Genomic DNA, 110,547 nt, shown 5'->3' on the forward strand with positions numbered 1-110,547 from the left:
CTATGAGCCAACCGCCCACGCTGTCCGCCACGGAGATCACCTCGCGACGCCTCGTGCTGCGCAGGGCGGTGCACGCCACCGACCGTGACGCGCTGGTCGAGCTGTCGACCGATCCCGAGGTCCGCGCGTACCTCGGCGGCCCCCGGCCGCTGGGCGAGGTCGAGCAGCACGTCGACGCGGTCGTGGCCGCGGGCGTCACCTCCTGGCCCGGCAGTTACCTCATCGCCGACAACATCACGAACGACGTCCTCGGGACCCTGATGCTCGCCCGCCGGCCGGCCGACAGCCCCGGACACGTCACCGAGGACGGCGGGGAACTGGAGCTGGGCTACGTCCTGCGGCGCGGCGCGTGGGGCGCGGGGTTCGCGGGCGAGGCCGCGACGGCCGCGTTGCGCGCCGCGGCCGGCGAGCTGCCCGACCAGCCGGTCCTGCTGGTGACCCAGAGCGCGAACACGCGATCCCTGAAACTCGCCGCCCGGCTCGGCTTCCGCCCGGTCGGCACGTTCGAGGAGTTCGGCGCCGAGCAGACGCTCTGCACCGCCGCCCTGTCCACGTTCGGAGATGGGGGGGGCACGACGAGCATCCGAACGAAGAGTCCCGTTAGCAGAGCAGCGTTGAGCGGCTTGCCGTGACTTTCCGCTCAAATGTGTCTCGCCGAAGGGTTTCCGCAGGTCATGACGGATGCAGTCGGGCGGCCTGAACGGCTGTGACACGGGCGGCCTACACGCGGTGCGCCTTGCGCCCGGTCGGGCCGGCATCGGCGAGGGCAGCGCTCTGCGACGATGGGGGTCGTGACGGCACGAACGGTGGGCATCGTGGGCTTGGGCCGAATGGGGCTGACTCTGGCCGCCGGCTTCAGCAGAGTCGTCGAACACTAGCGCACGGCGCGGCCGCACACGGGGGTTCGCGGCCCCGGGACCGCGCGGCTCGTCATGCCCCGAGATCTCCGCTCACCCTGGAGCCGGCCCGTCAGGAGAACCAGTTGCCGCCGAGCTCCTGGATGGTCTTGGCGCCCGCGGGCACCAGCAGCGCCTCGCTCAGCACCTGGTTGACGCTCTTGGGCGCGTTGACCAGGGCGAACAGGAAGAACGAGCCCCCGTCGGCCGTGCGGAAGCCGAAGACCGAACCGTGGCCGGCGAACGCGACGTACATCCCCTTGTTCACCTTGGGGAACGCCTTGCGGCTGTAATTGTCCCTGGCCAGGCGGTAGCCGGAGGCGCCCTCCTTCTTCTTGTTGTTCCAGAAGTTCAGGTACTCCTTGGCCACGGCGCCCGCCATGGCGTCGTCCATGTCGGTGATGTAGCCGTCGGCGTCGAGCCGCGGCTTCGGCATCCGCTGCCCCCAGTGGATCGGGGTCGCGACGGCCAGCTTGAACGACTGGCCGGGGGCGCGGAAGAAGGCGAGCACGTGCGGGCGGGCATGGCCCTTGGTGTCCCGGTAGGTGGTCTGCGCGATGAACCAGTCGCCGATCGGGGGCTGCCGCTCCGGCCGGGGGAGATAGATCGTCGGCTCGCCGGTCAGGGTGATCGGCTTGTGTCCCGGCTTCCACTTGAAGACCTCGTGGTTGCGTTCGAGGACGCCTTCGTGCAGCGCCGCCTCGACGAACAGCGCTTCGATCCGGGCGTCCTGCCGCCACCACCTGCGCTGCTTGAGCGTCGCGTTGTACGCGGCCACCCACTGCCGCACGGCCTGCCTGGCCTGAGGGGCGCCCAGCGCCGGCCTCGTGGGGGAGGGCGTGGCGGCCGGTGAGGAGGACGACGAGGGGGGCTGCGGCGTCGCCGGGGAGGCGGCCGGGGCGGGCGTGGGCGCTCCGGCGGGCCGAGGGATGAGCCGGGGGACCACGCCGCAGCCGGACAGGCTCACGGCGACGGCCGAGATGATCAGCAGCTTTCCACGCACCGGCAAGGTCCCCCACGTCAGGCAAAGAACAAACAAAGCGAACATATCGGACGCGGGGGGCCGGGCTCGCGAAGGTCAGGCCACCAGGCCGAGCGCCGCCGTCGCGACCGCCCGCGCCCGGGAGGGCGACATCAGCACCTCCACCGAATCCGCCACCTGGTCCACGCACCCCACCAACGGCAGCGCCCTGACCTCCGGATCCGTCACCGCCTCCAGCAACGCCAGCGCGAACCGGTCACCCCCGATCACCTGGAACGGCCGGTCGTGGAAGGCCCGCACCCGCACATCCAGCTCCTCCGCCAGCCCCAGCCGGTTCTGCGTCGCCGCCACCCTCCCGTACGCCGCCGACAACCCCGCCTCCCGCTCCCGCCACGTCCGCGCCGCCACCGCCCGCCCGAGCGACTCCCCCAACTCCGCCGACCCCGGCAGACGCGCCAGCGCGCTGCCCAGCCACTTGGCGTACGGCGGATACCGGCGGCGCAGCAGCAGCGCCAGCCGCATCACCTCCCGCGCCAGCCGCGCCCCGACCACCGCCGAACCCAGCTCGTCCCCCACCTCACCGCACCGGCCGGGGAACGGCTCCTCCTGCGCGATGCGCCGCCACTGACAGGCCAGCACGTAACGCCACACGTCACGCGGATACCAGCGCAGCATCCCCCGCACCGCCTCCAGCCCGTCCGGCAACCCGTCGTGGAACACCTCACCGCAGGTCACCTCCGCCAGCGCCTGCCACGGCGACGACAACCAGTCCAGCGGCGACATCCCGCCCCGCGGGTCGAACCCGAGCCGCTCCGCCAGCCACTCCCCCAGCTCGGCCACCACCACGCCGGGCCGGACGACCCCGTGGTAGCCGAACACCGTCGGCAGCCCGCAGAAGCGCTCCGGCAGGCCCGCCACCACGCGCGCCCGCACCTCCTCCACCTCGCCGGCCGCCGCGAACACCAGCACCCTCGGGCCCCAGTCGTGGTCGGCGGAGCGGGCCGTGTCGAACGCCAGCACCTCCGAACCCGGCCCGATCAGCGCGGCGCTGTGCGGCACCGAGCCGACGAGCGGCGCGACGACCTCACCGTAGAAGGCTCGGGAAAGCTCGATACCTGGCACGAAATCGGACATCACTCCGACACTGTGCCTCACGGCGAGCCCCGGGCTCACCCGGTTTTTCGCCCGCGCGTTCGATGGTGGGTTTTCCGGTTGTGGACCGATCGGAAAAAGTCAGCCCGTCACCTTTACTTTGTAGATTTCATACGACGTGCGTGGCCAGCACCCGCATGCGCCGGTAGCCGAGCCGCTCGTACACCCCGATCGCCGCCGGGTTGTCGTCGTCCACCATGAGGGCCGCCCGGCCGTGGGCCGCCACGAGCCGCCGCGTCACCCATCGGCACACCCGCTCCGCCAGCCCCCGGCCCCGCAGCTCCCGGACCGTGGCCACCCCGGCCAGGAACCCCACCGACGGCGCGCTCCACGCGTCGGCCGCCACCGCCGCCAGCCGCCCCCGCACCCGCGTGCCCGCCCAGCGGCGCACGCCGGGCGCACCCGGCACCGCGTACGAGGTCGGCGCGTGCTCGGCCAGCAGCGCCGACACCTCCCCCTCGGCCTCGCCGCCCAGCCACTCCACCTCACCGTCCGCGTCCGTGGTCCCGGGGCCGCCGGGCAGGCTCATCCAGGAGAAGCCGCCCGCCACCTCCAGCCCGTCGATCCTCGCCGCCACCTCGGCCATCAGCCCGGCCTCGCCGAACGGCCGGTACGACGGACCCAGCTCGGCCAGCGCGTGCCGCACCAGCTCGGCGGCGTCGGCCGGATCGCCCCACACGCCGACGCGGTCACGCCGCGACACCCGCGGCGCGGCGCCCACCACGGCCTCCCCCAGGGCCCATGCCCGAGCGCCGCCCGTCAGGTTCTGCGCCGCCCACACCGGCAGGTCGTCGTCACCGCACGCGGCCCGCAGCTCGGCCACGGACCTCAGCTCACGCACCACCGCGTCACAGGATGGCGCCGGGACGGTAGGCGGCCGCCTCCGGATGGGCGGCGACCACCTCGGCCACCTGCCGCGCCACGGCCTCCACCTGACCGGCCGCCGCGCCGGTGAACGACACCCGGTCGGCCAGCAGCGCCTCCAGCGCCGTCCGGTCCAGCGGGAAGCGCTCGTCGGCGGCGAGCCGGTCGAGCAGCTCGTTGTCGGCCCCGCGCGAGCGCATGTCGAGCGCCGACGCCACCGCGTGCTCCTTGATCAGCTCGTGCGCCGTCTCGCGGCCCACCCCGGCGCGCACCGCCGCCATCAGCATCTTCGTCGTGGCCAGGAACGGCAGGTAGCGGTCCAGCTCGGCGGCGATGACCGCGGGGAACGCGCCGAACTCGTCCAGGACCGTCAGCATGGTCTCCACCAGGCCGTCGAAGGCGAAGAACGCGTCCGGCAGCGCCACCCGGCGCACCACCGAGCACGACACGTCGCCCTCGTTCCACTGGTCGCCGGCCAGCTCCCCCACCATGGAGGCGTAGCCGCGCAGCACCACGGCCAGGCCGTTGACGCGCTCGCAGGAGCGGGTGTTCATCTTGTGCGGCATCGCCGAGGAGCCGACCTGGCCCTCCTTGAAGCCCTCGGTGACCAGCTCGTGCCCGGCCATCAGCCGGATCGTCTTGGCCAGCGACGACGGGGCCGCGGCGAGCTGCACCAGCGCCGAGACGACCTCGTAGTCCAGGGAACGCGGGTAGACCTGGCCGACGCTGGTCAGCCGGTGCTCGAAGCCCAGGTGGGCCGCGACCCGGCCCTCCAGCTCGGCCAGCCGCGACTCCTCGCCGCCGAGCAGGTCGAGCATGTCCTGGGCGGTGCCGACCGGGCCCTTGATGCCGCGCAGCGGGTAGCGGGCGATGAGCTCCTCCAGCCGCCGGTAGGCGACCAGCAGCTCGTCGGCGGCCGAGGCGAACCGCTTGCCCAGCGTCGTGGCCTGCGCCGCGACGTTGTGGGAACGGCCGGCGACCACGCTCTCGCGGTGCTCCTCGGCCAGCGCCGCCAGCCGGGCCAGCAGCGCCACCACGCGGTCGCGCACCAGCAGCAGGCTGTCGCGGATCTGCAGCTGCTCGACGTTCTCGGTCAGGTCGCGCGAGGTCATGCCCTTGTGGACCTGCTCGTGGCCGGCCAGCGCGTTGAACTCCTCGATGCGGGCCTTCACGTCGTGCCGGGTCACCCGCTCGCGGGCCGCGATCGAGTCGAGGTCGACCTGCTCCAGCACCTTCTCGTAGTCGGCGGCCGCCTCCTGCGGCACGGCCACCCCCAGCTCGGCCTGGGCGCGCAGCACCGCCAGCCACAGCCGCCGCTCGGCGACGACCTTGTACTCGGGCGACCACAGCCGGGCGAGCTGCGGCGAGGCGTAGCGGGCGGCCAGAACATCGGGGATACGCGGCTTCGACGTCACGTCGGACAAGTCTATGCACTGCCTCCCGGTCCACCGGCTCCCCCCACCCGCGCGGCCTGTGAGAAGATCCCTCCCAGTTCGCGCCGGTTGAGGATGGAAGGATCGTGGAGGGGGACGATGTTCGCCACATCGCTGGGTGAGGACGGCGCGGAGCTGCGCCCGCTGGAGCCGTGGCAGGCCGAGGAGTTCCTCGCCCACATCGACCGGGGCCGGGAGTTCATCGGCCAGTTCGTCGGCCTGCCCGACGTCGTCAAGGACCTGGACTCCAGCCGCGCCTACCTGCGGTCGTACGCGGAGAAGGCCGTGAACGACACGGGCCGCATCTACGGCATCTGGTCCGACGGCAAGCTGGTGGGCGGCGTGATGTTCCGGGTCATGGACCTGCGGCACGGCTCGGCCGAGGCCGGTTGCTGGCTGGAGCCGTCGGCCGCCGGCCGGGGCCTGGTGACCCGGGCGGCGCGCGCCATCATCGACTGGGCCTTCGCCGAGCGGGGCCTGTACCGGGTGGAGTGGCAGGTCGCGGCCGGCAACAAGCCGAGCATCGCGGTGGCCCGGCGGCTCGGGATGACCAAGGAGGGCGTGCTGCGCGGCAGCTACCTGTATCGGGGACAGCGCCATGACATCGAGGTGTGGTCCGTGCTGGCGCCGGAGTGGTCCGCGTCCCGCTGAGCGCCTTTACAGTGTAGATTCATATGCGGGCGCCGGGTCGGCACGGTGCCTGCGAAGCCGGTACTCGGCCACCAGCCGCAGCGCGAGGTAGCCCACCGGCCACATGAGCATGACCCACCGGCCCACCACCAGCGCGCCCGGGATCGACAGCGCGAACATCACCATGGTCGCCGTCGCCCAGGCCCGGATGCCGGTGATCACGGCGGGCGGGGCCTGCGGGTCCAGCAGGCCCGCGCGGACGACGTGGCGCGCCATCAGCGCCATGGCGCCGCCCAGGAAGGCCATGGCCGCCGCGTAGACGACGACGCCGGCGCCGTTCGGGACCTCGCCGAGGGTCTTGCTCGCCCACGGGATCAGCACGTACCCCAGCAGGACCAGGACGTTGAGCGTGACGAGGGCCTGGTCGCCGCGGCTGACGTGGGTGAAGAACAGGTGGTGCGCGACCCACGCGGTCGCGATCACGCAGAAGGAGACCAGGAACGCCAGGTACTGCGAGCCGTGCGCGGCCAGCGCCTCCCCCAGGTGCGCGGGGTCGTGGGCGTCCGGCAGGGGCAGCTCCAGGGCCAGCAGCGTCAGCATGATCGCGATGACCGCGTCGGAGAAGAACAGCATGCGCTCCAGACCGTGGGACTTCTCGGTCACGACGCCTCCAGGGATGTCGTCTCGGGGGGTGGCCGCGCGGCGGGCGCGTTCTCGGGCGGGACGCCGGCCGGCTACGCGCCCAGGGCGGCGATGATCATGTCGGTGAGGCGTTCGATCCGGTCGGGGCCTGCGGGGGCGCGCCGGATGGCGGTGCGCCAGTAGAGCGGGCCGGCCATGAAGTCGAGCCCGAGGTCGACGTCGGCGTCCTCGGGCAGCTCCCCCCGCTCGACCGCCCGCCGCAGGATGGCGCCCACCTTGCGGCGGCGGGCCGTGCCGATCTCCTCGCCCAGCGCGGCGGCGATCGCCGGGTGGTAGGCGGCCGAGGCCAGCAGGTCGGGAAGGATCCGCGAGACGAGCGGGTGGCGCAGCGCCTGGTCGGTGGCGGTCAGGAAGGCCAGGACGTCGCCCCGCAACGTGCCGGTGTCGGGGGTGTCGGCGGCACGCACGGAGACCTGGACGACCAGGTCGACGGTCATGGCCTCCTTCGACGGCCAGCGCCGGTAGAGGGCGGCCTTGCCCGAGCCGGCCCGCCGGGCGACGGCCTCCATCGACAGCCGGCCGTACCCCACGGCGGCCAGCTCCTCGAAGAAGGCGCTGGTGATGGCCGCGGTGACGCTGTCCTGCAGGACCGGTCCGCCGCGCGGCGGACCGGGGTCGGTCGATCTGTCCATGGCCGCGATCATACACGAGACGGAACGGTACCGTCTCGCCACCTGAACCCGCGCGTCCCACGGCGACGGCGCCGCCGTCCGGCTCAGTCGATGATCGCGGTGACCTCGGCCTCGACGAGGATGCCGGGCTCGAAGAGGATGTCGACCCCGATCAGCGCGGCCGGCGGCGCGGGCAGGTCGAACTCGCGCGCCGCCTGCGCGACGCCCGCGTTGAAGGCGTCGTACATCTCCCTCTTCCAGCCTGCGGCGTACCACGTGAAGCGGACGACGTCGCGGAACGTCGCCCCCGCCGCATCGAGCGCCCGGGCGACGTTGCGGTAGACCTGAGCGACCTGCCCGGCCAGGTCGCCGGGTGCCACCAGCTCGCCGTTCTCGTCCCAGGCCACCTGGCCCGCGAGGTGGACCTGCCGGCTCCCCGTCGCCACCGCGACGTGGTGGTAGACCGGCACGCGGACAAGCCCGTCGGGGTTGATGAGCGTAACAGCCACGATCTCCTCCATCGTTACTCTCTTGCAGTTACTGGGGAACTGTAGGAGAGTGACGGCTGACGTGGAAGAACGCACTTTTCAGTGACTGGGGAACCTGATGGTGACCAAAGAGCTCAGCGACCTGTCCGACGAGGCGGACCTGAGGCGCGCCGACTCCCTGGCGCGGGAGATCTTCTCGGACGTCGCCAACAAGTGGGCGTTGCTGATCATCGAGGCTCTCGGCGAGCGCACCCTGCGTTTCAGCGAGCTGCGCGACGAGGTCGAGGGCATCAGCCACAAGATGCTCACCCAGAACCTGCGCATGATGGAGCGCAACGGCCTGGCCGAGCGGAAGGTGCACCCCACGGTGCCGCCGCGGGTCGACTACACCCTCACCGAGCCCGGCCGGGCCCTGCGCGCCACGGTGGATCTGCTCTGCGGCTGGACCCACGAGTACTTCGGTCACATCGAATCGGCCCGCCGCCGCTTCGGCACCTGACGCCTCGTACCCGACACAGGCGGTGCGGAAAATGTCGGGTGGCCGGGGCCGGCGCCGTCGCACGATGGGGGCATGGACGACACGACCTTGGTATCCCGTTTCCTGCGCGACGGCTTCGTGAAGCTGGAGGGCGCCGTCGCGCCGCGCGTGGCCGCGGACTGCGCGCGGCTGCTGTGGCGGGAGACCGGCTGCGACCCGGACGACCCGTCGACGTGGACGCGGCCCGTGCACTGGGTGGGCGGCATGGCGCAGGGACCGTTCGCCGCCGCACCCAACTCCCCCTTCCTCCATCACGCGTACGACCTGCTCGTCGGCGCGGGACGCTGGGAGCCGCGTTACTCGCTGGGCACGTTCCCGCTGCGCTTCCCGCACGAGGAGGAGCCGGACGACGCGGGCTGGCACATCGAGGGCAGCTATCTGCCGGAGGGCGAGAGCTGGTACTTCACGAATCTGCGCTCCCGGGACCGGGCGCTGCTGATGCTGTTCCTGTTCAGCGAGGTCGGTGAGGAGGACGCCCCGACCCGGATCCGGGTCGGGTCACACCTCGACGTGCCGAAGGTGCTGGAGAAGTACGGGGAGGACGGGGCGAGCGGGCTGACCCTCGCGCCCGACCTGGTGGCGGCCTCCGACCACCGGCCGCTCGCCCTGGCCACCGGGTCCCCGGGCGACGTCTTCCTGTGCCATCCGTTCCTGGTGCACGCGGCGCAGCCGCACCATGGGGCACGGCCGCGCTTCATGGCCCAGCCGCCGCTGCTGCCGGCCGCGCCGTACGAGCTGGAGCGGGCCGACGGCGCGTACTCGCCCGTGGAGATCGCGATCCGCCGGGGCCTGGGCCGGGAGACCCCCGGTCCGGACGGGGACGGCACGGGCGGCAGCGCCGGGTAGGCGCGCCGCACGACTATCGTCGGCACGGTGGTCGTGGAGACGGACGAGGAAGGGGGCCGGGCATGCTGGAGCGGCTGAACCAGGCCATGGAGCACATCGAGCTCCATCTCGACCAGTCCGTCGAGGTGGCGGAGCTGGCCCGCATCGCGGCCACCTCGGAGCACCACCTGCGCCGGATGTTCTCCGCGCTCGCGGGCATGCCGCTGTCGGAGTACGTCCGGCGCCGCCGACTCACCCTCGCCGGCGCCGAGGTGCTCGCCGGACGCGAGACGCTGCTGGAGATCGCGGTGCGCTATGGCTACGGCTCCGGTGAGGCGTTCGCGCGGGCGTTCCGCGCCATGCACGGCATCGGACCGGGCGAGGCCCGGCGGACCGGCGCCGCGCTCAACTCCCAGCCCCGGATGGCCTTCCGCCTCGTCATCGAAGGGAGCAGCAGCATGCGGTACCGCGTCGTGGACAAGCCGGACTTCACCGTCGTCGGGTTCAGGACCCGGGTGCCGCTGGTGCACCTCGGCCCGAACCAGGCGATCATCGACTTCGTCCGCGCGATCGGCCCACAGCCTCTGGAGCGCCTGGCGAAGCTGTCGGACCAGGAGCCGCACGGCATCGTCGCGGTCTGCGACGGCCTGGACCCCAGCCGCGCCGAGGGCACGGAATTCGACTACCACCAAGGCGTGATCACCTCCGCGGCGGCTCCGGAGGGCACGACCACGCTGGCCGTCCCGGCCGGCGCCTGGGCGGTCTTCACCACCTCCGGGCCGGCGCCCCAGGCCATCCAGGAGCTGTGGCGGGACGTGTTCACCCAGTGGTTCCCGTCGAACCCGTACCGCACCCGCACCGGCCCCGAGATCCTGCGCACCCACCTGTCACCGGACAAGGCCGAGGCCGACGCCGAGCTGTGGCTCCCGGTGGAGCCGGAGCACGGCTGAACACAGCGGCATGCCGCTTGTCTGCTCTCGGCCGAACAGCACTGAGAACGCGCTCTCGCCGAAAGGCGCTTTCACCACACCAGAGCGACCTTTCCCTCCAGTCGCCCCCGCCGGAAGCGCTCGTGCGCCTCCCGCAGGTGGCGCAGGCCGTACTGGGAGTCGACCCGCGGCCTCGCCTGGCCGGCGTCCACGATCGCGGCGAGTGCGGCGAGTCCGGCGCCGTCCTCGCGCACCTGACGGACGGTGGTGCGGACCGCCCGGTGGGACAGGTCGGGTACGGGGCCGGCCTGTGTGGCGACGGAGGCGTAGCGGCCGCCGTCCGCGACGGCACGGGTGACGAACGCGCCGAAAGTGTCGAAGACGGCGTCATAGGCGGCCTCGGGCAGCGCGGCGCGGTCGGTCGTGGCCCATCCGGCTCCCAGTTCCCTGACCGCCTCGACCTGTGCCGGCCTGGACACCAGCGCGTCCACCCGCGCGCCGCGCGCCCGCGCGAGCTGCACCGCCAGGCCGCCCACCGCACCGGCCGCCCCGGCCACCAGCAGCCGTTCTCCCTCGCGGACGTCCAGCCAGTCCAGCGTCTGCAGGGCGGTGAGCCCGGGCAGCGGAAGCGTCGCCGCCTCGACCAGGCTGATCGTCAAGGGGGCGACGGCGACGGAGGTCGCCGGGATGGCGACCAGGTCGGCCCAGGCGCCGCGTCCGGTACCGAGCTGGTGCGACATCCCGAAGACCCGCTCGCCCGCGGGCAGTGCTGCGCTCCGGCTGTCCACGACGACGCCCGCCAGCTCCCACCCCAGCGTCATCGGCAGGGGCGGCGCGCCCTCCCCGATGGCCCCGTCACGGGTCTTGTCGTCCACCGGGTTGATGGCGGAGGCGACGACGCGCACCAGGACCTCGCCGTCCGACGGGCGAGGAACCGGCGCCTCGGCGAGGGTCAGGACGTCAGGGCCGCCGAAGCGGTCGATTCGCATAGCGCGCATGAGCAACTCCCCGATCATTGATGTTCGATCGGCATCCAACAATAGGGGCGGGGCTCCGGCGGTCCGCGGCGGGGGTCAGGCGGTACTGCATATCAGCAGCATCTCATTAAGATGTCAGTCAGGGGGCACATGCCTTAGGCTGCCGTACCAATGAGGCACAGCGATATCCTGACGGGATGCCCGAGCTGATGGTGCACGTCCCCGCACTGCTGCTGGTCGGCGAGGAGGAAGCCGGCCTCGACCGCACCACTCAGGCCTACCGGGCGATCAGGCGCCAGATCATCGACCTGACGCTGCCGCCCGGCAGCAGCTTCAGCGAGGCGTCCCTCGCGCGGCAATGGCACATCAGCAAGACGCCGGTGCGTGAGGCGCTCGCGCGGTTGCGGCGCGACGGGCTCGTGGACGCGCTCCCCCGCGCGGGCTACGTCGTCAGCCCGATCACGCTCCAGGACACCGACGATCTCTGCGCCCTGCGGACGGTGCTGTCCGTCGAGGCCGCCGCCACCGCCGCGCGCCGGGGCGTCGAGGCGCCCGCGCTGGAGCGGCTCGGCGTGCTGGCGAAGGTGCCCTACGCGCTCGCGGCGGGCGAGGTGGGGCTGGAGGAGTCGCTGCGGGCCGCGATCGAGTTCGAGGCCGTCATCGCCGCGTCCAGCGGCAACAACCGTTTCGGCAAGGCGATCGTCGACGTGCTCGACGAGCTGGAGCGGGTCCTGCGGATGGCCGCGCTGATCGCTCCGGAGGCCGCGAGCCCGCCCGGGGAGCTGGAGGCGATCTCCGAGCGGCTCGGCGCGCGCGACCCGGACGGCGCCCGCGAGGCCATGCGGCGGCGGTGCGAGCGCGTGCACCGCGACGTCCTTGAAGCGCTGGCGAGAAGCGTCTCCGTCAGCAGGGCCCACATCGAGATGCCGGCGCCGTAGCTCCCCCGCCCTCCTGGACGGCCCGGTCGCATACGTTCACGGTCGTGGTTCTCCGTTCCAGGCGGCGCAGGTCAGGACGTCGAATCCGCGGCTGGGGAAGACGGCGTCCATGAAGAAGTCGTGCATCGCCGCGTCGCCGTCGGCGCAACCGTCGCGCAGCACGCTCACCCCGTAGCCGCGGTCCGCCGCGTCGTAGCAGGTGGCGGCCACCATGGCGCTGGTCGCGACGCCGGCGACGGCGAGGGTGTCGACGCCGCGCGCGCGGAGCACGAGGTCGAGGTCCGTGCCGGCGAACGCGCTGGCGCGGCGCTTGAGCACGACGACGTCCTCCTCGGCGACCGGCAGGTCGATCTCGGTGCCGGCCGCCCCCTCGTGGAAGGCGTCCCCCGCCTCGAAGAACCCGCGCATCAGCGCGCTGCCCGGCGGCACGTCGGCCCCGTTCCCCCGGAAGGCGAAGTGCACGAACACCACGAGCGCGCCGGCCGCGCGGGCGCGCGGCAGCAGGCCGGTGAGCGGAGGGACGACGTCCCGGGCGAAGGCGTAGGTGCCCGTGACGCCCCGCTGGATGTCGCCGATGATGAGTGCAGTGGTCACGAAAGACTCCCGTCGAGTATGTCCGTCCGGCGCCCTGTGGTCAGCAGGACGACCATGCCGGCGACCACGATGATCGCCATGGCCACGAGTGCGTGGGTGAAGCCGCCCGTCGCCGGCCGACCGGTCGAGGATCGCGACGGGGCGGCACGGGCATCTCCTTGGCTAAGGGGGCAATCTGGCATCACAGTAGGAGAACTCTGAGATATCAGCAAACGCCGGGCTGCCTCGTACCGGAGATCGGGCAGTTCGTGGCGGCGGCGCGCGCCGGCTTCCGGGTGCGCTTCGCCGAACGAGCCCCCGACATGATCGCGATCGGCGGGACGCCGGCCTGCGACAGCGGTCAGGACGTGACGCGGGTTGACGTCGCGGCGATGGAGGCGGACTGGAACCGGCGGGTCCGCGCCGAGGTGGGTGAACCTGCGCGATCCTGACCCTGCCGGACAGCGGCGTCTTCACCGCGGAGGGGGCCGCCGCGATCCGCGCCGCCCTGTCCTGACACCCCCGCCCGGGCACCGCGAGGTCACGTCGTGACGGCCGCTCCGATGAGGGTCTCCGGTTGTGCGGCGACGTCGTCCAGCGGCCGGATGTCGCGCTCGGCCCGGCACATCGCGGCGGTGATCGCCTCCGGGTCGCCCTCCCCCGGCGGCTCCTCGACCGCGACGGCCAGGACCGGGCAGCCCGCCGCGTAGTCGCTGCCGATCACCGTCCGCCGCCACAGGTCGAGGAACGCCCGCACCCCGGCCGCCGGCCCGGCGCGCAGCTCGCGCTCCAGCACCCGGGAGACGAGGTCCCCGGCGAAGCGGACCGCCTCGGCGGCCAGTTGCTGCTCGCCGCGCGGGAAGTGGTGGTTCCCGCTCAGCAGTTGGCGAGCCCGTCGAACCTGCCGGGCCAGCCCCAGCTCCAGTACTTCGTCGTCCCCCTGCCGTAGGTCCAGCAGGACAGGTCGGTCTCGTGCGCGAGGACCACCTTGGCCCGCACGGAGTAGCGGCAGTTGTTCGTGACCCACAGCTTGTCGGTGTAGCCGGAGCTGTCGAGGCGCGTCGTCACGCAGCTGGGGACCGCCGCCGCGACGGCCTCGTTCGTGGTGGCGCCCGCCTGACCGGCGGTGACGCCGATCAGCAGGGCCGCGGCGGGGAGAGCGGTCGTGACGGTGCGCATGGCCTGGAACACAGGATCCCCTTCCGGAGATGGGACATCTACCTGATATCGGCTAATCGCTGGAGGAATGCACGGTCGGATTATTCCGACAAATACTCCGCTTTTTCCTCACCGCCGATATCCGTACCGAATCCCGAGTCTGACACAGGCCGCGGCGTTGTTTGTCGAGCTTTCCACACTGGCGCAAAACCGCAGGTGAGGGCACATCTTTCACTTCAACGCTGTGCGGACCTTCGCGAAAAAGGCGGAATCCGTCGCCATTCGCACGAGGAACTGCTGGTGGGCATAGCTACGCGTACCGGAGAACCAGGTCGTCTCAGGCAGCCGCCGCAGCGCCAGGACCGTTTCGCGCGGTTTCCGGCCTGGCTGGACGATGTACATGGCCTCACTGATAACGCCGGGCAACGAGCCACCCTTGGTGCCGATGAGCAGCGCGCCGGGGCCGAGGCGGTCACGCAGCAAGTCGGCGGCGGCGTTGTCACTGTCCTCGATCATGGCGGAGACGAGCTGGTCGAGCGTGACGCTCGTGCCGGGCTTGAGTCGCCGCAGCGCCGCTTCGTGGGCGCCGCCGTCGGTGCCGGGCAGATGGTAGGAGTTCCACAGGGCCACGGAGACGCGTTCGTCCGGCTCGGCTCTTCCCTGGCGGACGGCGTCGGCGTAGGCCGCAAGGTGGAAGATCTTGATGGCCGACGCCACGGCGGTGAGGCGGTCGGCGTTGTGACTGATGCCCTGCGTCACCAGCGCGACGTCGTCGGGATGAGCGCGCATGTAGGCGAGCACGGCCTCGGCGTCGTTGAGGTCCGCCGGGGCCGTGGCGGTGGTCGGGGCCACCACCAGCAGAGGAGACAGGAGCATGGCGAGGATGGTGCGCATTCAGCGATCCGGCCCTTCGAGGTGATCAGTCGGTTCCGGCGTCCAGGCGCGAGGGAGGGGCCTGCGTGATCTGCCGGAGTACGGCCATGTAGCTCTGAAAGGCGTCGCGCCCTTCGTCGGTCAGCGCCAGCCAGGTTCGGGGACGTTTGCCGACGAAGCCCTTCGTCACCCGGACGTAGCCGGCCTTCTCCAGCGTCTGGAGGTGCTTGGACAGCAGGGAGTCGCTGACCTCGATCGTGTCCCTGAGGTAGCCGAACTCGACCGTCTCCGCCGCCGCCAGCATGGCCATGATGGACAGCCGTACCGGCGCGTGGATGATCTCGTCCAGCGCGTGCCGGGGGTGGCTCATCGATCATTCTCGGAACGCAGCACGCGCACCGCGCCGTACAGCAGGGGAGCGCCCGCGACCAGCGTGACCACCACATCGGGCACCACCCACTGCGGCCCGGGCTCCAGCGGGTGCAGGAACGTGGTGTAGAGCGACGCGAGCACGCTCGTCCCCACGAACGCCCCGGTGACGGGGTAGACGATCCGGGCCGTCATCCGGCTGTAGACCCGCTCCCTAAAGACGAGGCGAGCGACGAGCACCACGCCGACGGCCAGGAAGAGCCCCAGGCCGCTGTAGTCCCGGACCGCTTCGGGGCCGAGCAGCGCGGCCAGCCAGTAGGCGGTGCTGATCAGCCACAGCGTCAGGAAGAACATCGCGGCCCGCCGGCCGGCCCGCCGTACCGCGCCCTGCGCGCGCTCCACCTCGCGCAGCGCGGCCTCCGCCGAGAAGTCGGCATGATCTGTCACGTTTCCTCCCGCTCATCTTGATGACTTTCAGAAGAGTACTCAACCGTCATTCAAGTGTCCAGCCCGACCAGGTCGTCGCGCCGTTCGGCATCGGTCACGAATGCGTCGCCCAGGTCGTGACCGTCGGCTCCGGCGTCCGGGACCTGCGGGCCGCGCAGACCGTCGTGGTGCCGTGGCGGTGATGACGCGCGGCTTCGGCACCCTGGTGAAGATGTCCCGACGGGACTCCGACGAGTCCGCGACCCGGTTGACGTAGTCGTCGCGCTGCTTCTGCAACACGTCCTTGACGTCCGCATCGGGATCCCGGTCCGCGCCGTACGCCTTGTACTCGCACAGGCGGTGTCCATGAATCCTGACCGCCCTCACATTCCGCGTGACCTCGACGGTGGTCATGGCAAGGAGTCCGTCAAGTCGCCCGCGCGGGTCCAGGCCGCCTGTGATCATGGCCCCGTGCGCAAGTTGATCATCGTTCTCGCCCTCCTGGCCGCGGGATGCTCGGGCGGGCCACCGGCCACCGCGCCGGCACAGACCGCGCAGCCGGCACAGACGCCCTCACCCGCCTCCCCCGCGCCCGCCGCCTCCACGCCGGCGGTGAAGCTGCCGGCCTCCTGGCACCTGGCCAGGCGCGGCGCCGAGCACGAGATCGAGGGCTACGCCGACCGCGTCAGCGTCCTGCCCGGCGAACGGTTCGGGCTGCGGGTCTCCACCACCGCGCCGCGCTTCACCGCCGTCGCCTTCCGCATGGGCGCCCACCCCACGGCCGTGTGGAAGTCGCCGCAGGTCAAGGGGCAGCGGCAGGCGCCGGCCAGGACCGTGGACGGCACCGTCACCGCCGCGCACTGGCATCCCTCCCTCACGGTGGACACCACCGGCTGGGCCGAGGGCCCCTACCTGATCCGGCTGGACGCCTCCACGGGCGCCCAGCGGTACGTGCCGGTGACCGTGCGCTCGGCCTCCACCCAGGGCCGCGTCGTCATGATCGACGCCGTCACCACCTGGCAGGCGTACAACCTGTGGGGCGGGCGCAGCCTCTACCAGGGGCCGGGCGGGTTCGAGGGCCGCTCCCGGGCGGTCACCTTCGACCGCCCGTACGACGGGAACGGGGCGCGGCTCTTCCTCGACTTCGAGCAGGAGGCGTTCGCCGTCGCCGAGCGCAGCGGCGTGCCGCTGGCATACCTGACCAGCCTCGACCTCAAGCCGGGCGTGCTCGACGGGGCCCGCGCGGTGTTCTCGCTCGGCCACGACGAGTACTGGTCGCCGCAGATGCGCGAGGCGGTCACCCGCGCCAGGGACCGGGGGACGAACCTCGCCTTCCTCGGCGCGAACGCCGTCTACTGGCGCATCGGCCTGCACGACCGGACCGTCGAGTGCGACAAGGAGCAGCGGTGCCGGCTGTGGCGGGAGACGCGGCCGGAGAGCGCGCTGGTGGGCCAGATGTACGACTGCTTCCCCGCCGAGGGCGTCTACACCGTCAGCCGCCCGAACCACTGGATCTTCGCCGGCACCCACGGCACCAGCTTCCCCGGCATGGCCGGGGTGGAGACCGACCGGGTCTCACCCGGCTCGCCCCGCGACGTCGAGGTGCTGGCCGAGTCGCGCTTCTCCTGCGGGGGACGCGCCACGGTCTCCAACAGCACCTACTACACGGCGCCCAGCGGGGCGGGGGTGTTCGCCTCCGGCACGATGCGCTGGGTGTGCGGCATGCGGGGACGGCAGTGCGGCCACGGCGTGCCGGAGTCGGCCGCCGCCTTCACCCGCCGGGCGACGACGAACCTGCTGACCCGCTTCGCCCGCGGCCCCGCCGCCCCGCCCGCCCAGGGCGCGGGGCGCCGGGCGCTCACCGGTGGCAGACGACCTCCAGGGTGAGGCCGTCCGGCCCCGCCCAGAAGGCGGCGTAGTAGGCGGGGCCGTACTGCGGGAACTCCCGCGGCCGGTGGAGCACGTCCGCGCCGCGGGCGCTCGCCCACGCGTGCAGGCGATCCACCTCCTCGCGGGTCTTCACGACGAAGGCCAGGTGCTGCAGGCCGGGACGATGCCGCGAGTAGTCGCCGTCCTCCAGCGCCGGGTAGAAGAACAGGTACGTTCCCGGCTTGCCGTCCGCCGGACGGTAGGAGAACTCGGCGCGAGCCCCGGCCGGCGGCCGGGGCTCGCGTCAGATCTCGCGCGGGAAGGTCACGGCGTGGGCGCCAGGACCTTCGGCTCCTCGGGCTTCGGCTCGGCCGGGCGGCGCCGCATCCGCTCCTTCGCCCGCTCCAGCATCACGTACAGCGTGGGCACGAGCACCAGCGTCAGCAGCGTGCTGGTGATCAGGCCGCCGATGACCACGATCGCCAGCGGCTGCGAGATGAACCCGCCCGACCCCGTCACGCCCAGCGCCATCGGCGTCAGCGCGCAGATCGTGGCCACCGCGGTCATGAGGATGGGCCGCAGCCGGCGCCGGCCGCCCTCGATGACCGCCTCGACGATGCCCAGCCCCTGCTCGCGGTACTGGTTGATGAGGTCGATGAGCACGATCGCGTTGGTCACCACGATGCCGATGAGCATGAGCATGCCGATCAGCGCCGGCACGCCCAGCGCGGTGCCGGTCGCCACGAGCAGGCCGACGGCGCCGGTCGCGGCGAACGGGATCGACACCAGCAGGATGAGCGGCTGGGCGAAGCTGCGGAACGTCGCCACCATGATCATGAACACGATCGCGATGGCCGCCAGCATCGCCATGCCCAGGTCGGAGAACGCCTTCTGCTGGTCGGCCGAGGCGCCGCCGATCTCGTAGGTGGCGCCGCCGGACAGCTTCAGCGTGTCCAGGCGGGTCTTCAGCGCCTGCGTGACGCTGCCCAGGTCGCTGCTCGTGGTCTTGGCCGACACGGTGGCCGAGCGGTCGCCGTCGATGCGGGTGACCTGCGTCGGGCCCGCCACCTGCTCCACCTCGGCCACCGACGACAGCTTGACCATGCCGGAGGCCGTCGCCAGCTTGAGGTTCTCGATCGCCTTGACGTCGCCGGGGGCGTCGCCGACGCGCAGCACCAGGTCGCTGGCCCGCCCGTCGAGGGTGAGCTGGCCCAGGGGCGCGCCGCGGAAGGCCTGGGCCACGCTCTGGCCGATCTGCGCCTCGGTCAGGCCCTTGGCCGCCGCCTTCTCCCGGTCCACCCGCACGTCCACGCGCGGGGCGCTGGCCTCCAGGTTGGAGGTGATGTCGCGCAGGCCCGACACCTCGCCCATGGCCGTCTTGACCTGGCCGGCCGCCGCGTTCAGCGCGGCGGCGTCGGGCGCCTGCACGATCACGTCGACCGTGTCGGAGGAGAACCCGCCGCCGCCCGAGCCGCCGACGCGGACCTCTCCGACGTCCGTCATGCCGGCCACCCGGTCGCGCAGCGCCTGCTCCACCTTCGGCGTGTCGGCGTCCTCGGCGAGCGTCAGGGAGTACGAGGCCCGGTCGGCGCCGGCGCCGCCGCCGAAGCCGCCCTGCAGCGCGTTGCCGCCGCCGACCGTGACCTGGTACGACTCGACGCCGTCCAGGTCGTCCAGCACGGCCTCGACCTTCTTGGCCGCCGCGTCGGTGGTGGCCAGGTCGGTGCCGGCGGGCATCCGCTGGGAGACCGAGATCGTGTTCTGGCCGGAGGAGTCGAGGAAGTTGGTCTCCAGCCGGCCGGCCAGGCCCATGGTGGCGACGAAGACGACCACGCCGATGAGCAGCGTCACCACCTTGAAGCGGGTCGCGAAGCGCAGCACCGGCAGGTAGGCCCGCTGCAGCGGGCTGCGCAGCTCCTTGGCCTCGGCCTCCTCGCGCTGGGCGCGGGCCTGCTCGGGGGTCAGGTCCGGGGCCTTGAGGAACCAGTACGCCAGCACGGGGATCACCGTCAGCGACACCAGCAGCGAGGCGACCAGCGCCACCGCGACCGTGACCGCGAACGGCCCGAACAGCTCACCGACCATGCCGCCGACCACCGCGATCGGCGCGAACACCGCCACCGTCGTCAGCGTCGAGGCCGTCACCGCGCCGGACACCTCGCGCACCGCCGACAGGATCGCCCGCAGCTTGGGCTCGCCGTAGCCGAGGTGGCGCTTGATGTTCTCCAGCACGACGATCGAGTCGTCCACCACCCGGCCGACCGCGATGGTCAGCGCGCCCAGCGTCAGCATGTTGAGCGAGTAGTCGCCGGCCCACAACGCGATCAGGGCGATGACGACCGACAGCGGGATCGACACCGCGGTCACCAGCGTGGAGCGGATCGACAGCAGGAACACCAGGATGACGAGCACCGCGAACGCCAGGCCCAGCAGGCCCTCGGTGGTGAGGTTCTCGATCGACTCCTCCACGTACGGGGCCTGGTCGAAGATGACCTCGACCGCCGTGTCGGTGGAGTCGCCGAGCGCCTTGGTCAGGTCGGGCAGCTCCTCGCGCACGTCGTGGGAGATGCTCACGGCGTTGCCGTCGGGCGTCATGGTGACCGACACGCCGAGGCTGGTCCGGCCGTTGGTCCGGGTGATCGAGGTCGCGTCGGCCAGGCCGCGCTCCACGGTGGCGACGTCGCCCAGCTTGACCGGCTTGAGCTTGGGCGCGGCCGGCTGCCCCTGCGCCGTCTGCGGCCGGCCGGCCGGCGGCTGCCCCGCCTGGGGGCGGCCCGCCTGGGCCTGCGAGGTCGGGGCGGCCTGGGCGGAGGTCTGCGGCTGGGCGGGCGTCAGGTACAGCCCCTTCAGCTTCGTCACGCTGTCGATCCGCGCCCCCACCTGGACCGTCAGCGACTTGCCGTCGGAGGTCAGCGTCCCGGCCGGGACCGGTGTGCCGTTGGCCTTGAGCACCTCGGGGATCTGCGTGGGCGACACCCCGGCCTTGGCCATCTTGCCCAGGTCCGGGGTGATGGTCACGACCTCGTCGCGGGTGCCCGAGACCGTCGCCTCCCGCACCCCCTCGACCGCCTGCAGCTTCGGCAGCATGATCTGCCGGATCTTGTCGGCCATCGCCCGCGGGTCGCCGCCGTCGCCCACCGCCAGCACCATCACCGGGATGTCGTCGGTGTTGCCCGCGCCGACCTGCGGCTCCACCCCCGACGGGAGCTGGGGCTGCACCCGGCTGATGGCCTGCTGCATCTTGCTCACCGACGCCTCGACGTCCGTGCCGTACGCGAAGGAGACCTGGACCTGCGCCAGCCCCTCCTTGGACGTCGAGGTCATCTTCTCCATGCCGTCGAGCCCCTGGAAGGCTTCCTCCAGCGGCTCGGTGACCTGGTCCTCCACGATCTCCGGCGACGCCCCCGGGTAGGAGGCGATCACGAAGGCGCCGGGAAAGGCCAGCGACGGCAGCAACTGCTGTTTCAACTGCGGGATCGTGAACGCGCCGAATGCGCTGAGCACGACCGCAATCAGGACGACAAGGCTGCGGTTGGCGAGGCTCAACCGGGCGAATGCGGTCATGAGGGGTCCCTCCAAGAGTTCGCCCCGAGACTAACACTTCGCCCCATGCGAATATTTAGGACAATGCGAGCTTCCTGATAAGCTTCTCAGGAAGCGAAGAGGTGAGAGTGGACGACGAACGCGACGACCTGATCCGCCGGATCACCGACATCCAGCGCGACCTCGGGCGAGCCTTCGCCCGCCACCAGTCGCCCCTGTTCACCTCCAACCTGACGATGCGTCAGCTCAAGGTGGTCATGGGGCTGGCGGTCCACGGGTCGGCCTCGGGCCAGGAGCTCGCCCACGAGCTCGGCGTCGGACTCGGCACGGTCACCGGCATCGTCGACCGCCTGGTCGCCCAGGGCCTGGTCAGCCGGCACGAGGATCCCCACGACCGGCGCGTGCGCCGGGTCGAGCTGACCGCCGAGGGCGCCGCGCTCATCGAGCGCATCCAGGACGACGGCATCCAGCACTACCGCCGCGTCCTCGAGCATCTCGACACCGACACGCTGCGCGCCCTCGACATGGTCGTCCACCGCATCCGCGCCGTCGCCGCGGACCTGTTCGCCGAGGAGCACGGCGCGGTGGGGACGCGGGAGTAGCGCCGGGTCCGCCCGAAGCGGCCTGGCGCCTTGACAACGTAGATCTCGTCGCTGCCCAACCTGGGGACGCCCCCGGAGCGGTAGGTTCAGAGCATGAGCGCTGACGACCAGCGGCCGCCGCTCTTCGAGGTCCTCCCGGAGCAGGACGAGCGGCCTGAGCCGATCATCATCCACACCTCCGAGGGAACCCTGAGCGTGGCGGGCGACCTGACGGCGGAGGAGTTCGAGATCCTCGACGAGCTCAGGCGGGCCGCGCGCAGGCAGAAGTGAATGCGGTACGACCGGTACGATGCCGGTGTGACGGGGGAGGTCGGAGGGGCATGAGGGGCGACGGCTACACCGCTTCGCCCCATGCCATCGGGCGGTCCGGGCAGGAGTCGGCCCAGGAGGCCGAGCGCGTCCGCGGCGTGCTCCACGACGTGCGCGAGGCGTTCGCGGAGGCCGGCCGGCCGATGGGCCACGACCAGTACGGCGCCGAGCTGGAGAAGAGGTACCCGTCCATGCGCGACGGCGTGCTCGCCGCCTTCGACGCCTACATCGACGAGCTCGACGGCACCGGCAAGGCGCTGCACGTCTCCGCCGCGACCTACCAGGCGGCCGACCACCCGAAGGCCTGACGACGGGTGTGGCTCGACGGGGGGATACCCCCATGGCTGCGGCCGTGGGTCGGCTGGGTGGTCGGCATGGACTGGCCCCAGGCCGAGGAGTCCAAGCTGTTCGCGTTGGCCGACGCGCTGGTCACCGCCGCCTACCGGGTCGCCGGAGCCACGGGCCTCCGTCCTCCTGACGCGGACGCCTGGGACGGCGCGGCATTCAGGATCTTCGTCACGAAAACCGCGAGCAGCGTCGGCGGACGCCAGGCGGAGGTGCTGACCCGCCTGGCCGCGATGGCGATCGCGCTCAACGACCTGGGCGTGCAGGTCCAGTACACCAAGCGGATGATCAAGCTCTCGGTCGGGCTGCTGATCTTCCAGCTCGCCACCCTGCTGCCGGTCATCGCCAACCCCGCCACGGCCGGCCCCGGACTGCGGGCCGCGACGCTGCGCGCCCGATTCACCAGGGAGGTCGTGCGGCGGCTCGCCAAGCGGCTGCTGCTCAACATCGCGCTGTTCGGCGGGCTGATGGGCGGGATGGACCTGTACGTGCAGACCACCCAGAGCCGGCGCGACCGGATCGACTGGAACCAGGTGCTGGCGTCGATGGGCAGCGGCGCCCTCAACGGCGTGTTCCTGACGGGCACGACGTGGCTGGCCCCGCCACGCCGGCTGCTGGACTTCATGCTGGCCTCCGGTGTCGCGGGCGGCCTGACCGACGCGACCCTGCAGGCCTTCGGCGACGAGCCGTTCGACCTGACGCGGCTGGTGAAGGGCGTCACCTCGGGAGCCGCCGGCGCCGCGGACGCCCACTGGGCGAGCTGGAACCCGCACGTCGGCGGGCCGGGCGGCGACGGCACGCCCCACGACCCGGCCGCGCCGGATCCCGTTCCCGCGGCGTGGGGGGCGCACGATCCGCGCACGACGTTCGCCCAGTACGACGTGCACGGCAGCCTGCACGAGAGCGTCGCCACCGGCGTGCGCCACTCGCGGCCCCTGAACGTCGAGGGCCTGCACGCCGACGTCGTCACCTTCGCCGACGGGGTGACCGCGGTGCGCCACACCGGGGAGTCCGCCGCCCGAGTGGAGGCCGCGGCCCTGGTCGCGCGGGCGCTGGGCATGGACGCGCCCGCCACGTACCGGGCGGGCGACGCCGTCTACCAGGAACACGGCAGCGCCGAGCTGAGCCGGAGCGTGGCCGGCGGCATCAGGCGCACCGACGTCTACACCTTCGGCGAGGACACCCACGAGGTGGTCACGTTCACCGACGGGACCAAGGCGTTCCGCACCGAGTACACCTTCGCCGCCGACGCGGATCTGCACGAGGCGAGCGCGCTGCCGCCGTACCGGGCGGCCAATATCGGCGCGATCCATCGCGCGAGCGAGACCGTCGTGTACGAGACCGGCCTGCTGCGGACCGACTTCGTGGATCTGCAGTCGATGGTCATCCACCAGAGCGACGCCCAGCGGGCGCGGCAGGCCCTGTACTACGTGCTGACGCAGGCCGAGACCTTCGCCCCGCACACCGCGGTCCCCGACGGCGCCGGCCGGCACCTGTACGCGGTGCCCGACCGGCTGGCCGAGGCGTGGGCGTCCGACACCACCGCCCACCTGCTGTCGACGCACCCGCGGCCCGACGGGACGCCCGGCCACTTCACCATGGGCGACAACCGGCTGGCTCCGGCCGACTTCGCCGCGCGCAGGGACGCGCTGGCCGCGCTGCGGCCCTCGTTCGAGCGGCTCGGCGTGGCCGGCTGGCACGACGGCCTCATGCACCGCTTCGACCTGCTGGCCCAGCACGCCACCGGGCACGTGCCGCTGCTCGGCTCCGCCGACCCCGCCGCGCCGCCCGTACGGCAGGATCCGCAGCCGCGCTGGATGCGGCACCACCCCGACCCGGCCGACCCCAGGCGGGCGCTGGCCGACGTCCTCGACGGCGACGGGCTGCGGCGGCTCAACGAGACCCTGGCCGACCGGGGGGCCGACCCCGCCGCCTCGGCGCGCGCCGAGGCGTACGCCCAGCTCGCCGGGCAGCACCTGGCCACCGGGACGCACCGGCAGGAGAGCGTCCTGACCCGCGTCCCCGTCGACCGGCTGCCCGCGGGCATGCGCCCCGGCGCCACCGTGGGCTTCCACGGGCTGCTGGACGGCGTCACCGAGGCCAGTCATCTGCCGGACATGCCGCACAGCGCCCAGCTAACGATCCTCGGGCGCGGCCACGGCTACGTCGGCGACATCTCCGGGCGCCCCCACCACGTGCTGTTCGGCCCCGACACCCGGTTCACGGTGCTGGCCGTCGAGACCACCTCCTACGGCGGCAAGCACTACTACCTGGTGGAGCACGGCCCGTTCCGCCTGCCCGAGCGCGGCGCGGCGGCCTCTCGCGTACGGCCCGAACTGACCGGGGAGCTGCTCCGGCACGCCACCCATCACCGGCAGGAGACGGACGCGGGCGTCTGGTACCGCGATCCCACCCATCCACGGGACATGGAGTCCGCCGACAGCGCGCCCGACATGTCGCCGATCGACGGCGCCTTCTACGTCGACGCCCACGGCGACCCCGAGGCCCTGCACATCGGCGACGCCCGGCTCGACGGGGAGGAGGCGGCCGCGCTGCTCCTCAACGAGCCCCGGCTGCGTCCCGACGACGTGATCTTCCTGGGCAACTGCGAGGTGGGCGGCGGCCCCGTCCCGCTGGCCCAGGAGATCGCCAGGCGGACCGGACACGTCGTGATCGCCCCCGAATCGCTCCTGGCCATCACCGAGGCCAACGATCGCGTCCCGTCCCGCCTCCCCGACTCCGACCTGGTCGGCACGCTCACCCATCGCGGGCGCTACCGCATCTTCCTGCCGGACGACCCCGTACCCGGATCGGTCTGGGACCGCGTCAGAGAGCTCATCGGCGTACCGGATCCCGGCCCGCAATCGCCGCCCCCCACCCTGCGCGGACCCCGGCCCGGCTCCATCGACGACATGCTCAACTGGGGCCAGGCGCGGGGCCCCGGCGACTCGTGGCGGCCGCTGCACGCGTTCAGCCAGGTGGCCGCCAAGGGGACGGTCGGCTCCTGGGAGCCCGTCACGCTCGACAGCGCCCGGGTCACCCTCACGGACGGCTCGCACGCCATGCGCGTCGACCTGCCCTCGTGGCAGGCCAGGGAAGCCACGATGCTGGTCGCCCAGCTCGGCCAGGAGCTCGGGCTGAAGATGCCCTCCACGCACCCCGTCGGCACGGCCGGACTGCTCGTTGACTCCGTGTACGACGGCTCGGGCTGGCAGGGCGAGGCGTGGAACGTCCAGGACACGGTGGCCACCCGCGACGGCGTGCTCATCGGCCTGCTCGGCGCCCTGGTACGGGACGAGCCGGTGCTGCTGGCCGCGCTGACCGGGGAGCCGCCCCTCATGCCGGAGCCCGCCGCGACGCGGCGGATGAGCGCGTACTTCATCCGCGACCTGGGCTCCGGCCAGGAGGTGTGGGCGCCCAACCCGCTCGCGCCGTCCGACGCCATCAGGCTCCGGAGGACGCTGGAGACGATGTGGAGGGAGTTCGACGACGCGGGCCTGGACGAGGTCCACGCGCGGATGACCGAGACCCTGCAGCAGATCGCCGAGCACGCCGTCAGCACCGAGTCCCTCCTGGATACCGACCCTTCCGAGTCGCTGCCGGAGATCACTCTGCAACGGCTCGACGAGAGGGGCCGGGAGATCGCCGACGCCGCCGCCCAGCTGAGGGACACCGCCCCGCCCGGCGCGGGCCGGCCTCTCATGGACCCCGCGCGGCGGCTGGCCGACAACGTCGGCGACATCCTGCTCACGCGCGACTCCGACCTCGGCCGCGTCGTCACCTTCGGCGACGGCTCGCAGGCGCTGGAGCTGAGCGGCAAGGCCGCCGACAAGGCGCTGGAGGCCGCCCTGGCCAGGCGCGCCCTCGGCCTCGACGGCCCCGCGGTCCACCGGACGGCCGACGGCACCGTCTACCAGGCGCACGGCAGCGACGAGTTGCGCGCCGCCCTGGCCAGTGGCATCCGCGACGCCGAGCTGGTGCCGCTGACCTCGAACCGGACCGAGGTGGTGACGTTCAACGACGGCACCCGCGCCATCCGCCACGAGTTCGACGACATCGGCCAGGCCGACGAGTTCGAGGCGCGCGCCCACGAGGAACACGGCATCAGGGACGGCGTCCCGGGCACCTACCGGGCCGCCCCCACCGTCGTCTACGAGTACCGCATCGACCCCTGGCACATGACCGACGACGAGCGCTCCGTGCCCGCCGGGCTCCGGCCGGAACTGGACAGACGAGCCTTGCACGCCTGGCTCGTCCAGACCGATGCGCTTCAGGGGCTGACCACCCAGAACCCCCGCCTCGCCGAGCTCCTGCGCGGCGGGCCGGTGCTCGGCGAGGCCGACAGCGCCGCGCTGCGCGCCAGGTACGAGGCGCTGCGGCCGGAGTTCGAACGCCATGGCCTGGGCGAGCGCTACCAGGAGCACCTCAGGATCATCGACCGTGCCGGCCCGAACGCCGCGCTCGACCTGGGCCCGCTGCACGACCCCTCCCCGCTGGCGCCCGACTTCCGTGACACGCCGTGGCGGCCGCCGGGCGACCACGGGCCCGCGCTGCCGCACCTCCTGGAGGGTGGCACCCTGCGCCAGGTCAACGAGCTGGCCGTCGGGCGCGCCGACGACCCCGCGCTCGTCCCCGCCGCCGACGCGATGCTCGACCGGGCGGACGCCGAGCTCGCCCGCCTGCCCACGACCTCGGGTCACGTCTCCGCGCGCGTGCCCGCCGAGTGGCTGCCGCGCCACGTCCGGGCCGGCAACGAGATCGTCTTCCACGGGCTGCTGGAAGGCGTCGACACCCCCACCCGCCTGGGCGAACAGCCGGAGAGCGTGCGGCTGACCATCAGGGCCGGCGAGTACGTCGACGTCTCCGGCCTGTCGGGCAAGCCCGCCCACGCCCTCTTCCGGGCAGGTGTGCGGCTGAAGGTGCTGGCCGTACAGGAAGGGTGGCACGAGCGGCACCTTCTGGTCGTGCAGGTCCCCGACGGCCGCGCCGTCGGCTCGGTCGCGATCGCGGTGCCGCGGATGAGGCCCCCGCTCACCCCCGAGCTACGCCACCACCTCAAGGAGCACGTCGAGCAGACGGACGCCGGCGTGTGGCTGCGCGACCTCGACCACCCGGACGACCGGGCCCTGATCGCGTCGGCCCGCAAGGTCAAGCCCGTCGACGGCGCCTGCTATGTCGACGGGCACGGCACGGAGGACGGCAACGTGATCGGCCAGGACATCCTGAACGCCAAGCAGACCGCGGCGCTGCTGCTCAACTCTCCGAAGCTCAAGCGGCACGACGTCATCCTGCTCGCCAACTGCAACATCGGCACCGGCCGCTATCCGCTGGACATCGCCCGGCTCACCGGGCATGTGGTGATCGCCGCCGACTCCGAGATCCACGTCTCGCCGGAGGGGCACATGACGGCGGTCACCAGGGAGCTCGGAGCCCTGGGCGGACGCGGCCAGTTACGCATCTACCTTCCGGACGACCTTGTCCCGGGCCCGGTGATGAACCAGGTCAAGGCATGGCTCCAGGGGCCGTGAGGCCCCAGGCCGCCCGAAGCCGGGCCCGGCGCCTTTACAAAGTAGATCTCAAGACCGCAGCCGTGACAGCACCTCCGGCAGGTCGCCGTCATGGACGACCGTCAGCCGGCGCGTCGCCCGCGTCACCGCCACGTACAGGTCCTGGCCGCCCTGGGGCGACTGCGCGAGGATCCCCGCCGGGTCCACCACCACGACCGCGTCGAACTCCAGCCCCTTGGACCGCGTCACGGTCAGCGCCACCACGGGCTCCTCCAGGTCCTCCCCCGGGAACAGCGCCGCCACCTCCGCGTGCCGGGCGTCGGAGACGATCACGCCGACCCGGCCGTCGCCCACCGCGGCCAGCTCCTCCGCCACCAGGGCGGGCAGCCCGGCCGTCGCGCACCGCACCGCCCGCGGCTCGGCGCCGCCCTCGCGCACCGACCGGGGCGGCTCCTCCCCCGGCGCCACCGAGGCCAGCACGTCGGCCGCCACCCGCATGATCTCCACCGGCGTCCGGTAGTTGACCAGCAGCCGCTCCTCCCGCCAGCGGCCCGCCAGGTGCGGGTCCAGCGCCTGCGCCCAGGAGCGGGCGCCGGCCGCCGAACCGGTCTGCGCGATGTCGCCCACGATCGTCAGCGACTTGGCCGGGACCCGCCGCATCACCGCCCGCCAGGCCATCGCCGACAGCTCCTGCGCCTCGTCCACGATCACGTGGCCGTAGGCCCACGTGCGGTCGGCCGCGGCCCGCTCGGCGGTGGTCGGACCCTCGCCGTCGTCGGCGTGCCGGCCGGCCAGCACGTCGGCCCGCTGGAAGACGCCCTCCTCCAGCAGGCCCGTGGACTCCAGCACCTCGCGGGCGTAGAGCTCCTGCTCCGACCACTCCGCCGCGGCCTCGCGGGAGGCGACGCGGGCGGCCGAGTCGTCCTCGCCGAGCAGTTCGGCGGCCTCGTCGAGCAGCGGGACGTCGCCGTCCGTCCACGGCGCGGAGACCGGCCGGACGAGCGCGGGCCAGTCCAGGCCGGACGGGCACAGCTCCCACAGCGCGTCGGGGTCGGACAGCAGCTCGGAGACCAGCCGCTGGGGCGTCAGCTCCGGCCACAGCGCGTCGATCGCCGCGCGCACCGGCGGCTCCTGCCACAGCCGGCGGGCCGCCAGGTCGATGTCGACGTCGTCCAGTTCGCTCTCCAGGTCGAGCGGCCCGTCCAGCTCCGGGTCCTCCAGCTCCATCTCGGCCAGGCGCAGGGACTCCTCCAGCGCCCGCGCCTCGGCCCGGGCCAGCTCCTTGAGCAGTTCGGTGACGTACAGCTTGCGCGCCATGTTGTGGCTCAGCCGCACCGCGCGCGCCCGGTCGCGCAACCGCACGCAGGTCTCGTGCGGGACCCGCAGCGTCAGCCCGTCGAGCGGCACCTCCAGGTCGCCGCGGGGAACCCGCTGGCGGGCGCGCACCGCGTCGCGCACGACCCGCGCCATCCGCACGTCGCCCTTGACCACGGCCGCCGCCGGGTCGTCGGACGCCGTCGCCCGCACCCCGGGGAACAGCTCGCCGAGGGTCGCCATGACGACCTGCGTCTCGCCCAGCGACGGCAGCACCTGGCCGATGTAGCGCAGGAACATCGCGTTCGGGCCGATCACCAGCACGCCGCGCCGCTCCAGCGTGTCGCGGTGGGTGTAGAGCAGATAGGCGGCGCGGTGCAGCGCGGCGACCGTCTTGCCCGTGCCCGGGCCGCCCTGCACGACCAGGGCGCCCTGCAGCGACGAGCGGATCACCCGGTCCTGCTCGGTCTGGATGGTGGCCACGACGTCGCCCATCCGGCCGGTGCGGCCCCGCCGCAGCGCGGCCAGCAGCGCCGCCTCGCCGACGAGCGTGCGCCGGTCGCCGTCGCTCATGCGCTCCAGGTCGAACACCTCGTCGTCCAGGCCGACGACCGTGCGCTGCCTCAGGTGCAGGTGGCGGCGGCGCAGCAGCCCGTCGGGGTCGCCGGCCGTGGCGACGTAGAAGGGCCGGGCCGCCGGGGCGCGCCAGTCGATCAGCACTGACTCGTGCTCGTCGTCGCGCAGCCCGATCCGGCCGACGTACAGCGTCCGCCCGGAGACGTCGTCGATCCGGCCGAAGCACAGGCCGCGCTCCACGGCCCGCAGCCGGGCCAGCCGCCGCGCCTGCTCGGCCGCCACCACCTCCCGCTCCACCCGGGCCTGCCGGGTGCCGCCGGACCTCAGGTACACCGCCCGCAACGTCTCCTCGGCCCGGGTCCTGGCCGCGTCGAGGTGGCCGTAGAGCATCGAAACAGTGGCCTGTTCCTTGTCAAGGGCTTCCGCGAGAGCATCTTGACGCTGACTCATGCCGTGCTATACTCCTTACGGGAGGACTGTGAAGCGTAGCTCGCTAGGGATCGAGCATGTGAGCGTACCCCTCCCGCGAGGCATGCCGCAACCGTCCAGGTGAGCGGCTTTTCTTCTGCCGGCTGCGGGTTCTCCGCCCGGTCCCGCGCCGGCCAGGGGTGCCCTGCCAGTACACCCCTCAGCAGTGCCTTCCTCCCGCGCGCGCCGGCGCCTTGGATGGACGGGACACCACCCGAATCCAAGGAGCGATCCTCATGCGTGTCCACGCCTACGCCGCACCGGCCGCCGCCGAGCCGCTGGCGCCCACGGTCGTCGAACGGCGCGCCGTCGGCCCGAACGACGTCCTCATCGAGATCAAGTACGCCGGCATCTGCCACTCCGACATCCACACCGTCAACGGCGACTGGGGCCCGCAGCCCTATCCGCTGGTCCCCGGCCACGAGATCGTCGGCGTCGTCGCCGAGGTCGGCCCCGCCGTCACCCGGCACCGGGTGGGCGACCGCGTCGGCGTCGGCTGCATGGTCAACTCCTGCGGCCGGTGCGCCAACTGCCGGGCCGGCGACGAGCAGTACTGCCTCGAGGGGATGGTGCCCACCTACGCGGGCACCGACCGGGACGGCACCATCACGCAGGGCGGCTACTCCACGCACGTCGTCGTCGACGCCGGCTTCGTCCTGTCGGTCCCCGAGGGCCTCGACCTGGCGGCCGCGGCGCCGCTGCTGTGCGCCGGCATCACCACCTACTCGCCGCTGCGCCACTGGGGCGCCGGCCCGGGCAAGAAGGTGGCCGTCGTCGGTCTCGGCGGGCTCGGGCACATGGCCGTCAAGATCGCCCACGCCATGGGCGCGGAGGTCACCGTGCTCTCGCAGTCGCTGAAGAAGCAGGAGGACGGCCTGCGGCTCGGGGCCGACCACTATTACGCCACCGGCGACCCTGACACGTTCGAGCGGCTCGCCGGCCGGTTCGACCTCATCGTCAACACCGTCAGCGCCCGCATCGACGTGGACGCCTACCTCGGCCTGCTCGCCGTCGACGGCACGCTGGTCAACGTCGGCGCCCCCGCCGAGCCGCTGAGCCTCAACGTGTTCTCGCTCATCAGCGCCCGGCGCTCGTACGCGGGGTCGATGATCGGCGGCATCGCCGAGACGCAGGAGATGCTGGACTTCTGCGCCGAGCACCGCCTCGGCGCCGACATCGAGCTGATCTCGGCGGACCGGATCAACGAGGCGTACGAGCGGGTCCTGGCCTCCGACGTCCGCTACCGGTTCGTCATCGACACCGCCACCCTCGGCTGACGCGCGACGCACCGGGCCGTTGCGCCCGGGCGACCGCCAGGGGCAGGCCCGCGCCCGAGGCGTACGCCTGGTGACCGGCGATCAGGTCGCCTTGTGCCGCTGGTAGTAGCGGGCGACGCGGGCGCGGTTGCCGCAGCGGGCGGCCGAGCACCACCTGCGGCGGGGATGCGCCGGCAGGAACAGCATGACGCAGTCGTCGGCCTCGCATTCGCGGACGCGCCCCACGCCCGGGTCGGCCAGCAGGTCGCCGGCGGCCTCGGCGAGCCAGGCGGCCAGACGGACGCCCGGCGGCCCGGACCGCCGGGGCGTCACCACGATCCCCCCGCCCGCGTCCCCGGCCCGGCCGTCCCAGGTCAGCTCGCGGATCGCGGGGGCGGCCCGTTGCGCCCGGTTGAGGCCGTCCAGCGCCGCGGCCGGTGGCCGCTCCCCCCGGCGGACGTGGCCGAGCGCGACCGCCACGTGGTCGCGTACGGCATGGACGGCCGTCACGTCATCCTGGGTGAGCCCCTCCCAGGCACGGGACGCCTCCGTCCCGGCGTCCAGCACACCCGAGCCGTCGAGCCGGCCGGCCTGCGCGGACAGCCACCCGGCCAGGCCCGCCGGGGTCGCGAGCAGGTCGGCCGGGCCATCCGGCAGCAGAGGCCGGGTGTTCACCAGGTCCAGAGCCAGGGGCTCGCCGATCAGCGGCACCAGATCAATCATGCGACTAATGGTACATCCCCGGATTGACACATTAGCCTCCGCCCGCTACAACTAATGCATCATTCCGCTAAGGAGGCATGTGAGATGTCGTTCCCGGTCGTCCCCCGCATTGTCCACCGCCGTGTCGACGTCGACGGCGTCGAGGTCTTCTACCGCGAGTCCGTGCCGGAGCGGGCCGACGCGCCGGTGCTGCTGTTGCTGCACGGGTTCCCGTCGGCGTCGCACCAGTTCCGCCGGCTGATGGACGCGCTGGGCAGCCACTACCGGCTGATCGCGCCCGACTATCCCGGTTTCGGCCACACGCGGGCCCCCGAGGGCTTCGTCTACAGCTTCGACCGGCTGGCCGACGTCACCGAGGGGTTCGTGCGCGAGCTCGGGCTGTCGCGGTTCGTCATGTACGTCTTCGACTTCGGCGCCCCCGTCGGGTTCCGGCTGGCCGAGCGCCACCCGGAGTGGATCGCCGGCCTGGTCGTGCAGAACGGCAACGCCTACGAGGAGGGCCTGTCCCAGGGCGCCCGCGACTTCGTCGCCCTGCGGCCGGAGGCCGAGGGCGCCGAGGAGGCCATCCGCGGCCTGCTGACCCTGGAGGGCACGCGCGGCCAGTACGAGACCGGCCTGGGCGACCCCGAACTCCTCGCACCCGACGGCTGGACCCTCGACCAGCACTTCCTCGACCTGCCCGGGCGCAAGGAGGCCCAGGTGGCGCTCGCCTTCGACTACCACTCCAACGTGGAGCGCTACCCGGCCTGGCAGGCGTGGCTGCGCGCGCACCGGCCCGCCGCGCTCATCGTCTGGGGCCGCGACGACCTGTTCTTCCCCGAGCCCGGCGCCCGCGCCTACCTGCGCGACCTGCCCGACGCCGAGCTGCACCTGTTCGACACCGGGCACTTCGCCCTGGAGGAGAAGCTGCCGGAGATCGCTCCCCTCATCGCCGACTTCCTCGACCGGTCATGGAAGTGACCTCCTTTACAAAGTAGATCAGAGACCCGGGAGGCGTCGAGCGGGCGCGTGCAGGCATCATCTCTGCAATGACCTCCATCTCGAACCCGGCCCGGCAGCGGGGGCCGGCGTGAACGGTGTCGGCGACGCGCTCCTGCTGGCCGCCGCCGGGGTGCTCGCCGGCCTGGTCGGCACCGCGGGCGGCATCACCTCCCTCATCTCCTACCCGGCGCTGCTCGCCGCGGGCCTGCCCGCGCTGGCGGCGAACGTCGCCAACATCGTCGCCGCCGTCGCCTGCTGGCCCGGCGCGGCCCTCGCCTCGCGGCCCGAGCTGGCCGGGCAGGGGCCGTGGCTGCGCCGCTGGGTGCCCGTCGCGGCGCTCGGCGGCGCGGCCGGTTCGGCGCTGCTGATGTCCACCCCGCCCGGCGTGTTCGCGCGCGTCGTGCCGTTCCTGGTGGCCGCCGGGTCGCTGGCGCTGCTCGCCCAGCCGCGCCTGGCCGCCCTGCGCGGCCACCGCGACGGCGGCGTGCTGCTGCCCGCGGCGCTGGTGGCGCTGTCGGTCTACAACGGCTACTTCGGCGCCGGATCGGGCGTCATGATCCTCGCGCTGCTGCTGATCACCGCCGAGCCGCGCCTGCCCACCGCCAACGCCCTGAAGAACATGCTGCTCGGCGCCGGGGTGCTGGTCTCGGCCGCGGCGTTCGCCGTCTTCACGCCGGTCGCGTGGACGGCCGTCGTGCCTCTGAGCGTGGGGCTGTTCGCCGGCTCCACCCTCGGGCCGCTCGTCACCCGGCGGGTGCCGGCCCGTGTCCTGCGCCCGCTGGTGGCCCTCGTCGGGCTCGTCCTGGCGGTCGTGCTGTGGATCCAGCCGCACGGCTGAGCGGGGTGTGGGGTGCGGGCTCGGGTGGCAGAACCACGGGGAGGGGGAAGTGTGATGGGCACGGAGCGGGGCGGGCGAACCGGACAGCGCAGGACGCTCCTGTGCGGGGCGCTGCTGTGCGGTGTGCTGCTGGCGGCCGGGTGCACCGGGCACGACGACCGTCCCGCGCCCCGTTCCTCCTCCCCCACCGCCTCGCCGGCGTCCCCCACCCTGTCGGCCGAGCGCGACGGCCGCACCGGGTCACCCGACCGGGGCGTGTCGGCGGCCGGGTGCGCGGGCGGCGGCCCCGCTCTGCGCGAGGGACGCGGCACCATCCGGTACGGCGGCCTCGAACGCGTCTACCTGCTGGCCCTGCCGCGCGGACGCGGCCCGCACCCCGTCCTGTTCGACCTGCACGGCCTGGGCTCCAACGCCGCCGACCAGGCCGCCTACAGCCGCCTGCCGCGCCGGGGCGCCGAGCGCGGCTACATCGGAATCACCCCGCAGGCCGCGCAGGGACGGCTCGGCTGGACGCTCCCCCACGCCTACGGACCCGACGACACCGGCTTCCTCGGGGCGCTGCTGGAGCGGGTCGAGCGGGGAGCGTGCGTGGACCGCGGCCGGGTGTTCGCGGCCGGCATGTCGTTCGGCGCCGGCATGTCCACCGCGCTGATCTGCGCCACGGACAACACCACGGGCAGCACCACGAGCGGCGCCACCGGCAGCACCACGGGCGACCCTGTCGCCGGACGGCTGGCCGGGGTGGCGGCCGTGGCCGGGCTGAACATCGTCCCGCCGTGCGAAAACCCCGCCCCCGTCACCCTCCTCGCCTTCCACGGCACCGCCGACACGATCGTCCCCTACCGCGGCGGCCACCCGTTCCAGAACTCCCACAGGCGGCGCGCCCTGGCCAGGCTCGTCACGCTGCCCCCGGTGGAGCAGAGCGCGCGGGCGTGGGCGAAGGCGCTCGGCTGCGGCGCCCAGGACGACGTCTCCGCGCCGGCGGGCACGGTACGGCTGGACCGCTGGACGGGCTGCCGCGGCGGCGCGTCCGTCCGGCTGTACACGCTGCGCGGCGCGGGCCACACCTGGCCCGGCGCGATCGGCGTGCCGCGCCTCGGCCCCACCGGCCGCGACCTCGACGCGACCGAGGTCATCCTGGACGCCTTCGACGCCACCCCACCCCGATAGCTCCTGCTTCCCGGGCGAATCGGGCCTACCGGCCCGGCGCGGCAGGCGGTATGAAGGCTCGGGGGCCCGACCTCGAGCCGGAAGCGGGGGAACACCGCGCATGAGTGACGACGTACGCATCGAGATCGAGGCCGTGCCGCGCCCCGGCCTCAGCACCGACCAGTTACGCCAGGCCGTCGCCGGGCACCCGCGGGTGCTCGCCGAGCTGGGCGTCGGCGACGCCGAAGGGCTGATCGTGCCGCACGCCGCGGCCCTCGGCCACGACCCCGGACCGGCGGCGCCGTTCCGGGCGACCGTGTTCGACCCGATCGGCAACCGCGCCGTGGAGCTGCGCGGCACGCTCGACCGGCCCGAGGAGGCCGAGGTGCGGCCCAGCGCGTTCCGGCCGCAACCCAGCTCCGGCGAGCTGACCGCGGCCGCGGCCGTCCTGCGCGCCGACCCCGCGTTCCCGCACGGCGACGACGTCGTCGTCTACCGGCCGATGCCGCCGCTGGCCGACCTGGAGAACCCCGACGGCACCACCGTGCGCCGCCCCACCCTCGGCGTCTACACCCCCTCCGACCCGACCGGCGTACGCCACCGGATCGTCGCGGTCGACCTCACCCACCGCGCCGTCGACTGGACCCCGGCCGGGATCGACCTGCGCATGCACCACGACTGCGAGCACACCGTGCCCGAGGGCGTCGACGCGCTGGCCGACCGCGGCGGCCCCGACCAGGTCCACGTCAAGGTGCTGCGCGGCGACACCGTGCTGTGGGACCTGCTGGTCGTACGGCCGCGCGCCTCCGCCCCGCAGAACCCCGGCGTGGGCGGCGGCGTGGAGCTGCGCAACGTCCGCTACCGGGGCCGGCTGGCGCTGCGGCAGGCGCACGTGCCCGTCCTCAACGTCGAGTACGAGCAGGGCACGACCTTCCGCGACGACGCGAGCTTCGAGACCCGCTTCTCCGCCGCCGGCTCCGACCCGGTCGGATGGGGCTGGCGGCTGTGCACGTCGCCGCCGCGCACGATCCTGGAACGCACCGACAGCGACTCCGGCAACTTCCAGGGCGTCGCCTTCCACCACGACGGGCGGGAACTGCGCATCGTCAGCGAGCTGGCAGCCGGCTGGTACCGCTACGCCAGCGACTGGCGGCTCGGCGACGACGGCTCCATCCGGCCGAGGTTCGGCTTCGCCGCCACCGCCAACCCCATGACCTGCAAGGTGCACCGCCACCACGCGTACTGGCGCTTCGACTTCGACATCGGCGGCGCGGCCGACGACGTGGTGGAGCAGATCGACGCCGGCCCCGTCAGCCCCGGCCCGGTGCCCGTCATCCGCGAGACGTCGCGGCGGCGGGCCGAGGGACGGTACTGGCAGGTGCGCGACAAGTCCTCCGGCCACGGCTACCGCATCCATCCCGGCCCGTACGACGGGACCGCCGACGCCTACGGGGTGTCGGACCTGTGGTTCCTGCGCCACCACCCGGCCGAGCTGGACGACGGCAACCCCGGCCCGCGCGACCGGGCGGCGATCAACCGGTGGCTGGACGGCGAGAGCATCGACGGCGCCAACGTCGTCGTCTGGTACGCCGGCCACTACTACCACGACCAGGCGCACCCGCAGCCGCACCAGGGAGAGCTGATCGGACCCGAGCTGACCCCCTTCTGAGCGATAGGGTGGGCGGTCATGGACGATGCGCTCGGCCTCACGGCCCACCCCCCGGCGGACGACCACACCGACTCCCCGCAGGGGCGGGTCGGACCGGCGGCGGCGCGGGCACTGCTGCGCCGCCTGGCCGAGGACCAGTCGGGCAACCGGGTGCCGTCGATCGTGGCGGGCATCGTGCGCGACGGCCGGCTCGCGTGGTTCGGCGCGCGGGGCCACCTCGACGACGGCACCGCCCCCACGCCCGACACCCGCTACCGGCTGGGGTCGATCACCAAGTCGCTGGTGGCCGTGCTCGTCATGCGGCTGCGTGACGAGGGCCGCCTGGACCTGCTCGACCCGGTCGGCAAGCACCTGCCCGAGGCGCCCGCCGGCGACGTCACCGTCGCGCAGCTGCTGTCGCACACCGGCGGGCTGAGCGCCGAGCCGCCCACCGCCTGGTGGGAGCGCACCCCCGGCCTGCCCGCCGACGGGCTGCTGGCCCGGCTGTCGCCCGACGACCTCAAGCACCGGCCCGGCCGCCGCTTCCACTACAGCAACGTCGGCTACGCGCTGCTCGGCGAGCTGGCCGCGCGGCTGCGCGGCGCGCCGTGGCTGGACGCCGTGCGCGAGGAGATCCTCCAGCCGCTGGGCATGCGCTCCGTCATCGACCGGCCCGCGCCGCCCCACGCCACCGGCTACGCCGTCCACCCGTACGCCGACGTGCTGCTGCGCGAGCCGGAGCACGACGCGGGGGCGATGGCGCCGGCCGGGCAGCTCTGGGCGTCGGCCGCCGACCTGGGCCGGTGGGCGGCGTTCGTGGCGGGCGACACCGGCGGCGTGCTGTCGGCCGGCACCCTCGCCGAGATGCGCGAGCCGGCCACGATCGACGACGGCGACGCCTGGACCAGCGGTTACGGCCTGGGCATGCAGCTGACCCGGCACGCCGGGCGGCGCCTGGCCGGGCACACCGGGTCGATGCCCGGGTTCCTGGCCACGGTGTGGGCCGACCCGGCCGACCGGGTCGGCGTGCTGTTCCTGGCCAACGTCACCTCCGGGGTGAGCCGGTCGCTGCCGCTGGACCTGCTCGACATCCTCGCCGAGCACGAGCCGCGCCTGCCGGAGCCGTGGCGTCCGTCGCCGGTCGACCCCGGGCTGCTGGCGCTGACCGGGGTGTGGCACTGGGGGCCCACCCCGTACGTGCTGCGGCTGCTCCCCGACCGCATGCTGTCGCTGGCTCCGATGAACGGGCCCGGCCGGGCCTCGCGCTTCGCGCCGCGCGACGACGGCACGTGGGTGGGGCTGGAGGGCTACTACGCGGGTGAGACGCTGCGCGCCGCACCCGACCACCTCGACATCAACACCTTCGTCTTCACCCGCACCCCGTACGACCCGCAGGCGCCGGTGCCGGGCGGGGTGGCCGGCTGGGAGCACGCCGCCGAATGAGACGCAGCCGCCCGGCGCCCGTCGAGGGGCGCCGGGCGCGGCAGACCGCCCCCTCGCCGGGCGCGAGACCGAATCCTCGACGACACCAGGCAGGATCTCGGACGGCACCAAGCCGAACCCCCGCCGACACGAGCCGGACTCCGACGACACCGAACACGCCCCCGACGCGGCGAGGCCGGATCGCCGACGAGTCCTGCTGGAAGGCGGCGGCGCCGGTCAGCCGAGGGCGTCGAGCAGCTCGCGTTCGCGCCGCGCGCTGAGGCCGGAGCGTCGTTCCCGGTCGAGGCCCTGCTCGCGCTCCCAGACCAGCGTGTCGGCCAGCATCTCCTCCCGGGGCCGGTGACGCAGCCCCGCGTCGAGCGCCGCCGACCCGTCGCGCGCCGAGAACCCCGCCCAGTCCGGGTCGGCCACCCACATCGCCAGCGACTCCGGCCCCATGAACTCGGCCACGCCGTTCTCACGCAGCCACGCGGACGGCGCGGGCACCACCGGGCCGGTGTGCCCGCCGGCGGCACGCGACATCTCCACCCACTGCCCGAACGGGACGACCGGGCCGACGGCGTCGTAGGTGCCGGTGGTGCCCTTCTCCGCGGCGTCGAGCAGCCAGGCCGCCAGGTCACGCGCGTCGACCGCCTGGGTCGGCAGGGCCGGCGCGTCCGGCACCAGCATGGGCCCGCGCGGGTCGCGGGCGGCGCGGGCCACCCAGTAGCCGGTGCGTCCGCTGTGGTCGCCCGGCCCGCCGATCAGGCCCGCGCGCGCGATGAGAAGGCGTTCGCCGACGGCCGCCGCCGACGCCTGCTCGCAGGCGACCTTCGCCTCGCCGAACACCTCCGGGCCGACCTCGAGCCGGTCGGTCGGCGGGAGCAGCGCCGCGGACTCGTCCGCGCCGGGGGTGGCGTGGGAGGCGTAGGCGCTGATGGAGGAGACGTACGCCCAGTGCCCGGCCCGGCCGCCCAGCGCCTCCAGAGCCTCGCGGACGAAGCCGGGCTGCCACGACACCTCGATGACCGCGTCCCAGTCGCGATCCAGCAGCGGCTCGTACGCCGAGGGGTCACGCCGGTCGGCGGCCACCAGCCTCGCCCCGTCCGCGACCGGTCCACTCTCGCCGCGGGCCAGGCAGGTCACGCGGTGGCCGCGGTCCACCGCCTGCCGGGACAGCTCGCGGCCCAGCCATGCCGTACCGCCAAGAATCACGATCTCCATGCCGCCAGCCAAGCACCTCCCGAGCCCGGCACCCGGCCGGGTTCACCGACAGCGGACCCGGTTCACCGACAGCGGACGCCGCCCACCGGAGCCTGCGGACGGACTCCCCTCACCGGACCGGGCGACCGCCCACCCCGGCCCCGCCTTACCCACCCCCGACCGCGCCGATCACCGGGCGGTCAGGAAGGCGGCGGGGACAGGGCGGCGGCCAGGCGGGCGGCCGGGCCCGGCGGCAGCGACGGATGCAGCAGCTCCACCCGGTGCACCAGCCTGGGAGCCGCCAGCGGCACGCCCGCCCCCGCCGAGGCGGGCAGCAGCGTCAGGCCGTGCCCGGCCGCCACCAGGTTCCGCACCGTGTGCACGTCCTCGCCCTGGTAGTCCAGCCCGGCGCGGAAGCCGTCGCCCACCAGGTCGCGCAGCCGCTCCAGCGGGCACAGCGGTGTGGCCAGCCAGCGGGCGTCGACCAGGTCGGCCAGCCGCAGCCCGGTCCGGCCCGCCAGCGGGTGGCCGGGCGGCAAGGCCACCACGAGTTCCTCCTCCGACACCCCGACCCGGGTCATGGGCCCCGCGTCGGGCAGGCGCAGCGGGTCGCTGGGGGCGGTGATGCCGTCCGTCAGCCCCAGGTCGGCCTCGCCCGCCGCGACCTGCGCCGCCACGACGTCACGGCCCGTCGTGCGCAGCCGTACCCGCAGGCGCGGCTGCTCGGCCCGTCCCCGCGCGAGCCGTGCGGACAGCACCGGGTTGAGCGCGAGCGGAGCGGCGGCCAGGGTCAGCCGGTGGGCGGGCAGCGCGGCGGTGCGCAGCACGTCGGCGCGGGCGGCGCGCAGGCGCAGCAGCAGCGGGCCGGCGTGCTCCAGCAGCCGGGCGCCCGCCTCGGTCGGCTCGACCGGACGGCGGCGCAGCAGTCGCAAGCCCAGGTCGGTCTCCAAGGCGGCGATCTGCTGGGAGACCGCCGACTGGGTGTAGCCGAGGCGTTCGGCGGCGGCCGAGAACGAGCCGGCCTCGGCCACGGCCACGAAGGTACGGAGCAGGTGCGGGTCCATCAGAGATGCTTATATCAGGTGCAGACATCATCGTTGGCGCTTGTACGAGGTCGCGGGCCACGATGGGGGCATGACGAGCTTGAGAATCGCCGTGGTCGGCGACCGTTCCCCCGGCGTGCGCGCCCACACCCGCGTCCCGCTGCTGCTGGAGGCGCTGCGAGAACGTGACGGCGTCGCGCTCGACGCCTACTGGATCCCCACCACCGACGCCCGCGACCTGGACGCCTTCGACGGCATCTGGGTCGTGCCCGGCAGCCCGTACCTCAGCGAGAGCGGAGCCGTCGAGGCGGCGCGGACCGCGCGCGAGCACGGCATCCCGTTCCTGGGCACGTGCGGCGGTTTCCAGCACATGCTGCTGGAGTACGCGCGCAACGTGTGCGGGCTGGACGTGGCCCACGCCGAGAACACGCCGGAAGCCGGCGACGGCGCGGACTTCCTGCTGATGCCGCTGCGCTGCTCGCTGGCCGGGCACGAGGCGATGGTGCGGCTGGCGCCCGGCTCGCTGATCGAGCAGATCATGGGCACGCCGGTGACCGTCGAGTCCTACAACTGCTCCTACGGCCTCAACGAGCGCTACGAGCGGGTGCTGACCGAGCACGGGCTGGTCTTCTCCGGTCACGCCGGGGACGACGGCACGGTCCGGGTGGCCGAGCTGCCCGGGCACCCGTTCTTCCTGGGCACCCTGTTCCAGCCGGAACTGGCCGGCGACGGCAGCCGCCCGCACCCGGTGCTCTCCGCGTTCGCGGCGGCCGTGGCGGCCCGCGCCTCGGCCGCGACGCGGACGCCGGCGGCGGCGTCCCACTGAGTGCGTTCGGCCCAGTCGGCCTCCAGGTCGGCAAGGGGCCTCGACGAGCCCGGCGGGGCATCGCCGCGCTCGCGGGCGTTCCGCTTTCAAGAGCGAGCGCGGCGGTCCGCGCCCCGCGATGACCGCCCGTCCGCACCAGGGCGGTCCGCTACGTACCTGGAGGCCCGCCGTCACGTACCGGATGGTCGATCACGTACCGGACGGACGGTCCGGCCCGACGGTCGGTCAGGTACCGGGGCCCGTTACGTACGCGACGGTCCGTCAGGTCGAGGACGGCCGCACGCCGTCGAGGACCAGGTCCAGCAGCCGCTCGGCCTGGGCCGCGCCGTCAGGCTCGTGCTCGGTGGCCAGGCAGATGGCGTTGACGAGGGTGAGCAGGTCCACGATCGCCACGCCGTCCCGGACGGCGCCGGCCCGGCGGGCGCCGTCCAGCAGTTCCTGGCCGGCGTCCACGATCATGGCGTGGCATCCCTCGCCCACGGCGCCGTCGTGGGCTCCCTGCAGGAGCGAGGTGGCCAGGCCCCTGTTGGCGGCCACGTGCGTGGCGACGGCGCGCAGCCAGGCGACCAGGGCCGGTCCGGGATCGTGGTCGGCGGCCAGTTCGCGGGCACGGGCGCACAGGGCCTCGACCTTGCCGCTGAAGACGGCCTCCAGCAACCGCTGCCGGGACGGGAAGTGGCGGTGCAGGGTGGCCGAGCCGACGCCGGCGCGGCGGGCGATCTCCTCCAGGGACGCCTCGGCGCCGTGCTCGGCGATGGCCGCGGTGGCCGCGGCCACGATGCGGTCGTAATTGCGGCGCGCGTCGGCCCGGCGGGGCCGGGCGGGCGGCGCGGCGGCGCGGTCGTCGTCGGGCAAGGTCGTCTCCGGCGCGTGACGTGAACGGGGCGTGAGGCAAACGGGGCGGCCCTCCATATCGTACGCGACCATGCCACCCAGAAGGGCCCGCCCACCCAAGGAGGTTTGACCCAAGATAGTTAGAGGTCGTACTATCCGACATCGAACCAGATGAAGGGGCGACGACCATGCGCACACTCATCCGCGCCACCCGCGTCTTCGACGGCGAGCGCTGCCTACCCCGCGCCGACGTGCTCATCGACGGCGACCGCATCGCCGCCGTCACCGCCACCCCCGCCGCCGCCGAGGCCGCGCCTCCCGCCGCCGAAGGCGCGCCGGCCGCCGACGTGGTGATCGACGGCGCCGGCAGGACCCTGCTGCCGGGCCTGATCGACGCCCACACCCACACCTTCGACGGCAGCCTCGCCCAGGCGCTGGCCTTCGGCGTGACCACCGAGCTGGACATGTTCTGCCTGCCGGGCAACCTGGCCCGCCAGCGCAGGGCGGCCGCCGAGCGCGACGACGTGGCCGACCTGCGCAGCTCCGGCGTGCTGGCCACCGCTCCCGGCGGGCATCCGAGCCAGATCATGGCCGCCGAGGGCGCGGCACTGGCGGGGTTCGGCGACGCGACCGGGCCGTTCCCCACGTTGAGCAACCCGGACGAGGCCAAGGCGTTCGTCGAGGCCCGCCTGGCGGAGGGCGCCGACTACCTGAAGATCGTGATCGACGAGGGCCACGCCGCCGGCCTGAACCTGCCGACGCTGTCACCGGAGACCGTCGCCGCGCTCGTGGAGGCCGCCCACGGCGCCGGGCTGCTCGCCATCGCGCACGTGGCCACCGCCGCCCACACCGCCGTGGCCCTGGACGCGGGCGTCGACGGGCTGGCCCACGTCCACTGCGACCTGCCGCCGGACGACCCGCGCGGCGAGGAGGTGGCGGCCAGGATCGCGGCTCATGACGTGTTCGTCGTCACCACCCTGGCCTACATCGAGGCGGTCACGGGCGACGAGAGCGGGGCCGAGCTGCCGGCGGATCCCCGCGTGGCCGCGCGCCTCTCTCCGGCCGGCGCCAGGACGGACGCGGCAGCCGGTCTCGTGCGCAGCGATCCGGGCGTGCTGCCCGTCCACTCCCAAGGAGTGATCAACGCCGCGCACGCGGTACGCGTCCTGCGCCGCGCCGGGGTGACGCTGCTCGCCGGCACCGACGCCAACCCGTTCGCCCCGCTGCACGGCGCGTCCCTGCACCGCGAGCTGCTGCTGCTCACCGAGGCGGGCCTCACGCCGGAGGAGGCGTTGCGCGCCGCCACCGCCCTGCCCGCGCACCGCTTCGGCCTGCCGGACCGCGGCCGGGTCGCGCCGGGCCTGCGCGCCGACCTGCTGCTCGTCGACGGCGACCCGACCACCGACGTCACCGCCACCCGCGCCATCGCCGAGGTGTGGCGCCGCGGCGTCCGCCTGGCCACCTGACGGCCGATCACGTACGCCGTCGACCAGAGGAGGGGCCGTCGGCGCGACGGCCCGGGGCTCAGGCGATCGCTCCCATCGCGGCCACGACGCCTCCCGCCACCCCAGAAGATCACGCCGATGTACAGCGCGACCCGCCGCCCCCGCGCACTGCGGGGCTTCCGGTAGCGCGCGCGTATGGCCGGCGGGTAGTCGTCCAGCAGGAAGTCCCGGCTGAGCGGGAACCCGGCCAGCGGGGCGGCCGTGAACGCCGTACGCCGAACTCGTGGGCAGCCGGGCCGGCAGCCACATGATCTGATCCGCCCCGACCGTCCCCGCGTCGCCGCGTGAACCCGCGGAAAAGCGGTTGACCGGGACGCGAGCCGCCCACCATCCTCGGCGGATGCGCATCGATTTCGCCGGGATCGCCGTCGGCGACGCGGACGCGCTCGCCGACTTCCTGGCGGGCGAGGACTGGCCGTACCACGCCGGGACACAGGACCGCGAGACCGTCAGGCGGCGCGCGGCCGAGGGCGGCTACGACGACGAGGAGACGCGGACCTTCTGGGTGCTCGCCGACGGCGAGCGCGCCGGGCTGATCAGGCTGCAGGACCTCGCCGACGACACTCCCATGTTCGACCTGCGGGTACGGGCGGCCTGGCGCGGCCGGGGGCTCGGCACGGCGTCGGTCGCCTGGCTGACGCGCCATCTCTTCACCGAACTGCCCGGCGTGACGCGGATCGAGGCCACCACCCGCCAGGACAACCTCGCCATGCGGGCCGTCCTGCGCAGGAGCGGGTACGCCAAGGAGGCCCACTACCGGCAGGCGTGGCCGGCCCCCGACGGGACCCGCCGCGACGCGGTCGGCTACGCGATCCTGCGCCGGGACTGGCTGGCGGGCACCGTCACCCCACCCGACTGGGACGACGAGCCCGCCTGACCCAGGACGCGACGGGCTCACGCGCCTCAGGCGGAGCGGCCCCGGCGGCGGATCTTGATGTCGCGCATGTCGGTCACCGCCGTGCGCAGCACCCGATAGGGGTGGCCGTGCGCGTCCAGTGCCGCCAGCGCGCCGCGCGTCGCCTCGGCCTCGCCGTCGTCCGGGCCCGCCGGCACCTGGCAGCGGAAGGTGAACGCGGACACGCTGTCGTCGAAGGTGAACGTGCCGGCCTCCGTGAACGCCGCCCCGCCCGCCGCCCGCACCGCGGCCCGGCCCGCCTCGTCCAGCCCGGCGAACGCGCCGGAGATCGTCACTCGGAACATGTCTCCCCCTCTCGTACGGCATAGCCGAGCACCCGCTCGCCCAGCACGTCCTCGGCCACGTCGAGCAGCCGCAGCACTTCCCCGGCGATCTCGCCGGTGTCCTGACCGGCGGCGGTGCGCCGGGCGATCTCGATCAGCACCAGCGCGTGCAGGCAGCCGACATGCCAGGCCACCACGCGCGGCAGCGGATCGTCGGGCGCGGCGCCCGTCTCCTCGGCCAGACACGCGGCGAGCGCGTCGGTCATCTCCCGGCCGAGGTCCTCCAGGCGCGCCGTCAGCGTGGGCGTGGCCCGCATCATCTCCAGCACCCGGCCGAACCCCTCGGTCAGACCCAGCCGCCGCTCGCGCCGGCGCACCTCCTCACGCAGGTGCTCCAGCACGGCTCGTACGGCCGGCTGTCCCGGAGGGCGGGCCCGAACCATGTCGGCCAGCCGCTGCGGGGACGCCTCGTCCGGCGGCAGGACCAGGTCCTCCTTGGAGGCGAAGTAGTTGTAGACGGTGTTGACCGACACCTCGGCCGCCTCGGCGACCTCGGCGATCGTCACGTGGTCGAAGCCGCGCTCCACGAACAGCCCGGTCGCGACCTCGGAGATGCGTTGCCGCGTCTGCCGTTTCTTGCGTTCTCGCAGACCCTCTGTCATGCCGCCGGAGCGTAACGGACTTCAACCATGAAGTCCAAACCAATTTTGGAGTGCGTTGCATTTTACGCCCGACCGCCCGCCCTCAGGCTTCCCGGGCGCCTGTCCGGTCACCGGGCTCGGCCCGCTCCTCCGCCACGGCCTCGCGGATCCAGGCCGCCACCGCCCGGCCCAGCAGCGAGCGGTGCGCCCCCGTTGCGACCTCGTGGTCACCGGCCAGCGCCAGGCGCACGGCCCGCGTCACCTGCCCGGCCACGACGCAGGTCGTGGTGGCCGCGCCGAGCACGACCCACAGGCTGTAGCCCTGCGGTAGCAGCATCACCACGAACGTCACATAGGTGACGAGCACGCCGACGAACACCACCGTCCAGGGCACGGCCTGCTCCCCCGGCGCTCGCCCCCTCCGCCGCCGACTCCCGGAAGGGGCGCGCCCCCGGCTCCTGCGCGCGGCGAACCTGCCCCGCGCACGCGCGGCCGTGACGGCGGAGCCGGCGCCTCGCGCGGGCGAAGCGGATGACGTGGCGGACGGTGACGTGGATGTGGCCATAACGCTGCCCTCCCGGCGTTCAGCTTTTCCCTGGCCCGAGTTTGGCATCCCGCCCCGCCCCCATGCCACGAGCCCGGATCGGCCCTTGTCCCAGAAATGCGGATAACAAGGGAAGGCTATATGTGCGTCCGACGCGAATTCTTTTCTTCTTTCCCGGTGGATTCCGGAGAAATGGCTCGCGTTCTTCGGCGAGAAAGGGTCAGCCTTCTGACCGATGTCGCCCGCCATGCCGCCGACCTTGGCACATGAGCGGATATATCGGGATCCGCCCTCCCGATCAAACGGACTCTTTCCGCGAAGCGGTGATGCGATGCGAGCAGCCCGGCGATTCCCCAGAAGGCGGGCAATCGCGGGGCGTTCCGCATCGTCGGCCGACGTGGACGACGACCACAGGACACGCGCACGTCACATGAGCGGCGATTTTCCGTGAATAATCGCCGGGCGGATATCGGGCGCCATTCTCGTCTTACCGCCCGGCGTGTCGCCGGGCACTCTCCGGCGCCATTCTTCACGCTCCGTAGTCGGGCAATGACGAGAGGTGATCACATTGTCGTCTGCCGCTCGATATACGCGTGACAGGACCGCCACAGCACGCCGTCCCAGCTCATGTTGTCGTCGCACCACCGCCGCGCCAGTTCCCTGACCTCTCCTGGGCGCGCGGACGCGCCGGAGGGCGAGGCCGACGGCGACGCCTGACCGTCGCGGCCCTTCCGCGCCTCGGGGCGGCGGGCCGTCCTGCCGTCGTCACGCCGGACGCGATGCTCGCGACCCTCCCTCCGATGCGCAGCCCCCCGGTGCTCGCCACCCGTCGCCCCGTCACGGAGCGCGACGCCTCGCGCCCGCCCGGGGAACGCGGCCTCCCCCCGTTCGTCCCGAGGCATGGCCACGGCCCCTTGCTCCCGAGGCGCGGCCCAGGGAGTGGTCGCACTCCCCTGGCTCCGGGACGCACCCGTCCCACCCGGCACGCCGGTCCGAGGAGCAGGAGAAGGCTGCCGCCGGGGGGCCGGCGTCACCGCACGCGCGGCGAGGGGGCGCCGCGCCCGCCCGCCGTCCCGCGCGCCCTCCCGGGCGGCGGGACGCGCGGTCCCGGCACGGATGCCCTCACGCGCCGCGTCGTCCGCGGAGCCGTTGCGGCGCCCGTCATCCCCACCGGAACGACCACCCCCACGATCGTCACCCTTGCCGCCACGGGCGCCCCCATGACGGCCATCGGTTCCGGCAACCCCGCGATCATCACCTCTGGCGTCGCGCCCGCCGCGACCACGGGCCGGGCCGTGCGCGTGATGGTGCCAGCGAGCGTCGGCGCGGACCCGCGTCCTGCGCGTGCCCGGCCGGCCGTCCGCTCCCGCCCGGCCCGCGTCGCCGTCCACCGAAGGCTCCGGTACGGCGGGCGACGCGAGCGTGGCCGTACCGGAACCCTTGGCCTGCGCGTCCGGCGCGCCCGCACCCGGCGGATACATCCCCAGCCAGGCCCCCAGGGCCACGGACACGGCCGTGACCGCCAGCGTGGCGACCGTGACCCGGTCCATGCCGCGCGGCGGCTCCGGCTCGTACACCGGGAAGGGCGGCACGGGTGTCACCCGCCGTGACGCGCACGGAGGTCGGTCAGCGTCCTGCTCGTGATTCACCGGGTCGGCCACGTAAGGATCATATGGGTGACGATGTGACTACGGTCCGTAGCTTTGCGTGGCCTTTGACCCGCGCGTCACGGCGGCGCCGGTGGTGGCCCGGAGCCGGTGACGTCCGTTTGCCGTGATCGTCGGAGGCTGTTAGGGTCGCCGCGGCGCGAGGAACGCGTGCGCTTCGGGACGAGGAGGTTGATGAATATGGCCGCCACAGGCCGTCATCGGCACGCCATCATCCCGGCCCCGCGCGTCTAGGACGCGGGCCGGTCGTTCGAACCACGACCAGGAGTGTCACCATGTCTTCATCCACGTCTTCATCCACGCAGTCCTCTTCCATGCCCGGGGCGCCCGCCGCCGAGCCGGTTCCCGACCTGACCACCGCCCGCCTGATCCTGCGGCCCTGGACCGTCACGGAGGTCGAGGCCGTCCTGCGCGGAGACCGGGGCGCCCACTGGGCCGCCGACTTCCCCGCCGAGGGCGACCAGGTGATCGCCGGCCTGTTCGCCGAGCACCCCGCCTGGCTCGGCCCCTACGGTCACCGCCAGGTCATCGAGCGTGACAGCGGTCTGGTGGTCGGGTCCATCGGCCTGTTCTGGCCGCCGTCCGACGGCGCGCTGGAGATCGGGTACGGGATCGTGGAGTCCCGGCAGGGCCGCGGCTACGCCACCGAGGCCGTGCGGGCCCTGACCGAGTTCGCGTACGCGGCACCGGGGGTCAGGAGCGTCCACGCCACCGTGGAGCCGTCCAACCCGCCGTCGATCCGGGTGCTGGAGAAGGCCGGCTTCGAGCGCTGCGATGACAGTCCGTCCCCGACGGACGAGAACGCGTCCCAGGCGGACGAGAACGGCGAAGGCGGCGTGGTGCTGCGCTACCAGGCGCCGCCGCCGGCCGGCCGCTGATCAGCGCGGGCCGGCGGGGACACACCGGTTCCCCGCCGGCCCGCGACACCCGACATCCGCCCGAGTCGGCGCGGACCTCAGCCGGTGAAGCCGTGTGACCGCAGGAAGACGGCGCACCGGCTGGTCCAGTCACCCACCACCGGGTCGCCTACGGCCAGCCCCAGCCCGTGCGCCCCGTTCGGGTACACGTGCGCCTCGACCGGCACCCCGTGCCGGGCCAGCGCGCTCGTCAGGAGCAGGGCGTTGTCCACCGGCACCGAGGCGTCGTCGGCGGTGTGCCACACGAACACCGGCGGGGTGCGCGGCCCCACCCGCCGCTCGATCGACAGCTCGGCGGGATCTCCGGCCTCCTGCCCGGGTCCGAGCAGGGCCGCCACCGACCCGGCGTGGGCGGCGGGCCCGGTCAGGGTGACGACCGGGTAGCACAGCACCGCCAGGTCCGGGCGCGCCTCCTGAGCGTCCACCTCGTCGTGCGGGCCCTCCGCCAGCGCCGGTCCCGTCTCGGTCGCCAGCAGTCCCGCCAGGTGCCCGCCGGCCGAGAAGCCCAGCACCCCGACCCGCTCCGGGTCCACCCCGTGGTCCGTCGCGTGGGCCCGCACCCAGCGCACCGCCCGGGCCGCGTCCAGCAGCGGCAGCGGATGCCGGTGCGGCGCCACCCGGTAGTGGAGCGCGAACGCGGCGATGCCCAGGGTGTTCAGCCACCGCGCCACGGGCTCGTTCTCGTGCTCGGCCAGGCGCGTGTACCCGCCGCCCGGCAGCACCACGACGGCCGGCGCGGGCCGCTTCGAGGGCACCGGGTACGCGGTGATCCGCTCGCCCGGCTCCCCCGGCCACAGCCGGTGCCCGCTCACGCCGCCGCCTTCACGAGCCCGCCGCCCGCACGCACGACGACGCCCGCGCCCCCGACACCACCGGAGCCGTCCGCCTCGACGCCGTCACCGCCCGAAGCCGCAGTATCCCGACCCACGCTCACGCCCTTCACGATGCCGCCTTCCGTCACAGAGGGTTCGCCGGCACACCGTACCGGGCGGCGCGATCACGACGCCGGCAGGGACGGGACGGCCGACCAGCTCGCCAGCACCGCGAGCTTCTCCGCGGCCTCCGAGCCGGGCGCGGCCGTGAAGACGACCAGCATCTGGTCCGGGTCGCCGGGCAGCGCCAGCGCCTCGTAGCCCACCTCGAGCCGGCCCACGATCGGGTGCAGCATCCGCTTGACGCCGAACGTCTTCTCCTTCACCTGGTGGTCGGCCCACAGGCGGCGGAACTCCTCGCTGGCCAGGGACAGCTCGCCGACCAGCGCCGCCAGCCGCTTGTCGCGCGGGCGCCGCCCGGCCTCCAGCCGCAGGAAGGCCACGGTGTCGGCGGCCACGGCGGGCCAGTCGACGTAGAACTCCCGCGCGGCGGGGTTGAGGAAGGCGTCGCGCGGCTGGTTGAGGCCGCGTTCGCCGAAGCGGGACAGACGCTCGGAGAAGCCGAGCACGGCGTCGCCGAGGGCGTTCCAGGCCAGTACGTCCAGGTAGCGGCCCAGCAGGAACGCGGGCCCGCTCACCGACTCCACGACCAGCCGCATCCCCGGCCGCACCCGCTGCCCGCCCGGGCGCGGGCGGCTCTCCTGGGGCGGCTCCTGCCGTTCGGGCCGGGCCAGGTCGCGCAGGTGCGCCTGCTCGACCTCGTCCAGCCGCAGCACCCGGGCGACGGCGTCGAGCACCGCGTCCGACACGCTCTGCCCCCGCCCCTGCTCCAGGCGGATGTAGTAGTCGACGCTCACGCCCGCCAGCTGCGCGACCTCCTCGCGGCGCAGCCCGGGCACGCGGCGGCGGCCGTACGGCTGCAGGCCGAGCTCCTGCGGCTGGATGCGCGCCCGTCGCGAACGCAGGAAATCGCCCAGATCACTACTCATGGGACACAGCCTAGGCAAACTCCGGAGCGTCCAACCTGGTACTGCCAGACCCAGGATGAGCCTCACCCTGGGTACGGCGGCGCGGGCGGCGCAGGATGGTGACGTCGGCCGGGGACGAAGCCCGGCAGACGCGACACCTTGCGACGAGGAGCAACCGATCATGAGCTACGACGCTCTTTCCACCCGTACCGCCGTCGTCACCGGGGCCGCCAGCGGCATGGGTGAGGCCACCGCCCGCCTCCTGGCCGCCCACGGCGCCCGCGTGGCCCTGCTGGCCCGGCGCGCCGAGCGGCTCGACGAGCTGGTGGCCAAGATCAACGCCGAGGGCGGCCGGGCGCTGGCGGTGACGGCCGACGTCACCGACTCCGGCAGCGTCGCCGCCGCCGCGGCCCGGGTCCACGAGGTGTACGGGCCGGTCGACCTGGTGGTGAACTCCGCGGGCGTCATGCTGCCCAACCCGATCGCCGACGGCCGCGAGGACGAGTGGGCCCGCATGATCGACACGAACCTGAGCGGGGCGCTGCGCGTCATCCGTGCCTTCGTCCCGGACCTCGTCGCCGCGGCGGCCGACGGCCGGAGCGCCGACCTGGTCAACGTCTCCTCCATCGGGGCCCACGTGAGCTTCCCGAACTACGCGGTGTACGGGGCGACCAAGGCGGCGCTCACGCACCTGTCGGCGACGCTGCGCACCGAGCTGGGCGGGCAGGACGTGCGCGTCACCAACATCGAGCCCGGCCTGACCTCCACCGAGCTGGCCGACCACATCGACAACGCCGAGCTGAGCGGCCAGCTCGACGGGATGGTGTCGGCGATCGGCCCGCTGGCGGCGGACGACGTGGCCGACCTGATCGCCTACACCACCAGCCGCCCGCGCCACGTCAACCTGCGCCAGGTCGTGGTCCTTCCGACGCGCCAGGCGTGAGCGGCCGGCGAGCGGCCTCGCCGCCGACGACGAGGCGCCGGCCGAGCCGCTGGGCCGGGGCCTCGACCAGCCGCCAGGTCAGGGCGCTCAGCCCGAGGAGCAGCGCCACCACGCCGGCCAGGACGGCCAGCCGCGAGCCCAGCGGAACGGTCGCCGGCTCGGGCCAGAACCACTCGACGCTCTCCAGCAGCAGCGGGTGCAGCAGGTAGACGGAGTAGCTGACCAGCCCGAGCCAGGCCAGCGCCGCCGGCACCCCGCGGCGCCGCAGGGCCATCCCGGCGGCGAAGGTGATCCACGCGGCGGCCGTGGCCGTCTGCAGGCCGGGCTCGTCGCGCCCCAGCCAGAGGGCGGCCAGCGGCACCAGAGCCACCCAACCGGCCCGGCCCCAGGTGATCTCGCCCCGCTCGGCCCGGTACAGCGCGGTGCCCGCGAACATGGTGGCCAGGATCAGCAGCCCCTGCCACGGGCCGGGATAGCTCTGGTTGACCAGCAGCAGCACCAGCACGGTCGCCCCGAGGACGACCGCGCCGGCGCGCCGTACCCCGGCCGAGCCCTTGAGGACCGCGGCCAGCGACGCCGCCAGCACCGCCGTCACGGCCAGCACGGACGCCAGCATCCGGCCCGCCCCGCCGGCCGACAGCAGCGCCACCGGCAGGGCGCTCCCGCCCAGGACGGCCACGGCGGTGAAGCCGAGCGCGCCGGTGAGGCTCGCCCGGTGCGCGCCGAGGGTGAACATCGCGGTCAGCAGCAGGTAGAAGGCCATCTCGTAGGAGAGGGTCCACAGCACGTTGACCACGTTCGGGACGTAGAGCAGGTTCTGCAGCATCGTCAGGTGGCCGAGGGCCATGGACAGCGGCCGGGAGCTCCACCAGATGTGGGCGTCGTCCCAGCCTGCCGCCACGAGCAGCGCCATGCCGGCCACGCCCACGCCGAACAGCGGATACAGGCGGAACACCCGCGAGATCCAGAAGTCGCGGACGCTGCCGCGCCGCTCCAGCGACGCGGGCACGATGTAGCCGCTGACCAGGAAGAACACCATCACCCCGTACCAGCCGGGGTCGAAGACGGCCTTGACCGGGCCGTGCGCCTCCGGTAACAGCGGCCGCAGGGCGTGCTCGAAGACCACCACCAGCGCGGCGACGCCGCGCAGCGCGTCGAGCCAGGCCAGGCGCCGCCCGGCCCGCCGCGCCGGTTCCGCCGCCGGAAGAGTGAGCATCCGGTGATGGTAGCGACCGGCGGGCCGGACAGTCCGCGCGATGTGATCAGTGGCCGCCCGACAGGAGCGCCAGTTCGGCGTCCGAGAGCCGCAGGGCGCCCGCGGCGACGTTGTCGGCCAGGTGGTCGGGGTTGCTCGTGCCCGGGATGGCCAGCACGTGGGGTCCCTGCTGCAGGGTCCACGCCAGCCGGATCTGGGCGGGGGTCGCGCCGTGCGCCCGCGCGACGGCGAGCACCACGTCGCTCTCGGTCCCGGTCGCGCCCGCCTCGGCCCCCTCGCCGGCGATCGCGAAGAACGGCACGAAGGCGATGCCCTGCTCGCCGCACGTCCGTACGAACTCCTGGTCGTCGGCGGGCGCGCCGATGCCGTAGGGGTTCTGCACGCAGACCACCGGGGCGATGGAGCGGGCCTCGGCCAGGTGCCCGGGCGTGACGTTGGAGACGCCGAGGTGGCGGATGAGCCCGGCGTCGCGCAGCGCGGCCAGGGCGCCGAAGTGCTCGGCGATCGAGCCGGTCCGCCGGCTCGGGGGGACGCGCAGGTTCACGACGTCCAGGTGGTCGCGGCCGAGCTGGCGCAGGTTCTCCTCGACCTGGCCGCGCAGCTGCTCCGGCGTGGCCCACGACCATTCGCCCGAGGCGTTGCGGCCGGGCCAGACCTTGGTGACGATGACGAGGTCGTCCGGGTACGGCGCCAGGGCCCGGTTGATGAGCTCGTTGGCCGAGCGCAGCGACGAGAAGTAGAACGCGGCGGTGTCGATGTGGTTGACGCCCAGCTCGACCGCGCGGCGGAGCACGCGGATGGATCGTTCGCGGTCGCTCGGCTCTCCCATGTCGAACGGGGCGGTGCCCGTGAGGCGCATCGCGCCGAACCCGACGCGGTTGACGGTCAGGTCGCCGAGCTTCCAGGTGCCCGCGGCGGCGGCGGGCACGGTGGTGCTGTCGAGCATGGATCTCCTTGGGTGCGGAAACGCGGGAGGGCGGGCCGGTGCACGGCGGCGATCGGGGCTGACGCCCGGTCGCGGACACGCAAAAAAGCCTCCTCGGCGGACGTGGTCCGGGCGAGAAGGCTCAAGCGGTGAAACAAATCATATCAGGCAGCCCGGGGGACGCGCGGCGCGTCGGGCTCGGAGCCCGCTCACACGGTGGCAAGCCGGACGCTGGAGGCGATGGCGTGGCAGGCGCCGGGGCCGTCGGCGCGGGCGACGATCCGGCCGTCCCGCACCCGCACCGCGGCGATCGTGTCGTCCGTGGCCGCGGGGACTCCGGCCGCGGCGGCCAGCGCGCCCGTGTCGTCGTACGCCACGCGCAGCAGGGGCCACGCCCGGGGCGGGAACGCCTCGCGCAGGCAGCGCGTCACGTCGGCGAGCCACAGCCGCGTGAGCGGCGCCTGCTCCGCCGGGTCCCCGCCGGCCAGGGCCACGGTCACCGGCACGCCGGGCGGCGCGGCCCGCACGGCCTCCTCCGCGGCGCCGGCCTCCAGCAGCCCGAGCACCGCCACCACGCCGTCCTCCGCGCCCACCCCCTCGGCCCCGAGGCCACCGCCCCGCGCCGACCCCGCCTCTCCGTCGGCGGCGCGAACCCCACCCGGCTCGGACCCCGGCCAGGAGACGTCGCCGCCCGGACCGAGAGCGCCGGCCGGCCAGGGGGCGTCGGCCGGCTGGACGGGCGGGACGACCGGCGGCGGCGCCCACCGGTCGTCCAGGTCCAGCCCCGCCAGCTCCTCACCCACCGCGACCAGGTCGAACGGCTCCACGAAGCCGGGCGCGGCGACGGCCAGCTCGCTCGCCCCTCTCAACGTCGTCAGCGCCGCCTCGGCCACCCGCACCCGGCGCCCGCTCCCCGCCGCCCCGGCTCCGGCCTGCCCCTCGGCTGCGGCTTCCCGCGCCCGGAGACCCCCGCGTTCCGGGGCGAGGGCGTCCATGCGCTCCAGGGCCAGCCCGAGCAGCAGCGCGTCGAGCCGGCGCAGCCCCGAGACCACCGCCCGCAGGCGCTCGTCGGCGAGGACCTCCGGCATGAGGTCCACCGGCAGACGGCCCTCACCGGCGGGGTCGCCCGGGTCGCCGCTCACCAGCGGCAGCCGCGTCACCCATGCCCGCGCGAACCCCCCCAGCGCCTCCCGCGCCGTGCGCGCCCGGGCGGCCGCGCCGGGACCGGTTTCGGCGGCGCGGGACAGCTCGGCCAGGACCGTGAAGTACAGGGCCCGCTTGCCGGGGAAGTTCGAGTACACGGCTCCCCGCGTCAGCCCCGCCCGTCCGGCGATGCCGTCGATGGTGGCGCCGCCGAAGCCCCGCTCCGCGAACTCCCCGCGCGCCGCCTCGACCACCTTCGAGCGGTTGAGCCGTTGCAGCTCCGCCCTGCTGAGCCGGGCCATCGTCCTCCCGTCCGCGCGTTTGCGCCGCGTCCGGAACCAAGATACCGTCGCCATTCAGATGATGTCATCATCTGATCTTGACAGCGCGAGGGGCAAGGGAGGCGCGCGGATGGCGCCCGGGCTGAAGTGCGGGTTCTGCGGCAGGAGCCAGGCCGAGGTCGCGAGGCTCATCGCCGGCCCGGCGCAGATCTGCATCTGCCACGACTGCGTCGCGCGGTGCACGGAGCTCCTGCGCGAGGAGGCACGCGCGGAGGCCGCGGGGACGGCCGACCGAGAAGCGCCGCCCACGCCGCGCGACATCCACGCCTTCCTCGACCGGTACGTCGTCGGCCAGACGGCCGCCAAGATCGCCCTCGCCGTGGCCGTCCACAACCACCACAAGCGCGTCCGCCACGGCCGGGGCGACGAGGTGGAGCTGGGCAAGTCCAACATCCTCATGATCGGCCCCACGGGCTCCGGCAAGACGTACCTGGCGCAGACGCTGGCCCGGGTGCTCGGCGTCCCGTTCGCCGTCGCCGACGCCACCACCCTCACCGAGGCCGGCTACGTCGGCGAGGACGTCGAGAACATCCTGGTCAAGCTCCTCCAGGCGGCCGACCACGATGTCGCCAGGGCCGAGACCGGCATCGTCTACATCGACGAGATCGACAAGATCGCCCGCAGGGGCGGCACCCCGTCGGCCACCCGCGACGTCTCCGGCGAGGGCGTCCAGCAGGCCCTGTTGAAGATCATCGAGGGGACGACGGTGAGCGTGCCCCCGCAGGGCGGGCGCAAGCACCCCGACCAGGACCACGTCCGGATCGACACGACCGGGGTGCTGTTCATCTGCGGCGGCGCCTTCGACGGGCTGGAACGCGTCGTGGAGGCCAGGACGGGACGCGGCGGCGCGGGCTTCGGCGCCGTCCCGCGCGCCCGCTCCGAGCCCGGCGCCGGCTCGCTGGCCGGGGTCATGCCGTCCGACCTGGTCGCCTACGGGCTCATCCCCGAGCTCGTCGGCCGCCTGCCGGTGACGGCGACGCTGGAGCGCCTGGACCGCGAGGCGCTGGTGCGCGTGCTCACCGAGCCCCGCAACGCGCTGCTCAGGCAGTACCGCGGGCTGCTGGAGATGGACGGCGTGGAACTCGACTTCACCCGCGGCGCGGTCGAGGCGATCGCCGAGCAGGCGCTGCTGCGCCGCACCGGCGCCCGCGGCGTGCGGGCGATCGTCGAGGAGGTGCTGCTCAACGTCATGTACGAGGTGCCTGGGCGCGACGACGTGGCCCGGGTCGTGGTGACCCGCGAGACCGTCCTCGGCAACGTCAACCCGACCCTCGTGCCCCGCGAGCCGGACGGCCGCGACGCGGGACCGCGCGAGAAGTCGGCCTGACGAGCCACGAGCAGGGGACGGGAGGTCGGCCTGACGAGCCACGAGCAGGGGACGGGAGGTCGGCCTGACGGGCAAGGCGCTCGCGGCGCCGGGGACGGTCTCGGAGGTCGTGCCCGGCGCGCGGCGTGAGGTCACTCCACGAGGCGGGCCAGGCGGCGCAGCGACAGCCGCGCCATCGCGTCGGCGAACGGCCTGGCCAGCGGCCACAGCAGCCGTCCCACCGCCCCGAGCGGCAGGTCCAGGTCCTCGGCCCAGATCACCCGGCTGCCGCCCCCGTACGGCCGGATCCGGAAGACGCCCTCGCCCCGCACCAGCCGCCCGGTGTGGCGGACCCGTACGAGCCCCGGCGGCTCCCAGCGGGTGATCGTCATCGTGTCGAGGAACCCCAGCGGGCCGACCCCGGTGAAGGCCTCCACCTGGTCGGGCCCGCTGCTCCGGGCGGTGGTCAGGAGCATCCACTCGTGGTGGCGCGGCCAGTCGGTGAGCACGGCGAAGACCCGCTCGGGCGGCGCGGCGACCAGCACCGCGGCCCCCATCCGGCCCCGGCTCACGCGCGTCTCCCGGCCGGGCTCGCGGCCGGGCTCGCGGCCGGGCTCCCGGTTCGTCTCCCCGCCGGGCGCGCACCCGTCGTGACGCTCATGAGCCGATCCCCCTGACCTCGTGCCGGTCCGCCTTGCCCGGTTCGGCGAAGGCGAGCAGCGCCAGCGCCTCGGCCCTGACCTCCTCCGCCTGCCCCGGCGTCAGCGGCGCGAACGGCTCGACCGTGACCACCGGCCCCTCGCGCTTCCACACCCCGCGCACGAACCCGTCGGCCAGCACCGTGCCCAGCACCTGCCCGTTGATCGTGATGACCGTCTTGCGGTGCTCGTCGGAGATGATCCGGGTGCGGTCGGCGTGGCCGAGCAGCACGTTGTCGAACGGCGCGACCAGCCGTACGGGCGCGGGCACGTCGGCGCCGGGACGCGGCGCGTCCGGCAGGTCGAACAGCTCCCGCCCCTGCTCGTCGCGGAAGACGACGAGCTGGGCACGCAGGCGCTCGACGATCTCGCGGAGCCCGGTCAGGCCGGACCAGGCCTGGGCGTCGGCGACCGTGGCGGGCCCGAAGGCGGCCAGGTAGCGCAGCACCAGCCGCTCCGGCGACGGGTCGGGGTGCGGCTGCCGGCCGAGCCAGTCCTCCATCGGCGCGAACGCGGTCCGCCCGGCCTTGCCCCACACGGCGCGGGGCGGCACCTGGACGAGCGGCACCACGCAGCGCACGGCCACGGCGAGGTCGTCCCGCGTGGCGGCGGGGAAGCGCCCGGCCAGGTGCGCGCCCAGCTCGGTCGCCGTCAGGGGCCGCTCCGCCAGGGCCTCGCGGATGGCCTTGGCGAGCTGGCCGGCGTCCACGTCCTGGAGGGAACGGCCGCGGGCGACGTTGAGGTAGCGGTCGAGGAGCGGCTGCGTGAGCGGGCGCAGGGTCAGGGCGTCGGCGGCGGTGACGAGGTGGACGGTGCCGCGCATGAGCACCAGGCGCACCGCCTCCCGCTCCAGCAGCGGCCGGGCCAGCTCGTCGGGGGTGAAGCCGTCCAGGCGCGACCACAGGCCGAAGTACGGGGGGAAGGGGGCCTGGGCCTGCAGGCCGACGAGGTGCTCCACGGCCTCCAGGGCCGGCATGGCGTGCCGCCGGAGCAGCAGCTGGCGGGCCAGGGTCGCCCGGTTGAGCTCACGCGTGCTGATCACGCGCCTCAGCCTAGGCGTCCGGCCACGCCGTGGAGGAGGCGGATCGGACCATGGAGGGAGCGACGCGCGGCGGCAGGCGGCATGATGGCCCTCGGAAAGATCGTCGGAAGGGTCCCCCGTGAAGAGAATCATGTCCATCGCCGTCGCGAACGTGCTCGTGATGAGCCTCGCCCCCGCCGCTCTCGCCGCGCCCGCGCGGCCCGCGGCAGCGTCCGCGTCTGCGTCTGCGTCTGCGTCCGCGTCTGCGTCCGCGTCTGCGGACGACGTCTACGCCGACTACGCTGAGCTGTCCGCCCACGAGGTCGAGGGCAAGGACTACCGGCGCGTCGTGCGCGTCCCCCGCGGGGCGAAGGTGGCGCACATCGCGATCCACGGCGGCGCCATCGAGGCGCCGACGTCGCAGCTCGCCGACCAGGCCGCGGGCCGCAAGGACGTTTATTACGCGTTCGAAGGCATCAAGGCCACGGGCAACAGCGACCTGCACATCACCGCCACGCACTTCGACGAGCCCCGGGCGCTGAAGGTGGTGGCGGGGGTCGACCGCACCATCTCCTGGCACGCGGCGTCGGGCTCCGACGCCGTCACCTACGTCGGCGGCCGGGACACGGCGCTGATCAGGAAGGTCAAGGCGGAGCTGCGGGCCGCCGGGTTCGGCGTCTCGTCGTCCGTGCCCGAGGAGATCGGCGGTGACAGCCCCCAGAACATCGCCAACCGGAACCGCCGGGGCATGGGGGTACAGCTGGAGATCAGCCGCGGCCAGCGGGAGCGGTTCTTCAAGGAGGGCAAGCTGGCGCGGGCGTGGGTCGAGGACCCCGCGAACCGCACGAAGGACTTCTACCGGTACGTGGCGGCCGTCAACCGCGCCCTCGGCTGAGCGGCGGCCCGGACAGGCGTTCACTCGGGGTTCACCTGGGGTTCATCTGGGGTTGGTTGAGGGGGTTTGCAGGTGGCCGGGCGGCGCGGGGCGCGCATACCGTCCAAGCCGTCACGTGAGCGAGCTCCGCCACGTGTCGGCAACGGTGCTCGGCAAGGAGATCCACGTGTTCAAACGCCTCGCCCTCGTCCCCCTCCTCCTCCTCGCGTTCCTGACCGCGGGCACCGCCCCGGCGCAGGCGCTCCACCGGCAGCCTCTGCGCATCCTGCTGACCAACGACGACGGCTACTCCTCGACCTACCTCCAGCAGCTCCGCGAGGCTCTGGAGGCCGCCGGGCACGAGGTCACGGTCGTCGCCCCGGCCGCCGACGCCAGCGCCTCCGGCACCATGATCAACGCCAGGTTCGGCGGCACGATCGAGGCCGCCAAGCAGGACCACGGCTGGGCGGTCGGCGGCAGCCCCAGCGACGCGGTCTCCTTCGGCACCCGCGTCCCATTCGCCGGCGACCTGCCCGACCTGGTCGTCTCCGGCCCGAACCCGGGCGAGAACGTGGCCGCCTCCGCCACCTATTCCGGCACGGTCGGCGCCGCCATCACCGCCCTCGTGGCGGGCGTCCCCGCCATCGCGGTCAGCGTCGCCCGCGACGGCAGCTCCGTGCCTAGCGCCGCCCGGTCGATCGAGTTCACCGTACGGCTGGTGAACCGGCTGTCGGCCACCGCGAACGGCGGCCCCGTGCTGCCGGCCCGCACCGCGCTCAACGTCAACTACCCCGTCACGCCGAACGGCACGGTGAGCATGGCCCACCTGGGCAGTTCGCTGCCGTACGGCGCCGGCTACACGCCCGCGCCGGAGGCGTGCGCCCTGTGCTACCGGATCGTCCCGATCGCCGACCCCGGCCCCGACCCGGTGCAGGACGCCGACCGCACGCTGCTGGCGGCCGGCAACGTCACCATCACCCCACTGGACGGAAGCTGGGAGGCCAGTGCGGCCACCGCCACGGCCATCCGCTCCCGCCTGCGCTCCCTCACGCCCTGACCCCCGACGTGCCTTGGTCGGAGCGTCCCGCCGCGCCGGCGGGGCGCTCAGCGGCCGCCCGTGAACGGCGCCTCGCCCTCCTTCAGCGGGCGGAAGCGCAGCGCGGACCACACCTCGTCCACGGCCACCTGCCCGTTGGGCCGCAGGCCGTACGCGCCGACGATCGGCCACAGCGTGTCGCGGTTGACGTCGGACCGGTTGCCCTTCGGATAGGCCACCCACAGCACGGACGGACCGGTCAGCGCGGCGCGGTGCTCGTCCAGCAGCCGGCGGGCCGAGGCGGCGTCGGCGGCGAAGAGCACGGCGACGTCCGCCTCGCCGAGGCCGTCCGCGTGCCGGGCGCCCTCGGGCAGCGGCTCGACCAGGCTCCGGTGGGCCGGGTCGGACACCCAGACGGCGGTGCCGGGCTTGACCAGGAGCTTGGCGGCGACGGTCTTGGTGCTGGTGGTCGTCGGCATGGTCAGGCCCTTCCGTAGGTCGCGTGGATGACGCCGGTCTCCAGGGTGCGGCTGCCGAGGAGCCGCAGCGGCACCTGCTCACCGTCGGCGAACAGCTTGGCGCCCCGGCCCACCACGATCGGGTGGATGAGCAGGCGCAGCTCGTCCAGCAGGCCGCCGGCCAGCAGCGAGCGCACCAGTGTGGGGCTGCCGGTGATCGAGATGTCCTTGCCCGGCCGCTCCTTGAGCTCCTTGAGCGCGACCGGGAGGTCGCCCCGCACGATCGTGGAGTTCTGCCACCCGGCCGTGCGCAGGGTGGTGGTGACGACGTGCTTGGGGGTGCCGTTCATGTAGCCGGCCAGGTCGGCGGCCTGCGGCTCGGGGTTCGGCCAGTAGGCGGCGAACTCCTCGTAGGTGCGGCGGCCGAGCAGCATGGTGTCGGCCTCCCGCATCTGGTCGGCGACGATCCGCGCCATCTCGTCGTTCAGGTACGGGAAGTGCCACTTCTCCGGTGACTCCACCACGCCGTCCAGCGAGACGAACAGTCCCGCGACGATCTTCCGCATCCGCGTCTCCGTTCACAAAAGCCCGTTTCGAGGTGCCCCCACCGTCTCACCGACAAATTTTTTTGTCAAGACCGGCGTGCTGAACGGAGGGCCCGGCGCGCGCGGCGCCCCGGGTCAGGACTCCAGGAAGCGCAGCACGGCCAGCACCCGGCGGCTGTAGCCCGTGACGTGCGAGAGACGCAGCTTGTCGAACAGCGCGTTGACGTGCTTCTCCACCGCGCTCTGCGACACGTGCAGCTCCTGCGCGATCGAGGCGTTGGTCAGGCCCTGCGCCATCCGCTCCAGCACCTCGCGCTCGCGGGCCGTCAGCCGGGCCAGCGGGTCCACCTGCGTGGTACGGGCCAGGAGCTGGCGCACCACCTCCGGGTCGAACGCCGCTCCCCCGGCCGCCACCCGCTCCAGCGCGTCCAGGAAGTCGGCCACCTGCGCCACCCGGTCCTTCAGCAGGTAGCCGACGCCCTCGACGTCGCCGCTCATCAGCTCGGCCGCGTACCTCTTCTCGACGTACTGCGACAGCACCAGCAGGCGCACCCCCGGCCACCGGCGGCGGATCTCCAGCGCCGCGCGCAGCCCCTCGTCGGTATGGGTGGGCGGCATGCGCACGTCCACGACCACCACGTCAGGCGCGTGCTCGGCCACGGCCTCCACCAGCGACGCGCCGTCGCCCACGGCGGCCGGGACCTCGTGCCCCTCCTCCACCAGCAGCCGGATGAGACCCTCGCGCAGCAGGGTCGAGTCCTCGGCCAGAATCACCCGCACGGCAGCTCCACCACGATCGTCGTCGGCCCGCCCGGCGGGCTCGTCACCTCGAAGGTCCCGTCCAACGCCGCCACCCGGCGCGCCAGCCCCGACAGGCCGCTGCCGGCCGGGTCGGCGCCGCCCGCGCCGTCGTCCTCCACCCGCACGACCAGCGCCGCGCCGTCGCGACGGACGTCCACCGCGATGCGGGCCGCGCCGGCGTGCTTGGCGGCGTTGGTCACGGCCTCGCACACCACGAAGTACGCGGCCGTCTCGACCGCCATCGGCGGCCGTCCCGCCAGGTCGCAGGTCACGGTCACCGGCACGCTCGACCGCTCGGCCACCCCGGCGAGGGCGTCGCCGAGGCCGAGGGCGTCCAGGCCGCTCGGGTACACCCGCCAGGCCACCTCGCGCAGCTCGGCCAGCGCCCGCTGCGCCTCCTCGTGCGCCTGGTCCAGCAGCTCCGGCCGGCCCCGGCGCGAGCGGCCGATCAGCATCGACAGGGCGACCAGGCGTTGCTGGAGCCCGTCGTGCAGGTCGCGCTCGATGCGGCGCCGCTCGGAGTCGACCGCCGCCACGATCCCGGCCCGGCTCTCGGACAGCTCGGCGATCCGGCGCTCCAGCGCCTCGGTGCGGTCGGGCGCGAGCACCGCCCAGGCCAGGCGCCGCTCCACCGCGTACACGCCGATCATGCCGGAGACGCTGATGAACAGCCCCACGAACCCGGCGACCAGCAGGTAGGTCACCAGCAGCGGGGTGGGCTCCATGCCGTCGAACGGCTGGCCGCCCAGCCACGCCCGCAGCGCGGCGAGCGCCGTGGCGGCCCCGAACACGAACAGCGTCACCACCAGGCCGCCCAGCACCCCGACCGGCAGCCGCAGCGTCAGGAACCGCAGCGCCCGCGCGCCGGCGGGCCGTGCCCGGCCCTCGTGCGGGCGCCCGGCGGCCCCGGCGATTCCAGGGGCTTGTCCGGCGGGTCCGGCGCTCAGGCCCAGGGCGGCCGGGTCGAGGCGGAGCCGGCGCACCTCCAGCGCGGCCAGGCGGGCGGCCGCGCCCGAGACGTTCGGATTGCCGAGGAACGGCAGCGCCAGCAGGAGGAACACCGCCTCCAGCGGGGCCGTGACCGCGCCCAGCGCCACCGCCCCGGCCACCCGGGCTCCCTCAGCGACGTGACGCATGCCGCCCCTTGCGCCGCTCGGCCAGCCGCACGCCGACGAAGACCAGCACCGCGACGACGATCAGGGCGATCACCACGTTCGTGCCGACGCCGACGTAGGTCTCCACGAGCTCCCACTGCTCGCCGAGCAGGTAGCCGGCCATCACGAAGACGGTGTTCCAGGTGAGGCTGCCGGCGGTCGTCAGGGCCAGGAACGTCGTGAGCGGCATCCGCTCCACGCCCGCCGGGATCGAGATGAGGCTGCGGAACAGCGGCACCATCCGGCCGAAGAACACCGTCTTGCGGCCGTGCCTGAGGAACCACGCCTCGGTCTTCTCGATGTCGGCGGGCTTGACCAGCGGCATCCTCGCCGCGATCGCCAGCACCCGGTCCCGGCCGAGCAGGGCGCCGACCCAGTACAGCGCGAGGGCACCCACCACCGAGCCCAGCGTCGTCCACACCAGCGCGTCGAGCAGGTCCATCTCGCCCCGGCTCGCCGTGAAGCCCGCCAGCGGCAGGATCACCTCGCTCGGCAGCGGCGGGAACAGGTTCTCCAGCGCGATCGCGATCCCGGCCCCCGGGGCGCCGAGGTCCTCCATGAGTCCAACCACCCAGTCAGTCATGCCTTTAAGGCTATGGATGATCGCATATGCCGGTAATGAGGCGAACGCCCGATCTGGGGTGTGGTAAACCACAGCCCCATGTACCGTACACTGTACGGCCGTGAGCGCATCAACGGATCTGGTACGGCAGGCGGTCCTCTTCGAGCCGGGCGATCCGCCCAGGTCCGGCCGGATGGTCTTCCTCGCGGCGGACGGGGCCCCGGACGGCGGCGGCATGGTCGAGGTGGCCGAGGACGCCGGCGACGGGACTGTGCGGATCCGCCGGGCGCCCGCCACGCGGCTGCCCGTGGGCGAGGCCGTCGCGGCCCTGGCCCGCGCCCGCCACGACGCCGCCGCGCACCCCGCCGCCCGGTTCTGGGGAGCGGCCGCGGTCCTCGCCCTCCAGCTCGTCGCCCGGGGACGCATCCTGCCCGGGGTGACGGACGGCGACCACGACGCCTGGCGGGCGGGGCCGTTCGACGCCGCCGACCTCCAGCGCGTGCGCGAGCTGGCCGCCGCCATGCCCGCCGCCGCCCGCGCCCAGCCCCTGCCCGCACCCGGCGGCGCCCCCGCACCACCGCCCTCCGCCGGTGGGAAGGACGTGCCGCCGCCCTCCCCCGGTGGGGAGGGCGTGCTGGTGCCCTCCCCCGGTGGGGAGAGCGTGCTGCTGCCCGACGCCGAGCGGCACGTGCGGGCGTTCCTGGACGCGGTCGCCGACGCCATGCCCCGCTCCCCCGGCGCGGTGCGCGCGACCGGCACCTCGATGTTCGCCGCCGCCAAGCCGGTCAAGGCCGGCCGGCTGCGTGCCTGGGCGGGCGAGGTGTCGTCCGCGCTCGACTCGGGCGTGCGGGTCTCCCTGCGCCTGGAGGCGGGCGACCCGGCCGTGGACGACTTCCGCGCCGTCGTCCAGGTCCACGCGCAGGCCGACCCGTCCCTCGTGGTCGACGCCGGAGCCCTGTGGCGCGGCCAGGACCCGGGGCTCGGCGGCCGGGCCCGCATCGACGTGACCGTGGCGCTGCGCCGCGCCTCCCACGCCTGGCCCGCGCTGGCCCGGCTGCTCGACAGCGCCGTCCCCGACGAGCTGGCGCTGTCCGACGGCGAGGTGGAGGAGCTGCTGGCCGGCGCCGCCGAGCGGCTGGCCGCCGCCGGCGTGGAGGTGCACTGGCCCCGCCACCTGGTACGCGGCCTGACCGCCCGCGCCGTCGTCGGCGACCGCGACCGGCCCTCCGACCTGCCCTCCTTCCTCAGCGGACGGCACCTGACCGGCTTCGACTGGCGGCTCGCCCTCGGCGGCGAACGGCTGACCGCCGCCGAGATGGACGCCCTGGCCGAGTCGCACCGTCCGGTCGTCCGGCTGCGCGACCAGTGGGTGCTCGTCGACCCCGAGGTGGCGCGCAAGGCCCGCCAGCGCGACCTCAAGCCGCTGACCGGGCTGGAGGCGCTCGGCGCCGCGCTGACCGGCGCCGTGGAGCTCGACGGCGAGCAGGTGCCGGTCGAGCCGAGCGCCTGGCTGGCCGAGCTGCGCGACCGGCTGGCCGAGCCCCTCGACATCCCGGCCCCCGACGGGCTGGCCGCCACCCTGCGCGACTACCAGCTCCACGGGCTGCGCTGGCTGGCCCGCATGACCTCCCTCGGGCTCGGCGGCTGCCTGGCCGACGACATGGGCCTGGGCAAGACGATCACGCTCATCGCCCTCCATCTGCACCTGCGCGACCACTGGGCCGGCGAGGGCGGCGGCGGGCCGACGCTCGTGGTGTGTCCCGCCTCGCTGCTCGGCAACTGGGAGCGCGAGATCACCCGCTTCGCCCCCGGCGTGCCCGTGCGCCGCTACCACGGCGCCGCCCGCACCCTGCCGGAGGAGGGCTTCGCCCTCACCACGTACGGCACCATGCGCCTCGACGCCGCCCGCCTGGCCGCGCACCCGTGGGGGCTGCTGGTGGCCGACGAGGCCCAGCACGTCAAGAACCCCGCCTCCGGCACCGCCAAGGCGCTGCGCGAGATCCCGGCCGCCGCCCGCGTCGCCCTCACCGGCACCCCCGTCGAGAACAACCTGTCGGAGCTGTGGGCCATCCTCGACTGGACCACGCCCGGTCTGCTCGGCCCGCTGGCCCGTTTCCGCGCCCGCTGGGCCAGGCCCGCCGAGTCCGGCGACGCCGAGGCGGCCGAGCGGCTGTCGCGGCTGGTCGGCCCGTTCCTGCTGCGCCGCCGTAAGAGCGACCCCGGCATCGCGCCCGAGCTGCCGCCCAAGACCGAGACCGACCGCCCGGTCGCGCTCACCACCGAGCAGGCGGGACTGTACGAGGCGGTCGTGCGCGAGATCATGACCCAGATCTCCGAGGCCCGCGGCATGGCCCGGCGCGGGCTCATCGTCAAGCTCCTCACCGGGCTCAAACAGATCTGCAACCATCCCGCCCAGTACCTGCACGAGGCGGCGCCCCGCCTGACCGGCCGCTCCGGCAAGCTGGAGCTGCTGGACGAACTGGTCGACACCATCGTGGCCGAGGACGGCGCCGTGCTCGTCTTCACCCAGTACGTCGCGATGGCCCGGCTGCTCGAACGGCACCTGGCGGAGCGCGGCGTCACCACCCAGCTCCTGCACGGCGGCACGCCGGTCGCCCGCCGCGAGGAGATGGTCCGCCGCTTCCAGGACGGCCGGGCGCCGGTCTTCCTGCTGTCGCTCAAGGCCGCGGGCACCGGCCTCAACCTCACCCGCGCCGACCACGTCATCCACTACGACCGCTGGTGGAACCCGGCCGTCGAGGACCAGGCCACCGACCGCGCCTACCGCATCGGCCAGACCCGGCCCGTGCAGGTCCACCGGCTGATCGCCGAGGGCACCATCGAGGACCGCATCGCCCAGATGCTGGCCGCCAAGCGCTCCCTGGCCGAGGCCGTGCTGGCCTCCGGCGAGGCCGCCCTCACCGAACTGACCGACGCCGAACTCGCCGCACTGGTGGAGCTGAGATGAACGCCGTCAGAGGATTCCCCGCCTTCCCCCGTCAGCGGGCCGGCGCCCGCTTCGCCACCACCTGGTGGGGCCTGGCCTGGATCAAGGCCCTGGAGGACACGTCCCTCGACCAGGGGCTGCTGCGCAAGGGCCGCGCCTACGCCAAGACCGGCCAGGTCGGCCCCATCACGGTCAGCCCGGGCCGGCTGGCGGCGGTCACCGAGGGCGAGTACGACACGGTGGTGCGGGTCGAACGGCTCACCGCCGCCGAATGGGACCGTTTCCTCGACCAGGTCACGGCCAAGGCCGGCCACATCGCCGCCCTGCTCGACGGCGACGTGCCGCACGACCTGGTGGAGGCGGCCGAGGACGCGGCCGTGCCGCTGCTGCCCGCCGTCGGCGACCTCGAACCGGAGTGCTCCTGCCCCGACTGGGGTCACCCGTGCCCGCACGCGGCGGCGCTGTGCTACCAGGCGTCCTGGCTGCTGGACGCCGACCCGTTCGTGCTGCTGCTCCTGCGGGGGCGCGGCCGGGACGACCTGGTGCGGGCGCTCCTGGATCACAGCGCCGCGGGGGCCGCTCGCGGCGCCTCGGACGGCTCCCCGCCGCGGGCGGGCGCCGCCGCCGAGACCGGAGCCGACGCCGCGCGGCCCGGGGACCTCACGGCCGGCGGCACGGTCGTCGGCGGGAAGGACATCGCCGGGACGGACCTCGGCGAGGGCCCGGAGACGGAGCGCCTGGAGGGTGTGCCCGCGGCCGAGGTGTTCGCGGCCGAGGCGGCGGGGGCCGGGCTGCCGCCGCTGCCCGAGCCGCCGCCGCTCGACGTCGCGTTCACGCCGCTCCGGCTCGAACCCGCGCCCGGCGTGGACGTCGCCGCGCTGGAGGTGCTGGCCGCCTCGGCCGCGTCCCGGGCGCGTGACGTGCTCGCCGCCGCGGCCCTCGGCCGGGAGCCGGCCGTCCTGACCGAGTACCAGGACCGGGTGCGGCTCGCCGCCGACCACGACCTGGACCTCGGCCTGGACGCCGCGGTGCGGGCCTGGCGGTACGGCGGCGCCGACGGGCTCGACGCGCTGGAGTCGCCCTGGACGCCGCCCCGCCACGAGCTGGCCAGGGCCCGGGCCGTGCTGGAGGCCGCGTGGGAGGGTGAGGAGCCGCCGCCCACGGAGCTGTCCCGCAACCGGTGGACCATCGGCGGCGACCGCCAGCTCCGCTACGGCCGCGACGGCCGCTGGTACCCGTTCACCCTGAACGACGGCCAGTGGTGGCCGGCGGGCCCGCCGGAGCGCGACCCGGCGGCGCTGCTGTCCCCCTAGCGGCCGCACGTCTGACGGAGGCCATGGCCAGGAAGGCGCCGTGACGGCGGCCCGCCGTCACCCGGTCAGCGGGCGTCTTCCTGGAGGCCCTCAGCCCCGTGCGGCCTGGTGCCGTGGTGGCCGTGTCCCGTCGCGCGTCCCCTTCGCGCGGCGGGGCTCCCCTCCCGGCCCGTACCGCTTTGCGGGTCTGTGACGGGCTCCGATAAGCTGCCCTCTCCAGCAGTGAAAGATCAAGGAGGTGAGACCCATTTCGCCAGTTCAGGCCGGGTTCTCTCCCTCCGCGGTCGGTCCCGTGACGCGACGCGGCTGACGGGGAGAGCGCCCCACGGCATTCCGGAAGGGCGCTTCATGTCAGTTTCACCGCTTTCCCTCACTCCCTCCGCCATCACGGCCCGGCTCAGAGCGGCCGGCTGCGTCTTCGCCGAGGACGAGGCCGAGTTGCTCACCTCCACCGCGCGCACCCCCGCCGACCTCGCCGTGATGGTGGACCGGCGCGTCGCCGGGCTTCCCCTTGAGCAGGTGCTCGGCTGGGCCGAGTTCCGCGGTCTCCGGGTGACCCTCGATCCCGGGGTCTTCGTGCCGCGCCGCCGCAGCGAGTTCCTGGCGGCACAGGCGATCGACCTGGCCCGGCGGACGCTCGCCGACGGCGCCGCCGGTCCCGTGCCAGACGCCGGCGGTCCCGCCGCCGCCCCCGGCGGCCTCGCTGCCGGGCGCCGGCTGGTGGTCGTCGATCTGTGCTGCGGTTCGGGCGCGCTCGGCGCCGCCGTGGCGGCCGCCCTCTCCACGCCGGCCGCGGAGGAAAGGGCTGTCGACGGCGACATGCACGCCGGCGGCGGACGCCTTGCGGAGACACGCACCGCCGACGGGAGCCCCGTCGAGCTGCACGCCGCCGATCTCGATCCCGTCGCCGTCCGTTGTGCCCGGCGTAACCTCGCCCCCGCCGGAGGTCACGTTCATCAGGGCGACCTCTACGAGCCGCTTCCCGAGCGGCTGCGCGGCCGGATCGGCGTCCTGCTGGCCAGCCCCCCGTACGTGCCGACCGACGCCATCGGGCTGCTGCCCGCCGAGGCGCGCGAGCACGAGCCGCTGCTGGCGCTGGACGGGGGCGCGGACGGGCTCGACATCGTCCGCCGCGTGATCGCCGGGGCGCCGCTCTGGCTGGCCCCCGGCGGGCACCTCCTGGTGGAGACGAGCGAACGGCAGGCCGCGAACACCGCCGAGACCATGGCCCGTGCCGGCCTCACCCCCCGGGTGACGCACTCGGACGAGCTGTACGCGACCGTGGTCACCGGCACCCGGTGACGCCCCCGAGCGGCTACCGGTGGCCGGACGCGGCGCCGTCGCCGGTGCCGCTGACCACCTTGTACACCCCGTACAGGGTCTCCACCCCGCCGACGACCATCAGCACCACGCCGATCTTCGACGGTGTGAAGATGAAGATCTCCTCGTCCAGCCCGAACAGCCACAACGCGAGCCCGCCCGCGAACGTGGCCAGGCCGGTGAGCAGCGTCTTGCGAGCGGAGGTCATGCGAGCCTCAATTCCTTTCACCAGGGGGACATGACGCCCCGTTCGTCCGGAAATCTAGTGATGATCCGGGCGGGCGCGCTTCCTGCCGCGAGAGGAGATCCGGCTACATCTTTCGTGTGACGTTCAGGCGTCGAGGAGCCCGGCCAGCACGGCGGCGTGGCTGATGTCGGCGCGGACGGTCGCGGTGAGCAGCGTCAGGGGGCCGTCCCCGGCGAGGCGGCGCAGGCGCTCCAGCGCCTGCGCCCGCTCGGGCTCCTCCAGCTCGGCGAGGTAGCGGCCGGTGAACTCGGCGAACCGGTCGGGGTCGTGGCCGTACCAGCGGCGCAGCTCGGTGGACGGCGCGACCTGCTTGCACCATTCGTCGAGCCGGGCCGCGGCCTTGGACAGCCCCCGGGGCCAGACCCGGTCGACCAGCACCCTCGTCCCGTCGTCGCCCGCCGGCTCCTCGTAGACCCGCCGCACCCTGACCCCGGTCATGGCGTCTCCCCCGTCCGTCGTCCTCCTGGTAGGAGGTTCCCGGCCGGAGCGGGTTCTCGCGCAATCGTCACAGGCGGCGCCTGCGCTACATTCGGCCCAGCCGAATCCAAGGAGCCCCGGGCATGCTCACGCTGGCCTTCTCCGCCTACGACCTGACCTCCATCAGGTTCGCGTACTCCCCGCTCAGGGAGGTCGCCGCCAGCGTCCGCGCGCTGCGCGCCCCGGCGGGCCGGTCGCTGCACCTGCCGTGGTTCGAGCGCGTACGACCCCGGCTCGGCGCCGACGTGGCGCCCCTGCTCGACCTCGTCCCGGCGGGCACCTGCATCCCCGACTTCCTCTGCCCCATCCCCACCACCCCGGTTCCGGACCTGGCCGCCGAGCTGTCGGCGCTGCGCGCCCTGCCGCACGAGGTCATCCGCGGTGATCTGAAGCGCGCCGCCGGCCGGTCCGGACGGCCGGCGGGGGCCGCGCGCGAGCTGTACGAGAACCCGGCGCCGGCCCTGGAGCGGCTGGCTCGGGCCGTCGAGGCGTACTGGCGGCTCGCGATCGCCCCGCACTGGCCCCGGATGCGCGCCCTGCTCGAAGGCGACCTGCTGTACCGCACCCGGCGCCTGGCCGAGGAGGGGCCGGCCGGGGTGTTCGCCGACCTGCACCCGGCCATGCGCTGGACGGATCGCCGGCTGCGCCTGCAGGATCAGCCCGAGGCGCTGTCGCGGACGCTGACGGGCGAGGGCCTGGTGCTGGTGCCGTCGGTGTTCGTCTGGCCGGGCCTGTTCCACCGCACCGACTCACCCGGCCAGCCCGTCATCACCTATCCGGTGCGCGCCGTCGCCACGCTGTGGGAACGCGGCACCGCACCCGCCCCCGGGGCACTGGCCGCGGTGATCGGCCGTACCCGGGCCCTGCTGCTCGGCGAGCTCGACACCCCCGCCTCCACGACGGACCTCGCCCGCCGGACAGGGCTGTCGACCGGCAACGTCTCCGAGCAGCTCACGCTGCTGCTGACGGCCGGGCTGGTCGCCAAGCACCGCGTCGGCCGCTCGATGCTGTACGTCCGCACCCCGCGGGCCGACGCGCTGCTCGGCGCCTGAACACCTGCCCCGGAAGAGGCGGATTCGGCGGGGGCCGAATGTGTCGCCCGCGCCGCGGGCCGCCCGCACCATGGCAGCCATGACCACCACGGCTCCCACGCCCGCCCGCGCCACCGTCTTCCGGGGGCTGCCCAGGGTGTTCTGGCTGCTGTTCTCCGGCCAGCTCGTCAACAGGCTCGGCGGTGTCGTCCTGCCGTTCCTGGCCTTCCACCTGGCCGGCCGCGGGTACACGGCCGGCCAGGTCGCCGCGGTCGTCAGCGCCTACGGCCTCGGCGGCCTCGGCGGCCAGCCGCTGGGCGGCTACCTGGCCGACCGGCTCGGCCGCCGGACCACTCTGATCGGCGGCCTGCTGGCGACGGCGGGCTGCCTCGTCCTCATCGCCGCCGCCGGCGACCTGACCGGGCTGACGGCGGCGGCCCTGGCGATGGGGCTGGCCGGCGACGTCTACCGGCCGGCCGCCTCGGCGCTGGTCGCCGAGACCACTCCCCCGCACCTGCGCGCCAGGGCCTTCGGGCTCATGCACTGGGCGGTCAACGCGGGAGCCGCCGTCGCGGGCGCCGTCGCCGGGGTGCTGCTCGCGCACGGCTTCTGGCTCCTGGTCGCGCTCGACGTGACGACCGGCGTCGCCTTCGCCGTCATCGTGGCCGTCGGCATCCCGCGCGGCCGCGACCGCGCGGTCCCCAGACCGGCCCGCAACGGTTACGCGGTCGCGGCGCGGGACCGGCTGCTGCTGCTGGCGCTGCTGTTGCTGCTGCTCGGGCTGATCCTGTACGCGCAGGCCGCGTACGCGCTGCCGCTGGCCCTGGCCGCCGACGGCCTGCCCGCGTCCCTGCACGGGCTGCTCATCACCCTCAACGGCGCCATCGTCGTGATCTTCCAGCCGGTGTTCATCGCCTGGCTGTCGCCTCTGCCGCGCCTGCCCGTCCTCGGCGTGTCCATGGCCGTGGTCGGGGCCGGGCTGGCGCTGACCGGCCTGGCCGTCCACCCGTGGCACTACGTGGTCACGGTGGTGCTGTGGTCGATCGGTGAGATCGGCATGGCCGGTTTCGAGGCGACGCTCGTCGCCGACCTGACGCCGGAGGGGGCGCACGGCACCTATCAGGCCCTGTACGGCTGGACCGCCGCCGTCGCCCGTTTCGCCGGCCCGGCCGCCGGCGCCGTCCTGCTCCAGGCTCACGCGCTGTGGTGGGCCTGCGCCGCGACCGGCGCCCTCTGCGCCGTGTTCGCCTACCTCCTGATGCCGGCGCTCGACCGCCGCGTACGGGCCTGCGGACCGCCCGCCGTCCCGGACGGCGGCTCGGCGGCGGGGTAGCGACGGGTCGAGCAGGGCGGGCGGGGTGTCGGACTTCTTGCGATCCGAGCGGACGATCGGACGTCGCGGCTGCGGTGTCTGTCCCGGGCTGACCGAATTGGCGGCCACGACGAGGGCCGCAGCTCGGGAACACGAGAGGAAATCCTTCGGCAAGAAACAACGGATGCCGAGGTCGCCGCCGTTCGGCTGATGGCGGGTGTGGTTCTGTGTCCCCGGATCCGCGAGCGCACCAACGGGTCGGCCTTCCCGCGATGGCCGTACCCGGATTTCGCCGCGCTCCCGTAGGGACCATCTCGAGCCATCGACAAGGAGACCGCTCATGCCGAAACCGTCGCGTTCGCTGTCCACAGGAGTGGCGGCGGCTGCGCTGCTGGCCACCATGGCCATGTCCGTCACCTCACCGGCGTTCGCAGCCCAGCCCGCGAACGGGCGCGAGAGCGTCGTGACGGAACTCGACTACAACAGCACGGGCTGGAGGTACCGGCAGGTGCCGCCCGCAACCGACGTCCCCCTGTTCTACGAGCGGGGCTTCGACGACAGTGAGTGGCCGACGGGTCAGGCCGGCTTCGGCACCGCCGGCGGCTGCTCGTTCAACACCCCCGCGAACGTCAAGACGCCATGGGCGCGCAACACCGACATCCTGGTGCGCCACTGGCTCCATCTCCCGCGGAACGCCCAGCAGGTCCGCATCGAAGGAACGATCGACAACGACGCCCAGGTCTATCTGAACGGCCATCTCGTGCAGTCGGTCAGGAGCGGTTACTGCAGGACCGGCGCGATCGACGTCGTCGTCCCGGCGGAGTACCTGGAGTGCTGCAACCTGCTCGCCATCCGTGGACATGACTATGGGGGCTCGACCTACCTGAACGTCCGGGTGACGTACGTGAAGCCGCCTCAGGTGTGACGCGCAGCCACCGCCGAGCGCGGTGATCGCCGCGCTGGCGGTGATGGCTGAGGCCGGCATGACAGTGGTCCCTGACGCCCAGGTTCACCGCGAGGGGCGCCCGCTTACCCGGCCCAGTGGATGAAGGCAGTTCTCCACGACGAGAGGAACACCACGATGAGGCACATCCGAGGGATGTGTTACCCGGTCGCCGCTCTCGCGGCGGTGGCCCTTCCGCTGACGCTGTTCGGCGCGGTCCCGGCCGACGCCGCCCCGGCGGTTCCGCGGGTCGCGCCGGATCCCGCCTCGTGCCCCGACCAGGTGTCGCTGGTCAACGGCGGTTTCGAGCAACCGGTCGTCAGCAGCGGGGGATGGGCCTTGTTCCCCGACGCCTCGCAGGCCGGCGCGCCGAACCACGTGCCCGGCTGGCTCACCACCGCCACCGACCACATGATCGAGCTGTGGGCCAGCCCGCCCAACCCGACCAACACCCCGCCCAAGGAGGGCAGGCAACTCGCCGAGCTGAACGCCAACCAGGTCTCGACCCTGTACCAGGACCGCGCGACCACCCCGGGGACGAAGATGTACTGGCGGCTGTCCCACCGCGGCCGGCTGGGGGTCGACACGATGGCCGTGGACATCGGCGCTCCGGCGGCCCCGGTGCAACAGCAGGTCATGTCGGACGGCACCGGGAACTGGGGCACCTACTCCGGCACCTACATCGTGCCCGCCGGCCAGACGACCACCAGGTTCGCCTTCCGCTCCGTCTCGGCGGCGGGGGGGAACCGCGCCATCGGCAACCTGCTCGATGACATCTCCTTCGCGACTCCGCCATGCGTCGTCCTCAGCAAGACCGCGAGCCCGCAGGGGCCGGTCGACGTCGGAGATGTGATCACCTACCGGATCACCGCGGTCAACAAGGGCGGCGCCACGGCGGAGAACGTGCGCCTCTCCGACACCGTCCCGGCGGGGACCACCTTCGTGCCCGGCTCGCTCCGGGTGGTCGACGGCCCGGGCAGCGGGGACAAGACCGATCAGGCGGGCGACGACCAGGGTACGTTCGACGCCGCGGCCGGCAAGATCTCCTTCACCTTGGGGAACGGCGCCACCCCCGCGGCCGGCGGCTCGCTGCCCACCACCGCGAGCCTGCCCGGCGGCACCACCGTGGAGTTCAAGGTCAAGGTCGGTCGGGACGCAGCGGGCGGGAAGGTGACCAACCAGGGGACGGTCGGCTACGAGAACCGGCTCGGCCCTGAGCCGGAGCGGCTGACCTCCACCAGCGGCGACGCCGTCACCGAGGTCAACCCGGCCGTGGACCTGAGTGTGGTCAAGTCCGCCGACGCGACGAGGGTGACCGTGGGCCAGACCGTCGTCTACCGCGTCACCGTGCGCAACGCCGGCCCGAACGACGCGACGGGGGTCACGGTCAAGGACGTGCTGCCGTCCAACCTCGCCTTCGTGTCCGCCACGGCCTCCGACGGGGCCTACGCGCCGGCGAGCGGGATATGGACGGTCGGTTCCCTGGCCAGTGGCGCCTCGGCCACGTTGACCGTCCATGCCAAGGCCACAGCGATCGCAGAGACGACCAACAAGGCCAGCGCCGACGGCAAGGAGCTGGATCTCGATCCCGCCAACAACTCCGACAGCGTCAAGATCTGCGTCGACCCCGAACCCTTCTGCCCGTACTGCGTCAAGGGAACCGGGCAGCCCGCGAAGAACTAGCGACCGGACGCCGGCCCTCGTCTGTCGCATATGTGCCCCGAGAAGGCAGTCGCATCGACGCATTGCCCGGCACGCCGTACTCCTGGTCCATCGAGCGGGAGTACGGCGAGCCGTCAGGGGCGGGTCAGGAAGCCGGCGAGGGCGCCGCGGCTTCGCCGCAGGTCGTCGATGCGCGCGTCCATGGCGGCCAGCTCCCCGTTGAGGACGTCCCACAGCTCCGCGCACCACTCGAACTCCGGGCGCTCGCCCCGCACGCAGGGCAGCACCTCGCGGATGACCTCGGTGGACAGGCCGGCGCCCAGCAGGGCGCGGATCTGCCGCACGGTGACCACGGCGTCCTCGTCGTAGGAGCGGTAGCCGTTCGTGCCGCGCCCGGCGTCGAGGAGTCCCTGCGCCTCGTAGTAGCGCAGCAGCCGCGCGCTCACCCCGGTGCGCCGGGACAACTCACCGATCAGCATGCGACCGCTCCCCCGCGTTTGACCTTGCCATCGATGTCAGCCCCTAACGTCACCTCGTCAGCGGACATTCCACACGATTTCCCTAGGAGTGATCTATGTCCTCTTTCGTGGTGCACCGTGACGGGCGCCCGGCGAGCGCCGCGGAGCTGGCGCCGCTCGCCTTCGCCGGCTACGCCCACTTCACCGCCATGCAGGCGCGCGGCGGCCGGGTCAGGGGCCTCGACCTGCACCTGGCGCGGCTGCGGGCCGCCTCGGTGGAGCTGTTCGGCCGGGCGCTGCCCGACGACCTGGTACGGGACCGCCTGCGGGCGGCGCTGTCGGCCGGTCCGGACGACGTCTCCCTGACGGCCACCGTGTACTCCCCGGAGGGCGAGTTCACGGCGGGCGGGAGCGGCGCGGAGCCCGAGCTGCTGGTGCGGACCGGGCCCGCCGCGTCCGGCCCCCGCGGCCCGCTGGCCCTGGCGGTCGTCGCGTACGAACGGGTCCTGCCGGGCGTGAAGCACGTCGGCGAGGTGGCCAAGACGTACTACCTGCGCCGGGCCGTCGAGCAGGGCTTCGACGACGCCGCGTTCGCCGACCGCCACGGCCGGCTCAGCGAGGCGACGATCTGGAACCTGGCCTTCTGGGACGGCTCCGCGGTGGTGTGGCCGGAGGCGGAGATGCTCGGCGGGACCACCATGGGTGTCGTCCGCCGGCGGCTGGACGCGCTGGGTGTGCCGCAGCGCGTCCAGGAGGTGCGGCCCGCCGATCTGCCGGCGCTGGCGGGCGCCGTGGTCATGAACTCGTGGACACCGGGGGTGGCGGTGCGCCGGATCGGGTCCGTGTCGCTGCCGGAGGCGCCGTCGTTCGTGGAGGTGCTGCACCGGGCGTACGAGTCGGAGCCGCTCGTCGCGCCGTGAGCGCCTGGAGATCGCACCTAGCGCTTGGTAGGGTGAGCGGGTGCTGTTGCGGGACAAGGTGGCGGTGATCACCGGGGCGGGCCCCGGGCTGGGGCGCACGCTGGCGCGGCTCATGGCCGACGAGGGCGCCCGCGTCGTGGTCGCGGCACGCACGGCGGCGACCGTCGAGCGGACGGCCGCCGAGGTTCCCAGAGCGCGCGCCGTGGTGGCCGACGTCTCCCGCCCGGAGGACGTCGAACGGCTGGCCGGCCTCGTCGCCGAGCGCTTCGGCGGGGCCGACGTCCTGGTCAACGCCGCCTTCCCCGGCTCGTACCGCCGCAACGTGCTGGACATGACGCGGGCCGACCTCGCGGCCTGGCGCGCGGCGGTGGACATCGCGGCGTACGGCACGCTGCTGGCCTGCCGGTTCATCGCGCCGCACATGGTCGCCCGCGGGTCCGGGGCGATCGTGAACGTCACGTCGATGTCCTCGCGCGCGGGCTACGCGGGACGCAGCGACTACGCGGCCGGCAAGGCGGCGGTCCACCTGCTGTCGCACTGCCTGGCCGACGAGCTCGGTCCGTACGGGGTGCGCGTGAACTGCGTGGCGCCCGGCTGGATCGCCTCGGAGACGCTGGACGAGTGGATGCGCGCCAGGGCGGCGGCCGAGGGGGTGACGTTCGAGGAGATCCGGGCGCGCGACGTGTCGGCGATGGCCCTGCGCCGCATCGCCACCGAGGAGGACGTCGCCCGGGCCGTGATCTACCTCGCCTCCGACCAGGCCCGCTCCGTCACCGGCGCCACCCTCGACGTCAACGCCGGCCAGCACTTCAGCTGAGCGCCCGCCAGCCGGGTGACGCCCCCGCGGCGCGCAGCGAGGTCAGGCGACCTGGGAGATTGTCCCGCGCCGCGGCCCCTCCCGGAACGGCCGCACCGAGTTCCCCCGCAAGGAGCGCACCGTGACGACAGGCGTCCCGTCGACTCGCCGGATCCTGGCCCTGGGCGTCCCTCTCGTACTGGCGGCGACCGGATGCGGCGTGCTGCCGTCGCGGGACGCCGGGCCACGGCCGCCCGCGGAAACCCCCGCGGCCGGCACCCCGGCCCCGAGCACCCCGGGCGCGAGCACCCCGGCCATGGGCACCCCGGGAACCACGGCGACCCCGTCGGGCCAGGGCACCCGCCCCGCCCTGGCCGAGACCCGCAGCACCATGACCCCGGACCTCAAGGTCGAGGTCGTCGGTCTCCACCGCGTCAAAAGCCGGCACCTGATCATCCAGGTCCGCCTGTCCAACACCGGCACGGACAAGAACCTGTCCTGGGCCGGCGAGATGGGCGACCACACCCGCCCGCTCGGCGAGATCAAGTGGGCCTCCGGCATCGGCGTCCTCGACGCCCGTGCCCACGCCTGGATCCTCCCGTACAAGCCCGCCGGCGGCCCTTGCCTCTGCAGCGACCAGGACCGCGACCATCTCGGCCCGTTCATCGAGCCCGGCGAATCGATCACCGTGTACGCCGTCACGCCCGCCCCGTCGGGCCACCCGGCGACCGCCACGGTCGTCACCCCCGTCGGCCCGCCCATGCCGGACGTCCCCGCTACCGGGTGCCGACCACGGCCGCGTGACTCCCGCCGCCGGCAGGCGCGCGGGTCAGGTGCTCCACGAAGCAGGCGACGGCGGCCGTGGGGTGCGGGGGCGGGTTCCACACCAGGCCGATCGGGCGGTGCTGGGCCGGGACCAGCGGCCGGTACGCCGGGTCGTCCACCTCGGGCGTGGCGGGCAGCGGCAGGATGCCGACGCCGAGCCCGGCGGCGATGAGCCCGCGCACGGTGGCGATCTCCTCGCTCTCGAACGCGATGACCGGCTCGAACCCCGCCTCCTGGCACAGCGCGTCGATCGCCCGGCGCAGGTCCGTGGTCGGGGAGAAGGCGACGAACGGCTCGGCCCGCACGTCGCGCAACGTGAGCGCGGGGACGGCCGCCAGCGGGTGGTCGGCGGGCAGGGCGATGCACAGCCGCTGCTCGCGCAGGCGGTGCCAGCGGGCGCCGCTGCCGGGCGGCGGCGGGGTGACCAGCGCGGCGTCGATGTCGCCGTCGTGCAGCCAGGCCAGCAGCTCGCGGGCGAAGCCCTGGCGCAGCTCGAACCGGATGCCCGGGGTGACCGCGCGGTAGTCGCGCAGGATCTGCGGCACCAGCCACCGCCCCACCGAGTGCAGGAACCCCAGCCGGATCAGGCCCGTGTCGGGGTTGGCCAGCGCGTCCACCCGGCGGCGGGCGTCGTCCAGGTCGGCGACGGCCCGCGCGGCGTGCTCGCGCAGCAACGCGCCGAACCGGTTGACGGCCAGCCGCCGCCCGCGCCGGTGGAACAGCTCCACTCCCAGGTCCGCCTCGAGGCGGGCCAGCGCCCGCGACAGCGTGGACTGGTTGACGCCTTCCAGCGCCGCGGTGTCGCGCATGTTCTCTGTGTCACACAACGACAGGAACCAGCGCAGCGTCTGCACGTCCATCCAGCGATGATGCGCGAACGGCATCAGCTACGTCAAACGCTGCATTTTGCGCATCAGAGCCGGTGGGGCAGCATCGGGGCCGTGTCCTCCACAGTCGGGGCGGAGGAGCGCGTCCACCGCCGGATCAGGTACGGGCTGATGTGCGGCGGGCTGGCGAACTTCCTGGCCCTCTACTACGTCCAGCCGCTGCTGCCCGGCGTCGCGCGCCACTTCGGCGTGAGCGCCTCCGCGTCCACGGCGGTCCTGTCGCTGGCCACGATCACGATGGCCGTGGCGCTGCTGTTCGTCGGCCCGCTCTCGGACATGACCGGCCGGGTGGGGATCATGCGGCTGTCGCTGGTCGCCTCCGGGGTGCTCGGCCTGGCGACCGCGTTCGCGCCCACCTGGCACAGCCTGCTCGTCCTGCGCGGCCTGCAGGGCGTCGCCCTGGCCGGGCTGCCCGCCGTGGCGCTGGCCTACCTGCGTGAGGAGACGCCGCCCGGCTCCCACGTGCGCGCCAACGCCACGTACATCATGGGCACCGCGCTCGGCGGCGCCGCCGGCCGGCTGCTGCCCGGACCGCTGCACGAGCTGTGGGGCTGGACGGGCGCGAGCGCCGCCGTCGGCGTCGTCACGCTGGTGTGCGGGATCGGCCTGTGGGCGCTGGTCCCGCCCTCCCGGCACTTCGAGCGGTCCAGCCCGCGCCTGGGCGGCCTGCTCGCCAACACCGGCCGCACCCTCAAGGACCCCACCCTGGTCGTGCTGTGCCTGGCGGGCGCGGCGACCATGGGCGCGTTCGTCGGCCTGTGCAACGCGCTGGCCTTCCGCCTGGAGAGCGCGCCGTACCTGCTGGGCGGCGCCGCGGCGCTGGCCTTCCTCGCCTACCCTGTGGGGATACCGGCGCCGCTGGCCGCCGGCCGGCTGGCGCTGCGGCGCGGGCGCGGCCCGGCGGCGCTGCACGGCGTCGCCCTGCTGGGGGCGGGCGTGCTGCTGACCCGCATGAGCGCGCTGCCGGCCATCGTGGCCGGCCTGGGGGTGCTGACCTTCGCCTTCCTCGGCACGCACTCGCTGGTCAGCGGCTGGGTCTCCGACCGGGCGCAGCGGGTGGGCGTCGGCGTGGGCCAGGCCGCCGGCCTGTACCTGCTCGCCTACTACGCCGGCAGCTCGGTGTTCGGCGCGCTGGCCGCCTACCGGTGGCAGAGTGCCGGATGGTCCAGTGTCATCACCGGCGCCATCGTCCTGACCGCCGTGGCCGGGCTGCTCGTCGCCCTGGCCCGCCGCTTCGACACCCCGTGAGGTACGCGATCATGTCCCCACTCGCCGGCATCGTCACCGGTACGGCCGTCGCCCCCGACGGCGTCTCCCTGGCCCACCAGACCGGCGGCCGGGGCGAGCCCCTCGTGCTGCTGTCCGGCCAGGCCAACAGCCACCACTGGTGGGACGGCGTCCGCGCCGGCTTCGAGGACGCCCACCGCACGATCACCCTCGACTGGCGCGGCACCGGCGCCAGCGGCAAGCCCGACGAGCCGTACACCACCCGGACGCTCGCCGCCGACGTGGTCGCCGTCCTCGACGACCTCGGCGTCGAGCGGGCCCACGTCTACGGCATGTCCATGGGCGGGCGGGTCGCGCAGTGGCTGGCCGCCGACCATCCCGGCCGGGTCGGCTCGCTCGTGCTCGGCTGCACCTCGCCGGGCGGCCGGCACGGCGTCGAGCGCGACAACACCGTGCGCAGGGCGCTCGCCCAGCCGGACCGGGACGCGGCCGGGCGGGCGCTGGCCGAGCTGATGTACACGCCGCGCTGGCTGGCCGCCCATCCCGGGCCGTACCACACGACCGGAGACCCCGGCATGCCCGCCCACGCCCGGCGGCGGCACCTGGCGGCCAGCAACGGCCACGACGCCTGGGACGTCCTGCCCGCCATCACCGCGCCGACCCTGGTGCTGCACGGCACCGACGACCTGATGACCCCGGCCGACAACGCGCCGCTGCTGGCCGAGCGCATCCCGGGCGCGCGGATGATCCTGGTCGCGGGCGCCCGGCACGCCTACTTCGAGGAGTTCCAGGACTACGCCACGCCGGTCGTGCTGGACTTCCTGGCGGGCCGCATGCACGCCTGACACGGTCCTGCCGGAGGGAGGCGGTCCCGCTCACGGCCGCGGGTGAACCTGCTCACGGCCGCCGGTGGCCCTGCTCACGCTCGCCGGCGGCTCTGCCCACGGTGAGGGGCGGCGCTGCTCATGGCCGGGAGCAGCGCACGACCCCGCGCGGGCGCGGAGATCCGGCAGCCGGACATGTTCCGCGTGCCGGACGGGCGAGCGAGCCCCGAGGTCCAGCCGCCGGGCATGTTCCGCGGGTCAGGCGGGTGGTCCGGCGGGTCAGGCGGCCTCGTGCCGGCGCTGGCAGGCGATGCAGTAGCGGGCCAGCGGGCGGATCTTCAGCCGTTCGAACGGGATCCCCGCCTCGCACTCGGCGCAGCGGCCGTAGCGGCCCTCCGCCAGCCGGTCGAGCGCCTGGGTGAGCTCGGCGACGGCGCGGTCGGCGGTGACGATGGAGACCGACAGCTCCTGCCAGGTCTCGTCGGCCCCGGTGCCCTCGCTCGCCGCCTCCTGCAGGCCGGCCAGGTGGCCGCGGCGCCGGGCGAGCTGCTCCTGCAGTTCCTGGCGCAGGACGTCGATCTGCACGCTGCTCAGGTGGGTCTGTCCGCTGGTTCCGGTGGTCATGGTGAAGCGGTCCTTTCGGGAAGTGGTCATGGGCCGGCGGCCCGGTGGCCGGCCGGCACGGGGCGGCTCGACGGCGGGTCGCTCAGCGGCCGGCGGCGAGGCCGCCGGCCAGGGCCGGTCGCAGGCACAGGCGGGTCAGGCCGCGTACGGTGGCGTGGGCCGGGTCGGGCGCGACCTCGACCGGCAGCCGCAGCGTCTCCCGCAGCCGGTGCGTCAGCCCCGGTTGCAGCGCTCCGCCGCCGGTCAGGAACAGGCCACCGTCGCGCGCGGCCGGACGCAGCCGCGCGGGCAGGCGGCGCAGCAGACGGGCGGTCATCTCCACGACCCCGTCGAGGGCGTACGACGGCAGGCCCGTCCTCGTCGTGGCGCTCAGCTGGAGGGCCAGCGCGTCGGTGACGACGCCGTCGCGGATGACGACCGCCTCGACGATGCCCGCCCCCACGTCGAGCAGCAGCACCGGCCGGGAGCCGGTGACGTCCAGCCCGGCGCCGACCGCCGCGGCCAGGGGCTCCTCGACGAGGGTCACCGCGCACTCGGCGGCCTCGCTCACCGCGGTGCGCACCGCGGCGCGGTCGCTCGCCGTGGCGGCCACCGGCACGCCCGCCAGCACCCGGTCCAGCGGCCACGCGCCGCTCAGCCGGGCGTCGTGCAGCACGAGCCGGACCAGCCGGTGACAGGCGCCCGGGTCGGCGACCATGCCGTGCCGCAGGGGCCGCACCAGCCCGGGCCCGGGCGTGGCCGTCCGGCCAGGATCGCCGGGCGCGCCCGCCCGGCCCCGGTGGCCGAGCGTGGCGACTTCACCCAGGTCGCCAGGCATGGTCGCCCCGCCGTGGGCCCCTGGCGCGGGCGTCCAGCCCCGGTCGGGGTCGGGCGTTCGGGCCCGGTCAGGCGCGGCGCTCCGGCCCCGGCCGGGCGCGACGCCCTCCTCCCGATCGGGGGCGGTGGCCCATCCCTGATCGGGCGCGGTGCTCCGGCCGTGGGCGTGCGCGGTGGGTCGGCGTGGATGGGCGGGCACGGCCGAGGGGCGGTCGGCGATCGCGAACCCGCCCGCCGACAGCGACCGGGTCCGCGCCGTCCCCAGGTCGAGCGCCACGAACGCCTGCCGCACCGGGGCGTTCACGCCGCCTCCCCGCGGCCGGACAGGGCGGCGCAGCCGTCGCATGCCTGCCGCTCCGGCGCCCTCAGCAGTTGCTCGAACGCGATGAGCGTCCCGCACCTGCGGCACACGCCGTAGACGGCGCGGTCCATGCGTTCGAGCGCCGCCCCGACCGCGGCCGCCCGCTCGTGGTCGCCCCGGGAACGGGCGGCGGCGAGCCGGTCGTGGAGCAGGGCGCGCAGCTCCTCCAGCCGCTCCAGGTGCTGGTCGTAACGCTGCAGAAGGGTGTGAACTGATCTGACGTCGGCCATGACGACGACGGCTCCTTGCGTACGTGAAGGGCCATCCACGGCGAGAGACGGGATGGCGATGCCGGCCCCGGCCCGGCCGTCAGGCGGCGTGGGGCAGGGGCGCGCGACACCCGGGCGTGCGGGCGCGCGTACAGGAGATCGAAGAGCGGACGGCTAGATCAGCGGCGGGCTGCGTGAACCCGTGGCGCGGTGTCCGACCTGCTGGGGATCGCGGATCGCGGCCGAGCCGAGGCCCGGCGCGGGCAGCAGCGGGCCGTGGGCGGCCTCGACGGCGCGCTCGCCGCGCAGCGCCAGCCACAGCACGTGGTGCTCGCGGACGCCCGTGTTCTGCGGCGGCAGGCTCGACAGCTGACCGTCGCCCGCCCCGGGGACCCAGGTCTGCCCGGCCGCGGCCGAACGGTGCCCCGGGTCGCCGCCGTACCAGGCGGGGAGCGAGCCGATCATCAGCAGGCACAACAGGACCAGGCCCACCACGCCCGTGAACGCGGCGGACCCACGTGGTGTCCTCCACGGTCCCGTCATAGGCCCGACCATAGCCCAGCCCGCGCGGAAAGGCACCTGCCCTCACCAGCCAGATCACCCGGACGGGCGCGGCGGGGTACGGTGGCCAAGAACCCACCCCCCGCACCGAGACCCGGCACGAGACCGGGAGAGGAGGACGCGTGCGCACTCGCCTGGCCGCCGCGCTCGTCCTCCTGCTGCATCTGCTCGCCCCGATCGCGGCGAACGGCCCGGCCCCCACGTCTGCCGGGGAGCCCGGGTGGCTCGCGCCGCCGTCCCATCCGTCGTCGGTTCAGGCACTCGCGGCCGTCCTCACCCACGTCCTCCGGGCGCCGGGACACCCGCACGAGGAACGCGCCTCGCGCGGGCACCCGCTCGCCATGGCGCCGGCCGCGTCCGGCGGCCTGGCCGTGCTGCCCGGCACGGCTGTCCCCGTCCTGGGCTCGCGGCGGGCGGCCGTCGTGGACGCCCTCATCCCGCTCCGCCCGAGGCCGGACCGCCGTGCGGCCCCGGCCCGCGCCCCGCCCGCCTCCACGCGCTGACGCTCGTTCCCGTTCGTCGACGAAAGCCCGTGGAGGCTCCCATGTCACGTGCGCCCGTGTGGCGCGCGGTGGTCGCGTGCGCCGTCATCGCCACCGCATTCATCCTCGCGTTCACCCTGTCGCCGCGCCTCGGACTCGACCTGCGCGGCGGCACCCAGCTCGTGTTCGAGACCCGCGACTCCCCCACCGCGAAGGCCGACTCCGAGGCCACCGACCGGGCGCTGGACGTGCTCCGGCGCCGGGCCGACGCGCTCGGGGTCGTCGATCCGACGCTCGTGCGCTCCGGCGAGCGGCGGATCATCGTGGAACTGCCCGGCGTGCTCGACCCGCGCCAGGCCGCCGAGGTCATCGGCAGAACCGCCCAGCTCGCCTTCCATCCCGTACGGGGCGCCGCCGGCCCCGCGGAGCAGGGGGACACCGTCCTCCCGGACGAGTCCGGGACGCGGCTGCGGCTCGGCCCCGTGGCCGTCAGCGGCGACGCCGTGACCGACGCGGCCGCCCGCAGCGACCCGCAGCAAGGTCCCGGCTGGTTCGTCACGGTCGACTTCCGCGACGCCGGGGCCTGGCAGCGGCTGACCGGCGCGGCGGCCTGCGAGGCGCCCGGCGACCCGAAGCGGCGGGTCGCGATCGTCCTGGACCGCGAGATCATCTCCTCTCCGCAGGTGGACCCGTCGGTGGCGTGCCGGGCCGGCATGCCGGGCGGGTCCACGCAGATCACCGGCTCGTTCACCCAGCAGGAGGCCGACGAGCTGGCCGTGCTCATCAAGGGCGGCGCCCTGCCGGTGCCGCTGACGCTGGTCGAGCAGCGCACCGTCGGCCCCACGCTGGGCGAGCAGGCCATCGAGGCCAGCGCCAAGGCGGGCGTGGCGGGGCTGGCGCTCACCACGCTGTTCATCGTCGTCGTCTACCGCGTGGTGGGCCTGCTCGCGGCCGTGGCGCTGGCCGCCTACGGGCTCATCTCGTACGCGGCGCTGCTCGCGCTCGGGGCGACGCTCACACTGCCCGGTCTGGCCGGGTTCGTGCTGGCGATCGGCATGGCCGTGGACGCCAACGTCCTGGTCTTCGAACGCGCCCGGGAGGAGTACGGCCGGCGGCCGGGCCGGGGCCTGCGGGCGGCCCTGGACCGGGGCTTCCGGCACGCCTGGAGCGCCATCGCCGACTCGGGCATCACCACGCTGGTGGCCGCCGGCCTGCTGTTCTGGCTGGCGTCGGGGCCGGTGCGCGGGTTCGGCGTGACGCTGGCCATCGGCGTGCTGGCCTCGCTGGTCTCGGCCATGCTCATCACCCGCGTCCTCATCCACCTGGCGGCCGGGCGGCTGAGCCCGCGGCTGTCCGGCCTGGGCCGGGTCGGGTGGGTCAGGACGTGGGTCGTCAGGCGCGGCCCGGACCTGATGGCGCGCGGCCGGCTCTGGCTCGGCCTCGCGGGCGTGCTCACCGCCGCCGCCGTCGCGGGCCTGGTCCTGCACGGGCTGAACGTCGGGGTGGAGTTCACCGGGGGACGTCTGGTCGAGTTCGCCGCGAGCCGGCCGGTGGGCGGGGAGGCGGCCCGGCAGGTCGTGAGCGGCGCCGGGCATCCGCAGGCCGTGGTGCAGGTCTCCGGCGAGGCGATCACCGTACGGACCGGGCAGATCTCCGCGGACGAGGTGGCCGGCCTGGAGCGGGCCCTCGACGCGGGGCTCGGCGAGGTGACCAAGCAGCGTGACGAGCTGATCGGGCCGAGCCTGGGCGAGGAGCTGCGCCGCAACGCGTTCGTCGCCCTCGGCGTGGCGCTCGGGGCGCAGCTCGTCTACCTGGCGGTCAGGTTCCGGTGGACGTTCGGGGCCGCCGCCGTGCTGGCGCTGGTGGTGGACGCGGCGGCCGTCGTGGGCGCGTTCGCCTGGCTGGGCAAGCCGGTGGACGGGGTGTTCCTGGCCGCCATGCTCACCGTCATCGGGTACTCGATCAACGACAAGGTGGTGGTGTTCGACCGGGTGCGTGAGCTGTGGAGCGCGCAGCGGGACAGGCCGTTCGCCGAGGTGGTCAACGGGGCGATCCTGCAGACGGTGCCGCGTACGGTCAACACCGGCATGGGCGCGCTGTTCATCCTGGTGGCGCTGGCTGTCTTCGGCGGCGACTCGCTGCGGGACTTCGCGATCGCGCTGGTCATCGGCATCGTGGCCGGGACGGCGTCGTCGGCGTTCGTGGCGGGGCCGCTGGCGGTCGAGCTGGAGCGGCGCGGCGACCGGCCGCCGCCGGAGCCGGCCAGGCCGCGCAGGGCTCCGGCCAGGGACGGCTCCGGCGCCGTGGTCTGAGCCAGGCTCCGGCGCCGTCGTCTGAGCCAGGGGGAACGCCCTCGGCTACTGCCCGCTCCCGGCACCCCCGGGCTCCGGGGCGTAGAAGCCGAGGGTGTTCTTCACCATGCCCGCCACGATCTCGGGCGACTCGCCCGCCACCCGGTGCGCCTCGCCCCACGCCTGCGCGCTCACGGTCATGCACCGGCGGGCCTCCTCGCTCGCCTCCCACTCCCTGGGGTCGCCGATCGAGCCGCCCGCCAGGTGCAGGCCGAGGCCCAGCACGGTGAGGTCCCAGCCGACGCCCACCGCGCCCGGCCCGTACGCGGACCACATCCCGGGCGGCACCGTCGCGACGTGCCGCAGCTCGAACAGCGTGCTCTCCTCGCCCTCGGCCGTCAGGCGCACCTCGACCTCCGACAGGCCGGGGGCGTCGCCCATCACCCAGGAGACCTTCAGCAGGCGGGGCGGCTCGCACCGCAGGATCTCGCCGCCCGCGTTGCCCTTGAGCTGGTAGTGGCCGCCGACGCGGAAGTCGCCGCTGACCGGCAGGAACCACCGGGCGATCCGCTCGGGGTCGGTGCAGGCGTCCCACACGTCCTCGACGGCCGCGTCGTAGCGCCGGCTGATCGTCACGGTCTTGGTCTCACCGTTCTCGCCCACCTCGCGGCGGGCCAGCCTGATCTGGTCGATGATGTCGATCATGTCTGCTCGTCTCTGGTCGGCGCCGGCGGCGTGGCCGGCGGGTCGGGGTCGCGGCGGCGGCGTCTGCCGCGCGCCAGCTCGGTGGCCAGGGCGTCGAGCCGGTTCTCCCAGAAGCCGCGGAAGCGCTCCAGCCACACGTCGACCTCCCGTAGCGGGGTGGGATCGACGGCGTAGAGGCGGCGCGCCCCGTCGGCCCGCACGGTGGCGAACCCGCTGTCGCGCAGCACCCGCAGGTGCTGGGAGACGGCGGGCTGGGAGATCCCGTACTCGCGCCTGATGACGGTGGTGACCTCGCCGGAGCTCAGCTCGCCGTCGGCGAGCAGCTCCAGGATCCGGCGCCGGACCGGGTCGCCGAGAACGTCGAACGCATGCACCACGGAAGTATGCCGACAGCCGCTTATATAAGTCAACTCTTATAATCGATGATCTACGCTTGTTGCGAATCGTTTGCAACAAGGAGTCTCGGTGACCACACTCTTCCGGCGGCACGACGCGTCCGGCATCACGTCCCTGACCGGCGGCCCGGCCGCCCTGTACGAGCTGTGCTACGCGGCCCCGCCCTGGTCGGAGACGCCCGAGCAGATCGCCGGCTTCCCCCGCCGGCTGGCCGAGGCGGCCGCCCGGCCCGGCTTCGCGGCCTGGACGGCGCACGACGTCGATGACCGGCTCCTCGGCCTCTGCTACGGCTGGCCCACTCCCGCCGACCGGTCGGGCGACCCGTTCTACGACATGCTGACCGGGGCGCTGGGCGCGGACGTGGTCGCCGGACTGTCCCGCGACGCGTTCGAGGTGGCCGAGCTGTGCGTCCACCCCGAGGCGCGCGGGCGGGGCGTCGGGCGGGCCCTGCTGGAGGCCGCCGTCGCCGGACGGCCCGCCGCGTGGCTGATCACCTCCCCGGAGGCGCCGGCCGCCCGGCTGTACGAGCGGCTCGGATGGCGCCCGGTCGCCCCGCTGCCCGTCGGGCCAGGGGCGGGCCCTCCCTTGGCCGTCTACACCCTCACCGCTTCCACCCAGCCACAGGAGCTGAGCAGCCCGGCCGCCTGAGCCGGAAGGGGCCGCCCCGCCTGGGGGTGGGGCGACGCGGCCGATGTCTTTGCCTTACCTGGACGCCTTCCAGGCGCGCCGGTCGTTGAGCGGGCCGCCGGCGCTTGCCTACATTTCCAGGGCCCATCGCCGTACCGTCACCCCGTCTGGTGGTCCCGACGTGAAACACAACCGTTCGAGCCTCGCCCACCAAGCCCGCTACGCCCTCACCCATCCGGGACGCGTCGCGCCGCACCTGCGCCGGCTGGCGCGCGACGCCTGGCTGCGGCTGCGCACGCGCGACCACGTCGCGTACTACCGGGCCGTGATGCGCTCCGACACGGCCCGCAGCCCCGAGGGGGCCGTCGGCTCGCACTCGCACAAGCGCTGGCTGGCGCTCGGGCGCATGCAGTTCGACTACCTGAGGGAGCACGGGCTCAAGCCCGAGTTCCGGATGCTGGAGATCGGCTGCGGCAACCTGCGCGCCGGCCGCCTGTTCATCGACTACCTCGACCCGGGCAACTACTACGGCCTCGACATCTCCCCCGACATCCTCTTCTCCGCCCAGGACACCGTCGTCGCCCACGGCCTGCGCGACAAGCTGCCCCACCTGACGCCGGTGCGCGACCTGCGCTTCGCGTTCCTGCCCGACGAGCACTTCGACGTCGTCCACGCCCACAGCGTCTTCTCGCACTCGCCGCTGCCCGTCATCGAGGAGTGCTTCGCGCACGTGGGCCGCGTCATGCGGCCGCAGGGCTGGTTCGACTTCACCTTCGACCGCACGGAGGGGCAGGAGCACCACGTGCTGCGCGAGGACTTCTACTACCGCACCGAGACGCTCGTCGGGCTGGCGGACCGCTACGGCCTGAACGCCGTGTTCATGGACGACTGGGAGCGCCTGCCGCACAAGCAGTCGAAGATCCGCGTCACCCGGCGGGCGTGACCCCGCGCCGGCGGGGGTTCAGAAGCCGGTCGAGAGGGCGGTGAGCCGCCACTCGTCCAGCTCGCGGCGGACGAGGTCGAGCTTGGCCTCCACGCGTTCGACCGCGTCCGCGCCGAGCTGCAGGCGCAGCGGAGGCTCATCGGCCTCCGCGACGTCCACGATCGCGGCGGCGGCCTTGGCCGGATCGCCCGGTTGACGGCCGTCGTTGGCGGCCAGGGCCGCCCGGGTCGCGCCCGCGCCGGCGGCGTAGTCCGCGATGGAGGCGGGCTCGACCCGAAGGCTCGCGCCGTTGAGGAAGTCCGTGCGGAAGCCGCCCGGCTCGACGATGACGACCCGCACGCCGAGGGGGGCCAGCTCGCCGTGGAGCGCTTCGGAGAGGCCCTCGACGGCGAACTTCGTCGCGCCGTACAGGCCCGTGCCCGGGGCCGTCGCGAACCCGGCCACCGAGCCGATGTTCAGCACGCGGCCGGACCGCTGGGCGCGCAGCGCGGGGAGCGTCGCGCGCAACGTGTTCAGCACGCCGAAGACGTTGACGTCGAACAGCTCGCGCGCCGCCTGGTCGGACACCTCCTCGACCGCGCCCACCAGCCCGTACCCGGCGTTGTTGACCACGACGTCGATGCGGCCGAACGCCGCCAGCCCCGCGTCCACCGCGGCCCGCAACTGCTCCTGGGACGTGACGTCCGCGGTCACGGCCAGCAGCCCGCCGGGCCGGTCCGGGTACGCCTTGAGGATCGCCTCCACGTCCCGGGCCGTGGCGACGACCTCGTGCCCGCGCGACAGTGCTTCCCGCACGATCTCCGCCCCGAGACCCCGCGACGCCCCGGTGACAAACCACACGCTCATGATCTTTCCCTGTCCGTTGGATCGGCTGTGTGGTGACGCTACAAGTTGGAGTCGGCTCTACCTCAAGCGGCGGCCGGGGCGTGGCATCATGCCAGGCATGACTTGGACCGCCCCCGAGGTGACCCGTCCCGAGGGGTCACTGCTCGCCCCCGAGGCCGACCTGCTGCCGGGCCTGCTCGACTGGCACCGCGCGACGTTCCTGCACAAGTGCGCGGGCCTGACCGGCGAGCAGCTCGCCGCCACGCCGATCCCCTGGTCGAACCTGTCGCTGCTCGGCCTGATCCGGCACCTGGCGAAGGTGGAGCACATCTGGTTCCGGCGGTCGCTGCTCGGGGAGGACGTCCCGAGGCTCTACTCCACGCCCGAACGGCCCGACGCCGACTTCGAGGACCTCGACCCGGCGCGGGCCGAGGCCGAGTACGCGGTGCTGCTGGAGCAGCAGGACATCGCCCGCAAGGCCGCGGCCGGGCTGCCGATGGACACCACGTTCGAGAACGCGGGCTGGGGCACGCTGACGGTGCGGCTGCTGCACAACCACATGATCGGCGAGTACGCCCGGCACAACGGGCACGCCGACATGATCCGGCAGGGCGTGGACGGCGTCACCGGCGGCTGAGCCCTCGCCGCGCCGTTCGTCGCGGGGAGTGCGAGGCCGGCGACGGACGCCCCGTTCAGCCGTCGAGCGCCGCGAGCGCGCGGCGCGTGACCTCGGGCGGGGCCGCGGCGATCACCTCGTCGAGCGCGCGGCGCGTGACCTCGGGCGGGGCCGCGGCGATCACCTCGTCGAGCGCGCCGAGGGACGTCCGCAGGTCCGTGATCGACTGAGTGATCCTGTCCCGTTCGCGGTGCAGGTCGGCGAGCAGGTCCGAGCACGTCGGGACCAGCCGGTCGCCGTCGTCGCGCAGGCAGGGCAGGATCGTGGCGATGGTGGAGGTGTTCAGACCGGCGGCCAGGAGGCTGCGGATGCGGCGGACGGTGTCGACGTCCCCGTCGCCGTATTCCCGGTAGCCGCTGGGGCGCCGCTCGGGATGGAGCAGGCCCTGCTCCTCGTAGTAGCGCAACAGGCGCTCGTGGACGCCGGTCCGCCGTGACAGTTCGCCGATGCGCACAGCGCCTCCCTCGTGCCGCCGCGGGCAGGTCGCCGGCGCGGCTTGACTCTCACATCCATGTGAGACTCTAGCGTCCTGGCCATGAGAAGGACTTACGCGACGCTCGCCGCCCTGTGCGTGGGCGTCTTCGTCGTCGGGACGTCGGAATACCTGATCTCCGGCCTGCTGCCCCAGGTCGGGGCGGACCTGAAGGTGTCCGTGGGCACGGCCGGGCAGGCGGTCACCGTCTACGCGCTCGGTGTCGTGGTCGGCGGCCCCGTGGTGGCCGTGCTGACCGCCAGGACGCCCCGCAAGGGGCTGGCGCTCGGCCTGATGCTGCTGTTCGCGGCGGGCAGCGCGATCAGCGCCCTGGCCCCCTCCTACGAAGTGCTGCTGGCCGGACGCCTGGTCTCGTCGTTCAGCCACGCCGCCTTCCTCGCCCTGGCGCTGGTGATGGCGACCGGCGTGGTGCCGCCGGAGCGGAGCGGCACGGCGATCTCCGCCGTCGCCTCCGGCTTCACCGTGGCGACCCTGCTCGGCGTGCCCCTGGGGACGCTGCTGGGGGACGCCGCCGGATGGCGCGCCCCGTTCGCCGTCCTGACCGCCCTGGCCCTGGCGGCGGTCGCGCTGCTCGCGGCCGTGCTGCCCAGGCGGCCCGCCCCGGCCACCCGGCTGCGGGACGAGGTGCGGGTGGTGACCCGCCGCCCGGTCCTGCTGGCCATCGCCACCACCGCGGTCGGGTTCTCCGGCGTCTCGGCGGTGTTCACCTACATCGCGCCGCTGCTGACGCGTGTGTCGGGTTTCTCCTCCACGGCGGTCTCGGGGCTCCTGCTCGCCTACGGCGCGGGCAGCTTCCTCGGCAACCTGGTCGCCGGCCGGCTCACGGACCGGTCCATGAGCGCCACCGTGCGAGGCGTCCTCGGCGGACTGGCCGGCGTGCTCGTCCTCATGCCGTTCGCCGCCGTCCGGCAGCCGTCGGCGGTGGCGGCGGTCCTGGTGCTCGGCCTGCTCGCGACCGCCACCATCGCGCCGCTGCAGGGGCTGATCCTGCGCCTCGCGGGAGAGGCCCCCACGCTGGCCGTCTCCGCCAACGTCGGCGCCTTCAACCTGGGCGCGGCGGCCGGCTCGGCCGTCGGCGGCGTCATCGTCGCGGCGGGCGCCCTGCGCTGGGCCGGTCTGGCCGGGGCGGCGCTGAGCCTGGCGGGCCTGGCCCTGACCTACCTCGCGCTGCCCCGCGAGCCCGCGGCCACGCGACCGGACGACGTCCCGGCCGCCGTCTGAGTTCCGCCGTTTTCATCCTATGCGGTGCATTGTTTATCGTCGATTTTTGATTTTCCCCTTGCCTGGACACCATTGGGCGCTGTTATTCTCCGTCGGCTTCCTTTCGGTTCTTTCAGAGCGGAGACGGCGAGAGATGAGCGAGACGAAGGCGTGCGACGTCGGCCCGGCCGGGATCGAGGTGACCTACGAGCGCATCGGCGACCCGGCGGGGCCGCCCGTGCTGCTGATCATGGGCGGCGGCGGGCAGCTGATCCACTGGCCCGACGGGTTCTGCCGGAGCCTCGTCGCCCAGGGGCTGCACGTGATCCGGTTCGACAACCGCGACGCCGGGCTGTCCACCCACTTCCACGACGCGCCGGTGCCCGACCTGCCCGCGGTGCTGGCCGGTGACCTGTCCTCGGTGTCGTACACGCTGGTGGACATGGCGGCCGACACCGTCGGCCTGCTCGACGCGCTCGGCCTGGAGTCCGCGCATCTCGTCGGCGCCTCCATGGGCGGCATGATCGCCCAGACGGTGGCCGTCGGGCACCCCGGACGGGTGCGGTCGCTGACCTCGATGATGTCCACCACGGGCGACCCGGAGGTGGGGCAGCCCAGCCCGGAGGCGCTGAACGAGATCGCCGGCCCGCCGGCCGTGACCCGCGAGGAGGTGGTCGAGCGCGCGGTGAAGGCGTCGCGGGTGCTGGGCTCGCCCGGCTATCCGGCCGACGAGGAGGCGGTGCGGGAGCGGGCCGGGCGCGCCTACGACCGGGACCATGACGAGCTGGGCTTCCTGCGGCAGGCGGTGGCCGTCGTGGCCTCCGGCGACCGTACGCCGTGGCTGCGCTCCCTCGACCTGCCGACGCTGGTGATCCACGGCGCGGCCGACCGCATGTGCGACGTCAGCGGCGGCCGGGCGACCGCGGTGGCCGTGCCGGGGGCCGAGCTCGTGGTGTTCGACGGCATGGGGCACGACCTGCCGCGCGCATTGTGGCCCGAGTTCACCGACGCGATCGCGCGTCTCGTACGGCGCGCGGAGGACGCCATTTAGAAAATAATTCGCGTCGCGAACTATTCGGCGGCCCGCCCCCGGAGGGGGAAATATCGATATTTCGGGAATTGGCGGATGCCGGGCGGGTGGACCACGCATCGAGCGCCCCGCGTCGCACCCAACCTTCAGGCTGGCTGAAGCCTTCGCTAAGCTTCAGCCACTCTGAAGGTTGGAAGGAATGCCATGGAACACCTCCTGTTGTCGGTGCACGTGCTCGCCGCCATCGTCTTCGTCGGAGGCTCGGCCGTCGCCACGAGCCTGTTCCCCCGGTACGCGCCCGTCGCCGTCCCCGCACCGGACGACTCAGGAGGCCCACGCGAACGCTCGGTGGCCGCCGCCCTGCACCGCGTCACCGGTGGCTACGCCGCGCTCGGCCTGATCGTGCCCGTGGCCGGCATCGCGCTGGCGACCGCGCAGGGGCGCATGGGCGAGATCTGGATCACCGTCTCCATGATCCTCACGGCCGTCGCCGGCGGTCTGCTGGCCACGCAGATCCACCCGCGCCAGCGTGAGGCCCTGCGCGAGCCCGGCGACCCCCGGAAGCTGCGCACGCTCTCCATGCTGGCCGGGATCTACAACCTGGCCTGGGCCGCCGTCGTCGTCCTCATGATCGTCCGGCCGGGGTCGGGCCGGTGAGCGCGGCGAACCTGTGGGTGCTGCGCGTGGCCGCCGCCGTGGAGCTGCTCTCGCTCGTGACGCTGCTGGGCAACCTGCTCACCGTCCACACCAGGATGATCACGACGTTCGGCGGGCCGACGCACGGCATGGCCTACCTCGTGGTCATCGCGGCCGTCTCGATGGCGCCGGCCGCGGCCGGGTCCGGGGCGCGGTGGCGCGCCTTCGTCCCCGGCGTCGGCGGGATGCTCGCGCTCCGGCGGCTGCGCCCCCGTTGAAAGCACCGACGCCTGCGCGCGCCCGCGCCGGTGTTGACAGCGCCGGCGCACCCCGCCCGCGATGAACTAGTTAGGAAATTTTCCTAACTATCTTGACGCGAACCCGGCCGCTTGCCACTCTTCAGGCGAGCGGCTTGGCGCGGCGCCCCCTGTGGCGTGACGCGCTCAGATCCTGACCCGGCCGCGCCTTCCATGCTGACCGCCCCCTTCCATGCCGATCACCCATGGAGCACCGCCGTGTACATCGCGGATGTCAAGTCCGGCGTCAAGATGTCCCGACTCAGTCTCGCCGTGCCCGCCAACGTCCTGGCGCTCGGCGCGGTCAGCCTGGTGACCGATGTCTCCTCCGAGATGGTCACCGCGATCCTGCCCTTCTACCTCGTGCTCTCGCTGGGGCTGAGCCCGCTGGCCTTCGGGCTGGTGGACGGCCTGTTCTTCGGCGTGACCGCCGTGGTGCGGCTGGCCGGCGCCCACCTCGCCGACCGGCTCCAGCGGCCCAAGCTGGTCGCGGGCCTCGGTTACGCGCTGTCGGCGGCGTGCCGGCTGGGCCTGCCGGCGGCCGGGGGCTCGGCCGCCCTGGTCGGCGCCGTGGTGGCGGCCGACCGGACCGGCAAGGGCCTGCGCACCGCCCCGCGTGATGCGCTGATCACGCTCAGCGCCGACCCCGGGCGGCTCGGTCAGGCGTTCGGCGTGCACCGGGCCATGGACACCGCCGGGGCGTTCCTCGGACCGCTGGTCGCCTTCGCCGTCCTCGGCGCGAGCGGCGCCTACGACGCGGTGTTCGTGGTGAGCTTCGCGGTCGCCGTGCTGGGCGTGCTGATCTTCGTGCTGTACGTGCGCGACCGGCGGGAGTCCGCGCCGGCCCCGGCCTCGATCCGGCCCGCGCTGGCGCTGCTCGGCGAGACGCGGTTCAGGCGGCTGTGCCTGACGGCATGCGGCCTGGGGCTGGTGACGGTCAGCGACGCCTTCGTCTACCTGCTGGTGCAGCACAACGCCGGGCTCGCGACCGAGCACCTCCCGCTGCTGCCGCTGGGCACCGCGGCGGCGTACCTGCTGCTCGCCGTGCCCCTGGGCAGGCTCGCCGACCGGGTGGGCAGGGGCCCGATGTTCGTGCTCGGCCACCTCGCGCTCGTGGCCGTCTACGGCGTCCTCGCGGCGTCCGGGCCGTTCTGGGTGGTCCTGCCGTTGCTCGGCCTCTTCTACGCCGCCACCGACGGGGTGCTCATGGCCGCCGCCGGGCCGTTGCTGCCCCCCGGGCTGCGCACGAGCGGGCTGGCCCTGCTGCAGACCGGCCAGGCCGTGGCCCGCATGGTCTCCTCCATCCTGTACGGCGCCGCCTGGGCGGCGTTCGGCCCCGTGCCCGGCCTGGTCGCGATGGGCGTGGGCGTGGTGGCGTGCCTGTCGCTCTGGAAGGTGGTCCGATGAGACGCGGTGTGATCCTGCTCGTCGCCATGCTCGTGCTGGGCGGCGGCGCGACCGGCTACATCCTGTGGTCCGGACGCCCCGCGCCCGCGGCCGGCCGGAGCACGCTCGACCTGGCCAAGCCCGGCCAGTTCCTGGTCAGGGACCGGGCCACCGGCCTGATCCGCGGCAGCAGCACCCGGTGCGACCGCTTCCACGCGGCGCACGGCACGGGCGTGTGCCTGCTCGCCCAGCCCGGGGCGACGGCGACGACGTACGCGCTGGTCCTCGACCACGCCATGAGACAGACCCGGCGCGTCAGGCTCGCCGGGATCCCGAGCAGGGCGCGGGTCTCCGCCAGCGGCAGGATGATCTCCTGGACGGTCTTCGTCACCGGCGACTCCTACACCGGCGCCGCGTTCTCCACCCGGACCGGGCTGCTCGACACCCGCACCGGGAACGTGACCGTCACCATCGAGGACATCCCGCTGATCAAGGACGGCCGCCGCTACCACTCCGCCGACGTGAACTACTGGGGCGTCACCTTCGCAGCGGACGACAGCCGCTTCTACGCCACGGTCGCGACCAAGGGGAAGACCTATCTGGTCGAGGGCGACTACACCCGCTGGCAGGCCAAGGTGCTCAGGGAGAACGCCGAGTGCCCGTCGCTGTCCCCGGACGGCCGCCGGCTCGTCTACAAGAAGCGCATGCCGTCCGGCGCCTGGCGCCTGCACGCGCTGGACCTGGCCACCGACCGGGAGACCCCGCTCGCCGAGACCGCCGACGTGGACGACCAGGCGGCGTGGCTCGACGGCAGGAGCGTCATGTACGCCAAGGGCCGCGACGTCTGGGCGGTGCCCGCCGACGGGAGCGGCACTCCCCGGCTGCTGGCCACCGAAGCCTCCTCACCCGCGATCACCTGAAACCCGATCGCCTACATCCGATCACCAGAAACCGATCACCTGAGACGCGATCACCGGGGTCGCGATCACCTGGAAGGAGAACGGAGTGTTATCCAGACGCATCAGGGCGGCGGTGGCGCTGCTCGCGGCGAGCCTGCTGCTCCAGGTCGGGCAGGCCACGCCCGGCCACGCGGACGACGGGCTCATCTCACAGGGCCGGCCCGCCACCGCGTCCTCGGTGGAGGACTCGACGCTCACCGCCGACAAGGCCGTGGACGGCAGCACCACGACGCGGTGGGCCTCCGCCGAAGGATCCGACCCCCAGTGGATCAGAGTGGACCTGGGCGGCCCCGCGACGATCAGCCGGGTGCGGCTTTCCTGGGAGGCCGCCTACGCCAAGGCGTACCGGGTGGAGGTGTCGGCCGACGGGACCACCTGGACCACCCTGTCCTCGACCTCCTCCGGTGACGGCGGCGTCGACGACCTGACCGTGACCGGGAGCGGACGCTACGTGCGGGTGTACGGCACGGCGCGGGGCACCTCCTACGGCTACTCGCTGTGGGAGCTGGAGGTCTACGGCAAGGGCGGCGGCGACGGCGACGGCTCGTTCGTCGTCGCGGCGGCCGGCGACATCGCCGGGACCTGCCGCGCCGCCGACGGGACGGCCTGCCCGCACGAGCGCACCGCCCGTCTGGTCGAGTCGATCAACCCCGTCTACGTGCTGACCATGGGCGACAACCAGTACGACGACGGGAAGCTGTCGGAGTACCGGTCCTACTACGCCACCACCTGGGGTCGCTTCAAGACCAAGACCAGACCCACGCCGGGCAACCACGAGTACTACGACCCCGCCGGAGGGGCCTCGGGGTACAAGGCGTACTTCGGCTCCATCGCCACCCCCGCCGGCAAGACCTACTACAGCTTCGACCACGGCAACTGGCACTTCGTCGCCCTCGACTCCGAGCAGTCCATGTCCGCCGGCTCGGCGCAGGTGACCTGGCTGAAGAGCGACCTCGCCCGCACCACCAAGAAGTGCGTCGCCGCCTACTGGCACCATCCGCTGTTCAACTCCGGCAGCAAGGGCTACGACCCCGTCAGCCTGCCGGTGTGGCGCGCGCTGTACGCCGCGGGCGCCGACCTGATCCTCAACGGCCACGACCACGTCTACGAGCGGTTCCGCCCGCAGGATCCCGACGGCAAGGCCACCGCGGCGGGCCCGCTGGCCGTCACCGCGGGCCTCGGCGGCGCCGAGAACTACACCTTCGAGCACGAGGTGCACCCCAACAGCCTGGTACGCCTGACCGACCTGCACGGCGTGCTCAAGCTGACCCTGACCGCCACCGGCTTCTCCGGCCAGCTCGTCCAGGACGACGGCCGGATCAGGGACACCATCCCGGCGACCCCCTGCCACTGATCCACGGCCGGGGCGACCCGGCTCCAGCCCTCCGGTGCCGACAGCTCACAGCAGCGGAGCTCCGGCACCACGGCGCGGTGGCCGGGACGCGTACGGCGTCGAGGTCGTAGGACCATCGACCCAGCCGCTTCCCCGGCCACCGGCCGATCCCCGCCGGCCGCCGCCGCCCCGAGAATCGTCACCGTGATCATCACCTCCACCGGAGGACGTGTCGCGGGCGCCCGGCCCTTCCTCGTCGGCATGTTCGCCGACGCGCTGGGCAGCGGCCTGTACGTCCCGCTCACGCTCCTGTTCATCCACCAGGTGACCGGTCTGCCCCTGACCACGGTCGGCCTGGGCGTGACCGCCGCCGCCGTGGTGGGGCTGGCCGCGAACCCGGCGGCCGGCGCGCTGATCGACCGCTTCGGCGCGCGGCGCGTGCTCATGGCCACGTACCTGCTGCGCGCCGCGGGCTTCGCCGCCTACCCGTTCGTGGACGGCTTCGCCGCGCTCGTGGCCGTCGCCGCCGTGGTCGCCACCGGCGACCGCGCCTACTATCCCGCCTCCGGGAGTTACGTCGCGGTCCTCGCGCGCGGCGCGGACCGCGACAAGCTGTACACGCTGATGGCCACCGCCAGGAACGTCGCGTTCGGCCTCGGCGGGCTGCTGTCGGCCGGGGCGGTGTCGCTCGCCGGCGGGGCCGGCTTCACCCTCATCGCGGCGCTCAACGCGGCCAGCTTCCTCGTGGCGACCGGGTGCCTCGTCGTCTCCGGCCGGCGCGCGCCCGCGCCGGCGACGCCCAGGGAGCCGAGGGGGTACCGGGCGGTGTTCGCCGACCGGCCGTTCGTCGCTCTCGTGGCGGCCGAGCAGGCGTTCACGCTCGCGCACATGATCCTTCCGGTGGCGCTGCCCGTGTACGCGGTGACGGTGCTGGGCGCCCCCGTCTGGCTGACGGGCGTGCTCTACACCCTCAACACGGTCCTGGTGGCCGCCGGCCAGCTCGCGGTACGCCGCCGGCAACGCGCCGCGCGCCGTACGCACGCCATGGCGCTGGCCGGGGCGATCCTCGTCGCGGCGTGCGCGCTCTACGCCGCGACGGCGCTCCTGCCGCCGGGTGCGCCGCGGGCGGGCGGCCTGCTGATGGCCACGCTCGTCCTCACCCTGGGCGAGCTCATGCACACCACGCCGTCCTGGGCGCTCGCCGCCGCCACGGCGCCGACGGCGCTGCGCGGGCGGTACCTCGCGATTCACCAGCAGACCTGGGCGGTGGCGGCCGTCGTCGCCCCCGGAGGCTACGCCGCGCTCCTCGACGCCGAGCCGTCACTGCTGTGGATCGCGCTGGCCGCGCTCCTCGTGCCCGCCTGCCTCGCGCTGCTCCGCCTGGCGCGCCGCCTGCCTCCGGACGCCGTCGCCGCCCCCGGCACGTGACGCGCGGTTCAGCGGCGCGCCAGCCACGTGATCAGCACGGCGCCCACGACCAGGTGCAACGACAGCAGCACCAGCGTCGCGGCGGCGCCGGCTGCGCTGCCCAGCGGGCCGGCGAGGGACACGACGCAGACGACGAGGGCGGTGATCGTCCAGATGCGGCGAGGCCGGGCCGCCCGCCGTTCCAGGACGGCGAGCAGCGCCCAGCCCGCCAACCCGGCCAGCAGGCTCACCACCGCGACCGGCACCGCCCCGACCGTCTGCGCGCCGCCGCCCGTCCGCACCGTCAGCGTGACCCCGGCCACCGGCACCGCCAGCGCCCACACGGCCAGGGCGGCGGCGGTCGCGCCGATCACGGTGAGGAGTCTCTTGAGTGAAGTGTCCACGCCGGTCAGCCTGGCCCGGCCGGGCCGGTCGCCGCATCGGGCACGCGGTCGCGCGCGGTCCTCCCCCGGTGGGGGCCGGATCCTCCTTCGGTAGGTGACGGACCCGCCGTCCCCGGCGCTAGCGTGTGCCGGATGAACGCGACCTGCCCCCCGAGGACCATGGCCGTGGCGAGCGTGGCCGCCGGAGTGGGCGTGCTCACCGTCGCGTCGCTGTGGGGGCAGGCCGGCGGGCCGCTGACGGGCCTGGACGTCGCGGTCGCGGCGGCGAGCGTGGTCGCGGCGCTCGCCCAGGTGCGATGGCCGGTCCAGGGGGCGCTGGCGGCCGCCCTCCTCGCCACGCTCTCCCCCGTGGCCACGCCGGCGGCGACGACGGGGGCGCTGCTGATGGCGCAGCGCGGGCGGCTCCCCGTCGCGGCGGCGGTGGCGGCGGCGGGCATGGCGGCCCACCTGGTCCAGGGGCTGTGGCGGCCGAGCTCCGGCATCTCCCCGGGCTGGTGGCTGCTGCTGGTGTGCGCCTCGTACGCCGCGCTGCTCGGCTGGGGCAGGCTGGCCTGGTCCCGCCGCGCGCTGCTCGCGTCGCTGCGCGAGCGCGCCCGCCGCGCCGAGGCCGAGCAGGGCCGGCGGGTCGCCGAGGCCCGCATGGCCGAGCGCCGCGCGCTCGCCCGGGAGATGCACGACGTGCTGGCCCACCGCCTGTCGCTGGTGGCCACCCACGCCGGGGCGCTGGAATACCGCCCCGACTCCTCCCCCGAGCAGCTCGCCCGCGCCGCCGGGGTGATCCGCGCCGGGGTGCACCAGGCGCTGGAGGAGCTGCGCCAGGTGATCGGCCTGCTGCGCGAGGACGAGGACCTGCTGGACGAGCCGCGGCCGAGGCCCACGCTGGCCGACCTGCCGCGCCTGCTCGGCGAGGCGCGCGAGGCGGGCCAGCTCGTACGGGTGGACGACGGGACCGGCGGCGCCTCCCCGCCCGCCGCCGCCGGGATGATCGGCTACCGCGTCGTCCAGGAAGGGCTGACCAACGCCCGCAAGCACGCCCCCGGCCACCCGGTGGAGGTGGTGCTGAGCGGCGCTCCCGGCACGCGCCTGTTGATCGACATGCGCAACCCGCTGCCTGCGCCCGGCTCGGCCCCGGCCGTGCCCGGCGGCGGCGTCGGCCTGGTGGGTCTCACCGAACGAGTACGGCTGGCCGGCGGGCGCCTGGACCATCAGAGCACCGGGGAGGAGTTCCGGCTGCACGCCTGGCTACCATGGCCGGAGTGATCCGCGTGCTCCTGGTCGACGACGACGCCCTGGTCCGCGCCGGGCTGGCCATGATGCTGGACGGCGCCGCCGGCATCACCGTGGTCGGCGAGGCGGCCGACGGGCAGGAGGCGGTCGCCGCCGCCGACGCCCACGCCCCCGACGTCGTCCTCATGGACCTGCGGATGCCGCGCGTGGACGGCATCACCGCCACCCGCCGGCTGCGCGCCCGCGCCAGGCCGCCGGAGGTCATCGTGCTGACGACCTTCGACACCGACGAGAACATCGTGCACGCGCTGCGCGCCGGCGCCGGCGGGTTCCTGCTCAAGGACACCCCGCCGCCGCGCATCGTGGAGGCGGTCCTGCGGGTCGCGGCGGGCGACCCGATCCTGTCGCCGCGCGTCACGCGGCGGCTGATGGAGCGCACCGTCGCCCAGAGCGGGGCCTACGAGCGGGCGCGCGCCGCGCTCGCCGCGCTCACCCCGCGCGAGCACGAGGTGGCCCTCGCGATCGCGCGCGGCGGGACGAACGCGGACATCGCCGCGGAGCTCGCCATGGGGCTCACGACGGTGAAGGCACACGTGTCGAGCATCCTCACCAAGCTCCGCCTGGACAACCGCACCCAGGTCGCGCTCCTCGCCCACGACGCGGGCCTCGCCTGACCGCCGGCCTGGCCCGCTCTCCCCCGGCCGTCGCCGATCGGGTCTGCCCTCGCGCGGCCGTCGTCAGCCGGCCGCCGGCCCCCAGCCGGGGACGGGCGGCTGCGGCCACGGGGGCGGCACCGGCAAGATCCCGGGCTCTCCGTCGCCGATGACCCGGGCGGCGGGGGTGCGGCCGCTGAGCCAGCCGAGCAGGACATGACCGGGAGCGGTGACCGCCGGCCCTTCCGGGGAGACCTCCCAGGTCCGGCCGTGGTCGGCGGCGGTGACCCGGGAGAGCGGGAAGCCGCGCGCCGCCAGGGCGGCCAGGGTCTCCTCCAGCGCCCAGGCGACATACGCCTCCGGCCAGTCGGCCGTCCGGTACCCGGCGGCCAGGTCCACGTGATGGGTCTCCAGCTCGCGCACGCACCGGCACAGGACGTACCAGGCGGGATGGCGCCAGCCCGCGAGGGCGGTGACCATGGTGTCCCAGGCCGGGCCCGGCATCGTGCCGACCTCCCCGGCGAACCGGTCCAGGCTGCGGCGCGTGTCCGCCGGCAGCTCGGCGGCCGGCAGAGCCGCGCCCTCCTCGACCGCCCGCGCCATGGCCGCCGCGTCCGCTCTGGGGCCGGGTTCGGTGCCGGTGCGGGCCAGGCGCAGCAGCCACACGTACGCGTCGGCACTCCGGGCGACGTGGGCCAGCACGTGACCACGCGTCCACGTCGCCAGCCCCGACGGGCTCCGCAGGCCGGCGTCGCCGAGGGCGTCCGCGGTGCGCAGGAACCGCGCGGCCGACCGGGCGGCCTGGCCGGCCATGTCCTCGATGGCTGATCTCCGTCCGAACATCGGCACGTACCCTATCGGGGGCGCGGTGCCGTGGTCAGGCGATGGGGCCGAGGTACGTCCCGCCGGAGACGTCGACGGTCTGGCCGGTCACCCAGCGGGCCTGCGGCCCGGCCAGGAAGGCGACGACGTCGGCGACGTCCTCCGGCTCCCCGAGCCGGCCGAGCGCGGTGATCGCCTCCAGCCCGGCGACCACCTCGGGGATGGAGGTGTGGCCCGCGGTCAGATCGGTGCGCACGGCGCCGGGCGCGACGGTGTTCACCGTGATGCCGCGCCTGCCCAGCTCGTTGGCCAGCGAGGGGGCCATCGACTCCAGCGCGGCCTTGCTGATGGTGTAGCCGATCTGCGTGGAGACGGCGAAGCGGCTGGCGGTCGAGCCCATGTTGACGATGCGGCCGCCGTCGTTCAGCAGCGGCAGCGCGCGCTGGATCACGAAGAACGGCGTGGTCACGTTGATCGCCAGCAGCAGGTCCAGCTCCTGCGGGGTGACCCGCGCGATCGGGTTGCCGGAGCCGATGCCCGCGTTGTTGACCACGATGTCCAGGCCGCGTCCCGCCAGCCCGGCGGTCAGGCCGTCGAAGAGCCGGTCCACCGCGCCGTCCTCGCCGAAGCGGGCCCGCACGGCGAACGCGCGGCCGCCCGCCTCCTCGATCCGGGTCACGGTCCACTTGGCCGCGTCGTCGTCGCCGCCGTAGTGGACGGCGACCTCGGCGCCCTCGGCGGCCAGCCGTAGCGCCACCGCCCGGCCGATGCCCCGCGACCCGCCCGTCACCAGTGCCGTCTTGCCCGCCAGGAAACCCATGTCCGCTCCTCAAGTGCCCCGGTCCTCGGTGCGGACCGGCCATGGGACAACCGTGCCGGGGCCGGCTCACCGCGCGCTCACCGCCGGCTCACCGGCCTCCGCGCCCCGGCCCCGGCCCCGGTCCCGGCCACGGTCCCGGCCACGACCACGACCACGAGAGACTCGACGCCCTCGTCACTCGACGACCACGAGGCCGTTGCCGTCCGCGTCGCGCAGCACGAACATCGGCGGGACCCCCTCCCATCGCAGCAGCTCGCCCACCTCGACGCCGCGCGCCGCCAGCTCCTCGCGGAGGGCGGCGGCGTCGCCCGTGGTGAGACGGATGCCCGTGTCGGTCCCGGCCGGCGTGCGTTCGTCCGCCGGGACGAGCGCGATCGAGGTCGCCGCCCCCGCGGGCGCCACCTCGATCCAGCGCCCGCCGAACCGGCCGGCGGGGACGTCCAGGCGCTTGGCGAGACCGAGGACGCCCACGTAGAACTCGACGGCCCGGTCCTGGTCGGCGACGGGCACGGCCACGGTCCGGACACCGGTGATCGCGTTGGTCATCTCTGGCTCCTCACGGGTGCGGGCCGGTGCCTCTCACCGGCCCTCACTCCATGGACGAACGGACCCGCCCGATCACGACACCCGCCGCACGGATTCCGCGCGGCTTTTTGCTCGTACCGGGGTCAGCCTTCTCCACGGCGCCCGGCCTGGGCGGCGGGCAGGCGGTCGAAGACGGTGACGACATGGGTGATCCTGCCGTCGCCGACGGTCAGGTAGTCCATGGCCCGGAAGTCGCGGGCGAACGTGGTGTCGGTGGTGTAGACGACGGCGGCGCTCGTGCCGTCGCCGAGGACCTTGGTGATGGAGGACCCGGTGAGCTTGGGCAGGAAGCCCTCCAGGAAGCCCCGGTAGGCGGCCCGGCCCTCGATCCGGCCGGCGGGCGCGTCGCACACGACGTCCTCGGCGAGGAAGCCGAGCGCCTGGTCGACGTCGCCGCTCATCCACGCGCGGGTGTAGTCCTCGGCGATCTGCTGGGCGGAGGCGTTGGTGCTGGTCACAGTGCTTTCCCTTTCGCGGTGTCCCGGAGCCGTCCGTACGGGCCCCGGTCACTGGATCCTCGCCGCCGTATATGACAGGTTGTGTCTTATACGTGAGAAAGTTTTCCCGCCATGAGATCAGACCGGTTGCTCTCCATCATGCTGCTGCTGCAGACGTACGGCCGGATGCCCGCCGGGACGCTGGCCGAGCGGCTGGAGGTGTCGGTGCGCACGGTCATGCGCGACGTCGAGGCGCTGTCGTCGGCCGGCGTGCCCGTCTACACCGTGCGCGGGCCCCACGGCGGCATCGCGCTGCTGCCCGGCTTCCGCACCGACGTCACCGGCCTGACCACCGACGAGGCCCGCGCCCTGTTCGTGCTGCTGTCCGGGACCGCCCACGACGAGCTGGGCCTGGGGCGGGCCATCGGCTCGGCGCTGCGCAAGGTCATGGCGGCGCTGCCCGCCTCCCACCGGCCGGAGGCCGACCTGGCCAGCCGCCGCGTGCTCATCGACCCCGTACGCTGGCGCGGCGGCCCGGCCCAGCCGGCGCCCGACCTCGCCGTACTGCAGGAGGCCGTCTTCGGCGACCGGCGCCTGCGGCTGCGCTACCGGCACGGCGGCGACAGCCGTCCCCGCGCGTACACGCTGGACCCGTACGGGCTGGTCAACAAGGCGGGCGTCTGGTACCTGGTGGCCGACCACCGCGGCGAGCCGAAGCTGTTCCGCGCCGACCGCGTCTCCTCCGCCGAGGTCGCCGACCAGCCCGCCCGGCGCCGCGACGGGCTCGAACTGGCCGCCCTGTGGGACACCCTGCGCCGCCGCGTCGACGACGTGCCCACCCCGGTGCCCGTCACGGTCAGCGTCCGGCGGGACGTCCTGGACAGGTTCCTGCGCGTCCACCAGGCCGACCTGGCGCCCTCCGCCCCCTCCGCCCCGTCCGGCTCCTGGGCCCCGTCCGGCTCCTCCGGCCCGTCCGGCGGCGACGGGGAGCGGGTGGGCGTCAAGCTGCGCTTCCGCTCCCTGGGCGCGGCCGGGGCGCTACTCGCCTTCGGCCCCGACGTCGAGGTGCTGGAGCCCGCGGAGCTGCGTGACACCCTGGCCCGCAGGGCGGCCGAGACCGCCGCCCTCTACGCGGCCCGGCCGCTCAGCGGGCGTCCGGCTTCCAGGCGGGGTCGCGGCCGGTGAGGCCGACGAGCCGGTCCAGGAGCGGGGCGTCGCCGGGCACGGGCACCGGCGGCCCGAACAGGCCCGGGCTGCCCTCCGGAGCCTGGGCGACGACCGTGGTCACCCAGGCGTGGGCGACCCGCACGGCCTCCTCCAGGGCGGGGTCGCCGGCCGGATAGGGGCGGCCGGTGGCGACGGCGAGGTCCCAGCCGTGCACGACGACCTCGTCGAGCGCGGCGGCGCCGGCGATCTCGCCCGGCATCGTGCCGCCGCCCACCTCGGTGGCGCCGGTCCACGCCGACGGCTCGCGCCACGCCCGGGCCAGCTCCTGCAGGCGGGCCGGCACGCGCTCGCGCCAGTCCTCGCCCAGCCGGGACGCGTCGGGCGTGCGGGCCCGCCCGCCGTCCTCCCGCCTCGTCTTCGTGGCGGCCGCGGTGAACGCGACGCAGAGGCCGTCGATGTGGTCGAGCAGCTCCCCCACGCTGAACCCGCACGGCGTGGGCGCGGTGAGCAGGTCATCCGGCAGCGGCCGGACGAGGCCGGCGAGGACGCCGGCCGCGGGCCCGAGGTCGGCGCTCACGGCTGCGCCGCCGTCCGCGCCGTCGCCAGCGCCGCCGGGAGCCGGTCGAGGCATCTGTCCCAGCCGCCGCTGATCTGTCCGGCGACCTCGGGCATGGCGGTGGCCAGGGCGTCGAGGTGCTCGTGCAGCACCACCAGGTGGGTGCCGCCGTCCGCGGTCTCGCCGAGGGTGACGGTGAGCACCGAGTCGAACCTCGGCCCCGCCTCCCGGTCGGGGCCGGTGAAGCCCCAGCGCCAGACGATGCGCCGGTCTGGCACCAGCTCCAGGATCTGGGCGTCGAAGCCGCTGACGGGCTGGTCGGAGCGGGTCAGCCAGACGCGGTAGCGGCCGCCCTCCCGCTCGTCCACCTCGGCCCGCGCGTGCTCCAGGTCGCCGGGCGCCAGCCATCGGCGCAGGACGTCGGGGTCGAGCCAGGCCCGGTAGACGGCCGGCGGGGGCGCGGACAGGGTGCGCTCGCGGCGCACGGCGGGGAAGTTCGCGGGTTCGGCGCTCATGGCGGCCTCCTTGGACGGGTGCGGACGTGGCTGCGTGCTCATGACGCCTCCCCGGGCGCGGGTGAACGTGACGGTGTCTCATCGGACGTACCCGGACGTGCCTGCGCCGGGTCCGGCGCGGGCGGACGGTCGAGGACCCGCTCCAGCGCGTCGATGCGCTCGTCCCAGAAGCGCTCGTAGAAGCGCAGCCACGCGACGGCACCCGCGAGCGGCGCGGACCGCAGCCGGCACACGTGGCGCCGCCCCATGACGGTGCGCTCGACCAGCCCCGCGTTCTCCAGCACCTTGACGTGCTTGGACGCGGCCGCCAGCGACATCAGCAGGGGCTCGGCGAGCTGCCCCACGGTCAGCGCGCCGGTCGCGAGCCGGCGCAGCATCTCGCGCCGCGCGTCGTGAGCCAGCGCGTGGAACACGGCGTCCAGCTCCGGCGAATCCTCAACCATATGGTTGAGGATAGCTCTATCCGGCTCGATTCTCAACCATCTGGTTGTACGTCGGCCATAACGCCATCCGTAGCCGATCGTCAGCGATCCATAACCGGCGGGCTCCAGGGTGGGCTCAACCGTTCGGACGCGCGCGGTGTTCTCCCATCGCCACCGTCCCTCCGTCCCCTGGAGCCCCTTCATGGCCACCGTCCCCAACCGCTGGTGGGCCCTGCCCGTCGTGCTCGTCGCCGTCTTCATGACGACCCTGGACTTCTTCATCGCCAACGTGGCGGTGCCCTCGATGCGCGCCGGCCTGCCCGCCGACGGCTCGCAGGCGCAGCTCGTGATCGCGGGGTACGGGCTGGCGTACGCGGCGGGGCTGGTCGTCGCGGGCCGGCTCGGCGACCTGCACGGGCCGCGCCGGGTCTTCGCCGCGGGGCTGGCGCTGTTCACGCTGGCGTCCGCGGCCTGCGGGGCCGCGCCGGGGGCCTGGGCGCTGATCCTGGCGAGGGTCGTGCAGGGCGTGGCGGCGGCGCTGCTCGCGCCGCAGGTGCTGACGCTGCTCGGCGGCCTGTACCGGGGCGCGGACCGGGCCAGGGCGTTCGGCTGGTACGGCACGGCCGTCGGGCTGGCGGGCGTGAGCGGGCAGGTGATCGGCGGCCTGCTGATCGCGGCGGACCCGTGGGAGCTGGGCTGGCGGGCCTGCTTCCTGGTCAACGTGCCCCTGGGGCTCCTCGCGCTCGCCGTGACCCCGCGCCTCGTGCCCGCCGTGCCGCCCGCCTCGGCCCACCTCCCGGCTCCTTCCCCGTCGCCCGCCCGGGAGCCTCGGCGCCGCGCCGGCGGAGCCCGGCGCGGGGCCGGTCTGGACGTGGCCGGGGGCGGCCTGGACGTGGCCGGGGCGGGGATGGTCGCGGCCGGGCTCGTGGCGGTCGTGCTGCCGCTGGCCCAGGGCCGGGAGCAGGGCTGGCCGGCGTGGACGTGGCTGTGCCTGGCGGCCTCGGTCCCGCTGCTGGCCGGGTTCGCCCGTCGGCAGCGCCGCCTGGCCGCCGCCGGCCGGCAGCCGCTGCTCGACCTGGACGTCTTCGGCGAGAAGGGGTTCGCGGGCGGGCTCGTGGCGGTGGCGCTGCTGTTCGGCGGCTCGGCGGGGCTGTCGTTCGTGCTGGCCCTGTACCTCCAGGAGGGGCTCGGGCTCGGCCCGGCCGCGGCCGGGGCGGTGTGCACGGCGCTCAACGCCGGGTTCCTCGCGGGCTCTTCCCGGACCGCCGCCCTGGCCCGCCGCCTGGGGGCGGGGGTGCCCCTGGTGGGCGCGGCGACGCTGCTGCTGGGGCTGCTTCTCCTGCACCACGTCATGGCCGGGGCGGGCGACGGCGTCGCGTACCAGGTGGCGGGGACGCTGCTCGTCACGGGCGCCGGGATGGGGCTGCTGATGTCGCCGCTGATCTCCACGACGCTGGCCCGGGTGCGGCCCGAGCGGTCCGGCGCGGCGGCCGGGGTGCTGGGCACGGTGCAGGAGACGGGCGGCGTCCTGGGCGGCACGCTCACGGGGACCGTGCTGCTGGGGTCGCTGGAGTCCGGATGGGAGACGGCCGCGCGGGCCGGGCTGGCCGTGCCGGCGGTGTGCGCCCTCGGCGTGCTCGCCGTGACCGCCCTCGCGCTCCGGCGGGCGCCCGGCGGCCGTCGGGCGCCCGTGGACAGCCAGGCGGCGCGGGCCTGCAGATAGCGGCGCCGCGCCGGGGACGACGACACCGAGCTGATGATCACTCCATGGGAGCCCCATCCGCTAGGGTGGGGGGACCGAGGACTTTTCGTGCGTTGGCAACAGGTCGGCGTCGCCCGCGGCGATAGAAGACCGGGGCCCCTCCCGAGGGGCCCGGAGGGGCAGGCGCGATGGCGCGACTCCCGGACGGTCACCTTTCCGCTTCCTCCGACAGGAGCGTTCCATGACCACTCTCGCGCCCGCTCCGTCGGACGGAGCCGATGTTCTCACCGTCACCACCGTGCACCTGAACGGCGAGATCGACATCTTCACCAGCCATGCCCTGCGCCGGCGGCTGATGCGCGCCCTGCCCGGCGGGGCCGGGCTGCTCATCGTCGACCTGTCCGCGGTGTCGTTCTGCGACGCCTCCGGGCTGGCCGTCCTGATCGGCATCCAGCGGCGGGCCCGGCCGCGGGGCGTGACGCTCACGCTGAAGTCCCCGCGCCCGCTCCTGACCAGGCTGCTGCGCGTCACCGGCCTGGACCGCTGCCTCACGGTCGTGCCCTGAGCGCGCGCCCGCGGCACGAAGACGAGAAGGGGCCCGCACCGGTGACGGTGCGGGCCCCTTCTCGTGGCGCCGGCCGGATCAGGCGGCGACGATGTTCTCGGCCTGCGGGCCCTTCTGGCCCTGCGTGATGTCGAAGGCCACGCGCTGGCCCTCGTGCAGCTCACGGTAGCCGCCCTGCGACACGATGTTGGAGTAGTGGGCGAAGACGTCGGCGCCGCCGCCGTCCTGGGCGATGAAGCCGAAGCCCTTTTCAGCGTTGAACCACTTCACGGTTCCCTCAGCCATGTCGATCTCCTTCTGGTTAGGCAGAGCCGGAGTCCGCCGTGTGCGGATTCCGTGTCGCCGCAATGAGCCCATCCGGAGATGACCGGAAAACAAAAATGCGCCTACGGTTACATACCGTCAGGCGCACACAAAGTTTGTATGGGTACCACAACTGCAACTGTCCTCAGAGTAGCACACCGGAGAGCGACCCCCGGGCCCCTTCCTCAGAGCCGGGCGGCGCGGGCGTTCAGATAGCGGCGCTGCGGCAGGTTGGTGGTGCGCGCGGCGGCCTCCAGGTACGCCCGGCGCGCCGCCTCCCGGTCGCCGGCCGTCTCCAGCAGGTGCGCCCGCGCCGCGTGCAGCCGGTGGCCCGCTGCCAGCCGCTCGTCCCCCTCCAGCTCCCGCAGGGCGGCCAGCCCCGCCCGCGGGCCGTGCGTCATGGCGACCGCCACCGCGTGGTTCAGCCGCACCACCGGCCCGCCGTCGATCCGCAGCAGCACCTCGTACAGGGCGAGGATCTGCGGCCAGTCGGTCAGCTCCGCGCTCGGCGCCTCGTCGTGGACGGCGGCGATGGCGGCCTGGAGCTGGTACGGGCCGGTCGGCCCGGACGGCAGCGCGGCCGTGACGAGGGCGACGCCCTCCTCGATCAGCCCGGCGTCCCACAGGCCGCGGTCCTGCTCGGCCATGGGGACCGGCGTCCCGTCGGGCGCGGTGCGCGCCGGCCGGCGGGCGTCGGTGAGGAGCATGAGCGCCAGCAGCCCCGTCACCTCGCCGTCGCCGGGCAGCAGCCGGTGCAGCAGGCGGGCCAGCCGGATGGCCTCGGCGGCGAGCTCGACGCGGTGCAGGCGCGGGCCCGCCGTGCTCGCGTACCCCTCGTTGAAGACCAGGTAGAGCACGTGGAGCACGGCGGCGAGCCGCCGGTCCCGCTCGGCGGGCGAGGGCAGCGCGAACGGCAGGCCGCTGTCCCGGACGGTCCGCTTGGCCCGGGTGACGCGCCGGGTCATGGTGGCCTCCGGCACCAGGAACGCCCGCGCGATCTCCGCCGTGCTCAGGCCGCCGACCGCGCGCAGGGTGAGGGCGATCTGCGAGGCCGGCGACAGCGACGGGTGGCAGCACAGGAAGAGCAGGATGAGCGTGTCGTCGCCGTCGCGTTCCCGGCGGTCGGCGGCGGGGGCGAGCCAGTCGTCCGGAAGAGTCCAGCGGGCGACCGCGTCCTCGCGCCGCCGGCGGGCCTGCTCGGCGCGCAGCAGGTCGGTGAGCCGCCGGGAGGCGACGGTGATCAGCCAGGCCGCCGGGTCCGCGGGCCGGCCGTCGCGGGGCCACTGGACGGCGGCGGCCAGCAGCGCCTCCTGCACGGCGTCCTCGGCGGAGTCGAAGTGCCCGTAGCGGCGCACGAGCGCGCCGAGGACCCGGGGGGTGAGGTCCCGCAGCAGTGCCTCGGTGTCCATGGTCGCCCGTCCCTGGATGTTCCGTGGTGGAGCCTGTCCCGGAGGACGTCGGAGCCGCCCCCGGGTTCCGGACATCGCCAGCATCGCACGCCTCTCGGACGCGCAGGACACGCGTGCCCCACGCGCTGATCACGCGGCCCGCCACCGGTCGTAGCCTGGGTTTATGCCGGAGCGGGGACTCCCGCCCGGCGCCCGTCCGGGCGAGGAGGTGAGGGGCGGTGCCACGGGGACGGCTGCGGGTGTACCTGGGCGCGGCTCCGGGGGTCGGCAAGACGTACGCGATGCTCTGCGAGGGCCGGCGCGCGACGGCCCGCGGCCGCGACGTCGTGGTCGGCTACGCCGAGACCCACGGCCGCGCCCCCGTCGCCGCGCTGCTCGA

The 110,547-nt window shown here is 74.2% G+C and carries 116 protein-coding genes (1 of these 116 only partly in view); 57 read left to right on the forward strand and 59 right to left on the reverse strand.

What is annotated here, in order from left to right:
* The first annotated feature begins 2 nt into the window (after positions 1-2).
* On the forward strand, positions 3-632 hold the full coding sequence (locus tag HD595_RS40545; protein WP_253778847.1) for a GNAT family N-acetyltransferase: 630 nt from the start codon (positions 3-5) through the stop codon (positions 630-632).
* A 337-nt stretch (positions 633-969) separates the two neighbouring features.
* Here HD595_RS40545 and HD595_RS40550 read toward each other — a convergent pair whose 3' ends face one another.
* From HD595_RS40550 to purB, 4 genes are all read right to left on the reverse strand, one after another.
* Positions 970-1,899 carry a DUF8094 domain-containing protein gene (locus HD595_RS40550; RefSeq protein WP_253778850.1) on the reverse strand — a complete coding sequence of 310 codons (930 nt, stop codon included), beginning with the start codon at positions 1,897-1,899 and terminating at the stop codon, positions 970-972.
* Positions 1,900-1,974: 75 nt separating this feature from the next.
* A complete protein-coding gene (locus tag HD595_RS46435) occupies positions 1,975-3,012 on the reverse strand; it encodes a DUF4037 domain-containing protein (protein WP_301309732.1) in 1,038 nt (345 codons plus the stop codon).
* 127 nt (positions 3,013-3,139) lie between these two features.
* Positions 3,140-3,874, reverse strand: a complete 735-nt coding sequence (locus HD595_RS47045) for a GNAT family N-acetyltransferase (RefSeq protein ID WP_253778852.1) — start codon at positions 3,872-3,874, stop codon at positions 3,140-3,142.
* A gap of 4 nt (positions 3,875-3,878) precedes the next feature.
* Complete coding sequence (purB, locus tag HD595_RS40565) at positions 3,879-5,309, reverse strand: adenylosuccinate lyase (RefSeq protein WP_253778854.1); 1,431 nt, start codon at positions 5,307-5,309, stop codon at positions 3,879-3,881.
* Positions 5,310-5,426: 117 nt separating this feature from the next.
* Between purB and HD595_RS40570 the strand changes: the two genes are divergently transcribed.
* Positions 5,427-5,978, forward strand: coding sequence for a GNAT family N-acetyltransferase (locus tag HD595_RS40570; RefSeq protein ID WP_253778856.1), 552 nt, complete (start codon positions 5,427-5,429; stop codon positions 5,976-5,978).
* 6 nt (positions 5,979-5,984) lie between these two features.
* Here HD595_RS40570 and HD595_RS40575 read toward each other — a convergent pair whose 3' ends face one another.
* The 3 genes from HD595_RS40575 to HD595_RS40585 all read right to left on the reverse strand — a co-directional run bounded on the left by HD595_RS40575 (position 5,985) and on the right by HD595_RS40585 (position 7,779).
* Positions 5,985-6,620 carry a TMEM175 family protein gene (locus tag HD595_RS40575; RefSeq protein WP_253778858.1) on the reverse strand — a complete coding sequence of 212 codons (636 nt, stop codon included), beginning with the start codon at positions 6,618-6,620 and terminating at the stop codon, positions 5,985-5,987.
* A 71-nt stretch (positions 6,621-6,691) separates the two neighbouring features.
* Positions 6,692-7,291, reverse strand: a complete 600-nt coding sequence (locus HD595_RS40580) for a TetR/AcrR family transcriptional regulator (RefSeq protein WP_253778860.1) — start codon at positions 7,289-7,291, stop codon at positions 6,692-6,694.
* Between the two features lie 83 nt (positions 7,292-7,374).
* Positions 7,375-7,779 (reverse strand): RidA family protein, encoded by a 405-nt coding sequence (locus tag HD595_RS40585; protein WP_253778862.1) that lies wholly within the window; start codon positions 7,777-7,779, stop codon positions 7,375-7,377.
* Between the two features lie 97 nt (positions 7,780-7,876).
* On the opposite strand from HD595_RS40585, the gene HD595_RS40590 reads away from it, so the two are divergent.
* The 3 genes from HD595_RS40590 to HD595_RS40600 all read left to right on the forward strand — a co-directional run bounded on the left by HD595_RS40590 (position 7,877) and on the right by HD595_RS40600 (position 10,071).
* On the forward strand, positions 7,877-8,257 hold the full coding sequence (locus tag HD595_RS40590) for a winged helix-turn-helix transcriptional regulator (RefSeq protein ID WP_253778864.1): 381 nt from the start codon (positions 7,877-7,879) through the stop codon (positions 8,255-8,257).
* Positions 8,258-8,329: 72 nt separating this feature from the next.
* Positions 8,330-9,142, forward strand: a complete 813-nt coding sequence (locus HD595_RS40595; RefSeq protein WP_253778866.1) for a phytanoyl-CoA dioxygenase family protein — start codon at positions 8,330-8,332, stop codon at positions 9,140-9,142.
* Between the two features lie 62 nt (positions 9,143-9,204).
* Entirely contained in the window at positions 9,205-10,071 is an 867-nt protein-coding gene (locus HD595_RS40600) for an AraC family transcriptional regulator (RefSeq protein WP_253778869.1), read from the forward strand.
* A 71-nt stretch (positions 10,072-10,142) separates the two neighbouring features.
* Here the strand turns inward: HD595_RS40600 and HD595_RS40605 are convergent, their stop codons facing one another.
* Positions 10,143-11,048: an NADP-dependent oxidoreductase gene (locus HD595_RS40605; protein ID WP_253778871.1), complete on the reverse strand. Its 906-nt coding sequence runs from the start codon at positions 11,046-11,048 to the stop codon at positions 10,143-10,145.
* A gap of 176 nt (positions 11,049-11,224) precedes the next feature.
* Here HD595_RS40605 and HD595_RS40610 point away from each other — a divergent pair, with 176 nt between their 5' ends.
* On the forward strand, positions 11,225-11,965 hold the full coding sequence (locus HD595_RS40610) for a GntR family transcriptional regulator (protein WP_253778873.1): 741 nt from the start codon (positions 11,225-11,227) through the stop codon (positions 11,963-11,965).
* Between the two features lie 36 nt (positions 11,966-12,001).
* Here the strand turns inward: HD595_RS40610 and HD595_RS40615 are convergent, their stop codons facing one another.
* Positions 12,002-12,559 carry a cysteine hydrolase family protein gene (locus tag HD595_RS40615; protein ID WP_253778876.1) on the reverse strand — a complete coding sequence of 186 codons (558 nt, stop codon included), beginning with the start codon at positions 12,557-12,559 and terminating at the stop codon, positions 12,002-12,004.
* Positions 12,560-12,861: 302 nt separating this feature from the next.
* Between HD595_RS40615 and HD595_RS46445 the strand changes: the two genes are divergently transcribed.
* Positions 12,862-12,990, forward strand: coding sequence for a hypothetical protein (locus HD595_RS46445; protein ID WP_301309734.1), 129 nt, complete (start codon positions 12,862-12,864; stop codon positions 12,988-12,990).
* An 89-nt stretch (positions 12,991-13,079) separates the two neighbouring features.
* Here the strand turns inward: HD595_RS46445 and HD595_RS40620 are convergent, their stop codons facing one another.
* The 5 genes from HD595_RS40620 to HD595_RS40640 form a co-directional block, all read right to left on the reverse strand.
* Complete coding sequence (locus HD595_RS40620; RefSeq protein ID WP_253778878.1) at positions 13,080-13,334, reverse strand: hypothetical protein; 255 nt, start codon at positions 13,332-13,334, stop codon at positions 13,080-13,082.
* 80 nt (positions 13,335-13,414) lie between these two features.
* Positions 13,415-13,717, reverse strand: coding sequence for a hypothetical protein (locus HD595_RS40625; RefSeq protein ID WP_253778880.1), 303 nt, complete (start codon positions 13,715-13,717; stop codon positions 13,415-13,417).
* Between the two features lie 210 nt (positions 13,718-13,927).
* Entirely contained in the window at positions 13,928-14,590 is a 663-nt protein-coding gene (locus HD595_RS40630; protein ID WP_253778883.1) for a serine hydrolase, read from the reverse strand.
* 25 nt (positions 14,591-14,615) lie between these two features.
* Positions 14,616-14,939: a winged helix-turn-helix domain-containing protein gene (locus HD595_RS40635; protein ID WP_253778886.1), complete on the reverse strand. Its 324-nt coding sequence runs from the start codon at positions 14,937-14,939 to the stop codon at positions 14,616-14,618.
* Positions 14,936-15,385 (reverse strand): hypothetical protein, encoded by a 450-nt coding sequence (locus HD595_RS40640; RefSeq protein ID WP_253778888.1) that lies wholly within the window; start codon positions 15,383-15,385, stop codon positions 14,936-14,938. Before HD595_RS40640 ends, HD595_RS40635 begins: the two co-directional genes overlap by 4 nt.
* A 20-nt stretch (positions 15,386-15,405) precedes the next feature.
* Here HD595_RS40640 and HD595_RS40645 point away from each other — a divergent pair, with 20 nt between their 5' ends.
* Together HD595_RS40645 and HD595_RS40650 are read left to right on the forward strand one after the other, a co-directional pair.
* The gene (locus HD595_RS40645; protein ID WP_253778890.1) at positions 15,406-15,567 is read left to right on the forward strand and encodes an alcohol dehydrogenase catalytic domain-containing protein; all 162 of its coding nucleotides are present in this window, start codon (positions 15,406-15,408) and stop codon (positions 15,565-15,567) included.
* A gap of 268 nt (positions 15,568-15,835) precedes the next feature.
* Complete coding sequence (locus HD595_RS40650; RefSeq protein ID WP_253778892.1) at positions 15,836-17,251, forward strand: N,N-dimethylformamidase beta subunit family domain-containing protein; 1,416 nt, start codon at positions 15,836-15,838, stop codon at positions 17,249-17,251.
* Here the strand turns inward: HD595_RS40650 and HD595_RS47115 are convergent.
* Both HD595_RS47115 and HD595_RS40660 read right to left on the reverse strand, forming a co-directional pair.
* Positions 17,223-17,462, reverse strand: coding sequence for a VOC family protein (locus HD595_RS47115; protein WP_337960030.1), 240 nt, complete (start codon positions 17,460-17,462; stop codon positions 17,223-17,225). The genes HD595_RS40650 and HD595_RS47115 overlap by 29 nt on opposite strands.
* 95 nt (positions 17,463-17,557) lie before the next feature.
* Positions 17,558-20,797 (reverse strand): efflux RND transporter permease subunit, encoded by a 3,240-nt coding sequence (locus HD595_RS40660; protein WP_253778896.1) that lies wholly within the window; start codon positions 20,795-20,797, stop codon positions 17,558-17,560.
* 107 nt (positions 20,798-20,904) lie between these two features.
* On the opposite strand from HD595_RS40660, the gene HD595_RS40665 reads away from it, so the two are divergent.
* The 4 genes from HD595_RS40665 (at position 20,905) to HD595_RS40680 (ending at position 27,560) form a co-directional block, all read left to right on the forward strand.
* Positions 20,905-21,378 carry a MarR family winged helix-turn-helix transcriptional regulator gene (locus HD595_RS40665; protein ID WP_253778898.1) on the forward strand — a complete coding sequence of 158 codons (474 nt, stop codon included), beginning with the start codon at positions 20,905-20,907 and terminating at the stop codon, positions 21,376-21,378.
* A 93-nt stretch (positions 21,379-21,471) separates the two neighbouring features.
* Positions 21,472-21,648 carry a hypothetical protein gene (locus HD595_RS40670; protein WP_253778901.1) on the forward strand — a complete coding sequence of 59 codons (177 nt, stop codon included), beginning with the start codon at positions 21,472-21,474 and terminating at the stop codon, positions 21,646-21,648.
* Positions 21,649-21,698: 50 nt separating this feature from the next.
* The gene (locus HD595_RS40675; RefSeq protein ID WP_253778904.1) at positions 21,699-21,995 is read left to right on the forward strand and encodes a hypothetical protein; all 297 of its coding nucleotides are present in this window, start codon (positions 21,699-21,701) and stop codon (positions 21,993-21,995) included.
* Positions 21,996-22,052: 57 nt separating this feature from the next.
* Positions 22,053-27,560, forward strand: coding sequence for a WXG100-like domain-containing protein (locus tag HD595_RS40680; protein ID WP_475717777.1), 5,508 nt, complete (start codon positions 22,053-22,055; stop codon positions 27,558-27,560).
* Between the two features lie 48 nt (positions 27,561-27,608).
* Here the strand turns inward: HD595_RS40680 and HD595_RS40685 are convergent, their stop codons facing one another.
* On the reverse strand, positions 27,609-29,819 hold the full coding sequence (locus tag HD595_RS40685; protein WP_253778908.1) for a HelD family protein: 2,211 nt from the start codon (positions 29,817-29,819) through the stop codon (positions 27,609-27,611).
* Between the two features lie 314 nt (positions 29,820-30,133).
* On the opposite strand from HD595_RS40685, the gene HD595_RS40690 reads away from it, so the two are divergent.
* Positions 30,134-31,174, forward strand: a complete 1,041-nt coding sequence (locus tag HD595_RS40690) for an NAD(P)-dependent alcohol dehydrogenase (RefSeq protein WP_253778910.1) — start codon at positions 30,134-30,136, stop codon at positions 31,172-31,174.
* An 81-nt stretch (positions 31,175-31,255) separates the two neighbouring features.
* Here the strand turns inward: HD595_RS40690 and HD595_RS40695 are convergent, their stop codons facing one another.
* Complete coding sequence (locus HD595_RS40695; protein WP_253778913.1) at positions 31,256-31,876, reverse strand: CGNR zinc finger domain-containing protein; 621 nt, start codon at positions 31,874-31,876, stop codon at positions 31,256-31,258.
* Between the two features lie 84 nt (positions 31,877-31,960).
* On the opposite strand from HD595_RS40695, the gene HD595_RS40700 reads away from it, so the two are divergent.
* The 5 genes from HD595_RS40700 to HD595_RS40720 all read left to right on the forward strand — a co-directional run bounded on the left by HD595_RS40700 (position 31,961) and on the right by HD595_RS40720 (position 37,935).
* On the forward strand, positions 31,961-32,836 hold the full coding sequence (locus HD595_RS40700; protein ID WP_253778916.1) for an alpha/beta fold hydrolase: 876 nt from the start codon (positions 31,961-31,963) through the stop codon (positions 32,834-32,836).
* 109 nt (positions 32,837-32,945) lie between these two features.
* Positions 32,946-33,695 (forward strand): TSUP family transporter, encoded by a 750-nt coding sequence (locus tag HD595_RS40705; RefSeq protein ID WP_253778918.1) that lies wholly within the window; start codon positions 32,946-32,948, stop codon positions 33,693-33,695.
* Positions 33,696-33,749: 54 nt separating this feature from the next.
* Complete coding sequence (locus HD595_RS40710; RefSeq protein ID WP_253778920.1) at positions 33,750-34,865, forward strand: CE1 family esterase; 1,116 nt, start codon at positions 33,750-33,752, stop codon at positions 34,863-34,865.
* Positions 34,866-34,965: 100 nt separating this feature from the next.
* A complete protein-coding gene (locus HD595_RS40715) occupies positions 34,966-36,513 on the forward strand; it encodes a hypothetical protein (RefSeq protein ID WP_253778923.1) in 1,548 nt (515 codons plus the stop codon).
* 18 nt (positions 36,514-36,531) lie between these two features.
* Entirely contained in the window at positions 36,532-37,935 is a 1,404-nt protein-coding gene (locus tag HD595_RS40720) for a serine hydrolase domain-containing protein (RefSeq protein WP_253778925.1), read from the forward strand.
* Positions 37,936-38,151: 216 nt separating this feature from the next.
* Here the strand turns inward: HD595_RS40720 and HD595_RS40725 are convergent, their stop codons facing one another.
* Together HD595_RS40725 and HD595_RS40730 are read right to left on the reverse strand one after the other, a co-directional pair.
* Entirely contained in the window at positions 38,152-39,138 is a 987-nt protein-coding gene (locus tag HD595_RS40725) for an NAD-dependent epimerase/dehydratase family protein (RefSeq protein WP_253778928.1), read from the reverse strand.
* A gap of 179 nt (positions 39,139-39,317) precedes the next feature.
* Entirely contained in the window at positions 39,318-40,181 is an 864-nt protein-coding gene (locus HD595_RS40730) for a LysR family transcriptional regulator (protein WP_253778930.1), read from the reverse strand.
* Positions 40,182-40,251: 70 nt separating this feature from the next.
* Between HD595_RS40730 and HD595_RS40735 the strand changes: the two genes are divergently transcribed.
* Positions 40,252-40,986, forward strand: a complete 735-nt coding sequence (locus HD595_RS40735) for a CTP synthase C-terminal region-related (seleno)protein (protein ID WP_253778932.1) — start codon at positions 40,252-40,254, stop codon at positions 40,984-40,986.
* A 261-nt stretch (positions 40,987-41,247) separates the two neighbouring features.
* On the opposite strand, the gene HD595_RS40740 is transcribed toward HD595_RS40735, so the two are convergent.
* Positions 41,248-41,841 (reverse strand): TetR/AcrR family transcriptional regulator, encoded by a 594-nt coding sequence (locus tag HD595_RS40740; RefSeq protein ID WP_253778934.1) that lies wholly within the window; start codon positions 41,839-41,841, stop codon positions 41,248-41,250.
* Positions 41,842-42,008: 167 nt separating this feature from the next.
* Here HD595_RS40740 and HD595_RS40745 point away from each other — a divergent pair, with 167 nt between their 5' ends.
* Positions 42,009-43,286, forward strand: a complete 1,278-nt coding sequence (locus tag HD595_RS40745; protein WP_253778936.1) for an amidohydrolase family protein — start codon at positions 42,009-42,011, stop codon at positions 43,284-43,286.
* Positions 43,287-43,665: 379 nt separating this feature from the next.
* Complete coding sequence (locus HD595_RS40750) at positions 43,666-44,202, forward strand: GNAT family N-acetyltransferase (RefSeq protein WP_253778938.1); 537 nt, start codon at positions 43,666-43,668, stop codon at positions 44,200-44,202.
* A gap of 26 nt (positions 44,203-44,228) precedes the next feature.
* Here the strand turns inward: HD595_RS40750 and HD595_RS40755 are convergent, their stop codons facing one another.
* The 3 genes from HD595_RS40755 to HD595_RS40765 form a co-directional block, all read right to left on the reverse strand.
* Positions 44,229-44,525, reverse strand: coding sequence for a DUF6204 family protein (locus tag HD595_RS40755; protein WP_253778940.1), 297 nt, complete (start codon positions 44,523-44,525; stop codon positions 44,229-44,231).
* The gene (locus tag HD595_RS40760) at positions 44,513-45,166 is read right to left on the reverse strand and encodes a TetR/AcrR family transcriptional regulator (RefSeq protein ID WP_253778943.1); all 654 of its coding nucleotides are present in this window, start codon (positions 45,164-45,166) and stop codon (positions 44,513-44,515) included. Before HD595_RS40760 ends, HD595_RS40755 begins: the two co-directional genes overlap by 13 nt.
* Before the next feature lie 82 nt (positions 45,167-45,248).
* The gene (locus tag HD595_RS40765) at positions 45,249-45,539 is read right to left on the reverse strand and encodes a hypothetical protein (protein ID WP_253778944.1); all 291 of its coding nucleotides are present in this window, start codon (positions 45,537-45,539) and stop codon (positions 45,249-45,251) included.
* A 2,131-nt stretch (positions 45,540-47,670) separates the two neighbouring features.
* Between HD595_RS40765 and HD595_RS40770 the strand changes: the two genes are divergently transcribed.
* A complete protein-coding gene (locus tag HD595_RS40770; protein WP_253778946.1) occupies positions 47,671-48,234 on the forward strand; it encodes a GNAT family N-acetyltransferase in 564 nt (187 codons plus the stop codon).
* Between the two features lie 77 nt (positions 48,235-48,311).
* Here the strand turns inward: HD595_RS40770 and HD595_RS40775 are convergent, their stop codons facing one another.
* Entirely contained in the window at positions 48,312-49,085 is a 774-nt protein-coding gene (locus HD595_RS40775) for an alpha/beta hydrolase (protein ID WP_253778949.1), read from the reverse strand.
* A 185-nt stretch (positions 49,086-49,270) separates the two neighbouring features.
* Positions 49,271-50,134 (reverse strand): helix-turn-helix transcriptional regulator, encoded by an 864-nt coding sequence (locus tag HD595_RS40780; RefSeq protein ID WP_253778951.1) that lies wholly within the window; start codon positions 50,132-50,134, stop codon positions 49,271-49,273.
* Between the two features lie 160 nt (positions 50,135-50,294).
* Here HD595_RS40780 and HD595_RS40785 point away from each other — a divergent pair, with 160 nt between their 5' ends.
* Positions 50,295-51,056, forward strand: coding sequence for an SDR family oxidoreductase (locus HD595_RS40785; protein WP_253778953.1), 762 nt, complete (start codon positions 50,295-50,297; stop codon positions 51,054-51,056).
* Here the strand turns inward: HD595_RS40785 and HD595_RS40790 are convergent.
* The 3 genes from HD595_RS40790 to HD595_RS40800 form a co-directional block, all read right to left on the reverse strand.
* Positions 51,013-52,272 carry an acyltransferase family protein gene (locus tag HD595_RS40790; protein WP_253778955.1) on the reverse strand — a complete coding sequence of 420 codons (1,260 nt, stop codon included), beginning with the start codon at positions 52,270-52,272 and terminating at the stop codon, positions 51,013-51,015. The two genes, HD595_RS40785 and HD595_RS40790, sit on opposite strands and share 44 nt — an antisense overlap.
* 46 nt (positions 52,273-52,318) lie before the next feature.
* Complete coding sequence (locus tag HD595_RS40795; protein WP_253778957.1) at positions 52,319-53,218, reverse strand: oxidoreductase; 900 nt, start codon at positions 53,216-53,218, stop codon at positions 52,319-52,321.
* Between the two features lie 188 nt (positions 53,219-53,406).
* Positions 53,407-54,696: a TetR family transcriptional regulator gene (locus HD595_RS40800; RefSeq protein ID WP_308211336.1), complete on the reverse strand. Its 1,290-nt coding sequence runs from the start codon at positions 54,694-54,696 to the stop codon at positions 53,407-53,409.
* 55 nt (positions 54,697-54,751) lie between these two features.
* Between HD595_RS40800 and clpX the strand changes: the two genes are divergently transcribed.
* A complete protein-coding gene (clpX, locus tag HD595_RS40805) occupies positions 54,752-56,008 on the forward strand; it encodes an ATP-dependent Clp protease ATP-binding subunit ClpX (RefSeq protein ID WP_253778960.1) in 1,257 nt (418 codons plus the stop codon).
* 131 nt (positions 56,009-56,139) lie between these two features.
* Here the strand turns inward: clpX and HD595_RS40810 are convergent, their stop codons facing one another.
* Both HD595_RS40810 and HD595_RS40815 read right to left on the reverse strand, forming a co-directional pair.
* On the reverse strand, positions 56,140-56,559 hold the full coding sequence (locus HD595_RS40810; protein ID WP_253778962.1) for an SRPBCC family protein: 420 nt from the start codon (positions 56,557-56,559) through the stop codon (positions 56,140-56,142).
* Between the two features lie 85 nt (positions 56,560-56,644).
* Entirely contained in the window at positions 56,645-57,727 is a 1,083-nt protein-coding gene (locus HD595_RS40815) for a winged helix DNA-binding domain-containing protein (protein WP_253778964.1), read from the reverse strand.
* Positions 57,728-57,845: 118 nt separating this feature from the next.
* Between HD595_RS40815 and HD595_RS40820 the strand changes: the two genes are divergently transcribed.
* Together HD595_RS40820 and surE are read left to right on the forward strand one after the other, a co-directional pair.
* Entirely contained in the window at positions 57,846-58,601 is a 756-nt protein-coding gene (locus HD595_RS40820) for a poly-gamma-glutamate hydrolase family protein (protein ID WP_253778966.1), read from the forward strand.
* A 115-nt stretch (positions 58,602-58,716) separates the two neighbouring features.
* On the forward strand, positions 58,717-59,637 hold the full coding sequence (gene surE / locus HD595_RS40825; protein WP_253778968.1) for a 5'/3'-nucleotidase SurE: 921 nt from the start codon (positions 58,717-58,719) through the stop codon (positions 59,635-59,637).
* A gap of 47 nt (positions 59,638-59,684) precedes the next feature.
* Here the strand turns inward: surE and HD595_RS40830 are convergent, their stop codons facing one another.
* The 5 genes from HD595_RS40830 to HD595_RS40850 form a co-directional block, all read right to left on the reverse strand.
* Positions 59,685-60,095, reverse strand: coding sequence for a hypothetical protein (locus tag HD595_RS40830; protein ID WP_253778970.1), 411 nt, complete (start codon positions 60,093-60,095; stop codon positions 59,685-59,687).
* Between the two features lie 2 nt (positions 60,096-60,097).
* The gene (locus tag HD595_RS40835) at positions 60,098-60,640 is read right to left on the reverse strand and encodes a dihydrofolate reductase family protein (RefSeq protein ID WP_253778972.1); all 543 of its coding nucleotides are present in this window, start codon (positions 60,638-60,640) and stop codon (positions 60,098-60,100) included.
* A 114-nt stretch (positions 60,641-60,754) separates the two neighbouring features.
* Positions 60,755-61,399, reverse strand: a complete 645-nt coding sequence (locus HD595_RS40840) for a response regulator (protein ID WP_253778974.1) — start codon at positions 61,397-61,399, stop codon at positions 60,755-60,757.
* Entirely contained in the window at positions 61,390-62,556 is a 1,167-nt protein-coding gene (locus HD595_RS40845; RefSeq protein WP_253778977.1) for a sensor histidine kinase, read from the reverse strand. The genes HD595_RS40840 and HD595_RS40845 overlap by 10 nt, the downstream gene beginning before the upstream one ends.
* Positions 62,540-63,157, reverse strand: a complete 618-nt coding sequence (locus HD595_RS40850) for a DedA family protein (protein ID WP_253778980.1) — start codon at positions 63,155-63,157, stop codon at positions 62,540-62,542. The genes HD595_RS40845 and HD595_RS40850 overlap by 17 nt, the downstream gene beginning before the upstream one ends.
* A gap of 100 nt (positions 63,158-63,257) precedes the next feature.
* On the opposite strand from HD595_RS40850, the gene HD595_RS40855 reads away from it, so the two are divergent.
* The 3 genes from HD595_RS40855 to HD595_RS40865 all read left to right on the forward strand — a co-directional run bounded on the left by HD595_RS40855 (position 63,258) and on the right by HD595_RS40865 (position 68,698).
* Positions 63,258-66,104, forward strand: a complete 2,847-nt coding sequence (locus HD595_RS40855; RefSeq protein WP_253778983.1) for a DEAD/DEAH box helicase — start codon at positions 63,258-63,260, stop codon at positions 66,102-66,104.
* The gene (locus HD595_RS40860) at positions 66,101-67,396 is read left to right on the forward strand and encodes an SWIM zinc finger family protein (protein WP_253778985.1); all 1,296 of its coding nucleotides are present in this window, start codon (positions 66,101-66,103) and stop codon (positions 67,394-67,396) included. The genes HD595_RS40855 and HD595_RS40860 overlap by 4 nt, the downstream gene beginning before the upstream one ends.
* Before the next feature lie 348 nt (positions 67,397-67,744).
* On the forward strand, positions 67,745-68,698 hold the full coding sequence (locus HD595_RS40865) for a class I SAM-dependent methyltransferase (protein ID WP_253778987.1): 954 nt from the start codon (positions 67,745-67,747) through the stop codon (positions 68,696-68,698).
* Positions 68,699-68,711: 13 nt separating this feature from the next.
* Here HD595_RS40865 and HD595_RS40870 read toward each other — a convergent pair whose 3' ends face one another.
* On the reverse strand, positions 68,712-68,924 hold the full coding sequence (locus HD595_RS40870) for a DUF5708 family protein (RefSeq protein WP_253778989.1): 213 nt from the start codon (positions 68,922-68,924) through the stop codon (positions 68,712-68,714).
* A 123-nt stretch (positions 68,925-69,047) separates the two neighbouring features.
* Positions 69,048-69,401, reverse strand: a complete 354-nt coding sequence (locus tag HD595_RS40875) for a DUF488 domain-containing protein (RefSeq protein ID WP_253778991.1) — start codon at positions 69,399-69,401, stop codon at positions 69,048-69,050.
* A gap of 122 nt (positions 69,402-69,523) precedes the next feature.
* On the opposite strand from HD595_RS40875, the gene HD595_RS40880 reads away from it, so the two are divergent.
* From HD595_RS40880 to HD595_RS40895, 4 genes are all read left to right on the forward strand, one after another.
* A complete protein-coding gene (locus HD595_RS40880; protein WP_253778994.1) occupies positions 69,524-70,492 on the forward strand; it encodes a DUF5937 family protein in 969 nt (322 codons plus the stop codon).
* A 79-nt stretch (positions 70,493-70,571) separates the two neighbouring features.
* The gene (locus tag HD595_RS40885) at positions 70,572-71,804 is read left to right on the forward strand and encodes an MFS transporter (RefSeq protein WP_253778996.1); all 1,233 of its coding nucleotides are present in this window, start codon (positions 70,572-70,574) and stop codon (positions 71,802-71,804) included.
* Between the two features lie 319 nt (positions 71,805-72,123).
* A complete protein-coding gene (locus tag HD595_RS40890; RefSeq protein ID WP_253778999.1) occupies positions 72,124-72,708 on the forward strand; it encodes a hypothetical protein in 585 nt (194 codons plus the stop codon).
* A 156-nt stretch (positions 72,709-72,864) separates the two neighbouring features.
* Positions 72,865-74,409, forward strand: a complete 1,545-nt coding sequence (locus tag HD595_RS40895) for a DUF7507 domain-containing protein (protein WP_253779002.1) — start codon at positions 72,865-72,867, stop codon at positions 74,407-74,409.
* 113 nt (positions 74,410-74,522) lie between these two features.
* On the opposite strand, the gene HD595_RS40900 is transcribed toward HD595_RS40895, so the two are convergent.
* Complete coding sequence (locus HD595_RS40900; protein WP_253779005.1) at positions 74,523-74,867, reverse strand: MerR family transcriptional regulator; 345 nt, start codon at positions 74,865-74,867, stop codon at positions 74,523-74,525.
* A 95-nt stretch (positions 74,868-74,962) separates the two neighbouring features.
* Between HD595_RS40900 and HD595_RS40905 the strand changes: the two genes are divergently transcribed.
* Positions 74,963-75,766: an aminotransferase class IV family protein gene (locus HD595_RS40905; RefSeq protein ID WP_253779008.1), complete on the forward strand. Its 804-nt coding sequence runs from the start codon at positions 74,963-74,965 to the stop codon at positions 75,764-75,766.
* 40 nt (positions 75,767-75,806) lie between these two features.
* The gene (locus HD595_RS40910) at positions 75,807-76,583 is read left to right on the forward strand and encodes an SDR family oxidoreductase (RefSeq protein WP_253779011.1); all 777 of its coding nucleotides are present in this window, start codon (positions 75,807-75,809) and stop codon (positions 76,581-76,583) included.
* 42 nt (positions 76,584-76,625) lie between these two features.
* Here the strand turns inward: HD595_RS40910 and HD595_RS40915 are convergent, their stop codons facing one another.
* Together HD595_RS40915 and HD595_RS40920 are read right to left on the reverse strand one after the other, a co-directional pair.
* Positions 76,626-76,955 carry a hypothetical protein gene (locus HD595_RS40915; RefSeq protein ID WP_253779014.1) on the reverse strand — a complete coding sequence of 110 codons (330 nt, stop codon included), beginning with the start codon at positions 76,953-76,955 and terminating at the stop codon, positions 76,626-76,628.
* Between the two features lie 383 nt (positions 76,956-77,338).
* Entirely contained in the window at positions 77,339-78,247 is a 909-nt protein-coding gene (locus tag HD595_RS40920; protein ID WP_253779017.1) for a LysR family transcriptional regulator, read from the reverse strand.
* A gap of 81 nt (positions 78,248-78,328) precedes the next feature.
* Here HD595_RS40920 and HD595_RS40925 point away from each other — a divergent pair, with 81 nt between their 5' ends.
* Positions 78,329-79,522 (forward strand): MFS transporter, encoded by a 1,194-nt coding sequence (locus tag HD595_RS40925; RefSeq protein ID WP_253779019.1) that lies wholly within the window; start codon positions 78,329-78,331, stop codon positions 79,520-79,522.
* A gap of 11 nt (positions 79,523-79,533) precedes the next feature.
* A complete protein-coding gene (locus tag HD595_RS40930; protein WP_253779022.1) occupies positions 79,534-80,346 on the forward strand; it encodes an alpha/beta fold hydrolase in 813 nt (270 codons plus the stop codon).
* Between the two features lie 258 nt (positions 80,347-80,604).
* Here HD595_RS40930 and HD595_RS40935 read toward each other — a convergent pair whose 3' ends face one another.
* From HD595_RS40935 to HD595_RS40950, 4 genes are all read right to left on the reverse strand, one after another.
* Positions 80,605-80,949: a TraR/DksA family transcriptional regulator gene (locus tag HD595_RS40935; protein WP_253779024.1), complete on the reverse strand. Its 345-nt coding sequence runs from the start codon at positions 80,947-80,949 to the stop codon at positions 80,605-80,607.
* 82 nt (positions 80,950-81,031) lie between these two features.
* Positions 81,032-82,069, reverse strand: a complete 1,038-nt coding sequence (locus HD595_RS40940) for a rod shape-determining protein (RefSeq protein WP_253779026.1) — start codon at positions 82,067-82,069, stop codon at positions 81,032-81,034.
* On the reverse strand, positions 82,066-82,356 hold the full coding sequence (locus HD595_RS40945; RefSeq protein WP_253779029.1) for a hypothetical protein: 291 nt from the start codon (positions 82,354-82,356) through the stop codon (positions 82,066-82,068). Before HD595_RS40945 ends, HD595_RS40940 begins: the two co-directional genes overlap by 4 nt.
* 153 nt (positions 82,357-82,509) lie before the next feature.
* Positions 82,510-82,878 carry a hypothetical protein gene (locus HD595_RS40950; RefSeq protein WP_253779031.1) on the reverse strand — a complete coding sequence of 123 codons (369 nt, stop codon included), beginning with the start codon at positions 82,876-82,878 and terminating at the stop codon, positions 82,510-82,512.
* Positions 82,879-83,018: 140 nt separating this feature from the next.
* On the opposite strand from HD595_RS40950, the gene HD595_RS40955 reads away from it, so the two are divergent.
* On the forward strand, positions 83,019-83,399 hold the full coding sequence (locus tag HD595_RS40955; protein ID WP_253779033.1) for a hypothetical protein: 381 nt from the start codon (positions 83,019-83,021) through the stop codon (positions 83,397-83,399).
* A 41-nt stretch (positions 83,400-83,440) separates the two neighbouring features.
* Positions 83,441-85,690, forward strand: a complete 2,250-nt coding sequence (gene secD / locus HD595_RS40960) for a protein translocase subunit SecD (protein WP_253779035.1) — start codon at positions 83,441-83,443, stop codon at positions 85,688-85,690.
* A 45-nt stretch (positions 85,691-85,735) separates the two neighbouring features.
* Here secD and HD595_RS40965 read toward each other — a convergent pair whose 3' ends face one another.
* Both HD595_RS40965 and HD595_RS40970 read right to left on the reverse strand, forming a co-directional pair.
* Entirely contained in the window at positions 85,736-86,374 is a 639-nt protein-coding gene (locus HD595_RS40965; RefSeq protein ID WP_253779037.1) for an SRPBCC family protein, read from the reverse strand.
* Positions 86,371-86,748, reverse strand: a complete 378-nt coding sequence (locus HD595_RS40970) for an ArsR/SmtB family transcription factor (RefSeq protein WP_253779040.1) — start codon at positions 86,746-86,748, stop codon at positions 86,371-86,373. Before HD595_RS40970 ends, HD595_RS40965 begins: the two co-directional genes overlap by 4 nt.
* Before the next feature lie 91 nt (positions 86,749-86,839).
* On the opposite strand from HD595_RS40970, the gene HD595_RS40975 reads away from it, so the two are divergent.
* Together HD595_RS40975 and HD595_RS40980 are read left to right on the forward strand one after the other, a co-directional pair.
* Positions 86,840-87,418 carry a GNAT family N-acetyltransferase gene (locus HD595_RS40975; RefSeq protein ID WP_253779042.1) on the forward strand — a complete coding sequence of 193 codons (579 nt, stop codon included), beginning with the start codon at positions 86,840-86,842 and terminating at the stop codon, positions 87,416-87,418.
* Between the two features lie 160 nt (positions 87,419-87,578).
* Positions 87,579-88,340, forward strand: a complete 762-nt coding sequence (locus HD595_RS40980) for a class I SAM-dependent methyltransferase (protein ID WP_253779044.1) — start codon at positions 87,579-87,581, stop codon at positions 88,338-88,340.
* An 18-nt stretch (positions 88,341-88,358) separates the two neighbouring features.
* On the opposite strand, the gene HD595_RS40985 is transcribed toward HD595_RS40980, so the two are convergent.
* Positions 88,359-89,186: an oxidoreductase gene (locus HD595_RS40985; RefSeq protein ID WP_253779047.1), complete on the reverse strand. Its 828-nt coding sequence runs from the start codon at positions 89,184-89,186 to the stop codon at positions 88,359-88,361.
* Between the two features lie 97 nt (positions 89,187-89,283).
* Here HD595_RS40985 and HD595_RS40990 point away from each other — a divergent pair, with 97 nt between their 5' ends.
* Entirely contained in the window at positions 89,284-89,802 is a 519-nt protein-coding gene (locus tag HD595_RS40990) for a DinB family protein (protein ID WP_253779049.1), read from the forward strand.
* Between the two features lie 55 nt (positions 89,803-89,857).
* Here the strand turns inward: HD595_RS40990 and HD595_RS40995 are convergent, their stop codons facing one another.
* Complete coding sequence (locus HD595_RS40995) at positions 89,858-90,295, reverse strand: MerR family transcriptional regulator (RefSeq protein WP_253779051.1); 438 nt, start codon at positions 90,293-90,295, stop codon at positions 89,858-89,860.
* Positions 90,296-90,376: 81 nt separating this feature from the next.
* Between HD595_RS40995 and HD595_RS41000 the strand changes: the two genes are divergently transcribed.
* The 8 genes from HD595_RS41000 to HD595_RS41035 all read left to right on the forward strand — a co-directional run bounded on the left by HD595_RS41000 (position 90,377) and on the right by HD595_RS41035 (position 98,602).
* Positions 90,377-91,555, forward strand: a complete 1,179-nt coding sequence (locus HD595_RS41000) for an MFS transporter (RefSeq protein ID WP_253779053.1) — start codon at positions 90,377-90,379, stop codon at positions 91,553-91,555.
* Between the two features lie 133 nt (positions 91,556-91,688).
* On the forward strand, positions 91,689-92,585 hold the full coding sequence (locus HD595_RS41005) for an alpha/beta fold hydrolase (protein WP_253779056.1): 897 nt from the start codon (positions 91,689-91,691) through the stop codon (positions 92,583-92,585).
* 183 nt (positions 92,586-92,768) lie between these two features.
* Positions 92,769-93,221 carry a hypothetical protein gene (locus tag HD595_RS41010; protein ID WP_253779059.1) on the forward strand — a complete coding sequence of 151 codons (453 nt, stop codon included), beginning with the start codon at positions 92,769-92,771 and terminating at the stop codon, positions 93,219-93,221.
* Positions 93,218-93,478, forward strand: coding sequence for a hypothetical protein (locus HD595_RS41015; RefSeq protein ID WP_253779062.1), 261 nt, complete (start codon positions 93,218-93,220; stop codon positions 93,476-93,478). Before HD595_RS41010 ends, HD595_RS41015 begins: the two co-directional genes overlap by 4 nt.
* 237 nt (positions 93,479-93,715) lie before the next feature.
* Positions 93,716-94,903 carry an MFS transporter gene (locus HD595_RS41020; protein ID WP_253779064.1) on the forward strand — a complete coding sequence of 396 codons (1,188 nt, stop codon included), beginning with the start codon at positions 93,716-93,718 and terminating at the stop codon, positions 94,901-94,903.
* A complete protein-coding gene (locus tag HD595_RS41025; protein WP_253779066.1) occupies positions 94,900-95,802 on the forward strand; it encodes a TolB family protein in 903 nt (300 codons plus the stop codon). The genes HD595_RS41020 and HD595_RS41025 overlap by 4 nt, the downstream gene beginning before the upstream one ends.
* Positions 95,803-95,887: 85 nt before the next feature.
* A complete protein-coding gene (locus tag HD595_RS41030; RefSeq protein ID WP_253779068.1) occupies positions 95,888-97,195 on the forward strand; it encodes a discoidin domain-containing protein in 1,308 nt (435 codons plus the stop codon).
* A gap of 183 nt (positions 97,196-97,378) precedes the next feature.
* On the forward strand, positions 97,379-98,602 hold the full coding sequence (locus tag HD595_RS41035; RefSeq protein WP_253779070.1) for an MFS transporter: 1,224 nt from the start codon (positions 97,379-97,381) through the stop codon (positions 98,600-98,602).
* Between the two features lie 8 nt (positions 98,603-98,610).
* Here the strand turns inward: HD595_RS41035 and HD595_RS47050 are convergent, their stop codons facing one another.
* On the reverse strand, positions 98,611-98,985 hold the full coding sequence (locus HD595_RS47050) for a DUF6069 family protein (protein WP_253779072.1): 375 nt from the start codon (positions 98,983-98,985) through the stop codon (positions 98,611-98,613).
* Between the two features lie 132 nt (positions 98,986-99,117).
* On the opposite strand from HD595_RS47050, the gene HD595_RS41045 reads away from it, so the two are divergent.
* A complete protein-coding gene (locus HD595_RS41045) occupies positions 99,118-100,245 on the forward strand; it encodes a sensor histidine kinase (RefSeq protein WP_253779074.1) in 1,128 nt (375 codons plus the stop codon).
* Positions 100,233-100,886 carry a response regulator gene (locus tag HD595_RS41050; protein WP_253779075.1) on the forward strand — a complete coding sequence of 218 codons (654 nt, stop codon included), beginning with the start codon at positions 100,233-100,235 and terminating at the stop codon, positions 100,884-100,886. Before HD595_RS41045 ends, HD595_RS41050 begins: the two co-directional genes overlap by 13 nt.
* Positions 100,887-100,949: 63 nt before the next feature.
* Here HD595_RS41050 and HD595_RS41055 read toward each other — a convergent pair whose 3' ends face one another.
* The 4 genes from HD595_RS41055 to HD595_RS41070 form a co-directional block, all read right to left on the reverse strand.
* The gene (locus HD595_RS41055) at positions 100,950-101,708 is read right to left on the reverse strand and encodes a maleylpyruvate isomerase family mycothiol-dependent enzyme (protein ID WP_253779078.1); all 759 of its coding nucleotides are present in this window, start codon (positions 101,706-101,708) and stop codon (positions 100,950-100,952) included.
* A gap of 34 nt (positions 101,709-101,742) precedes the next feature.
* Positions 101,743-102,507: an SDR family NAD(P)-dependent oxidoreductase gene (locus HD595_RS41060; RefSeq protein ID WP_253779080.1), complete on the reverse strand. Its 765-nt coding sequence runs from the start codon at positions 102,505-102,507 to the stop codon at positions 101,743-101,745.
* 174 nt (positions 102,508-102,681) lie between these two features.
* Positions 102,682-103,053, reverse strand: coding sequence for a VOC family protein (locus tag HD595_RS41065; RefSeq protein WP_253779083.1), 372 nt, complete (start codon positions 103,051-103,053; stop codon positions 102,682-102,684).
* 122 nt (positions 103,054-103,175) lie between these two features.
* Positions 103,176-103,550 (reverse strand): nuclear transport factor 2 family protein, encoded by a 375-nt coding sequence (locus tag HD595_RS41070; RefSeq protein WP_253779085.1) that lies wholly within the window; start codon positions 103,548-103,550, stop codon positions 103,176-103,178.
* A gap of 111 nt (positions 103,551-103,661) precedes the next feature.
* Here HD595_RS41070 and HD595_RS41075 point away from each other — a divergent pair, with 111 nt between their 5' ends.
* Complete coding sequence (locus HD595_RS41075) at positions 103,662-104,714, forward strand: helix-turn-helix transcriptional regulator (protein WP_253779088.1); 1,053 nt, start codon at positions 103,662-103,664, stop codon at positions 104,712-104,714.
* On the opposite strand, the gene HD595_RS41080 is transcribed toward HD595_RS41075, so the two are convergent.
* Genes HD595_RS41080 through HD595_RS41090 form a run of 3 tightly spaced genes read right to left on the reverse strand, consistent with a single transcriptional unit; the run spans position 104,674 to position 106,210 of the window.
* Positions 104,674-105,273, reverse strand: coding sequence for a TIGR03086 family metal-binding protein (locus tag HD595_RS41080; protein WP_253779091.1), 600 nt, complete (start codon positions 105,271-105,273; stop codon positions 104,674-104,676). The genes HD595_RS41075 and HD595_RS41080 overlap by 41 nt on opposite strands.
* Positions 105,270-105,809 carry an SRPBCC family protein gene (locus HD595_RS41085; RefSeq protein WP_253779094.1) on the reverse strand — a complete coding sequence of 180 codons (540 nt, stop codon included), beginning with the start codon at positions 105,807-105,809 and terminating at the stop codon, positions 105,270-105,272. Before HD595_RS41085 ends, HD595_RS41080 begins: the two co-directional genes overlap by 4 nt.
* Positions 105,806-106,210 carry an ArsR/SmtB family transcription factor gene (locus HD595_RS41090; protein ID WP_253779096.1) on the reverse strand — a complete coding sequence of 135 codons (405 nt, stop codon included), beginning with the start codon at positions 106,208-106,210 and terminating at the stop codon, positions 105,806-105,808. The genes HD595_RS41085 and HD595_RS41090 overlap by 4 nt, the downstream gene beginning before the upstream one ends.
* Positions 106,211-106,391: 181 nt before the next feature.
* Between HD595_RS41090 and HD595_RS41095 the strand changes: the two genes are divergently transcribed.
* A complete protein-coding gene (locus HD595_RS41095) occupies positions 106,392-107,912 on the forward strand; it encodes an MFS transporter (RefSeq protein WP_253779099.1) in 1,521 nt (506 codons plus the stop codon).
* Between the two features lie 220 nt (positions 107,913-108,132).
* Positions 108,133-108,456: an STAS domain-containing protein gene (locus HD595_RS41100; protein ID WP_253779102.1), complete on the forward strand. Its 324-nt coding sequence runs from the start codon at positions 108,133-108,135 to the stop codon at positions 108,454-108,456.
* 78 nt (positions 108,457-108,534) lie between these two features.
* Here HD595_RS41100 and HD595_RS41105 read toward each other — a convergent pair whose 3' ends face one another.
* Together HD595_RS41105 and HD595_RS41110 are read right to left on the reverse strand one after the other, a co-directional pair.
* A complete protein-coding gene (locus HD595_RS41105; RefSeq protein ID WP_253779105.1) occupies positions 108,535-108,741 on the reverse strand; it encodes a cold-shock protein in 207 nt (68 codons plus the stop codon).
* Between the two features lie 203 nt (positions 108,742-108,944).
* Positions 108,945-110,168: an RNA polymerase sigma factor gene (locus HD595_RS41110; RefSeq protein ID WP_253779108.1), complete on the reverse strand. Its 1,224-nt coding sequence runs from the start codon at positions 110,166-110,168 to the stop codon at positions 108,945-108,947.
* Between the two features lie 218 nt (positions 110,169-110,386).
* Between HD595_RS41110 and HD595_RS41115 the strand changes: the two genes are divergently transcribed.
* Positions 110,387-110,547, forward strand: the beginning of a protein-coding gene (locus HD595_RS41115; RefSeq protein ID WP_253779110.1) for a sensor histidine kinase. Its footprint extends 2,380 nt past the window's final position; only the first 161 of its 2,541 coding nucleotides appear in the window; it begins with the start codon at positions 110,387-110,389; its stop codon lies off the right edge, out of view.

Origin of the sequence: Nonomuraea roseoviolacea subsp. carminata (assembly GCF_024172185.1) — a bacterium.
GTDB lineage: Bacteria > Actinomycetota > Actinomycetes > Streptosporangiales > Streptosporangiaceae > Nonomuraea > Nonomuraea roseoviolacea.

Bases quoted from the DNA above. Each gene is read 5' to 3' on its own strand.
- HD595_RS40795 (WP_253778957.1), bottom strand. From the start codon at position 53,218: ATGCTCGACAGCACCACCGTGCCCGCCGCCGCCGCGGGCACCTGGAAG.
- HD595_RS40905 (WP_253779008.1), top strand. From the start codon at position 74,963: ATGTCCTCTTTCGTGGTGCACCGTGACGGGCGCCCGGCGAGCGCCGCG.
- HD595_RS40605 (WP_253778871.1), bottom strand. From the start codon at position 11,048: ATGCGCGCTATGCGAATCGACCGCTTCGGCGGCCCTGACGTCCTGACC.
- HD595_RS40870 (WP_253778989.1), bottom strand. From the start codon at position 68,924: ATGACCTCCGCTCGCAAGACGCTGCTCACCGGCCTGGCCACGTTCGCG.
- HD595_RS41005 (WP_253779056.1), top strand. From the start codon at position 91,689: ATGAGCGAGACGAAGGCGTGCGACGTCGGCCCGGCCGGGATCGAGGTG.
- HD595_RS40885 (WP_253778996.1), top strand. From the start codon at position 70,572: ATGACCACCACGGCTCCCACGCCCGCCCGCGCCACCGTCTTCCGGGGG.
- HD595_RS40890 (WP_253778999.1), top strand. From the start codon at position 72,124: ATGCCGAAACCGTCGCGTTCGCTGTCCACAGGAGTGGCGGCGGCTGCG.
- HD595_RS40625 (WP_253778880.1), bottom strand. From the start codon at position 13,717: ATGCGCACCGTCACGACCGCTCTCCCCGCCGCGGCCCTGCTGATCGGC.
- HD595_RS41110 (WP_253779108.1), bottom strand. From the start codon at position 110,168: ATGGACACCGAGGCACTGCTGCGGGACCTCACCCCCCGGGTCCTCGGC.
- HD595_RS41105 (WP_253779105.1), bottom strand. From the start codon at position 108,741: ATGGCTGAGGGAACCGTGAAGTGGTTCAACGCTGAAAAGGGCTTCGGC.
- HD595_RS40965 (WP_253779037.1), bottom strand. From the start codon at position 86,374: ATGATCGACATCATCGACCAGATCAGGCTGGCCCGCCGCGAGGTGGGC.
- HD595_RS40685 (WP_253778908.1), bottom strand. From the start codon at position 29,819: ATGCTCTACGGCCACCTCGACGCGGCCAGGACCCGGGCCGAGGAGACG.
- HD595_RS40545 (WP_253778847.1), top strand. From the start codon at position 3: ATGAGCCAACCGCCCACGCTGTCCGCCACGGAGATCACCTCGCGACGC.
- HD595_RS40735 (WP_253778932.1), top strand. From the start codon at position 40,252: ATGACGAGCTTGAGAATCGCCGTGGTCGGCGACCGTTCCCCCGGCGTG.
- HD595_RS41090 (WP_253779096.1), bottom strand. From the start codon at position 106,210: ATGGTTGAGGATTCGCCGGAGCTGGACGCCGTGTTCCACGCGCTGGCT.
- HD595_RS40935 (WP_253779024.1), bottom strand. From the start codon at position 80,949: ATGACCACCGGAACCAGCGGACAGACCCACCTGAGCAGCGTGCAGATC.
- HD595_RS41025 (WP_253779066.1), top strand. From the start codon at position 94,900: ATGAGACGCGGTGTGATCCTGCTCGTCGCCATGCTCGTGCTGGGCGGC.
- HD595_RS40730 (WP_253778930.1), bottom strand. From the start codon at position 40,181: ATGGACCCGCACCTGCTCCGTACCTTCGTGGCCGTGGCCGAGGCCGGC.
- HD595_RS40630 (WP_253778883.1), bottom strand. From the start codon at position 14,590: ATGCGCACCATCCTCGCCATGCTCCTGTCTCCTCTGCTGGTGGTGGCC.
- HD595_RS40690 (WP_253778910.1), top strand. From the start codon at position 30,134: ATGCGTGTCCACGCCTACGCCGCACCGGCCGCCGCCGAGCCGCTGGCG.
- HD595_RS40710 (WP_253778920.1), top strand. From the start codon at position 33,750: ATGGGCACGGAGCGGGGCGGGCGAACCGGACAGCGCAGGACGCTCCTG.
- HD595_RS46435 (WP_301309732.1), bottom strand. From the start codon at position 3,012: ATGTCCGATTTCGTGCCAGGTATCGAGCTTTCCCGAGCCTTCTACGGT.
- HD595_RS40580 (WP_253778860.1), bottom strand. From the start codon at position 7,291: ATGGACAGATCGACCGACCCCGGTCCGCCGCGCGGCGGACCGGTCCTG.
- HD595_RS40790 (WP_253778955.1), bottom strand. From the start codon at position 52,272: ATGCTCACTCTTCCGGCGGCGGAACCGGCGCGGCGGGCCGGGCGGCGC.
- HD595_RS41060 (WP_253779080.1), bottom strand. From the start codon at position 102,507: ATGGGTTTCCTGGCGGGCAAGACGGCACTGGTGACGGGCGGGTCGCGG.
- HD595_RS40725 (WP_253778928.1), bottom strand. From the start codon at position 39,138: ATGGAGATCGTGATTCTTGGCGGTACGGCATGGCTGGGCCGCGAGCTG.
- HD595_RS40930 (WP_253779022.1), top strand. From the start codon at position 79,534: ATGTCCCCACTCGCCGGCATCGTCACCGGTACGGCCGTCGCCCCCGAC.
- HD595_RS40745 (WP_253778936.1), top strand. From the start codon at position 42,009: ATGCGCACACTCATCCGCGCCACCCGCGTCTTCGACGGCGAGCGCTGC.
- HD595_RS40760 (WP_253778943.1), bottom strand. From the start codon at position 45,166: ATGACAGAGGGTCTGCGAGAACGCAAGAAACGGCAGACGCGGCAACGC.
- HD595_RS40570 (WP_253778856.1), top strand. From the start codon at position 5,427: ATGTTCGCCACATCGCTGGGTGAGGACGGCGCGGAGCTGCGCCCGCTG.
- HD595_RS40645 (WP_253778890.1), top strand. From the start codon at position 15,406: ATGACTTTCAGAAGAGTACTCAACCGTCATTCAAGTGTCCAGCCCGAC.
- HD595_RS40610 (WP_253778873.1), top strand. From the start codon at position 11,225: ATGCCCGAGCTGATGGTGCACGTCCCCGCACTGCTGCTGGTCGGCGAG.
- clpX (WP_253778960.1), top strand. From the start codon at position 54,752: ATGGCGCCCGGGCTGAAGTGCGGGTTCTGCGGCAGGAGCCAGGCCGAG.
- HD595_RS40660 (WP_253778896.1), bottom strand. From the start codon at position 20,797: ATGACCGCATTCGCCCGGTTGAGCCTCGCCAACCGCAGCCTTGTCGTC.
- HD595_RS41055 (WP_253779078.1), bottom strand. From the start codon at position 101,708: ATGTTCGGACGGAGATCAGCCATCGAGGACATGGCCGGCCAGGCCGCC.
- HD595_RS40590 (WP_253778864.1), top strand. From the start codon at position 7,877: ATGGTGACCAAAGAGCTCAGCGACCTGTCCGACGAGGCGGACCTGAGG.
- HD595_RS40875 (WP_253778991.1), bottom strand. From the start codon at position 69,401: ATGACCGGGGTCAGGGTGCGGCGGGTCTACGAGGAGCCGGCGGGCGAC.
- HD595_RS41075 (WP_253779088.1), top strand. From the start codon at position 103,662: ATGAGATCAGACCGGTTGCTCTCCATCATGCTGCTGCTGCAGACGTAC.
- HD595_RS46445 (WP_301309734.1), top strand. From the start codon at position 12,862: ATGATCGCGATCGGCGGGACGCCGGCCTGCGACAGCGGTCAGGACGTG.
- HD595_RS40675 (WP_253778904.1), top strand. From the start codon at position 21,699: ATGAGGGGCGACGGCTACACCGCTTCGCCCCATGCCATCGGGCGGTCC.
- HD595_RS40595 (WP_253778866.1), top strand. From the start codon at position 8,330: ATGGACGACACGACCTTGGTATCCCGTTTCCTGCGCGACGGCTTCGTG.
- HD595_RS40755 (WP_253778940.1), bottom strand. From the start codon at position 44,525: ATGTTCCGAGTGACGATCTCCGGCGCGTTCGCCGGGCTGGACGAGGCG.
- HD595_RS40695 (WP_253778913.1), bottom strand. From the start codon at position 31,876: ATGATTGATCTGGTGCCGCTGATCGGCGAGCCCCTGGCTCTGGACCTG.
- HD595_RS40800 (WP_308211336.1), bottom strand. From the start codon at position 54,696: ATGGCGACGGTATCTTGGTTCCGGACGCGGCGCAAACGCGCGGACGGG.
- HD595_RS40700 (WP_253778916.1), top strand. From the start codon at position 31,961: ATGTCGTTCCCGGTCGTCCCCCGCATTGTCCACCGCCGTGTCGACGTC.
- HD595_RS41045 (WP_253779074.1), top strand. From the start codon at position 99,118: ATGAACGCGACCTGCCCCCCGAGGACCATGGCCGTGGCGAGCGTGGCC.
- HD595_RS40920 (WP_253779017.1), bottom strand. From the start codon at position 78,247: ATGGACGTGCAGACGCTGCGCTGGTTCCTGTCGTTGTGTGACACAGAG.
- HD595_RS40770 (WP_253778946.1), top strand. From the start codon at position 47,671: ATGCCCGGGGCGCCCGCCGCCGAGCCGGTTCCCGACCTGACCACCGCC.
- HD595_RS41050 (WP_253779075.1), top strand. From the start codon at position 100,233: ATGGCCGGAGTGATCCGCGTGCTCCTGGTCGACGACGACGCCCTGGTC.
- HD595_RS40720 (WP_253778925.1), top strand. From the start codon at position 36,532: ATGGACGATGCGCTCGGCCTCACGGCCCACCCCCCGGCGGACGACCAC.
- HD595_RS41010 (WP_253779059.1), top strand. From the start codon at position 92,769: ATGGAACACCTCCTGTTGTCGGTGCACGTGCTCGCCGCCATCGTCTTC.
- secD (WP_253779035.1), top strand. From the start codon at position 83,441: ATGTCACGTGCGCCCGTGTGGCGCGCGGTGGTCGCGTGCGCCGTCATC.
- HD595_RS40670 (WP_253778901.1), top strand. From the start codon at position 21,472: ATGAGCGCTGACGACCAGCGGCCGCCGCTCTTCGAGGTCCTCCCGGAG.
- HD595_RS40900 (WP_253779005.1), bottom strand. From the start codon at position 74,867: ATGCTGATCGGTGAGTTGTCCCGGCGCACCGGGGTGAGCGCGCGGCTG.
- HD595_RS40895 (WP_253779002.1), top strand. From the start codon at position 72,865: ATGAGGCACATCCGAGGGATGTGTTACCCGGTCGCCGCTCTCGCGGCG.
- HD595_RS40990 (WP_253779049.1), top strand. From the start codon at position 89,284: ATGACTTGGACCGCCCCCGAGGTGACCCGTCCCGAGGGGTCACTGCTC.
- HD595_RS40830 (WP_253778970.1), bottom strand. From the start codon at position 60,095: ATGCCGACGACCACCAGCACCAAGACCGTCGCCGCCAAGCTCCTGGTC.
- HD595_RS40750 (WP_253778938.1), top strand. From the start codon at position 43,666: ATGCGCATCGATTTCGCCGGGATCGCCGTCGGCGACGCGGACGCGCTC.
- HD595_RS40950 (WP_253779031.1), bottom strand. From the start codon at position 82,878: ATGACGGGACCGTGGAGGACACCACGTGGGTCCGCCGCGTTCACGGGC.
- HD595_RS40845 (WP_253778977.1), bottom strand. From the start codon at position 62,556: ATGCGTCACGTCGCTGAGGGAGCCCGGGTGGCCGGGGCGGTGGCGCTG.
- HD595_RS40715 (WP_253778923.1), top strand. From the start codon at position 34,966: ATGAGTGACGACGTACGCATCGAGATCGAGGCCGTGCCGCGCCCCGGC.
- HD595_RS40835 (WP_253778972.1), bottom strand. From the start codon at position 60,640: ATGCGGAAGATCGTCGCGGGACTGTTCGTCTCGCTGGACGGCGTGGTG.
- HD595_RS40985 (WP_253779047.1), bottom strand. From the start codon at position 89,186: ATGAGCGTGTGGTTTGTCACCGGGGCGTCGCGGGGTCTCGGGGCGGAG.
- HD595_RS40865 (WP_253778987.1), top strand. From the start codon at position 67,745: ATGTCAGTTTCACCGCTTTCCCTCACTCCCTCCGCCATCACGGCCCGG.
- HD595_RS40850 (WP_253778980.1), bottom strand. From the start codon at position 63,157: ATGACTGACTGGGTGGTTGGACTCATGGAGGACCTCGGCGCCCCGGGG.
- HD595_RS40635 (WP_253778886.1), bottom strand. From the start codon at position 14,939: ATGAGCCACCCCCGGCACGCGCTGGACGAGATCATCCACGCGCCGGTA.
- HD595_RS40880 (WP_253778994.1), top strand. From the start codon at position 69,524: ATGCTCACGCTGGCCTTCTCCGCCTACGACCTGACCTCCATCAGGTTC.
- HD595_RS40785 (WP_253778953.1), top strand. From the start codon at position 50,295: ATGAGCTACGACGCTCTTTCCACCCGTACCGCCGTCGTCACCGGGGCC.
- HD595_RS40860 (WP_253778985.1), top strand. From the start codon at position 66,101: ATGAACGCCGTCAGAGGATTCCCCGCCTTCCCCCGTCAGCGGGCCGGC.
- HD595_RS40945 (WP_253779029.1), bottom strand. From the start codon at position 82,356: ATGGCCGACGTCAGATCAGTTCACACCCTTCTGCAGCGTTACGACCAG.
- HD595_RS41085 (WP_253779094.1), bottom strand. From the start codon at position 105,809: ATGAGCACGCAGCCACGTCCGCACCCGTCCAAGGAGGCCGCCATGAGC.
- HD595_RS41000 (WP_253779053.1), top strand. From the start codon at position 90,377: ATGAGAAGGACTTACGCGACGCTCGCCGCCCTGTGCGTGGGCGTCTTC.
- HD595_RS41065 (WP_253779083.1), bottom strand. From the start codon at position 103,053: ATGACCAACGCGATCACCGGTGTCCGGACCGTGGCCGTGCCCGTCGCC.
- HD595_RS40600 (WP_253778869.1), top strand. From the start codon at position 9,205: ATGCTGGAGCGGCTGAACCAGGCCATGGAGCACATCGAGCTCCATCTC.
- HD595_RS41095 (WP_253779099.1), top strand. From the start codon at position 106,392: ATGGCCACCGTCCCCAACCGCTGGTGGGCCCTGCCCGTCGTGCTCGTC.
- HD595_RS40780 (WP_253778951.1), bottom strand. From the start codon at position 50,134: ATGAGTAGTGATCTGGGCGATTTCCTGCGTTCGCGACGGGCGCGCATC.
- HD595_RS41100 (WP_253779102.1), top strand. From the start codon at position 108,133: ATGACCACTCTCGCGCCCGCTCCGTCGGACGGAGCCGATGTTCTCACC.
- HD595_RS40915 (WP_253779014.1), bottom strand. From the start codon at position 76,955: ATGGTGCTGCGGGTCTCGGCCAGGGCGGGGCGGGTGCCCTGGCCCGAC.